This window comes from Haloarchaeobius sp. FL176 (assembly GCF_024609245.1).
GTDB lineage: Archaea > Halobacteriota > Halobacteria > Halobacteriales > Natrialbaceae > Haloarchaeobius.
In genome coordinates, this window is the sequence record NZ_JANJYH010000004.1 from 281035 (window position 1) to 393170 (window position 112136).

107 protein-coding genes and 4 pseudogenes (2 of these 111 only partly in view) are annotated in these 112136 nt (G+C 68.2%); 42 read left to right on the top strand and 69 right to left on the bottom strand.

Features of this window, described 5'->3' with window-relative positions; translation table 11 throughout:
* On the top strand, positions 1-646 hold the 3' portion of the coding sequence (locus tag NO978_RS09895) for a Zn-ribbon containing protein (RefSeq protein WP_257299428.1). It extends 308 nt beyond the left edge of the window; only the last 646 of its 954 coding nucleotides appear in the window; its start codon lies off the left edge, out of view; its stop codon occupies positions 644-646.
* Between the two features lie 404 nt (positions 647-1050).
* On the top strand, positions 1051-1836 hold the full coding sequence (locus NO978_RS09900; protein ID WP_257299429.1) for a hypothetical protein: 786 nt from the start codon (positions 1051-1053) through the stop codon (positions 1834-1836).
* 35 nt (positions 1837-1871) lie between these two features.
* On the opposite strand, the gene NO978_RS09905 is transcribed toward NO978_RS09900, so the two are convergent.
* The 3 genes and pseudogenes from NO978_RS09905 to NO978_RS09915 form a co-directional block, all read right to left on the bottom strand.
* Positions 1872-2183, bottom strand: a complete 312-nt coding sequence (locus tag NO978_RS09905) for a nucleoside triphosphate pyrophosphohydrolase (protein ID WP_257299430.1) — start codon at positions 2181-2183, stop codon at positions 1872-1874.
* Positions 2184-2206: 23 nt separating this feature from the next.
* Positions 2207-2784 (bottom strand): annotated as a pseudogene (locus NO978_RS09910) (hypothetical protein).
* A gap of 144 nt (positions 2785-2928) precedes the next feature.
* Positions 2929-3372 (bottom strand): DUF2391 family protein, encoded by a 444-nt coding sequence (locus NO978_RS09915; protein WP_257299431.1) that lies wholly within the window; start codon positions 3370-3372, stop codon positions 2929-2931.
* A 95-nt stretch (positions 3373-3467) separates the two neighbouring features.
* Between NO978_RS09915 and NO978_RS09920 the strand changes: the two genes are divergently transcribed.
* Entirely contained in the window at positions 3468-4148 is a 681-nt protein-coding gene (locus NO978_RS09920) for a class I SAM-dependent methyltransferase (protein WP_257299432.1), read from the top strand.
* Positions 4149-4184: 36 nt separating this feature from the next.
* On the opposite strand, the gene NO978_RS09925 is transcribed toward NO978_RS09920, so the two are convergent.
* Together NO978_RS09925 and NO978_RS09930 are read right to left on the bottom strand one after the other, a co-directional pair.
* The gene (locus NO978_RS09925; protein WP_257299433.1) at positions 4185-4790 is read right to left on the bottom strand and encodes a DUF1684 domain-containing protein; all 606 of its coding nucleotides are present in this window, start codon (positions 4788-4790) and stop codon (positions 4185-4187) included.
* 68 nt (positions 4791-4858) lie between these two features.
* Complete coding sequence (locus tag NO978_RS09930; RefSeq protein ID WP_257299434.1) at positions 4859-7102, bottom strand: LamG-like jellyroll fold domain-containing protein; 2244 nt, start codon at positions 7100-7102, stop codon at positions 4859-4861.
* A gap of 483 nt (positions 7103-7585) precedes the next feature.
* Here NO978_RS09930 and NO978_RS09935 point away from each other — a divergent pair, with 483 nt between their 5' ends.
* Positions 7586-9940, top strand: coding sequence for an ATP-dependent DNA helicase (locus tag NO978_RS09935; RefSeq protein ID WP_369684134.1), 2355 nt, complete (start codon positions 7586-7588; stop codon positions 9938-9940).
* A gap of 1 nt (position 9941) precedes the next feature.
* On the opposite strand, the gene NO978_RS09940 is transcribed toward NO978_RS09935, so the two are convergent.
* Positions 9942-10754, bottom strand: a complete 813-nt coding sequence (locus NO978_RS09940; protein WP_257299436.1) for a hypothetical protein — start codon at positions 10752-10754, stop codon at positions 9942-9944.
* Positions 10755-10883: 129 nt separating this feature from the next.
* Between NO978_RS09940 and NO978_RS09945 the strand changes: the two genes are divergently transcribed.
* Positions 10884-11531: a trans-aconitate 2-methyltransferase gene (locus NO978_RS09945; protein WP_257299437.1), complete on the top strand. Its 648-nt coding sequence runs from the start codon at positions 10884-10886 to the stop codon at positions 11529-11531.
* Positions 11532-11534: 3 nt separating this feature from the next.
* Here NO978_RS09945 and NO978_RS09950 read toward each other — a convergent pair whose 3' ends face one another.
* The 11 genes from NO978_RS09950 to NO978_RS10000 form a co-directional block, all read right to left on the bottom strand.
* Complete coding sequence (locus NO978_RS09950) at positions 11535-13403, bottom strand: hypothetical protein (RefSeq protein ID WP_257299438.1); 1869 nt, start codon at positions 13401-13403, stop codon at positions 11535-11537.
* A gap of 69 nt (positions 13404-13472) precedes the next feature.
* Positions 13473-15089, bottom strand: coding sequence for a tryptophan--tRNA ligase (locus NO978_RS09955; RefSeq protein ID WP_257299439.1), 1617 nt, complete (start codon positions 15087-15089; stop codon positions 13473-13475).
* A 75-nt stretch (positions 15090-15164) separates the two neighbouring features.
* Positions 15165-16235 carry a 3-oxoacyl-ACP synthase gene (locus tag NO978_RS09960; protein ID WP_257299440.1) on the bottom strand — a complete coding sequence of 357 codons (1071 nt, stop codon included), beginning with the start codon at positions 16233-16235 and terminating at the stop codon, positions 15165-15167.
* On the bottom strand, positions 16232-17410 hold the full coding sequence (locus NO978_RS09965) for a branched-chain amino acid ABC transporter permease (protein ID WP_369684135.1): 1179 nt from the start codon (positions 17408-17410) through the stop codon (positions 16232-16234). Before NO978_RS09965 ends, NO978_RS09960 begins: the two co-directional genes overlap by 4 nt.
* Positions 17411-17633: 223 nt before the next feature.
* Positions 17634-18608 (bottom strand): branched-chain amino acid ABC transporter permease, encoded by a 975-nt coding sequence (locus NO978_RS09970; protein WP_257299547.1) that lies wholly within the window; start codon positions 18606-18608, stop codon positions 17634-17636.
* Between the two features lie 29 nt (positions 18609-18637).
* Positions 18638-19336 (bottom strand): ABC transporter ATP-binding protein, encoded by a 699-nt coding sequence (locus NO978_RS09975; protein WP_257299441.1) that lies wholly within the window; start codon positions 19334-19336, stop codon positions 18638-18640.
* Positions 19333-20160, bottom strand: a complete 828-nt coding sequence (locus NO978_RS09980) for an ABC transporter ATP-binding protein (RefSeq protein WP_303647256.1) — start codon at positions 20158-20160, stop codon at positions 19333-19335. The genes NO978_RS09975 and NO978_RS09980 overlap by 4 nt, the downstream gene beginning before the upstream one ends.
* Positions 20161-20163: 3 nt before the next feature.
* On the bottom strand, positions 20164-21570 hold the full coding sequence (locus NO978_RS09985; protein WP_257299442.1) for an ABC transporter substrate-binding protein: 1407 nt from the start codon (positions 21568-21570) through the stop codon (positions 20164-20166).
* Positions 21571-21656: 86 nt separating this feature from the next.
* Positions 21657-22361, bottom strand: a complete 705-nt coding sequence (locus tag NO978_RS09990) for a helix-turn-helix domain-containing protein (protein WP_257299443.1) — start codon at positions 22359-22361, stop codon at positions 21657-21659.
* A gap of 187 nt (positions 22362-22548) precedes the next feature.
* Entirely contained in the window at positions 22549-24228 is a 1680-nt protein-coding gene (locus NO978_RS09995) for an AMP-binding protein (protein WP_257299444.1), read from the bottom strand.
* Positions 24221-25066, bottom strand: coding sequence for an alpha/beta fold hydrolase (locus NO978_RS10000; RefSeq protein WP_257299445.1), 846 nt, complete (start codon positions 25064-25066; stop codon positions 24221-24223). The genes NO978_RS09995 and NO978_RS10000 overlap by 8 nt, the downstream gene beginning before the upstream one ends.
* Positions 25067-25154: 88 nt before the next feature.
* Here NO978_RS10000 and NO978_RS10005 point away from each other — a divergent pair, with 88 nt between their 5' ends.
* Together NO978_RS10005 and NO978_RS10010 are read left to right on the top strand one after the other, a co-directional pair.
* Complete coding sequence (locus NO978_RS10005; protein ID WP_257299446.1) at positions 25155-25589, top strand: MaoC family dehydratase; 435 nt, start codon at positions 25155-25157, stop codon at positions 25587-25589.
* Positions 25590-25778: 189 nt separating this feature from the next.
* The gene (locus tag NO978_RS10010; protein ID WP_257299447.1) at positions 25779-26807 is read left to right on the top strand and encodes a DNA primase large subunit PriL; all 1029 of its coding nucleotides are present in this window, start codon (positions 25779-25781) and stop codon (positions 26805-26807) included.
* Here the strand turns inward: NO978_RS10010 and NO978_RS10015 are convergent, their stop codons facing one another.
* The 5 genes from NO978_RS10015 to NO978_RS10035 form a co-directional block, all read right to left on the bottom strand.
* Positions 26808-27029 carry a hypothetical protein gene (locus NO978_RS10015; protein ID WP_257299448.1) on the bottom strand — a complete coding sequence of 74 codons (222 nt, stop codon included), beginning with the start codon at positions 27027-27029 and terminating at the stop codon, positions 26808-26810.
* A gap of 43 nt (positions 27030-27072) precedes the next feature.
* Positions 27073-28128, bottom strand: a complete 1056-nt coding sequence (locus NO978_RS10020) for an iron transporter (protein WP_257299449.1) — start codon at positions 28126-28128, stop codon at positions 27073-27075.
* A gap of 67 nt (positions 28129-28195) precedes the next feature.
* Positions 28196-29512, bottom strand: a complete 1317-nt coding sequence (locus tag NO978_RS10025; protein WP_257299450.1) for a Dyp-type peroxidase — start codon at positions 29510-29512, stop codon at positions 28196-28198.
* Between the two features lie 165 nt (positions 29513-29677).
* On the bottom strand, positions 29678-30190 hold the full coding sequence (locus NO978_RS10030; RefSeq protein ID WP_257299451.1) for an ArsR family transcriptional regulator: 513 nt from the start codon (positions 30188-30190) through the stop codon (positions 29678-29680).
* Positions 30187-30531, bottom strand: a complete 345-nt coding sequence (locus tag NO978_RS10035) for a hypothetical protein (protein ID WP_257299452.1) — start codon at positions 30529-30531, stop codon at positions 30187-30189. Before NO978_RS10035 ends, NO978_RS10030 begins: the two co-directional genes overlap by 4 nt.
* A 195-nt stretch (positions 30532-30726) precedes the next feature.
* On the opposite strand from NO978_RS10035, the gene NO978_RS10040 reads away from it, so the two are divergent.
* On the top strand, positions 30727-31344 hold the full coding sequence (locus NO978_RS10040; RefSeq protein WP_257299453.1) for an SWIM zinc finger family protein: 618 nt from the start codon (positions 30727-30729) through the stop codon (positions 31342-31344).
* A gap of 151 nt (positions 31345-31495) precedes the next feature.
* Here NO978_RS10040 and hjc read toward each other — a convergent pair whose 3' ends face one another.
* The 3 genes from hjc to NO978_RS10055 form a co-directional block, all read right to left on the bottom strand.
* The gene (gene hjc, locus NO978_RS10045; RefSeq protein WP_257299454.1) at positions 31496-31921 is read right to left on the bottom strand and encodes a Holliday junction resolvase Hjc; all 426 of its coding nucleotides are present in this window, start codon (positions 31919-31921) and stop codon (positions 31496-31498) included.
* A gap of 60 nt (positions 31922-31981) precedes the next feature.
* Entirely contained in the window at positions 31982-34609 is a 2628-nt protein-coding gene (locus NO978_RS10050) for a hypothetical protein (protein ID WP_257299455.1), read from the bottom strand.
* A 119-nt stretch (positions 34610-34728) separates the two neighbouring features.
* Positions 34729-36012 carry an adenosylhomocysteinase gene (locus NO978_RS10055; RefSeq protein WP_257299456.1) on the bottom strand — a complete coding sequence of 428 codons (1284 nt, stop codon included), beginning with the start codon at positions 36010-36012 and terminating at the stop codon, positions 34729-34731.
* A gap of 161 nt (positions 36013-36173) precedes the next feature.
* On the opposite strand from NO978_RS10055, the gene NO978_RS10060 reads away from it, so the two are divergent.
* The 3 genes from NO978_RS10060 to NO978_RS10070 all read left to right on the top strand — a co-directional run bounded on the left by NO978_RS10060 (position 36174) and on the right by NO978_RS10070 (position 39716).
* Positions 36174-38159 carry an ATP-binding protein gene (locus tag NO978_RS10060; RefSeq protein WP_257299457.1) on the top strand — a complete coding sequence of 662 codons (1986 nt, stop codon included), beginning with the start codon at positions 36174-36176 and terminating at the stop codon, positions 38157-38159.
* Positions 38160-38205: 46 nt separating this feature from the next.
* A complete protein-coding gene (locus NO978_RS10065) occupies positions 38206-38925 on the top strand; it encodes a helix-turn-helix domain-containing protein (RefSeq protein WP_257299458.1) in 720 nt (239 codons plus the stop codon).
* 62 nt (positions 38926-38987) lie between these two features.
* The gene (locus NO978_RS10070; RefSeq protein ID WP_257299459.1) at positions 38988-39716 is read left to right on the top strand and encodes an aspartate/glutamate racemase family protein; all 729 of its coding nucleotides are present in this window, start codon (positions 38988-38990) and stop codon (positions 39714-39716) included.
* A gap of 136 nt (positions 39717-39852) precedes the next feature.
* Here the strand turns inward: NO978_RS10070 and NO978_RS10075 are convergent, their stop codons facing one another.
* A complete protein-coding gene (locus tag NO978_RS10075) occupies positions 39853-40500 on the bottom strand; it encodes a hypothetical protein (protein WP_257299460.1) in 648 nt (215 codons plus the stop codon).
* Positions 40501-40716: 216 nt separating this feature from the next.
* Between NO978_RS10075 and NO978_RS10080 the strand changes: the two are divergent.
* Positions 40717-40962: pseudogene (locus NO978_RS10080) on the top strand (type IV pilin); the annotation flags it as partial.
* Between the two features lie 767 nt (positions 40963-41729).
* Here the strand turns inward: NO978_RS10080 and NO978_RS10085 are convergent.
* Positions 41730-43013, bottom strand: a complete 1284-nt coding sequence (locus tag NO978_RS10085; protein WP_257299461.1) for an amidohydrolase — start codon at positions 43011-43013, stop codon at positions 41730-41732.
* Between the two features lie 85 nt (positions 43014-43098).
* Here NO978_RS10085 and NO978_RS10090 point away from each other — a divergent pair, with 85 nt between their 5' ends.
* Together NO978_RS10090 and hisG are read left to right on the top strand one after the other, a co-directional pair.
* Complete coding sequence (locus tag NO978_RS10090; protein WP_257299462.1) at positions 43099-43857, top strand: stage II sporulation protein M; 759 nt, start codon at positions 43099-43101, stop codon at positions 43855-43857.
* A gap of 77 nt (positions 43858-43934) precedes the next feature.
* A complete protein-coding gene (hisG, locus tag NO978_RS10095) occupies positions 43935-44780 on the top strand; it encodes an ATP phosphoribosyltransferase (RefSeq protein ID WP_257299463.1) in 846 nt (281 codons plus the stop codon).
* 19 nt (positions 44781-44799) lie between these two features.
* Here hisG and NO978_RS10100 read toward each other — a convergent pair whose 3' ends face one another.
* From NO978_RS10100 to NO978_RS10115, 4 genes are all read right to left on the bottom strand, one after another.
* On the bottom strand, positions 44800-45114 hold the full coding sequence (locus NO978_RS10100) for a hypothetical protein (protein ID WP_257299464.1): 315 nt from the start codon (positions 45112-45114) through the stop codon (positions 44800-44802).
* A 57-nt stretch (positions 45115-45171) separates the two neighbouring features.
* On the bottom strand, positions 45172-45549 hold the full coding sequence (locus NO978_RS10105; RefSeq protein ID WP_257299465.1) for a hypothetical protein: 378 nt from the start codon (positions 45547-45549) through the stop codon (positions 45172-45174).
* A gap of 76 nt (positions 45550-45625) precedes the next feature.
* A complete protein-coding gene (locus NO978_RS10110) occupies positions 45626-47482 on the bottom strand; it encodes an ATP-binding protein (RefSeq protein WP_257299466.1) in 1857 nt (618 codons plus the stop codon).
* Between the two features lie 81 nt (positions 47483-47563).
* Positions 47564-48124, bottom strand: coding sequence for a TATA-box-binding protein (locus NO978_RS10115; RefSeq protein WP_257299467.1), 561 nt, complete (start codon positions 48122-48124; stop codon positions 47564-47566).
* A gap of 219 nt (positions 48125-48343) precedes the next feature.
* Here NO978_RS10115 and NO978_RS10120 point away from each other — a divergent pair, with 219 nt between their 5' ends.
* Positions 48344-49396 carry a methyltransferase domain-containing protein gene (locus NO978_RS10120; protein ID WP_257299468.1) on the top strand — a complete coding sequence of 351 codons (1053 nt, stop codon included), beginning with the start codon at positions 48344-48346 and terminating at the stop codon, positions 49394-49396.
* Here NO978_RS10120 and NO978_RS10125 read toward each other — a convergent pair.
* From NO978_RS10125 to NO978_RS10150, 6 genes are all read right to left on the bottom strand, one after another.
* Positions 49393-49839: an acyl-CoA thioesterase gene (locus NO978_RS10125; protein WP_257299469.1), complete on the bottom strand. Its 447-nt coding sequence runs from the start codon at positions 49837-49839 to the stop codon at positions 49393-49395. The two genes, NO978_RS10120 and NO978_RS10125, sit on opposite strands and share 4 nt — an antisense overlap.
* A gap of 192 nt (positions 49840-50031) precedes the next feature.
* Positions 50032-51039, bottom strand: coding sequence for an AAA family ATPase (locus NO978_RS10130; protein WP_257299470.1), 1008 nt, complete (start codon positions 51037-51039; stop codon positions 50032-50034).
* A gap of 42 nt (positions 51040-51081) precedes the next feature.
* Positions 51082-51795, bottom strand: coding sequence for a cohesin domain-containing protein (locus NO978_RS10135; protein WP_257299471.1), 714 nt, complete (start codon positions 51793-51795; stop codon positions 51082-51084).
* Positions 51796-51948: 153 nt separating this feature from the next.
* A complete protein-coding gene (locus tag NO978_RS10140) occupies positions 51949-54867 on the bottom strand; it encodes a S8 family serine peptidase (RefSeq protein ID WP_257299472.1) in 2919 nt (972 codons plus the stop codon).
* 114 nt (positions 54868-54981) lie between these two features.
* On the bottom strand, positions 54982-55296 hold the full coding sequence (locus NO978_RS10145; RefSeq protein WP_257299473.1) for a hypothetical protein: 315 nt from the start codon (positions 55294-55296) through the stop codon (positions 54982-54984).
* 389 nt (positions 55297-55685) lie between these two features.
* Positions 55686-56831 (bottom strand): DUF4382 domain-containing protein, encoded by a 1146-nt coding sequence (locus tag NO978_RS10150; protein WP_257299474.1) that lies wholly within the window; start codon positions 56829-56831, stop codon positions 55686-55688.
* A gap of 162 nt (positions 56832-56993) precedes the next feature.
* Between NO978_RS10150 and rnz the strand changes: the two genes are divergently transcribed.
* Entirely contained in the window at positions 56994-57923 is a 930-nt protein-coding gene (rnz, locus tag NO978_RS10155) for a ribonuclease Z (protein WP_369684133.1), read from the top strand.
* Between the two features lie 71 nt (positions 57924-57994).
* Positions 57995-58870, top strand: coding sequence for a PhzF family phenazine biosynthesis protein (locus NO978_RS10160; RefSeq protein ID WP_257299475.1), 876 nt, complete (start codon positions 57995-57997; stop codon positions 58868-58870).
* 13 nt (positions 58871-58883) lie between these two features.
* Here NO978_RS10160 and NO978_RS10165 read toward each other — a convergent pair whose 3' ends face one another.
* Positions 58884-59078 (bottom strand): helix-turn-helix transcriptional regulator, encoded by a 195-nt coding sequence (locus NO978_RS10165; RefSeq protein ID WP_257299550.1) that lies wholly within the window; start codon positions 59076-59078, stop codon positions 58884-58886.
* Positions 59075-59482 carry a DUF2178 domain-containing protein gene (locus NO978_RS10170; RefSeq protein WP_257299476.1) on the bottom strand — a complete coding sequence of 136 codons (408 nt, stop codon included), beginning with the start codon at positions 59480-59482 and terminating at the stop codon, positions 59075-59077. Before NO978_RS10170 ends, NO978_RS10165 begins: the two co-directional genes overlap by 4 nt.
* Positions 59483-59584: 102 nt before the next feature.
* Here NO978_RS10170 and NO978_RS10175 point away from each other — a divergent pair, with 102 nt between their 5' ends.
* Positions 59585-61567 (top strand): DUF460 domain-containing protein, encoded by a 1983-nt coding sequence (locus NO978_RS10175; protein ID WP_257299477.1) that lies wholly within the window; start codon positions 59585-59587, stop codon positions 61565-61567.
* Here NO978_RS10175 and NO978_RS10180 read toward each other — a convergent pair.
* Positions 61564-61746: a hypothetical protein gene (locus NO978_RS10180; RefSeq protein WP_369684136.1), complete on the bottom strand. Its 183-nt coding sequence runs from the start codon at positions 61744-61746 to the stop codon at positions 61564-61566. The two genes, NO978_RS10175 and NO978_RS10180, sit on opposite strands and share 4 nt — an antisense overlap.
* Before the next feature lie 248 nt (positions 61747-61994).
* Here NO978_RS10180 and eif1A point away from each other — a divergent pair, with 248 nt between their 5' ends.
* Both eif1A and rio1 read left to right on the top strand, forming a co-directional pair.
* Positions 61995-62282: a translation initiation factor eIF-1A gene (eif1A, locus tag NO978_RS10185; protein ID WP_257299479.1), complete on the top strand. Its 288-nt coding sequence runs from the start codon at positions 61995-61997 to the stop codon at positions 62280-62282.
* Positions 62283-62340: 58 nt separating this feature from the next.
* Positions 62341-63225 (top strand): serine/threonine-protein kinase Rio1, encoded by an 885-nt coding sequence (gene rio1 / locus NO978_RS10190; protein ID WP_257299480.1) that lies wholly within the window; start codon positions 62341-62343, stop codon positions 63223-63225.
* Between the two features lie 15 nt (positions 63226-63240).
* On the opposite strand, the pseudogene NO978_RS19960 reads toward rio1, so the two are convergent.
* A pseudogene (locus NO978_RS19960) lies at positions 63241-63687 on the bottom strand (hypothetical protein); the annotation flags it as partial.
* A 32-nt stretch (positions 63688-63719) separates the two neighbouring features.
* On the opposite strand from NO978_RS19960, the gene NO978_RS10195 reads away from it, so the two are divergent.
* A complete protein-coding gene (locus NO978_RS10195) occupies positions 63720-64949 on the top strand; it encodes a tryptophan--tRNA ligase (protein ID WP_257299481.1) in 1230 nt (409 codons plus the stop codon).
* A 109-nt stretch (positions 64950-65058) separates the two neighbouring features.
* Here NO978_RS10195 and endA read toward each other — a convergent pair whose 3' ends face one another.
* The 3 genes and pseudogenes from endA to NO978_RS10210 form a co-directional block, all read right to left on the bottom strand.
* Entirely contained in the window at positions 65059-66093 is a 1035-nt protein-coding gene (gene endA / locus NO978_RS10200) for a tRNA-intron lyase (protein ID WP_257299482.1), read from the bottom strand.
* 68 nt (positions 66094-66161) lie between these two features.
* Positions 66162-66913, bottom strand: a pseudogene (locus NO978_RS10205) (DUF91 domain-containing protein).
* A gap of 47 nt (positions 66914-66960) precedes the next feature.
* Complete coding sequence (locus tag NO978_RS10210; protein ID WP_257299483.1) at positions 66961-67410, bottom strand: RDD family protein; 450 nt, start codon at positions 67408-67410, stop codon at positions 66961-66963.
* A gap of 159 nt (positions 67411-67569) precedes the next feature.
* Here NO978_RS10210 and NO978_RS10215 point away from each other — a divergent pair, with 159 nt between their 5' ends.
* Entirely contained in the window at positions 67570-68226 is a 657-nt protein-coding gene (locus NO978_RS10215) for an HAD family phosphatase (RefSeq protein WP_257299484.1), read from the top strand.
* 24 nt (positions 68227-68250) lie between these two features.
* Here the strand turns inward: NO978_RS10215 and NO978_RS10220 are convergent, their stop codons facing one another.
* From NO978_RS10220 to NO978_RS10235, 4 genes are all read right to left on the bottom strand, one after another.
* A complete protein-coding gene (locus NO978_RS10220) occupies positions 68251-68760 on the bottom strand; it encodes a hypothetical protein (protein WP_257299485.1) in 510 nt (169 codons plus the stop codon).
* Positions 68761-68834: 74 nt separating this feature from the next.
* Complete coding sequence (locus tag NO978_RS10225) at positions 68835-71180, bottom strand: DEAD/DEAH box helicase (RefSeq protein ID WP_257299486.1); 2346 nt, start codon at positions 71178-71180, stop codon at positions 68835-68837.
* Between the two features lie 120 nt (positions 71181-71300).
* Entirely contained in the window at positions 71301-71531 is a 231-nt protein-coding gene (locus NO978_RS10230) for a hypothetical protein (RefSeq protein WP_257299487.1), read from the bottom strand.
* Positions 71532-71540: 9 nt separating this feature from the next.
* Positions 71541-72968: an MATE family efflux transporter gene (locus NO978_RS10235; protein WP_257299551.1), complete on the bottom strand. Its 1428-nt coding sequence runs from the start codon at positions 72966-72968 to the stop codon at positions 71541-71543.
* 154 nt (positions 72969-73122) lie between these two features.
* Here NO978_RS10235 and lipA point away from each other — a divergent pair, with 154 nt between their 5' ends.
* The 10 genes from lipA to NO978_RS10285 all read left to right on the top strand — a co-directional run bounded on the left by lipA (position 73123) and on the right by NO978_RS10285 (position 84688).
* On the top strand, positions 73123-74067 hold the full coding sequence (gene lipA / locus NO978_RS10240) for a lipoyl synthase (protein ID WP_257299488.1): 945 nt from the start codon (positions 73123-73125) through the stop codon (positions 74065-74067).
* A gap of 393 nt (positions 74068-74460) precedes the next feature.
* Positions 74461-75570 carry a pyruvate dehydrogenase (acetyl-transferring) E1 component subunit alpha gene (pdhA, locus tag NO978_RS10245; RefSeq protein ID WP_257299489.1) on the top strand — a complete coding sequence of 370 codons (1110 nt, stop codon included), beginning with the start codon at positions 74461-74463 and terminating at the stop codon, positions 75568-75570.
* Between the two features lie 3 nt (positions 75571-75573).
* Positions 75574-76581, top strand: coding sequence for an alpha-ketoacid dehydrogenase subunit beta (locus NO978_RS10250; RefSeq protein ID WP_257299490.1), 1008 nt, complete (start codon positions 75574-75576; stop codon positions 76579-76581).
* 1 nt (position 76582) lies between these two features.
* Complete coding sequence (locus NO978_RS10255) at positions 76583-78154, top strand: 2-oxo acid dehydrogenase subunit E2 (RefSeq protein ID WP_257299491.1); 1572 nt, start codon at positions 76583-76585, stop codon at positions 78152-78154.
* Between the two features lie 60 nt (positions 78155-78214).
* Positions 78215-78364 (top strand): hypothetical protein, encoded by a 150-nt coding sequence (locus NO978_RS10260; protein WP_257299492.1) that lies wholly within the window; start codon positions 78215-78217, stop codon positions 78362-78364.
* A gap of 227 nt (positions 78365-78591) precedes the next feature.
* Positions 78592-79359: a winged helix-turn-helix domain-containing protein gene (locus NO978_RS10265; protein WP_257299493.1), complete on the top strand. Its 768-nt coding sequence runs from the start codon at positions 78592-78594 to the stop codon at positions 79357-79359.
* 117 nt (positions 79360-79476) lie between these two features.
* On the top strand, positions 79477-80934 hold the full coding sequence (gene lpdA / locus NO978_RS10270) for a dihydrolipoyl dehydrogenase (RefSeq protein ID WP_257299494.1): 1458 nt from the start codon (positions 79477-79479) through the stop codon (positions 80932-80934).
* A 470-nt stretch (positions 80935-81404) separates the two neighbouring features.
* Entirely contained in the window at positions 81405-82211 is an 807-nt protein-coding gene (gene pheA / locus NO978_RS10275; RefSeq protein ID WP_257299495.1) for a prephenate dehydratase, read from the top strand.
* A 177-nt stretch (positions 82212-82388) separates the two neighbouring features.
* Positions 82389-84095: a Na+/H+ antiporter gene (locus tag NO978_RS10280; RefSeq protein ID WP_257299496.1), complete on the top strand. Its 1707-nt coding sequence runs from the start codon at positions 82389-82391 to the stop codon at positions 84093-84095.
* Between the two features lie 188 nt (positions 84096-84283).
* Positions 84284-84688, top strand: coding sequence for an Hsp20/alpha crystallin family protein (locus tag NO978_RS10285; protein ID WP_257299497.1), 405 nt, complete (start codon positions 84284-84286; stop codon positions 84686-84688).
* 91 nt (positions 84689-84779) lie between these two features.
* Here the strand turns inward: NO978_RS10285 and NO978_RS10290 are convergent, their stop codons facing one another.
* Both NO978_RS10290 and NO978_RS10295 read right to left on the bottom strand, forming a co-directional pair.
* Positions 84780-84950: a hypothetical protein gene (locus NO978_RS10290; RefSeq protein ID WP_257299498.1), complete on the bottom strand. Its 171-nt coding sequence runs from the start codon at positions 84948-84950 to the stop codon at positions 84780-84782.
* Positions 84951-84960: 10 nt separating this feature from the next.
* Positions 84961-85107 carry a hypothetical protein gene (locus NO978_RS10295; RefSeq protein WP_257299499.1) on the bottom strand — a complete coding sequence of 49 codons (147 nt, stop codon included), beginning with the start codon at positions 85105-85107 and terminating at the stop codon, positions 84961-84963.
* A gap of 149 nt (positions 85108-85256) precedes the next feature.
* On the opposite strand from NO978_RS10295, the gene leuS reads away from it, so the two are divergent.
* A complete protein-coding gene (gene leuS / locus NO978_RS10300; RefSeq protein WP_257299500.1) occupies positions 85257-88139 on the top strand; it encodes a leucine--tRNA ligase in 2883 nt (960 codons plus the stop codon).
* Between the two features lie 50 nt (positions 88140-88189).
* Positions 88190-88567 carry a DUF2237 family protein gene (locus NO978_RS10305; RefSeq protein ID WP_257299501.1) on the top strand — a complete coding sequence of 126 codons (378 nt, stop codon included), beginning with the start codon at positions 88190-88192 and terminating at the stop codon, positions 88565-88567.
* Here NO978_RS10305 and NO978_RS10310 read toward each other — a convergent pair.
* The 4 genes from NO978_RS10310 to NO978_RS10325 form a co-directional block, all read right to left on the bottom strand.
* Positions 88564-89556, bottom strand: coding sequence for an ornithine cyclodeaminase family protein (locus NO978_RS10310; protein ID WP_257299502.1), 993 nt, complete (start codon positions 89554-89556; stop codon positions 88564-88566). The two genes, NO978_RS10305 and NO978_RS10310, sit on opposite strands and share 4 nt — an antisense overlap.
* A 70-nt stretch (positions 89557-89626) precedes the next feature.
* Positions 89627-90127: a cyclic nucleotide-binding/CBS domain-containing protein gene (locus NO978_RS10315; protein WP_257299503.1), complete on the bottom strand. Its 501-nt coding sequence runs from the start codon at positions 90125-90127 to the stop codon at positions 89627-89629.
* Between the two features lie 284 nt (positions 90128-90411).
* Positions 90412-92091: a thermosome subunit alpha gene (gene thsA / locus NO978_RS10320; protein WP_257299552.1), complete on the bottom strand. Its 1680-nt coding sequence runs from the start codon at positions 92089-92091 to the stop codon at positions 90412-90414.
* A 205-nt stretch (positions 92092-92296) separates the two neighbouring features.
* Positions 92297-92854 (bottom strand): pre-rRNA-processing protein PNO1, encoded by a 558-nt coding sequence (locus NO978_RS10325; protein WP_257299504.1) that lies wholly within the window; start codon positions 92852-92854, stop codon positions 92297-92299.
* Between the two features lie 231 nt (positions 92855-93085).
* On the opposite strand from NO978_RS10325, the gene NO978_RS10330 reads away from it, so the two are divergent.
* Both NO978_RS10330 and NO978_RS10335 read left to right on the top strand, forming a co-directional pair.
* Positions 93086-94333 carry an aminotransferase class V-fold PLP-dependent enzyme gene (locus NO978_RS10330; RefSeq protein ID WP_257299505.1) on the top strand — a complete coding sequence of 416 codons (1248 nt, stop codon included), beginning with the start codon at positions 93086-93088 and terminating at the stop codon, positions 94331-94333.
* A 40-nt stretch (positions 94334-94373) separates the two neighbouring features.
* Positions 94374-95009, top strand: coding sequence for an HD domain-containing protein (locus NO978_RS10335; protein WP_257299506.1), 636 nt, complete (start codon positions 94374-94376; stop codon positions 95007-95009).
* 19 nt (positions 95010-95028) lie between these two features.
* On the opposite strand, the gene NO978_RS10340 is transcribed toward NO978_RS10335, so the two are convergent.
* Positions 95029-96549 carry an LVIVD repeat-containing protein gene (locus NO978_RS10340; protein WP_257299507.1) on the bottom strand — a complete coding sequence of 507 codons (1521 nt, stop codon included), beginning with the start codon at positions 96547-96549 and terminating at the stop codon, positions 95029-95031.
* 115 nt (positions 96550-96664) lie between these two features.
* On the opposite strand from NO978_RS10340, the gene sufU reads away from it, so the two are divergent.
* The gene (gene sufU / locus NO978_RS10345) at positions 96665-97093 is read left to right on the top strand and encodes a Fe-S cluster assembly sulfur transfer protein SufU (protein ID WP_257299508.1); all 429 of its coding nucleotides are present in this window, start codon (positions 96665-96667) and stop codon (positions 97091-97093) included.
* A 54-nt stretch (positions 97094-97147) separates the two neighbouring features.
* Here the strand turns inward: sufU and NO978_RS10350 are convergent, their stop codons facing one another.
* The 12 genes from NO978_RS10350 to NO978_RS10405 all read right to left on the bottom strand — a co-directional run bounded on the left by NO978_RS10350 (position 97148) and on the right by NO978_RS10405 (position 105950).
* Entirely contained in the window at positions 97148-97756 is a 609-nt protein-coding gene (locus NO978_RS10350) for a DUF1641 domain-containing protein (protein ID WP_257299509.1), read from the bottom strand.
* Positions 97757-97766: 10 nt separating this feature from the next.
* Entirely contained in the window at positions 97767-98909 is a 1143-nt protein-coding gene (locus NO978_RS10355; RefSeq protein ID WP_257299510.1) for an NAD(P)/FAD-dependent oxidoreductase, read from the bottom strand.
* A 3-nt stretch (positions 98910-98912) separates the two neighbouring features.
* Positions 98913-99152: a sulfurtransferase TusA family protein gene (locus NO978_RS10360; RefSeq protein ID WP_257299511.1), complete on the bottom strand. Its 240-nt coding sequence runs from the start codon at positions 99150-99152 to the stop codon at positions 98913-98915.
* A 65-nt stretch (positions 99153-99217) separates the two neighbouring features.
* Complete coding sequence (locus NO978_RS10365) at positions 99218-99616, bottom strand: DsrE family protein (RefSeq protein WP_257299512.1); 399 nt, start codon at positions 99614-99616, stop codon at positions 99218-99220.
* Between the two features lie 331 nt (positions 99617-99947).
* Positions 99948-100979, bottom strand: a complete 1032-nt coding sequence (radA, locus tag NO978_RS10370; protein WP_257299513.1) for a DNA repair and recombination protein RadA — start codon at positions 100977-100979, stop codon at positions 99948-99950.
* 128 nt (positions 100980-101107) lie between these two features.
* Positions 101108-102079, bottom strand: coding sequence for an ABC transporter permease subunit (locus NO978_RS10375; RefSeq protein ID WP_257299514.1), 972 nt, complete (start codon positions 102077-102079; stop codon positions 101108-101110).
* A 39-nt stretch (positions 102080-102118) separates the two neighbouring features.
* The gene (locus NO978_RS10380; protein WP_257299553.1) at positions 102119-103204 is read right to left on the bottom strand and encodes an ABC transporter permease; all 1086 of its coding nucleotides are present in this window, start codon (positions 103202-103204) and stop codon (positions 102119-102121) included.
* A 102-nt stretch (positions 103205-103306) separates the two neighbouring features.
* Complete coding sequence (locus tag NO978_RS10385; protein ID WP_257299515.1) at positions 103307-103498, bottom strand: hypothetical protein; 192 nt, start codon at positions 103496-103498, stop codon at positions 103307-103309.
* A gap of 60 nt (positions 103499-103558) precedes the next feature.
* Entirely contained in the window at positions 103559-104164 is a 606-nt protein-coding gene (locus tag NO978_RS10390) for a hypothetical protein (protein ID WP_257299516.1), read from the bottom strand.
* A gap of 35 nt (positions 104165-104199) precedes the next feature.
* On the bottom strand, positions 104200-104646 hold the full coding sequence (locus NO978_RS10395) for a hypothetical protein (protein ID WP_257299517.1): 447 nt from the start codon (positions 104644-104646) through the stop codon (positions 104200-104202).
* A 4-nt stretch (positions 104647-104650) separates the two neighbouring features.
* The gene (gene htpX, locus NO978_RS10400) at positions 104651-105529 is read right to left on the bottom strand and encodes a zinc metalloprotease HtpX (protein WP_257299518.1); all 879 of its coding nucleotides are present in this window, start codon (positions 105527-105529) and stop codon (positions 104651-104653) included.
* 46 nt (positions 105530-105575) lie between these two features.
* Positions 105576-105950, bottom strand: a complete 375-nt coding sequence (locus NO978_RS10405; protein ID WP_257299519.1) for a hypothetical protein — start codon at positions 105948-105950, stop codon at positions 105576-105578.
* A 117-nt stretch (positions 105951-106067) separates the two neighbouring features.
* Between NO978_RS10405 and NO978_RS10410 the strand changes: the two genes are divergently transcribed.
* From NO978_RS10410 to NO978_RS10420, 3 genes are all read left to right on the top strand, one after another.
* A complete protein-coding gene (locus NO978_RS10410; protein WP_257299520.1) occupies positions 106068-107201 on the top strand; it encodes a 60S ribosomal export protein NMD3 in 1134 nt (377 codons plus the stop codon).
* A 4-nt stretch (positions 107202-107205) separates the two neighbouring features.
* Positions 107206-108324 carry a class I SAM-dependent methyltransferase family protein gene (locus tag NO978_RS10415; RefSeq protein WP_257299521.1) on the top strand — a complete coding sequence of 373 codons (1119 nt, stop codon included), beginning with the start codon at positions 107206-107208 and terminating at the stop codon, positions 108322-108324.
* An 83-nt stretch (positions 108325-108407) separates the two neighbouring features.
* A complete protein-coding gene (locus NO978_RS10420) occupies positions 108408-108620 on the top strand; it encodes a hypothetical protein (RefSeq protein ID WP_257299522.1) in 213 nt (70 codons plus the stop codon).
* A 1-nt stretch (position 108621) separates the two neighbouring features.
* Here NO978_RS10420 and NO978_RS10425 read toward each other — a convergent pair whose 3' ends face one another.
* Positions 108622-108885, bottom strand: a complete 264-nt coding sequence (locus tag NO978_RS10425) for a hypothetical protein (RefSeq protein WP_257299523.1) — start codon at positions 108883-108885, stop codon at positions 108622-108624.
* 245 nt (positions 108886-109130) lie between these two features.
* Positions 109131-110966, bottom strand: a complete 1836-nt coding sequence (locus tag NO978_RS10430; RefSeq protein ID WP_257299524.1) for an ATP-dependent DNA helicase — start codon at positions 110964-110966, stop codon at positions 109131-109133.
* Positions 110967-111213: 247 nt separating this feature from the next.
* Between NO978_RS10430 and NO978_RS10435 the strand changes: the two genes are divergently transcribed.
* Positions 111214-111801 carry a hypothetical protein gene (locus tag NO978_RS10435; protein WP_257299525.1) on the top strand — a complete coding sequence of 196 codons (588 nt, stop codon included), beginning with the start codon at positions 111214-111216 and terminating at the stop codon, positions 111799-111801.
* Between the two features lie 75 nt (positions 111802-111876).
* Positions 111877-112136, top strand: partial view of a hypothetical protein gene (locus tag NO978_RS10440; RefSeq protein WP_257299526.1) — the 5' portion only. 97 nt of this gene lie beyond the right edge of the window; 260 of the gene's 357 nt are visible here — the first part of the coding sequence; it begins with the start codon at positions 111877-111879; its stop codon lies beyond the right edge, outside the window.

Consider the following 112136-nt stretch of genomic DNA (forward strand, 5'->3'; position numbering starts at 1 on the left):
GGACTACGACACGCCCGCGGAGAAGGCGGCAGCACGGACCAGCGACGAGCCCACAGCGAGCGCCGACGCGTCTACGACGACCGACACCACCGCCGATACGTCGACAGCCGACACCACCGCCGATGCATCGCCAGCCGACACCTCGACGGCGGATGCACAGTCGGAGGCGGCGTCGACGACACACGCCGACCCGGACAGCGACGACGGATCCATCCATGCACGGACTGCCGATGACGAGGACAACGCGCAGGCGAGCGCCCGCTCGGACGTCGTCTCGCCGGACGAACTTCCGGACGGTACCGCGACGCCGCCGGCGGACGCATCGGAAGCGGGCGGCGGTCACGCGGCGGAGTCTGGTGCAGCGACCGACCACGACGCGCCCGGCGTCGCCGGGCCGTCACCCGACGTTACGGACGACCGCCACGAGGCCGCCGACCCGGCCGACACCCAGATCGAAGACCGGCCGGACCTCGACGAGCTCCGCGACGAGCTGAACCAGCAGTTCGAGAGCATCAAGATACTCAACCCGGGGCAGTACGAACTGAACCTGATGGAGCTGTACGACCGCGAGGAGTACATCATCTCGCTACGCGAGGACGGTCGGTACGTCATCGACGTGCCGGACTCCTGGCGTGGCGAGGACTGAGTCCTTCCCACGACCGATTGGTTCGACTCACGGCCGAGTCCCATTCCCGGTCCGAGTGTAGTCCGGTCCCGGGCCGAGTACAGTTCGACTCCCGGTCAAGTGCAGTCCCACACGTTCACCCTCGATGTCGACGGAAGCCGTCGACACGCCGTCTGCTACGGGGACGGATGTCACACCCAACCGTTTCTACTCTAAACCCACTCTATACTCTCTCTAATTTGACTCTGTTGGAATCCAGGGTTGCAGTCGAAATGCTGGTGTGGCCCGGGCGCCGGAACTGATAGTTTTAAGCACTCCCACCCGTTCGTGACGAACATGAGCGAAGCCACGAAGATCGTACTCGCGACGGTCGGAATCGCCGGAGCACTGTCTGTCGCGCTGGTCGCCACCAGCCTCGGCATCTGATGTTCCAGGAACGGGAGCTTTCTCCGGAGGTCGCCGCCGTCCGCGAGCGGCACGCTCCGGACGCACTCGTCCTCGACGCCGCGAACGATTTCGAGACGCTCCCACCGGCCCAGGCGGAGGACCTCGGCCTGCTGGTGGACGCGCTCGACCCGAAGACGTACCCCCGCGAGTGGCTCCCCGGGGACGCACCGGCGGTCCTCGACCGGCTCGCCGGGTCCACGTTCACCATCGGTGCACCGGGAGACGGCAGCGTCGCCTGGACCCACCAGACCGACCCGTCGGTCGTCATCGTCAAACCGCGTGTGCAGGGGTCGCCGACCGAGTTCATCGACTTCCTCGTCGCCGAGGCGGTCGTCGAGGTCGGACTCGACGTGCCGGAGCACTTCCTCGGCTTCTTCGAGGACAGCTACGCCGACCTCGACGGCGCGGTCTCGCTCGGCCCGAACGCCACCTATCAGCTCGCGGCTGCCCTGTACGACGGCTGGGTCGGGCTGCACACCCGGGATACCTTCGCGGACTGGCTGGAGACCGACCCGTCACTCGGCGACGCGTGGCAGGACGCCGGAAGCCGGCTCGAGGGCCGACTCGACGGGCTGTCTCGCGAGGTCGCGCTCGGCGAGACGGACTTCGCGGACGCCGCCGAACTCGCCTGCAGCGCAATCAAGCACGCCCTCGAACTCCCGGCCCCCTTCGGCGCGCTCGACGCCGACACCTACCGTGACCGCGGCGCACCGTACGCGGTCAGGTGGGCGGAGAAGACGTTCGAGAAACTGGACGAGAACTGAGCCCGCAGCGACCCGACGACCGCCGTCCCGCCGACCTACTCCTCGACGCGGTCGAGCACCACACCGTCCTCGAAGCCGCCGCGTTGGGCCGCCTTGGCCCGTCGCTTCCGCTGGAGGTCGCCCTCGTCGACGGGCTCGGCCTCGCGGATGGCCGCGACCACGTCGAGCACGTCGCCCAGCTCCTCGACGGTCGGGTCGTCGCGGAACTCCGTGGCCTCCTCGACGAGCTTCTCCCGGAGTCGTTCGCGGTACGCCTCGCCATCGACGGTGTGCGTGACGGGTGTCTCGTCGTTCTCGCGGACGACCTCCGGGATGCGGTCACGGACGAGCTTGTCGTACTCCCTCATGCGAGGTGACTCGCTTCAGGGGGTTACTCGACGATATCGACGTTGCCGTCGACGTCGAGGTCGACCACCACGTCGAAGAGGTCGCGGTAGCCGGTTTCGGTGTCGTCGTCGTGACCTCGTCGGAGAGGTGGAACAGCGCGACTGCGTCGTGTTCGTCGACGAGGTCGACCAGCCGTTCGACGGCCTTGCGGGCCTCGCCTTCGCCGGCGTAGTAGGCGAGTTCGGTGATGGAGTCGAAGCTGACGCGCAGTTTGCCGTCGTGCTCTTCGAAGAAGCGCTCGGCCTGTTCGACGATGCCGGCGACGTCGTCGGGAGCGGAGACGTAGTGGACGCGGTCGCTCGACCGGCGCGAGTAGCCCCGTTCGACGCTCAGCGTGTCGAGGATGACGGCTCTGGAGTCGTCGACGTCGTAGTAGTCGAGCTTCTGGCGTACCTCGCGGGCAGTGGTTCGGGTCGAGATGACGAGAAAGTGGTCCGTGTCCTCGCGGAGGAAGTTGGTGTCGATGCGGTCGGTCTCCCCTGTGGAAGGATGGACCAGCAGGATGCTCGTCCCACCCGCAGCGGTTCGGTCGCTCCCATCGATACCGAGCGTGTAGTCCATACACGCGGGAACCGGTGGCGTAAACTTAAGCGTGCGGGTGGTCGATTGCGGTACGGTAGCGGGGAGCATCCGACCACTCCCGTGGAGTGATTGGCACCCGAGAGGACGAAGGTCCGCATCCACCACGTCGTCGATTCCGCGTCGCTACAGGAGCGAATCGGCCGTCGCGGCACCGACGACGCTGAAGATAGCGCCGACCGCGGTGGCCTTGAGCGTCGTCCCCACGACGTCCATGGTCGTGGGGTCGGTCAGCACCTCCCCCTCGACCAGGAACGTGTTCGGGGCGTCGAACGCAAGTGCGAGGGTGAGGACGGAGCCGAAGGAGACGACCATCAGCGAGACGAACCGAAGGGGGACGCCGCCCACCTCGGCCTCCCGGTCGGGGTTGCGGTCGTCGTCGGCCTTGTACAGCGCGCCGTAGCCGATGGCGAAGACGATGGCGACGATGGCGGCACCGTTGATGTTCTCCATGCTCGCCGCGAGCTGCCAGACCTCCTCGGTGACGACGAACGGTCCCGCGAGCAGGAAGCCGCCGACGACCTGCTGCGCGCTGTCCGCGAACTGGTAACGCCGTCGTACACCGACCATGCTCCCCGTGACTCGGCCACCGAAGTAAACGGTTGCGTTCGAGCACCCGGTTTCGTGTCGAACCCGTTTTGGTCGGGGCCACCGAATCAGCGCACATGAGCGTCAGAGCAGAGTTCGACGCCTGGGCGAAGGACGGCCGGGACCGCGGGATGGAGGAGCGTCACTGGCATACAGCGAAGCACGCGCTGGCGCGGATGCCCGTCGAGGCCGGCGACACCGTCGTCGACCTCGGTTGCGGGTCGGGCTACGCCGGGCGTGCGCTCCGGGACAACAAGGACGCCGGGCGGGTCTGGGGGCTCGACGGGTCGCCGGAGATGGCCACCAACGCCCGGTCGTACACCGACGACGACGCGGTCGACTATCTCGTCGGCGACTTCGACGCGCTACCGTTCGCGACCGACTCCGTCGACCACGTCTGGTCGATGGAGGCGTTCTACTACGCCGCCGACCCCGGCCACACACTCGAAGAGGTCGCGCGTATCCTCCGCCCGGGCGGGACGTTCTACTGTGCGGTGAACTACTACGAGGAGAACGTCCACTCCCACGAGTGGCAGGAGTTCATCGAGGTCGAGATGACCCGCTGGAGCGCGTCGGAGTACCGCAGCCAGTTCCGGGACGCGGGCCTCCACGTCGCCGAGCAGGACACCATCCCGGATCGTGACATCGAGATTCCGGACGCCGACGCGTTCCCGACCGACGACTGGGAGAGCCGCGAGGCCATGGTCGAGCGCTACCGGACCTACGGGACACTGCTGACGGTCGGCGTCGCCCCGTAGCAGCGCCGGACCGTCCGCCAGGAACGTGTTCTCGACTCAGTGCTCGCTCAGTTCGGGCTTCTGTTCGCCGGCCTCGACGACGGCTTCGAGCCAGTTCTCTTCGGGAGGGAGCGGGCAGGCGTAGGCGTCGCTGAATCCACAGAACGGCGTGTACGCGAGGTTGAAGTCCACGACGACGGTCTCACCGTCTTCCAGTTCCTGCTCGGCCTCGAGGTCCATGTACCGACCAGCGTCGTAGCTCTGCTGTCCGGTCGTCTTGTCGCGGAACGGGACGAACAGCGTCTCTCGGTCCTCGCCTGTCGGGCGGTACGCAGCCAGCGCGTGCGTCTCGCCGTCGAGTTCGAAGGTCAGCTCGCCGACCTTGCGGTAGCGCTGCTCGCCGCCGGTCGTCGTCTCCATCCGGGCGATCTCGTCGTCGTCGCCGTCGACGAGGTGTAGCGTCGCCGTCACGCGATAGTCGGGGTCCGGCTCGAAGTAGTCCAGCCCGTCGAAGGCGTCGCGCCCGGGCTCGGGAACCGGCGAGTGTGGGTGGCTCGCGAAGAACTCGTCCTTCTCCGCGCGCTTGGCCGCGAGCTCCTCGCGCCAGGCGTCGACGTCGAAGTCGGCAGCTGTTCCTGTGTCGTCGGCGTCGCTGTCGGCCATACCCTCCGATTTCGTGTGGACGTGGGTAGATGTTGCGCTCCGGGTACCGGCCGTCGTGTCCCGCGCACTCAGGCCGCCGCCGGGGATGCGAGCACCCTCGCGGTGGCGTTGCCGGTCGTCAGCTCCGCGCCGCCGAACCTCGGGAGCGTGCCCGTCGAGGTACCGAGCTCGATGCGGAGGCGGAACGTGTCGCTGTCGGTGCTCAGGTTGGTCACGTCGACGGTGCCGGTCGCCCCGGTCACGTCGATGGCGTCGCTCGACTTATCGAACGTCCCGTCGCCGTCGGGGTCCGACTCGACGGTGACGGTGATGCTCGTCCCCGACGGCACGGTAGCGTCGACGTTGGTGAGCACGAGGTCGTCAGCGTCGAACGACGCGGGGTAGCTCCGGGCCTCTGTCGTCACCGTGCGGTTGCCAGAGCCGCCGCCGTCGGCGGTGTACAGCGCCTCGATCTCCTCCTGCTCGAGCGCGCGGTCGTACAGCCGGACCTCGTCGACCCGCCCGTCGTAGTACTGGTCGTTACGGCTCCCGTCGAAGCTGCCGGCCTCGCTGCCGTCGCCGATGAAGCCGTATCGGGTCGTCCCGGTGCCGAGCGGCTGTCCACCGTGGGGGTTGGTCGCGTTGACCCGTTCGGTCCCGTCGACGTAGATGTGCTTCTCCGTCCCGTCGTAGACGCCGCAGGCGAAGTGCCAGCTCCCGTCGGCGAAGTTCGTGCCCGTCGAGAGGTCGGCCTTCGAGTTGCTCTGACTCGACGTCGAGAAGCCGACGCCGCCGGTGTCGCCCCGCACGTAGAGGTTGAAGTACTCGGACCGGTCGTAGTCCAGCAGTGCCCAGTTGTCGAAGTCGCCGGTGCCGGTCTCGCTCGTCCGGAACCACGAGCAGGCGGTCATCTGTGGGAGTTCGCCGGCGGTGTCGAAGCTGTCGTCGATGGCGACGTAGCCGCCGTCGCGGAACTCGAAGGCGGTCCCGTCGACGCCGCTCGCGTTGCCGAACGCGCCGTTGTTCTCCGCGGTGACGGTGCTCCCGTCCGCGCGCTCGCCGAGCACCGTGTCGTCGTCGCTGGTCTGGCTCTCGTCCAGCCGCCAGTGGCTGACCAGGTCGCTCGTCGGTGCGGTCGCCCCGCCGCCGGTCCCGGCGTCGTAGAGGTCCTGCACCTGGCTGCCGTTGAGCGCGGCGTCGTACAGCCGCACGTCGTCGACGCGGCCGTCGAAGTGGTGGTTGTTCCGGTCCCCGTCGTAGCTGCTCGCCTCGCTGCCGTCGCCGATGAAGCCGTACCGGGTCACGCCGCTCCCGAGCGCCTTGCCACCGTGGGGTTTGGTCTCGTTGGCATCCAGACTCCCGTCGACGTAGATGCGCTTCTCGTTGCTGCTGCGGTTGTAGACCCCGCAGGCGAGGTGCCAGTTCCCGTCGTTGTAGCTCCCGTTCGAGAACTGGTCGTGGAGCGAGCCCGTACCGCTCTCGGCGGACGTGGAGAAGCCAACACGGCCGTCGTCCCCACGGACGTAGAGGTTGAAGTACTCCGACCGGTCGAAGTCGAGCAGCGCCCAGTTGTCGAAGTTTCCGGTGCCTGACTCGTCCGTGTTGAACCAGGCGCAGGCGCTCACCTGGTCCAATGCGCCGTCGGTGTCGAAGCGCCGGTCGAGCGCGACGTACTCGTCGTTGCTGTCGTCGAAGCTGTACGCCGTGCCTACCTGCCCGTTCGCGCCCGGCGTCGGCCCCATCGGCTCGCCGTCGGCGTTCCCGACGCTGTCTCGGGCCACCAGGTCGCGCTCGTCGAGCGGGAAGTGCGCGAGCAGCCCGCGGCGCGGCTCCAGCGTCCACGCCAGATACGGTCTGGCGGGCTGGTCGACCGTGTAGTCCGCCAGGATCGTCGACTGCTCGTCGGTCTGCCAGATTACCTGCACCTGGTCACCTGGCTCGAACCGACCGGAGAACGCCGCGTCCCCGACCGGCAGCCCACCCGCGTCGTCGAGGAGGAAGCCGTCGCCCGCCGAGATGCGGCTCGTCGTCCCCGAGAGCCACTCGAACTCCTCCGTACTGCCGTCGCTCGCGTCCCGCACCCGGACCGTCAGCGACTCCGTGTTCGCCCGCGTCAGCGTGTCGCCGCCGTCGTGCTGGATGCGGACGATGCCGCTGTCGGCGTCGAAGTCCGCGCTCATCCGCGCCTGCGGCGTCGTCTCGCCGATATCTACCACGTCACCGAGGAAGACGAACCCCGCCCCGGCGACGACCAGCGTCAGTGCCACGATGAGCAGAATCGCTATCGGGCTCGTCGCTGCTCGTCTCGTGTCTCGGTCGGCAACCCCCCTCATTCTGTTGACGGGTACGGAATCGGGGTAAAAGAGGCTGCGGGCCGATTACTGAACATGGATCTCGTGGGTTTTCGTGGCGTTTGAGTGTTGTGAGGTTGATCTTCCGAGTTCGTGGGGGGTCACTTGCTCCGCCAACAGCCAGAAAGCCCCGAGGCGCTCGGCTCCCACGACTCGCTGCGCTCCTCGTTCCTGCGGTGCTTGCTTCGTCGGGGTTCGCCGAGCGCCTCGCCCCTTTCAATCCCGCCTACTGCTACCACACCGCAGCTCACGCCTCCCCAGCCTCTTCGCTCGGTCGCAGGCTCCCTCGCTCATCCCTCGCGTGGGCGTGTGCTGCGCGTCTCGCAGGCTCGACACGCAGCACGGCCGCGCGCCGGTGGTGAATAGTCAGTAATCGACGCAGGTCGAACCAATCTCACCCTTCTTGAACGATGCCGACCCAGCCTCCGACAAGTCTATGCACGGGGGACGATGAGCGCAATCCAGATGGACGATTGGCGGGACGTGTTCGGACACGCTGAGCCGTACGACGAGCAGGTCGACGGCATCGAGACGGCCATCGACACCGCCGAGGACGGCGGATTCACGGTGGTCGAGGGGGCCTGCGGGACTGGCAAGACGATGCTCGCGCTGACTGCGGGCATCGACCTCGTCAGGGACCCCGACAGCGACTACGAACGCGTGCTGGTGCTGACGAGCGTCAAGCAGCAGCTCCGCCAGTTCGAACAGGACCTGGAGACGATCAACGCGAACCTGCCCGACGACTGGGACCCGGTGTCGGCGCTGACGCTCGTCGGGAAGTCAGACGTCTGCCCGTACAACCGCGAGAACGCGGGCGGCATCGACGACGAGAACGTCTACGAGCGGTGTGACTCGCTCCGCGAGCGCACGCGTGACCTCGCGGGTGAGGGCGGGGCGACGACCGCCGAGGCGCTCGCCGCGGAGGCCCGCAGCCAGCAGATCGACCTCGCGGGCTCGGGGGCCGGCGGCGCGTCGGCCTCGTACCTGGAGAGTGCGGGCGAGATGTCGCCGTACCCGCCGACGATGCCCGAGTACGACACCGGCGGCGCGGACGTGGAGTTCTGCCCGTTCTACGCGCGGTTCCTCGCGGACCTGCCCGACGACGGCGACCCCGCGGAGGCGGTGCCGTTCGACCTGACCGAGACGGGGCTGCTGCGCCCCGACGACCTCGTCGCGAAGGGGATGGAGTACGGCTCCTGCCCGCACTCGCTGATGGGGGTGCTGCTCGGCCACGCCGAGGTGGTCGTCGGCAACTACTACCACGCGTTCGATCCCCGGACCACCAGCTCGTTCACCGGCGCGCTGCTCGACGACTCCACGTTCGTCGTCTGCGACGAGGCGCACATGCTCGAACCCCGCGTGCGGGACCTCGTCAGCGACGGCGTGGGCGACACGACGCTGCGCGACGCCGAGGCCGAACTCACGCGGGTCATCCAGCCCGTAGAGTTCGACGAGGGAGGCGGGGAGGCGAGCCGGCACACGAGCGCCGACGCTGAACTCGTCCGGGCCGAACTCTCGGACGCCGAGGTCGGCCTCTCCGAGCTGAAGGCAGCGCGCTCGTTCGTCACCGACCTCCGCGAGGAGCTGGACCGACGCGTCACCGCACACCTCGACCGCGAGCACCGCTCGTGGCGCGCGGACCTCACGACCCTGCACGACGACGAGATACCGCTGCGGGACCCCGATACGCCACAGCCAGACGAGCTGACCGAGTGGGCCGAGCGTGCCGGCTACGGCCCGGCAGACTGGACGAACCTTCCGAGCACGGCCGCGGTGGTCGCCCGGGTCCTCAACGACGCCGAGGACGAGGAGAAATCACGGGCCGTCGAGGGGATGGCGCGCACACTCGCGTCGTGGTACCACCGCGGCCACACCGAGTACTTCCGCGAGATAGAGCTCGAACGGACCTGGGACGACATCGAGCCAGCGGACTCCTGGCGACGCGCGTACAACGCCCGGCTGGCCATCCAGAACTGCGTGCCTTCCGGGGTCATCGGCGAGCACCTCGGCGAGTTCGGCGGCGGCGTGCTGATGAGCGCGACGCTCGAACCGCTCGACGCCTTCGCGGAGGTGACGGGGCTGAAACACCTCCAGAACGAGGGACGGCCGGTCGAGACGCGAACCTACGGCCTGCACTTCCCCGAGGAGAACCGCGAATCCTTCGCGGTCGACGCGCCGAAGTTCACCTACGACAACCGCGGCGACCCGGGCGACGAGAACCGGACCCGGCGGATGCACGTGGACGCGGTCTGTGCGGTCGCGGGCCGGCCGGGCAACGTGCTCGTCGGGATGCCGAACTACCGCGAGGCGGAGTGGATCGCCGGCGTCTGCGACGAGCGCCTCGACAAGTCGGTGCTACTGGACGAGTCCAGCGCCGACAGCACCACGGAGTCGCTGAAGGACGAGTTCTTCGCGGGCGACGGGAAGGTGCTCGTCACCAGTCTCCGTGGCACGCTCACCGAGGGCGTGGACTACCGCGGCGACCGGCTCTCGGCGGCGGTCGTCTGTGGCGTCCCGCTCATCAACACCGCCTCGCCCAGAACACGGGCCCTGAAGCGCGCCTACGACGAGACGTTCGGCGACGGCTTCGAGTACGCCCTGACGGTGCCGGCGGTCCGGAAGGCCAGACAGGCCATCGGGCGAGTGATCAGGGGGCCGGAGGAGGTCGGCGTCCGGGTGTTCGTCGACGCGCGCTACGCCCGGGACTCGTGGGATTCGGTGCGCGAGTACTTCCCCGAGACGGAGCGCGAGGAGTTCCAGCCGGTCAGCCCGGACATGCTGGACCTGGGGCTAGACCGGTTCTGGTCGAAGCGGGGATAGCTCAGTTCCAGCCGTCGCGCTCCTCGACGCCGAAGTTGAACCCCTCCATGTCGGGGCCGTCACCGTCGAAGCCGGGGTCCCAGTCCGGGTCGTCGTTCGCGGGCTCGTCGGGTTCCTCGCGCTCTCGCGGTTCGCTGCGCTCACTGCTCGAGTTTATCGAGGTACCCTCACGTCGTTCGGGGTCCTCGCCGGTTAACTCGTCGAGGTCGACCGTCTCCATGTCGTCGTCCTCGGTCGAGTCGCCGAGCGTGAGCGCGTCCAGCTCGAGGTCGTCGACGGTGCCGGAGAACTCCAGCTCCTCGGAGACGGCCTTGAACTCGTCGTGGGCGGTCTCGTAGTGCTGGTCGGGGTCGTCACAGCGCACGTCGTCGAGGCCGAACGTGTCGTTCTCGACGCGGACGCTCTCCGGCTGGCTCTCGCCGCCGAAGCTGAACGACTCCTCGGTGTCGTCCCCGTCGAAACCCCAGTCGTCGTCGTCGGACCACGCCAGCTCGTCGCTGTCGGCGACGTCGTCCCAGGAGATGTCGTCGCCGTCGTCCGCGGCGGACTCCTCGCTCGGGTCCGCGTCGGTCTCGTCCGGGAGCGAGAGCGCGTCCGGGTCGAGCTCCGCGAACGGGTCCTCGGCCGGGTCGTCAGTCCCTTGGTCCTCGGTGTCGGTGGTGGTCTCGCCGATGAACGTGACGTCGTCGTCGTCGTCGGCTTCCTCCTCGTCGCCCTCGTCGCGTCCAACCCCGAGCGCGTCGTACACGGCGGAGAGGCCGGCACTGACGACGCCGATGCCGGTCGACTGCCCATCGGACCTGCCCACGGTCATACGTCTCATACTCGGACAGTTCCAGTTAATTCTTTCCCAACAGTGTTTGAATAGAATCCTGTTGGTTAGTCAACTCGTGACACGGCCACGACCGGAACGCACTTCCGCCGACGGTGGCCACTCGCGGGTATGTCGTTCGACTGGGAGCGGGACTTCTACGCGACCACGGACTGGGACCGCGGAGCGTACCTCGGCGGCGAGGCGATGCCCGATCACCTGGCGACGTTCTTCGAACGGATCGGCGTCCCCGAGTCGGTCGCGGATGTCGGTTGTGGGCCCGCGCTCGTGCCGTTCGAGCTCGCCCCCGAGTATCCGGACACGACGTTCCACTGCTACGACGTGGCTCCCTCGGTCGTCGAAGCGAACCGCGAGCGAGCGGCCGAAGCGGACCTCGACAACCTCCAGTTCGCCGTCGCCGGCCTCCCAGAGCTCGGTGTCGAGCGCCAGTTCGACCTCGCCTACTGCATGGCGACGCTGTACTTCGTCGCAGACGCCGAGCGTGCCCTCGTCGAACTCTACGACCTGGTCGCGCCGGGCGGGACGCTCGTCTGCAACTACCCGAACCGCTACACGAAGGCGTGGGTAAACGACGACACCGACGACCAGCGGCGCGAGGCGTTCGAACTCGTCGGGCGCGGCGAGAACCTGCTGTCGTACGACCGCATCGGTGAACTCCTGGGACACACGCCACGGAGCTACTGGTCGGCCGTCGGTGCGGGTGACGCCGACTACGCCCGCCGGTCGAGTCCCGCGGTGTACGTCAACAAATCAGCGTAGCCCTCAGTGCCGGTTCTCGGCCAGCTTCCCCTCGTTGACCCAGACGAAGCCGTCGTCGGTCTCGCGGCGCTCCGACGGCGAGGGCGTCGCCGGGTCGAACGACTCCTCGAACTCGATTCGGACCTCGTTGCGGTCGGCGGCCGGGAACTCGGGCACGAACTCGTCGTCGTCCAGCAGCCCTCTCACCGAGATGCCACCGCCGACGTGGAGTGCCGCGCCGTAGGCCGCGAGCCGGTCGTCCTCGCTGGACTCGACGTCGACGCCGAAGTCGTCGTCCTCGATGCGGGCCGCTTTCCGGTTCGCGCCGGCACCCGCGAGGTCGCCCACGTCGAAGGCGTCGTCGTCGCGCCCCTCGTCGGCAGGGTCGCCGACGGACTCCGTCGCTGCTTCCGCCTCCAACTCGTCGAACACCTCGCCGAGTGCATCGTCACCCGCCCGAGAGACAGCGGGGCCGCCGCCCCGGAGCTCGAAGCCGTGGGTGCCGGCGGGGTTCGACCCGCTTGGACTCTCTGTCGCGGTATCGACCGCCCCGTCGGCACGCTGGCTGTCCACGGTCGCAGTGTCGACAGTCGCGGTTGGCTCCCGCTCGGCCGCCGCAACGGTCCCGCCGCCGGTCTCGGCGGCGGTCTCGTCCGTGCCGCTGTCCAGCACGAAGCCGTCGCTCCAGCCCTCGTCGTCGACGCTGCCGTCTGCGGTCGCGTCTTCGGGCTGGTCGTCGTCGTCGCCTTCGGCGTCCGCATCCCCGTCCGCGCGCTCGTCGTCGCTGGGGTCGAGTACCCAGTCGTCCTCGTCCCAGAACGGCGTCACGTCGACGGGGTCGTCCTCGTCGTCGCCGTCAGCGTTCTCGCGGTCAGCCTGGTCGCCGTCACTCTCGCTGTCCCCGCCCACGCTGCGCTCGTCATCCCTCCAGGTGTCCACGCGCCCCTCGTCGTCGGTCTCGACACCGTCGCCGGCCGCCCAGTCGGGGTCTGCATCCTCGACAATGTCGACCCGGTCGGCGCGGTCGGTCCCTGGCGAGTCGTCGCCGACGAAGTCGATGAGGTCGGCCGTGTCGTCGCCTCCGTCCGGTTCGTCCGCCACGACCCCGCCCTCGGCCTCGAGGACCGCGTCGGGGTCCGCCTCGACCGGGTCGTCGAGGTCCGCGACGCCGGTTGCCCGGTCTGGGGCCCGCTCTGCGAGGGAGGGGCCGCCGGTGCTGGTGACCCACTCAGGGAGCGGGACATCGTCGCCCTCGTCGGGGACGTACGCGCCGGGCTGGTACTTCGCGAGCAGGGGCCGGTCGAACACCTCGACCCGGGGACCGTAGGACTCGTCGAGGCGTGCGCGTTCCTCGGTCTCGACGAGGGCGAACCGCCAGCGGTCGGTGCCGTCGGAGAGCTGGACGAACTCACAGCCGAGCCCGTACAGCAGCCGGACGTTCACCGCGTCGACGAGCGCGGGCAGGTTGTAGTCGCCGAGCGGGGTGTCCGGATACTCGAACGGTGCCTCGCGGGTGATGCCGTTCGCGTCTGTCACGGAGAGGGTGTACGGCCCGGGGGACTCGCCGTCGGCGGAGACCGGTCGACCGTGGGCGTCCCGCATCGAGAACTCCCAGTCGATGGCGTCGAAGATGTCGGCGAGGTGGGTCGCCGGGGCGTGGCTCCAGTAGCGGGCCGGTGCGTCGAGGCCGCGGTCAGACGCGACGACCACGTCACGCAGAAACTCTGCCGGGTGGCCGGCCGCGTCGAGTGCGCTCGCGAGTGCGGTCTCGAGCGACGTACCGGGCGTGCCCGTCTGGGTTCGCACGTCCGTGACAGAGACACCGAACGAGCCGAGCACGTCGGCACAGACCATCGCATCGTGCTCGTCCTCGCGTCGGGTCCGGGAGGTCATCGTCCCGAGTTGGCCGACCACGCGGTTAAATATTTCTTGCTAGCTATTGAAGAAAACGGCTCGCCGCAGTCAGGCGCGGTCGGTGTCGAGGTCGATGTCCAGCTCGGCGAGCAGCTCCTTCGCCTCCTCGCGTTTCTCCTGGTGGTCCGCGAGGAACTCTCGCATCAGCTCGGCGGCCTGCTCCTTGCAGCCGCCACAGAGCCGCTCGCCGCCGACGCACTCCTCGTACACCTCGGTCGCGAGGTCGTCGTCGTCGTTCGCCAGCAGGTAGGCGTACAGCTCGTAGACGGGGCAGTCGTCGGCCTCGCCGCCGAGTTCGCGCTGCTTCTCGGCGGTCTCGCGCCCGCCAGTGGTCGCGGCCTTCACCTTGTCGTAGCCGTCCGCCGGGTCGTCGAGCAGGCTGATGTGGCTCGCCGGCACCGACGAGGACATCTTCCCGCCGGTGAGCCCGGTCATGAACCGGTGGTAGATGGACGACGGCGGGATGAAGCCGTAGCCGCCGTGGTCGACCTCGACCTGTCTGGCCAGCTCCTCGGCCTCGGCGACGTCGAGGTCGAACGAGTCGACGTGGCCCTCGTAGACGCGCTTCTCGCCCTCGACGGCGTCGACGAGCCCCTCGAACGCCTCGTCGGTCGCCTGCCGGTCGAAGAAGCGCGTGCGGGGCCGGAACGGCTCCATGCCGGCGGACTGTAGCTTCGCCACGACGCTCGCGCGCGCCGACTCCTCGAGTTCGGGCACGTCGACGGTCGGTCGGTCGGCCTCGAAGTCGACCGCGGCCTCGCCGTGGGCGAGGTACTGGGCAGCGTGGACACAGCGGACCGTCGTGTCGTCGCCGTCGGCGAGCTCGTCCAGCGCGTCCCAGGTCTCGCGGAGGAGTGCGCGCTCGCCCTCGTCGGCCTCGAAGCTCGCGTACGCCTCGGTCACCTTGAAGTAGCGCATCCGGATCGCCAGGTCCCGGGCCAGTCGCATGTGCGGGTCCTGGTCCGGGCCGACGGGGATGACGGTCGGCTTCGGCTCGTCGAGCTGCGGGTAGAGGATGTCCGCCATCTGGGTGACGACGCTCTGCATGTGGCTCACGTCCGTCTCGCCGTCGAAGCCGTAGATGGCCTGCAGCTCGGAGTAGTTCGCCTCGCTGCCGAGCTCGAACGCGAGGTCCTGTAGCTCGCGGTTGTCGGACTGGCGGTAGAGCTCGCCCTCGTCGGGGTCGAAGCCGAGCGCGAGCAGGCTCAGGAGGTAGTCCCGCGAGTGCTCGTCGATTTCGTCCCAGGTAAGCCCCCGGGCCGAGTGGGCTTCGAGGTCGGCGATGAGGCCGTAGGCGTCGCCGCCGCGCTCTTGGTGCCAGATGATCTCGTCGAACACCAGCTTGTGGCCGATGTGCGGGTCGCCCGTCGGCATGAACCCGGACAGGACGGCGAACGGGTCGTCGTTGCGCATCGCCGCCGCCACCGGCCGGTAGTCGCGGTGCCCGAAGATGACCCCGCGACGCATCAGGTAGTGCGGCTTCGGCACCTCGGGCAGCAGCTGGTCGAACTCCTCGATGCCGAACTCCTCGAACAGTTTCCGGTAGTCCGCGACCGTCGAGGAGCCCCACGGGTCCAGCGCCACGTCGTCGGCCCCCTCCGCGACGGCGTCGCCCCCGTCGGGCAACACGTCGTCGGCGGCTGGAGCATCCGTATCGCGCGTCATTCTGATATCGGTAGGTGACGGTGGCGCGCGCAAAAAGCTTCGCTTGTGGGTCGTCGTCGGGTGGGTCGCGGGCCGCTACCCCCGCCAGGTGAGACAGGTCGCGGCCCAGGTGTAGCCGGTGCCGGCGGCGAGAAAGAGCACGTCGTCGCCGGGCTCGACCCGTCCTCGCGTCAGCCCCTCGTCCAGCGCGAGTATCTGGTCGGCGGACTGGACGTGGCCGTAGTCGTCGAGGTAGTAGGCGTCCGACGCGGGGTCGCAGCCGAGGTCGTCACAGAGGTACTCGTGGAACGACCGCTTCATGTGGGTCACGGCGAGGAAGTCGACCGACTCGACGACGGAGCGCTCCATGGCGGTCTCGGCGACCTCGCGGAAGTTCGGCAGGCTCACCTCAGCGAGCCGCTCCTTCATCGACTCCTGGTTCGGCACGTCGAGGGTGTGCAGCCCGGCGTCGACCGTCTCGTGGCTGGGCGGGCGTTTCGAGCCGCCGGCCGGCATCACCACGTCGTCGGCGAACGAGCCGTCAGTGACGGCCGCGCTCTCGCCCACGGTCGCGCGGACCCGCTCCTCGTCGGGGTCGGCTTCGAGTACCATCGCGCTCGCGCCGGAGCCGAAGTTGAACATGAACGAGGAGCGCTCGTTGCCGTAGTCGACGAGGTCCTCCTCGCGGCTGGCGGTCACGAGCAGCGCGCGGTCGACGTGGTCGGCGAGCAGCTGTGCCTTCGTCTGCCGCACCGCCAGCGGTGCACCCGCACACAGCGTGTAGGACTCGTTGGCGAAGGCGTTCTCCGCGCCGAGTTCCTCGGCGATGGCGGCCGCGGCGGACCAGACGACGTGGTCCTTGTACTCGCTGCCGTGGTACAGCACGAGGTCGAGGGCTGCGGCGTCGAGGTCCGCGTCGGCGAGCGCCTCACGCCCCGCTGCGACCGACATGTCCGTGGCGTGGTCGTCGTCGGGCGGACAGACGTGCTTCTCGCGCAGGCCCATCTTCTCGACGACGACGTGCTCGGGGATGCCGCTCTCCTCGGCGATGGCCTCGCCGGAGACCGTCTCGTCGGGGACGTAGGTGCCGTAGCCGGTGAGGGCGACGGTCGTGCCACCGCCGTCGTCGGAGTCGGGCCCGCTGTGGTGGGGCCCGGTCCCGCTCACAGCTTCCACCCCCGGACGCGGCGCTTTACGGCCGCGGCGACCTGTCCGGCGACGGTTCCACCGAGGTAGCCCCGGAGCGTCCCGAGCAGCCCGTTGGGCACGTACAGCACGAACAGGACGAACAGCAGGCCGATGTAGAGACCGGCGCGGCCGTTGAGGAACACCTCGATGGCCTCGGAGACGGTGAAGCCGTCGAGGATGACGGTGTTCAGCGTCCCCTCGCCGAGGTGGCTGCGGAGGTACGGTAGCAGCCCGCCGCCCTCCTTCGTGAGGAACTCGTGGAGCCCCTCGTGGAACAGCCGGCCGAACAGCGGGCCGGCGATGGTGCCGAAGCCGCCGATGATAGAGGCCAGCAGCGCGTCGCCGGCGGTGAGGAAGTAAAATGAGTTCTCGGGTGCGACGGAGGTCCGGTAGCCCGTGAACAGGCCGCCGGCGACCGCCCCGAAGAAGCCCGAGATGGCGAACGCGCCCATCTTCAGGCGGAAGGTGTCGTAGCCCACGGCACGGGCGCGCTCCTCGTTCTCGCGGATGGCGATCATCGCCCGCCCGAACGGCGAGTGGATGATGCGCTGCAGCATGAAGTAACAGACCAGCACGACCAGCCCGACCATGTAGTACGACACCTCGCCGGGGCCGAGGGCGATGGTGTGGCTGATGGGGGAGAGCGCGTCGATGCCGGTTATCGCCGCGAAGTCCATCCCCCAGGTGAACGTGTCACCCTGGAGCTGGCCGATGCTCATGTTCAGCGAGTCGACGTACGGCACGCCGATGGAGAAGCCGTCCTGTCTGCCGAGGACGGCGATACCGTCCCGCGGGTTCGACCCGAGGTAGTCCCAGTTCGAGAAGAACACGTAGAGGATCTGGGCGAACCCGAGCGTGATCATCGCGAAGTAGACACCGGTGAGCCGGAACGCGACGCTCCCCATCACCAGTGCCATGACCACGGCGAGGATGCCGGCGATGAGCAACAGCATCATGAACGGCGTCCCGCTCCCGAGCAGCGGCACCTTCCCGTTGGCGACCAGGATGACGAAGTACGCGCCGAGACCGTAGAACGCCGAGTGGCCGAAGGAGAGGTAGCCGGTGTAGCCGCTGATGAAGTCGAAGCTCATCGCGAACAGGCCGAAGTAGAAAACCGTTATCATCGTCTGCACGCGCGGCAGGAACATCGCCATCTCCGCACCGACGAGCGAGCCGGTGAGGAACGTGTGGGCGAACGGGTAGAGGCCGAAGAAGGCGACGACGAACGCGTGGGCGACGTGCTCGCGGAGGTACTCGACGAGGTAGTGCTCGTCGGTGGTCGTCTCGCTCGCCACGTCGGCGGAGTCCGCGGTCGCGGTGCCGCCGTCGGTGGCGACGTCGTCGGTCGCGCCGTCGTCGGGCGCGTCGGTGGGCTCGCTAATGGCCACCCACCTCCTCGACGCCGAACAGCCCCTGGGGCCGCAGAACGAGGGTCCCCACGAGGATGAGGAAGATGAACAGCTCCGGCAGCGCGGAGAAGCCGACGATGTTGCTGGTGAACAGCTCGGTGGTGAACGCGTCCACGAACCCGACCAGCACGCCGGCGACGACGGTCCCGCGGAACGTGCCGAGGCCACCGACGATGACGACGACGAACGCGGGCAGCAGCACCTCCGCACCGAGGTCGATGCTCGCCGCCCACGCGCTGTCCCACATCAGCAACGCACCGGCGACGCCGGTGATGCCGACGCCGACGCCGAAGACGACGGTGAAGGCCTGGTGGACGTTCACGCCGAGGGCCTGTGCCATCTCGCCGTCCTCGCTTCCGGCGCGGATGTAGAGGCCGTACCGGGTTCGCGTGAGGAATATCCAGACACCGGCGGTGATGGCGACGCCGAGCAGTATCTGGAACACCTCCAGCCCCTCGACGCCCAGCCCGAACACGTCGTGGGTCTTCGAGATGATCTCCGGCCGGGTGCCCTGGGCCTCCAGCCAGTCCGTCGAGGGCTGGATGTCGTAGAACAGCAGCACCATCCGCAACAGCTCCTCCAACACGAGCGTGATGCCGAAGGTGAGCAGTATCTGGTACAGCGGCGGCCGGTCGTACAGCGGCCGGATGAGCGACACCTCCATCGCGCCGCCGAAGGCGGTCAGTAGCGCGAACACCACGACGATGGCGACGAAAAAGAGCGCGATGCGGCCGACGTTGCCGGACGCGCTCGCGGCGAAGGTCACCATCACGAGCCCGCCGAGGTACGCCCCGATGGCGGTCAGCGAGCCGTGGGCGAAGTTCAGCACGCCCATCAGTCCGAAGATGAGCGTCAGCCCGGCGGCGATCATCACGTAGATGGAGGCCTTCGCGAGGCCGTCGAACAGCACCCGCGCGAGCACGGCCGGGTCGAGGAAGTGCAGGACGGCGTCGACGAGGGAGACGAGCGGAATCACGTCAGGTACCTCCGTATCTCCTCGTCGTCGGCGCTGACGCCCTCGGTCGTGTCGGAGTGGACGACCTCGCCGTGGTCCATCAGGTAGAACCGGTCCGCCAGGTCCATCGCGAGCGGGAAGTTCTGCTCGACGAGCAGCAGCGAGGCGTCGGTGGCGACTGCGCGCAGTGCGTTCGCCACGTCCTCGACGATCTGTGGTGCGAGCCCCTCGCTGGGTTCGTCGACGAGCAAGAGGTCGTTCTCGCCGACGAGGCCGCGTGCGATGGCGACCATCTGCTGCTGGCCGCCGGAGAGGTTGCCGGCCTTGCGGTTCCGGAACTCGCGAAGGTCGGGGAACGCCTCGAACGCGCGGTCGAGGTGTGTGTCGACCCGCTCGGCGTCCTTCACGGCGACCTGGATGTTCTCCTCGACGGTGAGCTGGGAGAACATGCGTCTGTCCTCCGGTATCCAGCCCATGCCGGCCTGGGCGACCTCGTGGGTCTGTCGGCCGCTCACGTCCTCGCCGTCGTAGGTGACGGTCCCGCTTCGCGGCGGCGTCAGCTGGAGCGCGGTCCGCAGGGTCGTCGTCTTGCCGACTCCGTTGCGGCCGACGAGCGCGACGGTCTCGCCGGGGTCGACGTGCAGCGAGGCGCCTTCGAGGATGTGGCTCTCGCCGTAGTACGTGTGGACGTCGTCGAGTTCGAGCAGGTGGTTCACGCGACGCCACCTCCGTCCTCGCCGGTCGGCTCGCCGCCCTCGTCGCCGGCGGTCGGCGCGTCGGGGTCGTAGCCGCCGAGGTACGCCTCCTGCACCCCGTCGTCGTCGCGCACCTCGGTCGGCGGCCCGTCGGCGATGAGCTCGCCCTGATGGAGCACCGCGATACGGTCCGCGAGGTCCATCACGACGTCCATGTTGTGTTCGACGAGCAGGACGGCGTGGTCGCTCGCCACGTTCCGGATGAGGTCGACGACCTCGTCGACGCTCTCGGAGGAGACGCCCGCCGCCGGCTCGTCGAGCAACAGCACGTCGGGGTCGCCCGCGAGCGCGACGCCGAGCTCCAGCTGGCGCTTCTCGCCGTGGCTGAGGTTCCGTGCGACGGCGTCGGCCTTCGCGGCCAGCCCCACCCGTTCGAGGATGGATTCGGCCTCGTCGACGTACTCGGGGAACGCGCCGACGTTGCGCCAGAAGCGCGTCGTCGCGTCCCCGTGGGCCTGTGCCGCGACGCGGACGTTCTCACGGACCGTCGTCGTCGGAAACAGGTTGGTTATCTGGTACGACCGGTGGAGGCCGGCGCTCGCGGTCTCGTGTGGTGCGAGCCCGGTCAGGTTGCGCCACCCGTCGCCGTCGTGGAACTCGACGCTGCCCTCGCTGGGTTCGAGCTCGCCGGTGAGCAGGTTGAAGAACGTCGTCTTCCCCGCCCCGTTCGGGCCGATGAGCGCGCAGCACTCGTCGCTGTCGAGGGCGAACGAGACACCGTCGACGGCGGTGATGCCGCCGAAGTGCTTCGTCAGCCCGTCGGTGCGTAACACCTGGTCCCCCATCGCCTACAGGTCGCAGCCCATCCCGGGGTCGTCGACCGGGATGGTCGTCTGGTCCTTGCTGACGCGGGCGGCGGGCTCGCCCGGCATGATGCCGGCCCCCCAGCTGTCCGCGAACTCGTCGGTCGTCGGGACGGGGTAGGCGACGGTCATCTCGGAGCGCGCCTGGTTGTTGTACTCCTGGTACGTGTACGCGTCCGTACCCTTCGGCGTGTCAGCGACCGTCATTCCCTTCATCGAACCCGCGATATCGATGCCCTCGGTCGAGCCCGAGGTCTGTACGGCCTGATGGATCGAGGAGGCAGCCGTGAACGTCCCCGACGTGAACAGGTCCGGCACCTTTCCGTAGGCGTTCGTGTACATGTCGACGAACGCGGTGTTGATGTCGTTGCTGTACTGGTTCCAGTGGTACCGCGTCGTGAACGGGCCGATCTCGGCGTCGCGGATCTTCTGGGCGGTCAGCGGCTCGCCCAGCAGGTTCGTCAGGACCTGGCCGACGATCGCGTTCGTGATCTCCGTGGCGAAGCCACCGAAGATGCGCAGGTCGTAGTTCGCCGCGGTCGTCATGAAGTTCGGCAGCGTCGAGACCGTGAACCCGCCGACGACCGCGTCGGCGTTCGCGCTGACCGCCTGCTCGAACAGTCCCTCGAACTCGGAGTAGCCCTGCGGGACGAACCGCTCGCCGACGATCTCGATGCCGTTCGCCTCGAGCACCGTCCGGTAGTTGTTCACGACGGCGCGACCGAACGAGTAGTCAGCGCCCATCAGGAACACGCGCTGGATGTCCGTCTCCTGTGCGGCGTACGTGCCGCCGGAGCGGGCGTCCATCGCCGTGTTCTCGTTGGCACGGAACACCTGCGCCGAGCAGGTATCGCTGTTCGCGGTGATGTCGGCCGAGGCCGCCGGGCCCGCGATGTACGGGATGTCGACCCCCGACGTGTTCACGACGGTCTGTGCGACGCGGGACGCCGCCCCCGACGAGGAACAGCCGAACAGCACGTCGACGTCGTCCTGCTGGACGAGGTCGGTCGCGGCCGTCTGTGCGAAGTCCGCCGAGAACTGCGTGTCCTTGAAGATGAGCTCCCAGGTCACGTCGCCGTCCTCGATGGTCCGGGTCCCGGTCTGGACGTCGGTCAGCGGGTCCGAGTCGGTCCGGTAGGCCAGTCCCGAGAGGAAGCCCCAGATGGACTGCATCCCGTAGTACTGGAGGTCGCCGGACATCGGCTGCATGATGCCGACCTTGACCGTCCCGGAGGCCGACACGTCCGCCTGGGTCGTGGTCTGCTGTCCACCGCCGCTGGTGGTTCCCCCGTCCGTGGCTGTGTTCATCTGCGTGTCCGTGCCCTCACCGTCACCACCACTCGTGCATCCGGCGAGCGCGCCGGAACTGAGTGCACCCAACGTTGCCATCATTCGTCTTCGTGAAATGCTCACGCGCGACATACTCGATACTATCGAATCAAGACGGGCAAGAATTGCGAGGTTAACATGTTAAATACTCAGTCGTCGAGCTCGGACAGCGCGTCGACGACCCGCTCGACCATCTTCTGCTGGCCGCGGCGGAGGTTCTTCGAGACGGCTGGTTTCGAGACACCGAACTCGTCGGCGAGGTCACCGAGTGTAGTGTCTCTCGGGCTCTCGAAGTAGCCCTCGGTCGCCGCGGTCTCCAGCGTCTGGCGCTCCACGTCGGAGAGGTCGCGACAGCCCCCGATGAGCGTCATCGCCGCGCCCGCGTTCTGCACGATGTCGTTCATCGACGGCAGCGTGACCGTCTCGCGCTCGACGACGTCGAACTCGTTCGCCTTCTCCAGCTCCGAGAGCGTGCCGTCGGCCCGCCCCTCGTCGTCGAAGCCGACGTGCCACATCTCGCTGCCGTCCTCGATGTAGAACGGACCCGTGATGTAGCCGTCGTTGCGCCGGATCGTCTCCATGGCGTCGGTCTGACCCATCACGGTCTTCAGGTGCGCCACGTCGTCACGCTTGGCCAGCAGGTCGATATCGTGCATGTGGTCGTGCTCCTGTAGCGCGTGCAGCCCGTTGTCGAGCGCCCCCCTGTCTGCCCCTTCGACGACCATGCGGCATTCGAGCTCCTCGACGACCGGGTGGAACTCCCAGTGCGCCGCCGCGAACGCCACGTCGTGGTCGGTGGTGGTGTCGATGAACGGGCAGTCGTACTGCTGCATGTCCATCGAGAGATCTATCATAATCTTTCGTGCCCAGTGTTCACACATCGGTACGTCAGTGCATAAGCGTTTCTTTCCCACAGCCGGCTTTCACGCCGAAACGAGAGAATTGAACCCGTCAGCCGTCACTCTCGGCCGAACCGGGACGCGACCGCGAGACAGACGAGCAGCAGGGCCGCCGCCCGTCTACAATCGGCTCCTCGGTTGCCTACTCCCCGGTGAACTCCCGTGCGATGGCCTCGCGGTCGATCTTCGACGGGCCCGACGTGGGCATCTCGTCGACGAACGCGAGGTGGCGCGGCCGTTTGAACCGGGCGAGCCTGCCGTCGAGGAAGGCGGTCAGTTCGTCGAGCGTGAGCGACTCGTCACCCTCGACGACGGCCTTGCCGACCTGCCCCCACTGCTCGTCCGGGACGGGGACGACGACGACTTCCTCGACCTTCGGATGGCCGGAGACGACATCCTCGACTGCGGCGGGATAGACGTTCTCGCCGCCGGAGACGTACATGTTCTTCTTCCGGCCTTCGACGTAGACGTAGCCGGCGCCGTCGCGGCGGGCGAGGTCGCCGGTCGACACCCACCTCTGGCCGAACGTGGCCTCGGTCTCCTCGGGGGCGCGCCAGTAGCCGGCCGCGGCGTGGGGGCTGGCGAGTTCGAGCTCGCCGACGGTGCCCTGGTCGACAGGGGTTCCGTCGTCGTCGACGATACGTACGTCGACGTGCATCGCGGGGAGCCCGACGCTGTCGGCCTTCTCGTGGGGCCAGTCCGTCGGCATCGTGAAGTTGTTCGGCCCGCACTCGGTGAGCCCGTAGCCCTGTGAGAGGTCGACGCCGCGGTCCCACCACGCCTGCATCACCGACGCGCGGCAGGGACCACCGCCCGACTTGACGAACCGGAGCGTCGAGAGGTCGGCCTCCTCCCAGCTGTCGGCCTCGGTCATCATCCGGAGCACGGCGGGGACCGCCACGAGCAGCGTGGCATCCCGCTCGTCGACGATGGAGAGCACCCCGGTCGGGTCGAACTCGCGCGCGATGACGACCTCCGCGCCGAGGTGGAACAGGGGGACGGTGATGACGTTCCAGCCTCCCGTGTGGAACATCGGGAACACCATCGGCGTCACGTCCTCCGGCCGGAGGCCCCACGCGGTGATGGTGTTGACCGAGTTCCAGGCGATGGTGCCGTGCGTGAGCACCGTCTCCTTCGGTGTGCCCGTCGAACCGCCGGTGTGCAGGAACAGGTGGGCGTGGTCCTCGTCGACGCCCGCCGGCTCGACCGGGGAGCCGTCCTCGGGTACGGCCGCCCCGAACGACTCGTGGTCCGTCTCCCCGAGCCCGAGCACCGGGCCGTCGTAGTCGCAGGTGTCGTGCGCCAGCGCCTCGTCCAGCAGGTCTGCGAACGGTTCCTCGACGACGAGTAGCGACGGTTCGACGTCCGAGAGCAGCTCCCCCAGCTCGCGCGGTGCGAGCCGGTGCGACAGCGGTGCGAGTACGCCTCCGGTCTTCCCCGTCGCGAAGAACAGGTCGACCAGCTCGGGCCGGTTCCGCGAGACGACGGCGACCCGACCGCCGACCGTCACGTCCCCTGGCTCGCCTTCGCTCGGAGTCGCGCGCCCGGCCCCGCCGACGTTCGGCATCGTCGCCGGGTCGCTCGCGTCGACCCCGTGCTGTCCGAGCAGCCGGGCGACCCGGTTCGCACGCCGGTCCAGCTCGGCGTAGGTGTACGACTCGCCGGTCGTCGCGTCCCGAAGCCCGACGCGGTCCGGCGAGAGCTCGGCCCGGCGCTCGGACCAGGCGCCGACCCAGCCGCCGGCTCGCGGCCCGGCCGCCGAACCGGCCTCGTCGCGGCCGTCCGACTGGTCGGCGGTTCCGTCACCGCGTGAACTACCCATCGTGTGCCTCCGCACCCGCGTGCGACGCACCGGGGTGTACCGTCACGTGCCCCCGGATGTTCGCCGTCACCTCGTCCGCGGACTCGATGAAGAACAGGTGCGACCCCCCTTCGTACAGCTCGAGTTCGGCGTTCGGGAGCGCCGCGGCCAGCCGCTCGCCGTTCTCGACAGGCAGCACGCGGTCGTCGGTGCCGTGGAGGACGAGTGCCGGCAGCGTCAGCTCGTCCAGCCACGGCGTGCTGTCGAAGGCCGCGACTGCGCCGGCCTGGGCGTTCCGCGCGGCCTCCGGCGCGTCAGAGTCGAGCCGCCAGTCGACGATCTGGTCGACGAGCGCCTCGTTCTCCGCGGCGAACGACTCGGTCATCGCGGGCGTCATCTTGTAGCGGACGGCCTCGCGCTCGTCGTACTCCTCGGGCACGTCGAACATGTACTCCTGTGTCTCCGGTGGGGTCTCGACGGCGTCCGCGCCGCCGTGGGAGGTACAGAGCAACGTCAGCGAGATGGCCCGGTCGTAGTCGCGGGCGTACTGCTGTGCGGTCATCCCGCCCATGCTCGCTCCGACGACGTGCGCCTCGTCGATGCCCTCGGCGTCGAGGACTGCCTCCAGGTCACTCGCGAAGGCCTCGATGCTGTACGCCTCTGGCTCCTCGGGGACCTCGGACTCCCCGGTTCCCCGGTTGTCGAAGACGACGGTCCGGTAGTCCTCGAGTCGCTCGCGCTGGAACCGCCACATCCAGCGTGCGTAGCCAAGCCCCTCGCAGAAGGCCACGACCGGCGCGTCGTGCGGTCCATCCACCTCGTATGAGATAGTCACCCCGTCGTTGTCCACGGTCGCCATACCGGTGGCAACGATTGTCGGGATAGAAAAGACCCCGTTTTACATGTTAACCCCTAGCTTGAACCGGATACGACGTTCCCCTTCGGACATGACAGTTGCGACGGTCGGGGACTCCGCTACGACACACATGACGGTATCGACGGACGAGATCGAGGACTACGCCGCGCTCGTCGGCGACGACAACCCGCTCCACGTGGACGACGGCTACGCCGCCGAGACGATGTTCGAGGGCCGCATCGCCCACGGGATGCTCCCCGCCGGTCTCGTCAGCGCCGCACTCGCCGACCTCCCCGGCGACGTGGTGTACGTCTCGCAGGACCTCGAGTTCCGCGCGCCGGTCCGCCCCGGCGACACCGTCGCGGCCACCGTCGAGGTCGTCGAGGACCTCGGGGAGGGCCAGCTCCGGGTCCGCACCACGGCCACGGTCGACGACACGACCGTCCTATCCGGCGAGGCTGTCGTCCTCTCGCTCGCTCACGAGCCCGCCGACGGGAGCTGCGAGGCCGAAGCCGGCGCGGACTGAGGCGTTTCTGGCTGAATCACGAAAATCGAAGACTCTCGAACGACAGCGCAGCGAGGACCGTAGCGTGTCCCGGGAGCCGAGACGGCGGGGGGCTTTCGAGCTGCTGACAGCCGTTCGTAACCAGGAAACGCAGAGCCCACAAGAGACCGACCGTCGCGTTTATCCGGGCACAGCGGGAACGTGACGCCGATGGAGCGTCTCCACGCCCGGTATCCGTTCTTCGCGGCCGCCCGCGAGGCGGTCGACGCTGCGGCGGTCGACCTCGGCGAGCTGGTAACCCGGCCCGACGAGCCGGCGGTCGACCGCGCGGTCGACCGGGTGGTGTCGGCGCTCACCGACCACACTATCGGCGAGCCACATGGGGACGACCGCACCGAACTCCTCTCGTATCCGGTCGCCCGCGTCGTCGTCTCGCTCGTCGACGACCCCGTCGTCACCCGGACGTACGCGAAGGCCGAGGCGGCGACCGCCCACGAGCGCGTGCTCGCCGACCTCGACGACGGGGACGACCTCAAGTTCACCAGCAACGACACCGACCTCAGCGTCGAACGACTCCTCGCCGAGTTCGACCTCGAGGACGAGGTGGTGCCGACCGAGGACGGCTACGAGGTCGCCGTCACGCGGTACCTGCGGCTCGCGGCCGACCTCGACGACCCGGACTGGCGGCTCCCGCGACGGAGTCTCGCCGCCGGCGACGTGCCGGTCACGCGCGACGAGCTGCTCGAACTGCTCCGGGCGGCCATCGAGGAGCGGGTCGCCGCCGGGCTGCCGTTCGACGTGCCGGACGTCATCGGCGCGGAGCTCGACCACGCCGTCGCCGCCGTCGAGGACGTGCTCTCGGATCCCGCGATTCCGACCGAGTTCGCGGACGTCGATCCAGAGGCGTTCCCGCCCTGCATGGACGCACTGCTCGAGCGTGCCCGCGCCGGCGAGGAGCTCCCCGACCACTCCTGGTTCGTCCTCCTGTCGTTCTGTGCGACGGTCGGCATGCACGCCGAGGAGGTCGTCGCCATCGTCGACCCGGACGACGAGACGGTCGCCGAGCGCATCCGCTACGGCGTCGAGCGCGTCGCGACGTCGGAGGGCGAGATCGCGTACCCACCGGTGTCGTGTGCGACCATGCAGACGTACGGCGACTGCGTGAACAAGGACGAGACCTGCGAGACCATCGCGCACCCGCTGTCGTACTACGAGACGCGACTCGCGGCCGACGACTGATTACTCCTCGTCGTCCGTGTTGAGCCAGTACTGTCGCGTGTAGCCGACGATGGCCATCAGGACGACGAAACCGGCGATGGCATAGGCGAGCATCTGGCCTCCCTGGGTACTCAGCACACCCGTGTCGCTCCCGTAGGCCATCCCGACGTAGGCCATGGCGGCGATGACTGCCAGGACAGAGGCGCCGGCGACCACGACCTCCTTGACGGTATCAGCGTCCATCTCGTGTCGGAATTTCAGTGGCCGGGACAAAAGCGTGTCGTACTCACGCTACCGACAGCGTCATGGGCTCGAACGACAGGAACGCCGTCTCGTAGCCCTCGTGGCGAGCCACCTGCGGCGGGATGGTCACCCGGAGCTCGATTTCGTCTCCGGACTCCAGTGCGTCGAGGTCGCCGCCGTAGTGGTAGCCGAACTCGGGGTCGAGGACCGCGCCGAGCTCCTCGTCGAAGACCGTCTCGTCGTCGCGGGCGACGGTCATCTCGAGTCCGAGGCGGGGAATCAACATCCCGTTGTACGGCGTTCGCGGCGAGACGGCGACGTGGGTGCCACCGGCGAACCGGTCCGCTTCGACCGCCTGCACGACGAACTCTGCGTCGCCGGTGCTGGCCGTACCGACGGTCGCCCCCGGCAGCTCGTCGGCCGACGGCGCGATGCCAAGCGGCATGTCCATCATCGTCATCGCGCTGACGGCGGTCTGGTCACCGGCCCGGTCGGGCGTGTTCTCGTAGGAGATGTTCTCCTTCTCGGCCTCGCTGTAGGAGAGGTCCAGGTCGATGCTCGTCGACTCCGTGAACCGACCGTCGAACGAGCCGGTCGTCTCGACGCCACTCAGGCCCCCGATGTCCACCTCGACGGTGTAGTTCGCGGTGCCGTCGAGCCCGAAGTTCGCGCCGTAGTGGAAGCCCATCGGCTGGGAGAGCATCGGATAGATGACCTCCTCGGAGACGACCTCGTCGTCTTTCGTGACGGCGATGCTGACGCCGGCGTCGGGTACGACGACCTCCGTCTCGGGGTCCCAGACCGCGACCATGATGTGGGCCGCGTCGTCGGACTGGATGGACTGCTTCGTGACCGTCGAGCCGGAGACCGTCCAGAACCGATGTGGGTAGCTGTACATCACGGCGGCGGCGAAGTCGCCCGACCGTCCCATAGCCTCCATCTTCATCCCCTCGACGTGGGTGGGATGGTAGACGGCGTCCGGGCGGTCCGAGAGGACCGGCGGCTGCCCGGCTGTCCGTGTCTCCAGCAGCCCGAAACAGCCGGCCAGCCCGGCGCTCGTCGTCCCCGCCGCGGCAGCGAGAAACGTGCGTCTGTTCATGCTCGTGTCTCGGTGACTGACGGAAAAACGGCTTCTGGTTTACCCGTCGAAACGGCTATTCTGGCGGCTACTCGGGGCGTGGGGTCGGAAGTGCGCGGTGGGTGCGGGGCGGCAGGAGGAAGTTTCCACGTCGCTTGACGAACGTGTACTCCTGGATGCCGTTGTTGACGCGCTGGCGAATGGTCGGGGTGTCGGTCAGGTCCTCCCCGGCCATCGCCGTCTTCGTCGCGACGAAGTCGCTGATTCCCTCCTGCACTGCGAGGAAGTGCAGGCCTGCCTCGCCCCTGTCCGTCGAGTCGAAGTCGCGGCGGAGGATGACCGGCCGGCCGTCGCGGCGCGCTCGGGCCGTCTTCTGTGCGTGGCCGACCCGCCCCGCGGAGCGGGCGTCCTCTTCGATTGTCTCCACGCAGTCGCCGGCCCCGGAGTCGTCGCCGAGGTTCTCCCCGACGCCTTCGACGGTGCCCTCCTCGGCGTGGGCGGGGCAGAACATCTCCGAGACGCGTTCCTCCTGGTCCTGCTCGACGTACCAGTCGTCGAGCCGAAGCCGGATACGGGAGACGTGCTGGGTCGTCCCACCCGCGAACGGCCCTTCGGGTATCGTGACTCCGTCCTCGGTCGCCTGGTTCTTGTCGAACCCGGACTTGAACCCCATGTACAGCGGCGACTCCTCCGGCACGTCCGCCTCGTCCGGGATGCCCGACACGTCGTTGTTCTCGGCGGGCAGCCCGTCCCCGACGAAACCGGTCCGGCGGCCGGGGAACTCCTCGGGCAGGTCGAGCACGCCGCCGAGGTGCGCGTCCATCTCGACACCGTTGACGGTGTCGGTGTTGCCTTTGAGGGCTTCCTCGGCTTCGAGCAACGCCGCGCCACTGTCGCTGGCGAGGTGGACGACGACGTCGTTCGTGTCGAGGTCGGGGTCCTCGAACGAGGTGAGCGCTGCCGGCTCTGGCAGGTCCACAGAGTCGGGGAGGGGCTCGTCGAACCGGTCGAAGTAGCGGGGCGAGTAGCCGACGGTGAACAGCAGCCCCTCGCTCGACCACTCGAACGCGCGTTCGAGGCTCTGGAGCGCGGATTCGACGGTCTCACGCTCGTCAGCTGTCGGCGCCCCGTCGCCGACGTAGTCCGCGTACAGCAGGACGTGGTGACTGGCGAGGACGTGGTTGCCGTGGTCGTCACTCGGGAGGGCTCCGTTCCATGCGTGCTGTCGGTCGGGCAGGCTGGTCGGGTCGTCCGTCCCGGCTGGGATAGAGACGTCGTCCTCGTCGTCGTCGTTCTCGTCGCCGGACCGGCCGAGACAGGCGGAGAGGGCGCTCATACCGCCGATGGCGACCGCCGACTTGACGAACTCGCGGCGGTCGATTCCGCGGCTCTCGCTGGGTCTCATTGCGATACGCTTGGAACTCTCCAGCAAAAAACAGCGTGGTGCGCGAGTCGAAAGGGCGAACAGGCGACGAGCAGCGCTCGCGCCGGGGGTCGTCGCACACCCGCTCAGGCCACCGGCGCGCGTCGGTCAGGACACGCCAGGGCTGGCCGCGCGTTCGGATATAAACTACTCGGCGAGTAGCTCGTCGACCAGCAGCGTGAACCGGTCCACGAGGCGCGCGGGCATCGTGGGGGTCACGTCCGAGAGCAGTTCGCCGGTACGCTCCGGGGCGGCGAGGACCAGCGTGACGCGGTTGTGTGCGTCACGCCGCTTCTCGACGAGGCCCACCTCGCCGAGGTTGTCCACGTGATGCTCGAGTGTCGAGCGGGCGATGCCGACCTCGTCGGCGACCGTGGCCGGCCCCAGCGGTCCGTCCTCGATGAGCGTCACCAGCACCTCGCGGGTCGTCTCCCGACGGATGAGCGCGACGGCCGCGCGGTCGAAGGCGTCGTACCCCGGCGGGTAGTAGTGCGTCCGCCCGAACAGCTCCTCGCGGACGACCCGTCCGGTGTCGACGAGGTCTCGGACGTGATACTGGACCTGCCCCGGCGCGACGGGCAGCTCTCGAACGAGCTCGTTGAAATGTATTCCCGGCGTCCCCTCGATCTCGTTCGCGATGAGTACTCTCGTCTCCGTCATTGGTTCAGTCCCGTTCCCTGCCGGAGCGACCGCGCGTACCACACCGCACCGACGACGAGCGCCGTCATGGCCACGTCGAGGCTGTGCTCGACGAGATGGTGGGTCGCGTCCGGAAGCATTCCCAGCATCGTGACCCACGCGACGGCTGAACGCGCCGCGATGGCGGCCAGTGCGAGCACCACGAGCAGATACGGCCGCGAGCGTCGGCGGACGTAGGCAGCGAGCCCGAGTCCGAGCAGGATAGCCGACCCGAGCGCGGCCAGACCGACGACCGCGAGCAGTACCGGGTCGACGATGGTCGTCTGTGCGTGGAGCGGTGTGGCCCCCGGTGGGAAGCCCATTTCCCCGCTGTAGGTGTTCAGGGCACCTCAATCGTTCGATTTGGGTGGAAGACTTACGTACGTGCGACCCCTATTTCTACTCGAACCCGGACCGAGCTGAATCGCACGGTTCGATGGAGTATACCCATGGCGCACACCAGAAGCACACCCGCGTCAGCGCGGCCCGACTCGTCGCCCCCACCGACGGCAGACACCATGTCACGGTACACGCGTCCCGTGCCTGCGGACGCCCGCCTCGACCCCCGGTCGCGGCGGGCACGCACTGAACCGATGGCCGTCGCCCCGCTCGGGAGCGGCCGCTACGCCGTCGCGACCGAGCACGGCTCGTACCTCGTCGATGTCCCCGAACACCGCTGTACCTGCCCCGACCACGCGTTCCGCGGGAAGCGTTGCAAGCACCGCCGCCGGGTCGCTATCGAAATCACCGAGGGCGCAGTGCCACCGCCGGGTCACGTCGCCGCCGGCTGTGCGGTCTGTGGCACCACGACGTTCGTCCACCGGGACGCACCGAGACCGCACCTCTGTGACCGACACGCGCTCTCCCGCGGCGACCTCGCCACGGATCGCGAGACGGGCGCGACCGTCCTCGTCGTCGGCGTCTCGCCTCGCCGGGCCGACGAGGTCCGCATCGAGAGCCACGACTGTACCGTCGCCGAGTACGAGACGAACCGCGGGTACCCACCGGACGACCCGGTCGTGACTGCCGTCTTCCCAGGAGGAGCGGAGTTCGACGACGGCACGACGCCGGACTCGCTCCGGGTCTACTCGTTCCCGATGTCGCGGCTCCGACGTCTCGACGCCGGTCAGGCGTGAGGCCGACCGAGCCCGCATTCAAGTAGCAAGGCGGGACCAACCCGGGCGTGTCATGACCAGTCGCCGTCCGGCGTGACGCGGTCGCGCGGTGTGTCGCCGGACGTCCTCGAGCGTCGCCTGCACCGGCCGCTCCACAGCACCGCCTGTCCGCCTACTCGTACTCGCCGAGGTCACGTTTCCGCGAGTCGCCGACGAACTCCTCGAAGTCGGTCCCGTCGGCGAGTGCCGTCTCCTTCTTCACCCGGTAGTTCCCCCCGTCGGTCGTGTACAGGTCCGCCGGGTGGAAGAAGTACCAGTCCTCACGATCGAAGCGGACCCCGACTCTGGCCTTCGCGCCGAAGTTCTGCGAGAAGTAGAGCAGCGCCTCGACTTCCTCCCCGTCGAGGTAGATTGGTCGCCCCGAGGAGGACTTCGCCTCGATGGCGTAGAACCGCTCGCCGTCGCCCGCGAGGACGTCCGGTAGCTCCCGCTCCGTCGCGCTCCCGCTCGCCGGCGCTCGCATCACCGCGAATCCGGACTCGTCGAGGCGGTTGACGAGCTCGCGCTCCCGCCTGTCGCCCTTGCGGTTGGAACTCATGAGCCATCCTCGGCGAGCGTCGGATAAAAATGACCCGTCGTCGGCTGCGGGGGCGTCGGGCTACACCTCGTCGTCTTCGGTTCCACCGTCCGCGTCCATCCGCTGTTCCTCGGAATCCCCGTCGCCGTCCTCGACAGCCTCGATAGCTGCGGCAGCAGCGGCGGCCACGTTTTCGGTGTCCGCAGCGCCCGCGTCGCCGTCCTCGGCTGGAGCGTCGGCTGCCTCGTCACTGGCCTCGTCGAGGTCGCCAGCCGTAGCGTCGGCTGTTCCCTCGTCGGCGTCATCCCCGTCCGAGTCGGGAGCGTCCGATAGCTCGCGGTCTTCGGAGCGTTCGGAGTCCTCGTCGTCCGATTCGACTCCGGCCTCGTCGTCCGCTTCGACGGGTGCTGGCTCCGCGCTCGCGTCGGCCGCCATCTCGGCGACCTCCGTCTCGTCCCCGGACTCGTCTTCTGGCTCGTCCGTGCCGAGATCGATGTCGTCGACCTCGACGTCCGCGTCGGCACCGAACTCGTCGACCTCGCTGTCCGCGTCGTCAGTGACGGCCTCGGAGACGGCATCGCCGTCCGCTTCGACTCCGGCCTCGACGTCGGGTTCGTCGTCGTTTTCGGCTGCGGCTTCGTCGTCGGTAGCGACTTCGGAGGCGTCGTCGCCGTCCGCTTCCTCGACGACATCGGATGCCCCGTCGTCCGCCTCGAAATCGGGGGACCGTTCGGGCTCGTCAGCCGTCGGCGCGTCCGCTGCCGTGTCCGTGTCCGTTGCCTCGATGGTATCGCGCTCGTCGCCGTCAACGGGTTCGCTGCCGCCGGTGGCGACCGCGTCGGCACCCGGGGCGCCGGCGTCGGTCGGGCTGTCACTGACCGGGAGGATGTCGCCGGGCTGGAGGTACCACCAGCCGCCGAGCAGCAACGCTCCCAGGAGGAAGGCGCTGAGCGCGATGGAGGCTGCGCCGGTCGCGGCGAGCACCAGCGAGAGGAGGACGCCGCCAGCGCCCAGCGCCAGCAGCATCACGGCCCGGAGGCTCGTCTCGATGCGCTCTTCGATGACGGCGTCGACGTCCGCCTGCGTGACGTACTCGTCTTGCAGGGTCTGCTCGATAGCGGCGACGTCGGCCTCCGTATCGGTACGGAGGTCGGTGACGCGCCCGGTCAGGTCGTCCCGCACCGTGGCGGTCGCGGCTTCGCGCTCGGCGCGGAGCGCTTCCACGTCGGCCACGAGGTCCGTCCGGACCGACTCGATCTCGGCACCGAGCTCGGAGCGTGCCGCCTCGACCTCGTCGCCGAGGTCAGCGCGGGCGGAGTCGACGGCGCTGTCGAGTTCGCTCCGGATCGCTGCGAACTCGTCGCTGGTCGACCCTTCGTGCTCGGCGACGCGGTCGCGGAGCACGTCGAGGTCGTCGGCGCGAGCCGCCTCACCGTCGAGTTCGGCGAGGTACTCGTCGGTCTCGGCCAGCGACTCTGCGGTGGCCATCCGGGCTTCGACGTCGTCGACGTCGTCCGCGAGCGCGTCGAGGTCGTCGGCACGGGCGGCGGCCTCGTCCAGTTCGTCGACGCGGCCCTCGAGCTGTTCGACGGTCTCGGACCGTGCGGCATCGTCCGCGAGGTCGTCGAGTCGCGACTCCAGCGCCGCGAGCCTGTCGACCTCGGCTTTCGCCTGGTCGAGCGTTTCGACGGCGTCGCGGACGGTCTCGAGGTCGCGCTGGGCGGCGGCGCGTTCGTCGAGGTCGGCCAGGTCAGCACGGGCCTGCTGTACGTCGGCCGCGTCGGCCTTGAGCCCGTACAGTTCGGCGATGCTCTCGTCGAGCTCCTCGATCTCGTCCTCGAGCTGGTCGCGCCGCTGCTGGACGCGGTCGCGGAGGCGGTCCAGGAAGGCCGCGGTCGACTCGGACAGCTCGAGGTTCAGCGCCGACGCGATGGCGTCGCGGTCACCCTCCGGGAGTCGTTCCTCGCGCAACTCGGCGGCGAGGACGGAGCCGACCGGCTCGCCATCGCGTGCTGCCGGGGCTGGTTCGGATGCCGCCTCTGCAGGCTCTGACGGCGTCTCGGCCTCCTCGCTGGCGTCGTCGTCGAACACCGACGATGCCTCCGCTTCGTCGGGTGCTGTCTCGGCCGTCCCGTTCGGGTCGTCCAGCGAGAGCGTCTCGACTGCCTCGTCCGCTGCGTCGTCGTCATCGGGCTCGGCGGCGTTCTCCGCGTCGCCAGCCTCGGGCTCGTCGATGCTCATCTCCTCGCCGTCGACGTTCAGGGTCGAGACCGCTTCGCCGTCGGCGGCACCGGCGTCGTCGCCGTCCACCGTCACCTCGACCGTCGGCTCGTTCAGGAACGGCTCGGGGTCGTCGAGCGACGAGCGCCGGACGCCGTACACCGTCGTCACCGACTCGTCGGGGTCGAGTCGGCGGCGGTACGCGATGTCGTGTGGCCCGGTCCGTCGCCAGTTCTCGGCCTCGTAGTCGTCGTGAAAGCCGAACTCGTCGGGCTCCAGCGACTCCGGTGTCGAGTCGCGAAGCTCCAGTGTCACCGGTTCGTCGCGCATCGACGCGATGTCGTACGTCACGACTGGCACCGCAGCCCCTCGGTCAGTCACCCACTTCCGAACCCGGACGCCCCCCTCGGCGACCACCATGGCTTCACCGTCCGCTGGTGGCCAGTCGACCGATTCCTCGTCCGCCGATAGTTCGTGTTCCTCGCTCACGTTGGTACATCAACATCCCCGACCCATTTCATCCTATCGGAAGATTTCATGGAAATTAAGGGTTCGGTGGGGAAAATTGATGCAAACCGAGGTGTGAACGCCGAAAAGCCCGTACCGACCTAGGTCCCGTGCTGCCAGGAGCCCATGTACTCGGTCTGGGCGTCCGTCAGCGAGTCGTAGTCGACACCCTCGGCCGCGAGCTTGATCTCGGCGACCTCCCGGTCGAGTTCGTCGGGGACCTCGTGGACTCCGGCGTCGTAGGCGTCGCCGTTCTCGACGAGTTCCCGCACACAGACGGCCTGGACGCCGAAGGACTGGTCCATGACCTCGACGGGGTGGCCGAGCGCGATGGGCGAGGCGAGGTTGACGAGCCGGCCCTCGGCGAGCACGTTCAGCCGGCGGCCGTCGTCCATCTCGTAGGCCTCGACGCCGTCGCGAGCCTCGTACCGGTCGGCGGCCATGTCCGAGAGCGCGTCGAGGTCGACCTCGATGTCGAAGTGGCCGGCGTTCGCGAGCAGGACGCCGTCTTTCATCTTCTCGAAGTGCTCGGCGGTGATGACGTCGCGGTTGCCGGTGACGGTGAGGAACACGTCGCCGACCTCGGCGGCCTCGCTCATCGGCATCACGTCGTAGCCCTCCATGTGCGCCTCCAGGGCGCGGCGGGGCTCGACCTCGGTGACGATGACATCCGCGTTCTGGCCGCTGGCCTTCTTCGCGACGCCGCGGCCGCAGTCACCGTAGCCCGCGACGACGACGTTCTTGCCGGCGTAGGAGAGGTTCGTCGTCATCGCGATGGTCGCCAGCGAGGACTCGCCGGTGCCGTGGACGTTGTCGAACAGGCGCTTCATCGGCGTGTCGTTGACCGCGAAGACGGGGTAGTCGAGCGCGCCGTCGTCGTCCATCGCGCGGAGGCGGTGGACGCCGGTCGTCGTCTCCTCGGCACCGCCGACGATGGAGTCGATGAGCTCCGGGTAGTCCTCGTGGATGGCGGCGACCATGTCCATCCCGTCGTCGACGGTGACGGTCGGCTCGATGTCGATGACGGACTCGATGGCCTCGTAGTACTCGTCGTCGTCGACGCCGCGCTTCGCGTAGCTCGTGATGTTCTCGTGGGTGTCGAGCGCCGCGCTCACGTCGTCGTGCGTCGACAGCGGGTTGCAGCCGGTGATGGCGACCTCCGCGCCCCCGTCGGCGAGCAGCTCGACGAGGTTCGCGGTCTTCGCCTCGACGTGCATCGCCATGCCGATACGCTGGCCGGCAAAGGGCTGGTCGCGCTCGAACTCCTCGCGCAGTGCGTTCAGGATGGGCATGTGCTGGCGTGCCCAGTCCATCTTCCGTCGGCCCTCGTCGCGAGCTGTCTCGAGGTCGTCGAGTTGCTCGCTGATCGGCGGGTACTGACTCATACTGTTTGGGAGGGGTAGCTGGTGGAAAACCCTACCGGAGTCCGCCAGCGCTGCTGCTGCTCGCATCTGTCGACGACGTATGTAGGGCGTACGATTTTACGCCCGTGTCTGCTACCCCCGCCCATGACGCGATGTGACGGACCGGACGGGGTGTCCTCGGCGTGAGCGGCGAGGGCGACGCGTCCGTTCGAGCGACGGAGCCGCCGGCCGGTGCGGCGTTGCTCGCCGCTGCGGACACCGGTGTCGTCGTCTTCGACGCCGACGCGCGCGTGGTCTGGTCGAACGACGCGGCGACGCGGTACCTCGACGTCGACGCTGCGACTGTCGAGGGGCTGTCCGCGGAGGCGTTCGCCGAACGGGTCGCCACCCGGCTCGCCGACGGCGACGCGTTCGTCGAAGCGGTGACCGGGGGCGGCATCGACGGCCCGGACCGAGCACTCCACGTCGTCGATGGTCCGGCGGAGCGATGGCTCGAACGTCGCACACACCCGATAGAGGACGGGGAGTACGCGGGTGGTCGGGTCGAGTGCTACGTGGACGTCAGCGACCAGAAGCACGCACTCGACCGGCTCGACCGGCGGGAACGGACGCTCCGTGCCGTCCACGACGTCCTGCTCGACCGGTCGCGCGCCCTCGACGACCGGCTCGACGAACTGCTCGGCGTGGCCGGGCGGATGCTCGGCGCGGAGCACGCCGCGTTCGCCCGGCTTGGCGACGGGCGCGTGCTCGTCGAAAACGTCACCTCGAGCCTCGATGCGGCCGTCGAGCCGGGCCACGCGATCGACACGAGTGAGACTGTCGCGGGCGTCGTCGCCGAGCGGGACGCGCTGGTCCAGGCCGACGGGGCGACCGAGCGGTGGCCGGGCCGTCACCCGGTCGGCGTCGCCGGGAACGTGGCGCTCGACTACTACGTCGGCGTCCCGGTCGCGGTCGAGGGCGAACAGTACGGGGTGCTGTCGTTCGCCGGGACCAGCCCGAAGGAGGCGGGGCTCGACTGGGAGCTCACCCTGCTCGACATCACGGTAAACTCGCTCGGCCACGAGATCGGCAACAGCATCAGGGAGAACCGTGCCGAGGAGCAGCTCCAGCAGGCCCGCCGCGAGTTCGAGTCGCTGGTGCAGGACGTCGAGGACTACGCCATCTTCCGGCTGGACGTCGACGGCCACGTCGAGAGCTGGAACCGCGGTGCGGAGGCGATCAAGGGCTACGAGCGTGAGGAGATCGTCGGTGAGCACGTCCGCACGTTCCACACGGAGGCCGACCGCGAAGCGGGGCACGCCGAGGAGCTGCTCGAGAGGGCCCGTGAGACCGGCCGGGCGGTCGACACCGGCTGGCGTGTCCGGGCAGACGGCTCCCACATCTGGGTGAACGCCGTCGTCACGGCCCTGCGCGACGACGACGGCGAGCTGCGTGGGTTCCTCAAGGTGACACGCGACATGACCGAGCGGCGCGAGCGCCAGCAGCAGGTCGAGCACGAGCGCGAGCGCCTGGAGTTCGTCAACCGCATCATCCGGCACAACCTGCTCAACGGGATGAACGTGGTTGAGGCGCGGGCGAACATCCTCGAGGGCAACGTCGACGACGAGGTCGCGACCCACCTCGCCACCATCCAGGAGCGGGTCGAGGACATGACCGACCTCATCGGGACGATGCGGACGTTCATGAAGGCCATCGTCGAAGGGGAGGAGCACGAACCGGAGCCGGTCGCGCTGGCCGACGTGCTGGCCGACGAACTAGAGAAGGCCGACCGGGCGTACGACGACGCGACGTTCGAACACGACGGACTTCCGACGGTGTCGGTGCTCGCGGACGACCTGCTGCCGGAGGTGTTCGAGAACCTGCTGACGAACGCGGTCCAGCACAACGACGGTCCGGGCGCACGGGTCCGGGTCGTGACCGAAGCGGGCGACGACGAGGTCGTCGTCAGCGTGCTCGACGACGGCCCGGGTATCGACGAGTCGGTGATGGCGCACGTCTTCGAGAAGGGCCAGAAGGGGTTCGAGAGCCCCGGCACCGGCTTCGGGCTCTACCTCGTCCAGGAGATAGTCGACTCCTACGGCGGCCACGTCGAGGCGACCAACCGGGAGGCCGGCGGGGCGAAGTTCACCGTCACGCTCCCCCGAGCGGACGACGGGGAGCAGCCCTGAGCAGCAGCCGGCACGTTTTATCGGGGTGCGGCGAGTTGCTCGACGCATGACCCGGACAGAGCCGGACCGGGAGTTGCTCCGGGCGACCCTCGACATCTGGCACCCCGAGTGCTGGGGCATCTGCTCGACGGCGGAGACCGGCAGCAGCCTCGTCGGCCACGGGGCGGCGGTCTCCGGCGACTCGGCCTACGAACGCTGCACCATCTACGGGGGGTCGGTCGAGCACCTGGACCAGGCGGTCGCCGTGGCCCACGACTCGCCCTTTATCAGGAGCATCCACTCGCTCGACGACGGCCCGAGGGGCGCGGCGCTCCCGGCCGCCGTCGGCCGTCGGGCCCGCGACGTGTTCATCGAGTACCCCGCGACTGATGGCATCGGAGCGGCGTTCGTCTCGCGCGGCTACGTCCTCGACGGGCAGTATCGCGTCGAGGACGGAACCGAGACGTGGGACCTGCTCGTCCACGCGAGCCGCGAGGCGTTCGAGCGCTCGCTCGACGAAATCCGCGACGAGCGCGATGCCGACATCACGCTCGAACGCCTCTCGCCGGCCACGGACGCGACGCGGGCGGGGCCGACCGGCGGCGACGACCGGTCGCTGACGGCGCGCCAGCGGGAGGTGTTCGCCCTCGCCCGCCGTCGCGGGTACTACGAGTGGCCCCGTGAGGTGTCCGCCCGGGAGCTGGCCGCCGAGCTGGACGTGTCGAAGACGACGCTCCTCGAGCACCTCCGGACCGCGGAGTCGAAGCTGCTCGGCGGCGGCCGCTGACTGGTCGGGTGACCCTCCCATGAGAGGGAGACGTTGATGCCCCGCTCGCGAGACGTGTCCGTATGGACGCAGCACACGACGACACGCTCGCGACGGTCGGTATCCTCGGGGGCATGAGCAGCGAATCGACGGTCCAGTACTACCGCGGCATCGACGCGGGCATCAACGAGGAGTGGGGTGGCCACGCCGCCGGGCAGGTCCTCATCCGGAGCGTGAACTTCGCAGACATCGAGGGGTTCATCGCGGACGAGCGGTGGGACGCCGCCGGCGACTACCTCGCTGCCGCCGCGGGTGACCTAGAGGCCGGCGGCGCGGACTTCGTGGTCATGGCGACGAACACGATGCATCGCGTCGCGCCCGCCATCGAGAACGCGCTCTCGGTGCCGTTCGTCCACATCGTCGACCCGACCGCCGAGGCCATCGCCGACGCGGGGCTCGACACGGTCGGCGTGCTCGGCACCCGGCCGGTGATGGAGGGCGAGTTCTACGCCGGCCGCTTCGCCGACCACGGTATCGACGTGGTCGTGCCAGGGGCCGACCGCCGCCAGCAGGTCCACGACATCATCTTCGACGAGCTGACGAGGGGTGTCGTCACGGACGAGTCCCGCGACGCCTACGTCGCGGCTATCGACGAACTCGCCGAGGCGGGTGCCGAAGGCATCGTCCTCGGCTGCACCGAGATCGAGATGCTCGTCGCACAGGAGGACGTGCCTGACACTCCACTGTTCGACACGACCGAGTTGCACGTCGCGGACGCCGTCGACCGTAGTCTCGGTGCCGTCGCGTCGTAGTAAGGACGAGTGGCGGGAATCGACCCGCGAGCGTGGGACGGGGAGCGCGGCCGGCGGTCCCGACGAGTTACGGGGAGACCGCGGCCGGTCCCACCGACGCGGTGGGGAAATCAGGTTGAGGCGTCAACCTCGGGTGTCAGAAGAAGGGGAGGAACGCGAAGACGCCGGCCGGCGGGCCGTTGCCGGCACCGTTCCCGTCGGCTTCTTCATCGTCGTCGTCTTCCTCGTCGTCACCGTTGCCTGCGTGGTCCGGGGGGCCCTGGTCGCCGTCGGTTTCGTTGGTGGTGTCGTCATCGTCCCCAGCGTGGTCCGGGGGACCCTGGGCGTCGTCGGTTTCGTTGGCGGTGTCGTCACCGCTCCCAGCGTGGTCTGGGGGACCCTGACTACCGTCGGTCTCGTTGGCGGTCGTGTTGTCACCACCGGGGCCCGCGTGGGCGGGCGGACCGGCGTGCTCCGGCGCGTTACCGGGGTTGTGCTCGACGACCCATCCCGCGATGTGGAGGCCGGGTGCCGAGACGTTCGAGTCGTTCGTCACGTTCTGGACGTAGTCGTTGAGCATCCGGGCGAACTCGTTGTATGCGTCACCGGAGCTCTGTGCGCTCTCGTTGTCGTCCGTCTCGTTGCCGTCGTCGCCGTCGGTCTCGTTGTCGTCGGGGGTCAGGTCAGTGACGGGGTTGTCTGCGGGCTGTGCTGGCGTCGCGCTCGTAGCGGCGGCCGCCGGCGCGGCGGCACCGACCACGAGCAGCAGCGCACCGAACAGTGCGACCGTCGTCTTCGTGCTCATCACACCCAGTCCTGGGCCAGAGAGGGGTATAAACCCGTGAGCACGTTCATCTGATTCATTTTGTTTGCCAACTCCACGAAACGCTTCGAGAGGATGCTTCACCGTTTACAAACGAATCTATGCGTTCAATTCTGTCCCGGTGAACAAGATACCAACTGGCTCCTGCCTTGTCAACAAGCCGATGATTTGATGGTCGTCGCTCACGGACAGTCGAGCATGCGAAGGGGAACCGAGGGGGAACGCGGACAGTCGGCACCGGTCGGCACGTTGCTGATGGTCGCACTGGTGCTCGTCGCGGCGGGCGCGGCCGGAGTCGTCATCTTCGACCTGTCGCCGGACCTGCTCGGCGACGCACCGTCGGCGAGCATCGATGTCGGCGTCGAGGCGAACGGCTCGAACGCACAGACGCTCGTCATCAGGCATCAGGGGGGTGACAACCTCCGAATCGACGAGTTCGACGTGGTCGTCCGCGACGGCGGTTCGTCGTCGCGGCTGTCCCTCTCGTCGTTCCAGAACCGATCCGGTGTCAGCGGCGGCGTGGCGGACGCGGGCGACAGCCTCCGGGCGACGCAGTTGCTCTCGGGTCCGGTGACGGTCCAGTTGATCCACCGGCCGACGGACAGCGTCGTCAGCAAACAGCGCGTCACGCTCCCGTCGGGTGACGCACCGTCGGTCGTCGACTTCGAGGCGAACGCGCCGACGCAGCCGTTCGAGAGAAATCAGGACGGTTCCGGCTCGACGGCCGTGGAGAACGGCGGTGCGACCGTCTCGATGGAGGGCAATCAGTGGAAGTACATCGAGCGCGACTACACCGTGACCGAGAACACGACGCTCGTCTTCGAGTTCAAGAGCACCAGCAAGGGCGAAATCCACGGCATCGGGCTGGAGGATGACCAGGGCCAGACCGGGGGTCGGATCATCGAGGTGTACGGCGTTCAGGGCTGGGGCCACAACGTCACCAACTTCGACGGACTGGACCGGTACCAGGACGGCGATGGCTGGGTTCGCTACGAGGTACCGATCGGGGAGCACTACACCTCGAGCGGATATAACCTTTCGACGCGGTATCTCGTGTTCGTGATGGACTGTGATGGGGACGTCGACCCGCCGAACACCAGCTGTCCGTCGAACATCGACGACGAGACGCCCTCGAACTCGCGGTTCCGTAACGTCAGGATCTACGAGAACGACAGTACGGCGTCGCTCGCACCGCCCACTGTTGGGTCGTTCTACACGCGTTCGGTCAGGTCCGCTGCCGCCGTCTCCGCCCGTTCCAGCACCTTCTCCTCGTCCATCGTCAGTACCTCGCGGTCGCGCATGAGCACCGCGCCGTCACAGAGCGTGTGGCGCACGTCGCTGCCCATCACGGCGTAGGCGAGGTGGCTCACGAGGTCGTGGCCGGGCGTGAGATGTGGCGCGTCGAGGTCGACGACGACGAGGTCCGCCGCCGCGCCGGCTTCGATTCGCCCGCCGGATAGCCCCGTCACATCGGCACCGCCCTGCGTCGCCATCTGGACGACGGCCTCGGCCGGGACCGCGCTCGCGTCGTCGGCCGCGAGCTTACCGAGCATCGCCGCGTCGCGCATCTCGTCGAACAGCGAGAGGTCGTTGTTCGAGGCCGCGCCGTCGGTGCCCAGACCGACCGAGACGCCCGCGTCCAGCATCGCCTGCACGGGGGCCATCCCGCTCGCGAGCTTCATGTTCGACGCCGGACAGTGGACGACGCCCGCGCCCGTCTCGGCGAGCAGGTCGTGCTCTTCCGGCGTGGTGTGGACACCGTGTGCGACGAAGTCCTCGGGTTCGAGCAGCCCGTGCTCGCGGGCGTACTCGAGCGGCCGCACCCCGTGCTCCTCGACGATTGGGCCGACCTCGTCGGCCGTCTCGTTCGCGTGGATGTGGACCGGAACTCCCGCCTCGCGGGCCTGTGGGACGTACTCCTCGAGGAAGTCCGACCCGACCGTCGTCAGCGAGTGCGGCATGAACGCCGTGCTGACGCGGCCGTCGGCCGCGCCGTCGAACGCCCGTGCGACTTCGATGCTCTCCTCGGCGTCGTCGTGGGCGGTGTCAGCCTCCTTCGCGATGGTGACGACCCCGTGACCGAGCCGGGCTCTGAGGCCGGCGTCCGCCACCGCGTCGACGATCTCGGACACGTGGAAGTACATGTCCGCGAACGCGGTCGTCCCCGTCTTGATCATCTCCAGCATCCCCAGCTCCGCGCCGACGCGTACGTCCTCGGGGGTCAGCTCGCCCTCCGCCGGCCAGATGTCCTCCTGGAGCCAGGCGTCCAGCGGCTTGTCGTCCGCGTAGCCCCGGAGCAGCGACATCGCGACGTGCGTGTGGGCGTTCACGAGCCCGGGCATCACGAGCCCGCCGCTGGCGTCCAGTTCCTCGTCGCCGTCGAGGTCGGTGCCCACCTCGCGGACGACGCCCTCGTCGGCGTCGACGAGCACGTCCGCCCTCGCCACTGTGAGGTCCGGCATGAGCACCCGTCCACCGGTGACTGCGAGTTCCATGGTCCGGGCTTTCGACGGACGGGACAAGACTCCATCGGGACCGGTCGACGGACGCTTTTTTCGGGTGGCCGCCGTAGTGCAACGCATGACCGACCGCCCCGACGACCCTCCAGCGGGGGAGCAACCGACGGAGCCGGCCGATACCGACGACGGCGTCGGCTGGTCGTTCGACAGCGACGAGGCCGAGCCGTCGCCGGTTGCCCCCGACGAGACAGCCGAGACGGACCCACCCGGGCACGACGACCCGCCGACGCTCTCGTGGGCGGGCCTCGCGCTCGCGTGGCGGGAGCACAGCCGCTACACCGCGTTCGCGGCGGTGCTGTTCCTGCTGAGCATCCCGCTCGGCGTCGCTCTCTGGGAGGCCGGCTTCGACCTGTTCGGCGCGATGGGCTTCGACTCGCCGAGCGCGATGTTCCCCGACGACATCACCGCGCTGTTCATCTTCCTGAACAACACCCGTGCTTTCTTCGTGTTCATCTTCGGCGCGTTGACGGGCGGCATCCTGACGACCATCGGGCTGGTGTTCAACGGCGTGCTCGTCGGCTACGTCGTCACGCCCGTCGCGGCCAAGGAGGGCTACGGCTTCGTCCTGCTGGCGCTGCTCCCCCACGGCGTCCTCGAGCTACCGGCGCTGTTCGTCGGTGCCGCCATCGCATACCGCTTCCTGGGGAACATCGTGCTGTACGTCTTCGACCGCCGCGACCACTTCTACACCCGCGGCGAGGTGAAACGGACCGGGCTGCTCGTCGCCGTCTCCGTGGCCGCGCTTGCCGTCGCCGCCGTCGTCGAGATACACGTGACGACGTGGCTGCTGGAGCGGGTGTACGGGGTTGCTGGAGCCTGACCACCGCGCTCTCGCCGAACCGGCAAGCTCCGGACGGATGGAAAGGCAGTTGCCGCCCGGACGCGAAGGAACGGCAAATGCGCATCGCGGTACCGAACAAGGGCCGACTGCACGAGCCGACCATCGACCTGCTGGAACGAGCCGGACTCCACGTCGTCGACGGGGCCGACCGGAAGCTGTACGCCGACACCGTCGACCCCGACGTGAGCGTGCTGTTCGCCCGGGCCGCCGACATCCCCGAGTACGTCGCCGACGGCGCGGCCGACCTCGGCGTCACCGGGCACGACCAGGTCTGTGAGGCCGACGTGGACGTGACCGACCTGCTCGACCTCGGCTACGGCCAGTGCCGGCTCGTGCTGGCCGCGCCGGAGGACGGCGACATCGAGACGCCGTTCGACCTCGACGGACGGACCGTCGCCACCGAGTTCCCGACCATCACGCGGCACTACTTCGAGGAGCGCAACATCGACGCCGACATCGTCGAAGTGACCGGCGCGACGGAGCTCACGCCCCACGTTGACATGGCCGACGCCATCGTCGACATCACCTCGACGGGGACGACGCTGAAGGTCAACCGGCTCGCGGTCATCGACGAGGTGCTCGAGTCGTCGGTACGGCTCGTCGCCCGCCCGGACGTGGCCGACGAGGAGAAGACCGAGCAGATACGGATGGCGTTCGACTCCGTCATCGCCGCCGAGGGCAAGCGCTACCTGATGATGAACGTCCCCGAGACGAACCTCGACGCCGTTCAGGAGGTCATCCCCGGCATGGGCGGCCCGACCGTGATGGACATCGCGGGCTCGGACAAGCTGGCGGTCCACGCGGTCGTCGACGAACGCGACGTCTTCGAGACCATCAACGAGGTCAAGGGCGAGGGCGCGAGCGACATCCTCGTCACCGAGATAGAGCGGCTGGTCGAGTAGGCGGTCCCCACGTTCGACCCTACTTTCCCGTCTGCGAGAACAGCAGCTGTGCGACCCCGATGACGGCGAGGAGGAACGCCTGCGTCAGCAGCGCGTCCGGCTCGAACACGTAGACGATGACGCCGGCGACGACCGGTGCGAGCCAGACCCCGAGCAGCACCTGCTGCTCGGCGACCTTCCCGACGACCAGCGCGGTGGCCCCGACGACGACGAGCGTGACGGCGAGCCCGGCCGCGTTCTGGATACCGCTCGCAGCGACGAGGCCGACGATGGCTCCGGCGAGCAACAGCGACAGTCCACCCCGGGCGACCTGGGTGCGGCTCGATGCGTCCATACGCTATCTCGGCGGAGCCACGACAAAAAGGCGGTCATGCACGATTCCGCCCGTGGGTCAGGCGGGGGCCGTCGACAGCAGCGCGACCAGGTTGAACAGCGTAAACCCGAGGATGACCGCGACGGTGTAGTGGATGACCGAGACGAACGCGGTGAGCTTCGCGTCGAGGCGGTAGACGAGGCTGATGGCGACCGCGTCGGCCACCAGCGTCACGGGGAGGACGACGGCGGGACCGTACTGCTGGAGCAGCAGGGAGACGAGCGCGAGCATCGGGCCGACGACGAACGCGAGCTTGACCGGCACGTCGCCGAGGACGTTCCGTGCCGCGATGTGCAGCGTCACCGAGTAAAACAGGGTGGCGACGACGAACGTCCCGACGTAGGCGACGGGTGTCCCGGCCGACGGGTCCAGTTGCAGCGGCGTGAGACCGACCATGGCCGTGGCTAGCGGCCACGGTGTCATGTGCCTGCCGCTTTTCGGTGTCCCCCTCGGTCTGTGACGCCACGTCGATTCAGTCGAGGATCTCGACCCCGGTGAACACGAACCGCGCCCCGCCGTCGGACCCCTCGGTGACGTGGACGGTCCAGCCGTGGGCGGTCGCGAACTCCTCGACGATGGCCAGGCCGAAGCCCGTTCCCTCCTCGGTGGTCGTGTGGCCGGGGTCGAACACCCGGCACTGCTCGTCCTCTGGGATGCCGACGCCGTCGTCTTCGACGTAGAAGCCGCCGGGGAGCGCGCCGACGGTGATTGCGACGGTGGTGCCGTCAGCCGGTGTGGCGTGGTCGATACTGTTCCGGAACAGGTTCTCGAAGACGTGCTGGAGCCGCGTTCGGTCGGCACTGACTGTGGGCGAATCCGTGACGGTCAGAGTCGCCTCGTCGGTGTGGACGACGTTCCAGCAGCGGTCGGCGAACGCCGCGAGGTCGACCGGACTGGTCTCCTCTACGGCGTCGCCGCGTCGGGCGAGCCGCAGGGTGTCCTCGGTGATGTTCGCCATGCGGTCGAGCGCTTCCCTGACGTGGTCGAGGTGTTCGCTGTCGTACTCATCCGCGAGCAGTTCGAGATTGCCCTGGGCGACCGTCAGCGGGTTGCGGAGGTCGTGGCTGACGACGCTCGCGAACTCCTCCAGGCGCTCGTTCTGACGCCGTAGCTCGCCCTCGAACCGGAGACGGTCGAGTGCCCGCGCGGTGTGCGAGACGAGCAGCTCCGCGAGCTCGAGGTCCTCCTGCGAGAAGGCGTCCACCTCCGTCGCGACGGCCTGGAACACCCCGCTCTCGCCGACGGGGACGCTGATACCGGACCGGTAGCTCGCTTTGGCGGGCTCCGAGGTATCGTCGGCCAGTACGTCCGTGAGGAGCGTGGACTCGCCGGTCTGGTAGGTCTCTCCGGCCAGGCCCTGGTCCGGGCGCATCCGGCGGGCCCCGTCGTCGGGTGCGCCGGCCGAGAGCGCCTTCGGGACGAGCCAGCCGTCCTCGGCGACCAGGATGCTGCACATCTCGAAATCGAGGATGGACTCGGCGGCGTCGATGGTCCGTTCGCAGGCGGATTCGACGGTCTCGCACCCCTGTATCTGCGTCGCGACCTGGTGGAGAGTCGCCAGCGCCGCCTCCCGCTCGTGGCGTTCGTGGACGTCGGTGACCGTGACGAGCGAGCGTTCCCGTCCCTCGATCTCGACCAGCGTTGCGTCGAGCTCGACCCAGCAGGTCGTCCCGTCGCTGCGCCTGTCGGGCCACTCGAAGGAGAACTCGGGCTCCGCGATCGCCCGTTCGAGGAGCTCGATACCGCGTTCGGCGTCGTACCCGGGTACGTCGGCGGTCAGTTCGTCCAACGTGCTGTCGCTCAGGGTCTCCCGGTCGTAGCCGAGCATGTCGCAGTACTCCTGGTTCACGTCGACGACAGTCCCGGTCTCGACGTCGCGAACGGTGAGTCCCACGTCGGTGTTCTCGAACACCGCCCAGTAGCTCACGCGCGAGCGGGCCTGCTCGACGGCGTTCTCGATACGGTTCGCGAGCAGGGCGAACTGGTCGCTGCCACCGCCCTTGCGGAGGTAGTCGGTGACACCGACGGAGATGGCCTCGCTGGCGATCTCCTCGCTCCCTCGGCCGGTAAAGAGGATGAACGGGAGCTCCCCGTGGCGCTCGCGCACGGCGGCGAGCAGTTCCAGGCCGTCGGTCTCCGACATCTCGTAGTCGGAGACGACGCAGTCGACGTCCTCGCGTTCGAGCAGGTCGAGTGCCTCGGAGGCTTCCGTGGCGGAGATGACGGTGATGCGGTCGCTCTGCCGCCCGAGCAGCTCGGCCGTGAGGGCGATGAAATCCTCGTCGTCGTCGACGTGGAGGACCGTCATCGCCGCTGGCTCCGCGGACATACCCGTCACCTTGTGTTCGACAGCAATGTCTCTTCTGGGGATACGTTCCACCGGAAAACAGGAGCGGAAAGAACCGTCGAGCTACTCCAGCAGGCCGAGGTCTTCGAGGCGCGAGACGATCTTGTCGACGGCGTGCTCGGCGTCCTTGGGCTTCTTGCCGCCGGTGATGACGAGCTTCCCGGAGCCGAACAGGAGCGCGACGACCTCGGGCTCGTCGAGGCGGTAGACGAGGCCGGGGAACTGCTCGGGCTCGTACTCGATGTTCTCCAGCCCGAGACCGATGGCGATGGCGTTGAGGTTGAGATTGCGGCCGAGGTCGGCAGACGTGACGATGTTCTGGACGACGATCTCCGGGTCTTCGTTCACCTGGATGTTGAGGTCACGGAGCTTGTCGAAGACGATGCGGAGGCTCTCGTGGACGTCGTCGGTGCTCTTCGCACCGGTGCAGACGATCTTCCCGGACCGGAAGATGAGCGCGGCGGACTTCGGCTCCTGCGTGCGGTAGACGAGGCCGGGGAACTGCTCGGGGTCGTAGTCGGCCCCCTCGAGGTCCATGGCGACGCTCTGCAGGTCGAGCTCCTGGCCGATACCGGTCGAAGCGACGACGTTCTCGATATTTATAGTCTCCTTGGGGTCGGTCATAACTCGACTTAAAAGTCGTATTTAAGGTTTATAAAGGTTGGTGCCACGTGCCTGCACGGGGCCAGACCGAACGACGGGACGGTACGACGGAATCGGTCAATGCTGCCGATAAAAGGCCGACCTGAACGGTCCTCGGTCCACCGGTGACCGCACCAACGCAAGCACGCGCCGCGCCCGCCAGTCGACACGCTGATTGCCCGTCCTCGCACACGGTTGGACGTGTACCTGCTGGAACTCGGCGGCGAGAACGACGCCTTCGCCGCCTGCGAGGCCGCCAGCGCGGCGGCCGGCGTCGAGCGCATCGGCGGCGGTCTCGCCGTCGCACGCAGCGTCATCCCCGAACGCGTTCGCGGACTGGCCTACACCCACCGCGCGAGCGAACTCGTCGGCCGAACCGACGCGACTGTCGACAGCGCTGTTGCCCTGCTGGAAGCCGCACCGGTCGACCGCGAGGGAACCGTCGCCGTCCGGGCCCGGGACGTGCGCGGCGACACCGGCGTCTCGACGAGTGACGCCGAGCGTGCGCTCGGGCAGGTGCTCGTCGACCGCGGGTTCGCGGTGGACCTCGACGACCCCGACCACGAGCTCCGGGCGTTGTTCGCCCCGAGCGTCGACGACGAAGACGGCCCCTCCGTGGAGAGCGACGGGGCAGCCGGCGAGGCCGGAGTCTGTGCCATCGGCTGGCTCACTGCCGAGTCGGTGCGCGACTTCGGCGACCGCAAGCCCACGGACAAGCCGTTCTTCCAGCCCGGCAGCATGGACCCATTGCTCGCCCGCGCCATCGCCAACGTCGCCGGCGCGGCCTCGGGGCGTCGCATCCTCGATCCGATGTGTGGCACCGGCGGCGTCCTCGTCGAGGCGGGGCTCGTCGGCGCGGACGTCGTCGGCGTCGACGCCCAGTCGAAGATGGTCGGCGGGGCGACGGAGAACCTCGGACACTTCCTCGACGGCGAGGAGGACCACGCGATCACCGACCCGGGCGACTGGCACGTCTGCCGCGGCGACGCCACCCGGCTCCCGCTCGTCGACGACGCAGTCGACGCCGTCGTCTTCGACGCCCCGTACGGCCGCCAGTCGAAGATCGAGACCCACGCACTCGACGACCTCGTCGCCGGCGCGCTCACGGAGGCTTACAGGGTCGCCGACCGCGCCGTCGTCGTCGCCGACCGCGACTGGACCGGTGCCGCCAGACGCGCCGGCTGGACGGTCGAGGACTCCTTCGAGCGGCGCGTCCACCGGTCGCTGACCCGGTACGTGCTCGTGCTCGACTAGTCGCCACCGTCGACCGCGTCGCGTGCCGTCGCCTGCAGCCGTTCGTCCTCCTCGGTCTCGATCCGGACCGACGGCACCGGGACCGGCTTCCCGTCACCCCCGACCGCGACGAAGGTGAAACACGCCGCCGTCGTCTGCTTCGTCTCGCCCGAGCGCGGCTCCTCCCGGTACGCCCGCAGGAATACCCGGACGCTCGTCCGGCCCGCGTCGAAGACGTACGCGTCGATGAGTGCCGTCTCGCCGACGGGGATGGGCCGCTCGAAGGAGAACTCGTCGACCGCAGCGGTGACGCAGGTTTCGCCAGCGAAGCGCATCGCCGCCATCGCGCCGACCTCGTCCATCCACTTCATCAGGTTGCCGCCGTGGACCGCCTCGTAGTTGTTCGCGTGGTTCGGCTGGACCCGCTGGCGGTTCGTGATCCGCGTCTCCGAGAGCGTCTGCATATCGGACCCTCGTACGCCACGGAGAAAGAGAGTTCCCCACCGGCCGAGGGTACTTCAGGAAGCACGCCGCAACCGCGGCGTGGTCTGACCCACGCGGTCCGGCGGTCGAGGCGGGAGCGCGACGCACCCCGGACCGGCAGCTCACGCGTCGCCTGTTCGCAGGAAACCGGCCCCAACAGAGCCAGACAGCCGCTACGCCGTCGACCGCCCCAGCTCCGCCAGCAGGTGACCAAGGTGGACCCGGTCGCTCGTCCCCTCGCTCATGTCGGCGTCGACCTCGCCCGCGAGCCGGTGGAGCCCGGCCAGTCGGTCGCCGTCGTAGCGCTTGCGACCCACCGTGAGTATCTCCTCCAGTACCTCGGCACCGCTGTAGCCCTCGTCGACGAGCAGGTCGTCGAGCGTCGAGCGGGCGTCGGTGAACTCGCCTGACTCGGCGTCCTCGAGCATCTCGCGGACCGCATCGAGCGTGCCGACGTCGCCCAGCGTCTCGTAGGCGGTCTGCATCGTCAGCTCGTCGGCCCGCGAGACGGTGGTCTGTGCGGCGAGGATCGCCTCGCGGACATCGCCGTCGGCGTAGCCGGCGACGTACTCCAGGCCGTCGTCATCGTAGTCGACGCCCTCGGCCTCGACGACCCGCCGGAGCACCGTCACCAGCTCGTCGTTCGTTGCCGCCCGCATCGGCACCTGGAAACAGCGCGAACGGATCGGCGGGATGAGCTTCGTCGGCTGTCGGGTGCAGATGACGAACTGTGTCGTCCGGTGGTAGCGCTCCATCACCCGGCGGAGCGCCTGCTGGAAGTCGACGCGCACGTCCTCGGCGTTGTCCAGCACGACCGTCTTGTAGCTGCCCGAGACCGGCGCGTAGCTCGCGGACTCCTTCAGCACGTGGTTTATCATGTCCCGCTTCGAGAGCCGGGACTTACCGTCGAGGAACGAAGCGAAACGGGGGTCGTTCTTGATCTCCGTCTTCGTCCGCCCGAAGAAGTCGGCGACGTTGATCTCCACGAGGTCGTTGTCGGGATCGTCGTGTGCTGCACGGCCGAGCGCCCGAACTCCCGCCGTCTTGCCGACGCCGGGTGGCCCGTGCAGCAGGAGGTTCAGCGGCTCGTCGACGGCCTTCTGCAGGTACTCCCGTGCGTCCGGCTGTGGTAACTCCTCGAGCGACGGGGCGTGGGCGTCGGTCCACAGCGGCGCGTCCATCACGCGGCGGTAAGCGAGCGCCCGGTAAGAATCGGTCGGTTCTCAGGACGCGCGGCGACCGAGCAACACGCCACCGGCGAGCAGTGCGGCTGCCCCGCCGACGAGCATCGGTGTCGAGAGCCCCGTTCCGTTCCCGCTGGCCGCACCGCCGTCGTCGCCGTCGTCACCGGGGGCGCTGGTGTCGGGGGTGACCTGCTGGTTCGCAGTTCCGGCGGCGGGGTCCTCGCCACCGCTGTCGGTCGCGGCGGAGCCTTCGCCCATCGACTGAACGCCGCCGTCCCCGACGCTGATCGCCCCGCTGTCGAGGGTCGCATCGACGTGCTCACCCGCACCGTTGTTGATCCTGGTGTCGGACTCGACGAACGAGAGCGTCGAGCGCTCGCCCGCGCTCCCGACGACCTCGAACGTGATGGTCGCGAGCTGCGGGTCGTCGACGCCGTTCGCCTGGGACTGGGTGAGGAACACCCAGCCAGCCTCGTTGTCGACGTTCTGCACCGGGTCGGAGTAGTCCGCCCCGGAGACGCGTTGCACCTGGACGATCGACGGGTCGAACGTGACGTTGGCCTGGTAGCCGGCGACGTCCGAGGCGTCAGCCGCGAGCGTGACGGTAACCGTGTCGCTGGCCGATTCCGCCTCGGCCGAGGACAGCGAGAGGGTCGTGGAGTCCTGCGTGGCCGCGACTGGGACGGCTACGAGTGCGAGACAGAGGGCTACCAGCAGCAGTGTCGTTCCGTCGGGAAGGCGGTTCGTGTTCATGAGTCGTGTGGTGAAACCGGCGACCGGGTGTCCCCGGCCGCCCCTGGTGCCCGTCGAGCGGGCAGTACGCAAAGCCGCGTGCGTCGTCGTCGAAACGGCCTCGCGCGGATGCGAGGTGATCAGCGAGTGGTGCGACTGGGTGTGGTGGCCCGGTTAGGCTTCAGCCTGGAGCTGGGAGCCGACGAGGTCGGAGACCGTCATCGGCTGCGGCGCCGAGATGCTGCTGCCGACGATCTCCTCGAGGATGAGGGTCACGTCAGCAGAGGTGACCTCGCCGTCGCCGTTCATGTCGGCGCAGCTCGGGTTGAAGTTCTCGGGGTTCTCACCGACGATGTACTGCTGGGTGAGCGTCGCGTCCTGGACGGTGATGGCACCGTCGGAGTTGACGTCACCGGGCGTGCAGTCGGCGGTCTCGACCGCACCGGGCGTGAACTCCACGAGCGGCGCGGTGCCGTTCTTGTAGGTCACCATCGACGCGCTCGTGTTCCAGGTGACTTCGGCCGTCTCGTTGAAGTCGTCCATGAGAACGTCGAACTCGATGTCGACCATGGTCGGCTTGTCGACGCCGCTCGCCTGTGCCTGGGCCATGGAGACGACACCGTTCTCGTTGTCGATGTTGACGACCGGGTCGGCGAAGTCCTGGCCGTCGACGCTCTCGACCTGGAGCTTGTTCGGGTCGAAGTGGAGCTCGGCCTGATAGCCGGCGACGTCGTCGATGTCACCGGTCCAGATGCTCACTTCTGCGGGCTCGCCGGGCTGGGTCGCCGTCTCGGTGACGTCGACCGTGCCGGCGGGCTCGGGCGTGTCGGATGCGAACATCACCGAGTTCGCGAGGATCTGGTCGGCCTCATCGGTGAAGTCACCGTCCCCGACGAACGCCTCACGACCGAGCGTGGACGCCATGACGCCCCAGCGGTTCGCGTCGACCGCGATACCTGCGCCCTTCACACCGGCGTCTGCGGTGTGGAGGTTACCGATAACGGCCGCGTTAGTGTCGGTGAACCACGAGTGGTCGTTGAACGTGGTGGCGGTGTGGAGCTGGACGCTCTCACCGGGTCCGGCGACACCCTCGAAGATCGGGTGGTCGCTGGTCACCTCGTAGGAGACCACGCCGTCACCGAACGTGTCGTCGGTGTTGGCGGGGTCGCCGATGGCCGAGGAGCGGACCGGGACACCGTTACTGTCGTCGCCCCAGTTGTCGAGCCAGACCACGCCGGTCGTGATCGAGCTCGTGGCAGAGGCGAACGCCTCGCCGTTTTCCTCGGCGATGTTCTGCACGACGAAGCTGTCGTAGCTGTCGACGTTGCTGGTCGCCTCGTCGGAGCTCATTACGGTCACCTGGTAGTTGCCAGGCAGGTACTCCTGGAGGGTGCCCTTGACTGCCTCACCGTGGTCACCGGCGTCGTCGACGAGGCCGACCTGGGTGAACTCCTCGAACACGTCAGTCGGACCGGTCGTGACCTCGATGGACTCGTTGAGCCCCTCGAAGGTGTGGACGACCGAGACGCTACCGCTGGTGTCCGCGGTCGTCTCGACGGTCACCGTGGCGGTGACGTCGGTCGGCTCGTCGAAGGTGATCGTCTGGCCCCACGGGACCTCCTGGCCGTTGACGTACAGCGTGGCGTTTGCCTCGCTGTAGCCGTCGCCGAGTTCGGCCGTGTAGGCTTCGAGGTTCGCGGCCTCTGCGACCGCGGTGGCGTTCTCACCGCCCTCGATGGCGGACGGCTGTCCGCTCAGCAGCCGGACATCCAGCGTCGGGTTCAGCGAGAAGTCCTGGATGACGTAGCTCCCGTTGACGGTCACCGTGGCGGACGCCATCTCGTAACCGAACTTCTCGACGGTGACGGTGTGGGTCCCGTTCGTCGCGAGCAGACTGTAGGCCCCGTTCTCGTCGGTCTCCGTCGCGGCACCGGTGTCGAGGCTTACGGTCGCCCCTTCGATGGCGTTGCCGTCGGCGTCGGTAACGGTCCCGTTGACGCCCTGTTCGAGTGCGACCATGTTGGTCGCCGCGAGTGCGTCGACGATACCGGCACCGTAGCGCGTGTCGTTGCCGGAGGGCTCGCCCTCGGGCTTCCACGCGGTCTCCCGCAGGGCGGTCCGAATCTGGTCGTTGGTGAGCTGTCCGGGACCGGCAGCGGACTCCATCAGTGCAACGGCGCCCGCCACAGCCGGTGCGGACATCGAGGTGCCGCTGACGTTACACCACTGAGCTTCCTCGGTACAGCCGGGATACGCTCCGGGTGAGAGGCTCTGACCCTCCGGAATCGAGCTGTACACGAGGTTACCGGGTGCGGAGACGTCCGGAACGACGTACTCCTCCGGCCAGTTCTCGGGCGCTGCATCGCCCCAGTCCTCGCTCGTGTCGACGGTCATGCCGCTGGAGAAGTCCGTGATGTTGGCGTTCCGGTCGGACGCGCCGATCGCGACGGACTCGAAGACGTTACCGGGCGAACCGCTGGTCCCTTCGCCACCGTTGCCGGACGACGCGATAACGATGGAACCTGCGGCTTCCGCGTTCTCGACGGGCTCGACCATCGGTTCCGAGAAGCACGGCCCGGGCTGGCACCCGAGACTCATGCTGATGACGTCGGCATCCTCCTCGACGGCCCACTCCATGCCGCTGGTGATGGCCGCGAAGGTGTTGCCGCTGGTCGGCGTCAGCACGCCGCCGTGCATGAGCTTGACGTTCGGTGCGACACCGATGCTGACGTTACTTGCGTCGCCACCGGAGACGATTCCCGAGGTGTGGGTACCGTGGGCACCGCCGTACGGGCCGGGGGTCGAGTTGACCATCTCACCTGCCTCGTTCCATTCGCCCCAGCCACCGGGGTACGTCTCGTTGCCGGGGTCCTCGGTGTAGAGGTCGATGTCGGGGTGATCGGCCTCGACACCGCTGTCGAGGACGGCGACCTTCGCGCCTTCACCCATCGTCCCGTACTCCTCCCAGACCTCGGTCGCGTTGATCTGCGTCAGGGCGTACGAGTGGTTGACCGGGGGCTGCTGCGGCGCAGCGCCGCTGGACTCGGGCGGCTCAGGCGATGCGAACTTGAAGTTTGCGTGCAGCTGCTCCACGCTGTCGAAGCGCTCCAGTTCGTCTATCGTGGTCGCGTCACCACGGACAGTCAGAAGGACGGCGTTCGTGATCCACCAGGTGTTCGCGACTACGACGTTGTCGTTGTTCTCCGCCTAGTCGAGTATCGGCCGCTGCGTGCGCTCGGCGTGGGACTGGAGCGTACCGATGGTCTGGCCACGCGTGGCCGTCGCGCTCGTGTCCGCGCCTTCCAATCTGACGACGACCTGGGTTACTTCCTGCTGCTCGAGCTGACGTTCGAGTGCAGGCTGTACCCACACGTCGTCCGAGGGTTCGGACGCGTCTTCAGAAGCTGTGCTTGCTGCGACGTCGTCACCGACGCCTGCCTGTACGATATCTGTCGAAGTGCCTGCCTGCTGGTCGGCTGGAGCTCCGGCCGCAACGTACGGAGTCGTGAAACCGAATACCATCAGACTGGCGAGCAGTAGTGCTAGGAGTTTCCGATTCATCCTTTCCCCCTGCGAGAACCGCTCCCGCAGTACCTCTCCCTCATTTCTACGTCTCCAAAGTTAATTTCCAGATAACTGATGGTCAATCGAAGGTGGGGGAGGGAGCCGACATATAGGGGCATTGATGGTCACTTTTGCCCACCTCAACCACGGCTTCACGAGTAGTGGTCACACGGAACGTTCGGGAACCGCTCTCGTGAACGGTCTAATAGTAATTTCTATTAGTTGAGAACCGGCGAACCGAACGGATGGAACGCTCTCGACGGCGTTAATCAGTCCGTTAACGAGCCGAAAAACGAGGTTCACGACGCCCGTTACGAGACCTGAATAAAGGGTGGGCGGCCGGCTGATCACGCAGTGACTGCCACGCGGCCCTGTCCGTCGTTACCGCGGACCGGCCACGACTGTTCTGCCTCGGCGTCGCCCTTCGTGACCGTCACCTCGAACTCCTCGGCGTCCTCCGGTACCGTGAGTTCGATGGTGCCGTCTGCGTCGGTGGTACCGACCGTCTCGTCGTCGACGGTCACGGTCGCGTTGGCGACGGCGGCGTCCTCGTTCCCGGCGACTGTCAGCGTCACCGTCTCACCGGCTCTGACCTGGCCGTCGATGGCAAGTTCGAGCTCGTTCTCGGTGTCGTCATCGTCGGTCTCGTCGTCGTTCCCGGGGACTGCGTTCTCGGGCGGACCGCGTTCGCCCTCACGCTCGTCCGCGTCGACGTCGTCTATCTCGACCTGGTCGCCGGTTCCGGACTCGCTCACGACCGGACGAAGGATGTACCGTCCGGAGTTCCCGGCCTCGTGGACCATGATGTCGAACACGAAGCTCAGGTTCGACCCGGTTTCGGCGGTGAACTGGTTGTTGATCTGGAGCTTGTCGCTCGGGAGCTTGACGTCGACCTGCTCGCCGTTCTCCAGGGTACCCTGGACGTCGCTGACGTGGACGAACACTCTATCGTACTCGCCCGCGCTGATGTTGAAGTCGGCCAGGCGGGAGGCGTTCGCGCCCTGCAGCTCGGTCAGGTCGACGGTGCGGTTGTCCATCTCGTGGGTGACCCAGCCCTCGGAGTCGCTGCCGGGCTCGGTCTCCTCACCATCGCTGTTGGACTTGTTGTCGTCGGCGTCGTCGCTCTCGGTCTCGGGAGCGTCCGTGGTCGTGTTCGTTCCGGTCTCTGTGACCGTCTCGTTCACGTCCTCGGGCTCGGCGGTGGTCTCGTTCTCGCTGTCGTCAGCGTCCTCGTCAGCTTCGTCCGCGTCGTCACCGCTCTCGTCGGCCTGGTGGAAGCCCACGGACGTGATGGTGACGTTGAGGTGTTCGAACTGGTCGATAGCGCCCGGGCGGTCGCTCACGTAGAACGACACGCTGGTGTCGTCGGAGCCGGTGTTCGCAGCGTCATCGGTGTTCGCGCCATCCCCTGTCCCGGCGACGCCGCCGAGGCAGCCGGCGGTCACGAGGAGGGCGGCCAGTGCGATTGCGAGCAGTGCAGTGGATCGTGACATCGTAGCTACCCCTGAGGCGTCGGAGGGTATAAACCGGGAACTCGGTTGGGAACGATTTGCCCGGATTCAACCGAATCGACGGTTCTGAACGGTCGTGAACGGTTTCAGCCGCGGGTCGACCGTTTCGACACCGGTTTACCGGTTCCCGGTGGACGGTGTACCATGTCGATGCGCGTGACCTTCCTCGGGACCAGCGGGGCCGTGCCGACCACCCAGCGCAACCCAACCTCTCTCTACTGCCAGCGCGAGGGTGACGCCTTCCTCTTCGACTGCGGCGAGGGGACACAGCGCCAGATGATGCGCTTCGGGACGGGGTTCTCGGTGGACCACATCTTCGTCACGCACACCCACGGCGACCACGTGCTGGGCATCCCGGGCCTGGTCCAGACGATGGACTTCAACGAGCGCGACGCCGCCCTGGCAATCCACTGCCCGCCGGGCGAGAAACCTCTCGTCGAGCGGCTCATCAATGCGACCGGCGCGCGCCCGTCGTTCCCGGTCCGGGTCCACGAGGTCAGCCCCGGCGACGTGGCCCTCCGCCGCGAGGAGTACGAGGTCCGGGCGTTCGCGGTCGAACATCGGACGACAGCGGTCGGCTACGCGCTCGTCGAGGACGACCGGAAGGGTCGGTTCGACCGCGAGCGCGCGGAGGAACTGGGCGTCCCGGTCGGCCCGAAGTTCTCGGAACTCCACGAGGGCAACCCGGTCGAACTCGATGACGGCACCGTCATCAGCCCCGACCAGGTCGTCGGCGACCCCCGTCCGGGCCGGCGGTTCGTCTTTACCGGCGACACCCGGCCCGTCGACGCGACCGTCGAGGCAGCCGAGCGGGCGGACCTGCTGGTCCACGACGCGACGTTCGCGGCAGACCGTCGCGAGCGGGCCGGTCAGACCGGCCACTCGACGGCGACGCAGGCCGGGGAGATCGCCCAGCGTGCCGGGGCGAAGCGGCTCGCACTCACGCACGTCTCCTCGCGGTACGCCAACGACGTGACCATGCACCGGACCGAGGCCCGGGAGGCGTTCGACGGCGAGGTGCTAATCCCCGACGACGGTGACACGGTCGAGATCCCGTATCCGGACGGCGAGTGACTGCCGGAACCGCGTGATGCGCGCGCGCGACACAGGTTCGTTTTTTCACGCTCGCGGTCGCAGTCCCGGTCGTGTCCCACGAGTTCCACATCTGTGACGTGTTCGCCACGGAACGGTACGCCGGGAACCAGCTCGCGGTGGTGACGGACGCGAGCGACCTCTCGACCGAGGAGATGCAGGCGGTCGCGAACGAGATGAACTACTCGGAGTCGACGTTCGTCACCGGGCGCGACGACGACGGCTGGGACGTGCGCATCTTCACGCCCAACAGCGAGATTCCGTTCGCGGGCCACCCGACGCTCGGGACGGCCGCGGTCATCCGCGACCACCTCGCGAGCGGTGACCCCGACCTGTTCACGCTCCGCCTCGGCGTCGGCGACGTGCCGGTCCGCGTCGAGGGTGATGGTGACGACCCGCTGTACTGGATGACACAGCAGCCCCCCGAGTTCGGGGAGACGTTCGACCGCGAGACGGCAGCCGCCGCGGTCGGGCTCTCGCCTGAGGACGTGCGCGACGACCTGCCTGTTCAGTGGGTGTCGACCGGGCTCCCGACCGTCGTCGTGCCGCTCCGCGACCGCGAGGCGCTCGAACGCGCCGAGGTGGACCCGGCGGGCTACGAGGCACTGACGGGTGACCACGACGGGAAGAACGTGCTGACGTTCTGCCCGGAGCCCCGCGACCCGGCCAACGACTACGCCGACCGCGTGTTCTCACCGTTCTACGGCGTCCCCGAGGACCCGGCGACGGGCTCCTCGAACGGCTGTCTGGCGGGGTATTTGGTGCACCACCGCGACGAGCCGCTCGACGTGGTCGTCGAACAGGGCTACGAGATGGGTCGGCCGTCGCTGCTCCATCTCGCAGCCGCGGAGCGGGACGATGGCGACGACGGAATCGAGGTGCGGGTCGGCGGCCGGGTCGTCCCGGTCGCACGCGGCGACCTGTACTGACCTCGCCGTCGGGCTACTCCTCCAGCTGGAACAGCGCCTCGACGGGACAGCCGAACTCGTCGGCGAGCTTCAGCGCCAACTCGAGACTCGGGTCGTAGCGGCCGCGCTCGATGGCGTTGATGCTCTGTCGGGTCACGTCGACTGCCGCCGCGAGCTCACCCTGTGTCAGCCCTCGTTCCTCGCGGCGCTCGCGGACGTGGTTCGCTATGCCCATCGTCGCTCGTAGGCGAGGCTCGCCCCGTGGAGCAGCGAGAGCGCCGCCACGAAGAAGGCGATGGGCGTGAGCCACAGCGGCCACGCGATGACGTCCAGCGCCCACAGCGCCGTCACAGTCGGAAAGACGACGGCCGAGCCGAGCCCGAAGATGGTGATGGTGCGTTCGCTGGCGGCCTCCTGGATGCGCTGGTCCCGCTCGTCGAACAGCGGGTCACCGTACCGACGGTAGACGGAGAATGCGCCGACGGCACAGGCGGCGAACGCGCCGACGCCCAGCAGTGGGTAGCCGGCGACGATGAGCCCGCCAAGCGCGACCCCCGAACAGAGCCAGAGGGCGGCGTGCAGGCGTCGGTACGTGGTCTCGGTGGCTGGGTCGATGGTGTCGTTCTGTGGCATCGGTCTGTAAAGCCTCCTTTACAGTAAAGCGTACTTTACACCAGCACTTCAACGTTGCGGTGCCCCGCGGAATTTATACAGATACCTCCCCAATCACTGCCTGTGAGCGCCCGTACCACGGCCCTCGACGCGGTGGTGTTCGGCGTCGACATCCAGAGCGGGGACGTCCGGGGGGACGCCCCCTCGTACGCGCTCGTCGTCTTCGACGGCGAATCCATCGAGCGCGACGTCGTCACGTACCGGAAGCTACGCCGCCGCATCGACGACGAGGCGCCGACCATCGTCGCCACGGACAACATGTACGAACTCGCCGAGGACAAGGACGCGCTCGTCCACTTCCTCGGCAGCCTGCCGGACGAGACACGGCTCGTACAGGTGACGGGCGACGAACAGCCCGAACCACTCTCCCGCGTCGCTTCCCGCCACGGCGTCCCCTACGGCAAGGACCCCATGAAGGAGGCCGAGGCCGCCGCCCGCCTCGCCGCCACCAACGTCGGCTACGAGGTCAGCGCCTTCACCGACACGACGACGGTGAAGGTGTCCCGTGGCCGCTCGACCGGGAGCGGGGGCTGGAGCCAGGACCGCTACACCCGACGCATCCACGGCAACGTCAGGGCCCGCGCCCGCGAGGTCGCATCGGACCTCGACGACGCCGGTCTCGACTACGAGATGGACGCGACCGAGAAGTACGGCGGCTACGCCAACGCCGTCTTCACCGTCGACGTCCACCCCGCCGACATCCCCGTCTCCCGCGGCCGCTCGGGCGACACGCGGGTCGAAATCGAACGGGAGCGCCGCGACGGCATCGAGTTCGAGCCGCTGGCGAAGCGCCGCGACCACGTCATCGTCGGGATGGACCCCGGCACCACCACGGCGGTCGCCGTCGTCTCGCTCGACGGGCAGGTCCACGACGTGCTCTCGACGCGGACCGCCGACACCGCCGCCGTCATCGAGTGGATCATCGAGCGCGGGCGACCCGTCATGGTCGCGGCCGACGTGGAACCGATGCCCGAGACCGTCGAGAAGGTCCGCCGGAGCTTCGACGCTGCGCCGTGGATTCCCGACTCGGACCTTCCGGTCGACGAGAAGCAACATCGGACTCGTGAGGAGGGCTACGACAACGACCACGAGCGCGATGCCCTCGCCGCGGCGCTGTTCGCCTTCGACGACCACGAGGACCAGTTCGAGCGCATCGCCCGGAAGACGCCGCCGACCCTCGACCGCGGCGTCGTCATCGAGCGCGTACTCGCCGGTGAGCGGAGCGTCGAGACCGTCGTCGACAACCTCGTCGAGGAGGACGAAGAGGACGAGGAGGAGCACGAGCACGACCCGCGCGAGCTGACCGCCGAGGAGAAGCGCATCCGCGACCTCGAACGGCAGGTCGAGCGCCTGCAGTCCCACGCCGACGAGCTGCAGGAGACCGTCGACGAGAAGGACGAGCGCATCGAAGACCTGGAGTCGGAGCTCTCCGAGGCCCGCCGCGAGGAACGCCGCGAGGCTCGCGAACGCCGCACCGTCACCCGGCTGGAGCGCCGGAACAACGCGCTCGAACGGGACGTCGCGGACCGGGAGGAGACCATCGAGGAGCTGCAGGACAAGCTCGACCGGCTGAAGGAGCTCTGGAAGCTCGACCACTCCAACTTCGCCGACGTCGAGGAGAAGAAACGCGGGCTCGTCCCGGTCAAGCCCGTCGCCAAGTTCACCAGGGACGCCATCGACGACGCCCACGACAGCTACGGGCTCGCACCCGACGACGTGGTCTACCTGCGCGACGCCTCCGGTGCCGGCCGGTCCACGGCGGAGAAGCTCGTCGAACACGAGCCCCGTGTCGTCCTCAAGCAGGGCGGACTCTCAGATATCGCCGACGAGGTGCTGTTCGAACACGAGATCCCGGTCGGCCCCGCCGCCGACGTGGCGATGCAGGAGGTCGACGAGCTCGCTGTCGCCCGCGAGGACGACGTCGAGGCCGTTATCGAGGACTGGGAAGCGCGTGCGGAGGCGCGCAAGAAGGACCAGAAATCGGAGATGGTCGACCGCCTCATCAGTGAGCACCGCGCCGACGAGGCCGGCAGCAACGCGTTCTAGAACATCCCGCCCATCCCGAGCATCCCGAGCGCGTTGCTCACGAGCGCCTTGAGCAGCAGCCCGAGGCCCGCGATGACGAGCGCGAACCCGGCGGCGAGGACGAGCGAGCCCTTGATTGCGATGATTCCGATACCTGCGAGGACGAACAGGAACCCGAGAGCGCCGGAGATTCCCAGCATCTTCGCGTACTTCATCGGACCGGACGAGCCTCCGCCCGGACTCATGTCGGCAGCCATGTCACGGAGTCCACCCCCGAGCCGAATGAACGTGGTGGTTTCTCCTCCGGACCGGCAGCGACCCGGGCCAGCACGGGGCGTTCCCCGACGCGAACCACCGGTCGAGGGAACACGCGTGGCCGACACCGTCGGCGGCCAGACCGAATCGCATCCTACAAGAATTAAAAGTAGCGGCATCCATACGGGGACACATGAGTGACAACGACGGCGGTGGCCGACGCAACCTGCGGATGCCGGAGGACGACGAGGTGTTCGCGACGGTGACGAACATGCTCGGTGCGAACCGGGTCCGTGTCCGCTGTGCAGACGGCACGGAGCGCACAGCCCGGATTCCGGGTAAGATGCAAAAGCGGGTCTGGATACGGGAGGACGACGTGGTACTCGTCGAGCCCTGGGACTGGCAGGACGAGAAGGCCGACATCACCTGGCGCTACGACAAGCAGGACGCCGACCAGCTCCGCGAGGAGGGACACATCTGAGCCGTCTCGCCCCGGGATACCCACCCTTTTACGCGTTCGTCACGTTATCCTGCCGTAGATGAGCGACGAGTACGGACTGGTAGAACCGGAGGCCGTCGACGAGCCCGGCGACGAGTGGGAGGCCATCGACGTCACCGACACGGAGGCCGACCGTATCGCACGGCGACGGGACCGCAAGTTCGACCAGTTCAGAAAGCGTATCAAGGACAACGAGTCGCTGAAGGTGGAGGCGTCGGTGTTCGACGACGCGACCTACGCCGCCCTCTACAAACTCGTGCAGGACGGGTGGGTCGACGCGCTGGGCGGTCCCATCTCGACCGGGAAAGAGGCCAACGTCTACACCGCCCTCGGCGGCGACGGCGCGGCCGACGTGCTCGGTGCCGACTCCCCCGAGGTCGCGATCAAGGTGTACCGCATCAACGCCTCGGACTTCCGCGACATGCGCGACTACCTCGTCGGCGACCCCCGGTTCGAGGGCATCGGGTCGAAGAAGTCACAGGTCGTCATCGCGTGGGTCCGCAAGGAGTACGCGAACCTCCAGCGTGCCCGCCGCGCCGGCGTCCGCGTACCCTACCCGCTCGCCGTCGAGCGGAACGTGCTCGTCATGGAGTACATCGGCGCCGAGGAGGGTCGCGCGAAGCGACTCGCCGAGGTGAACGTCGAGAACCCCCAGACCGCCTACGAGGTCGTTCGAGAGTACATGCGGCGGCTCCACACCGCCGGGCTGGTCCACGGCGATCTCTCCGAGTACAACATGGTCATCCACGACGGCGAGCTGGTGATCATCGACCTCGGGCAGGCGGTGACGGTCCACCACCCCAACGCGCAGGACTTCCTCGAACGCGACTGCCGGAACGTGGCGGCGTTCTTCTCGCGGCAGGGTATCGAGGTGACGGGAGACGAACTGTACGAGTTCGTCGTCGAGGACGACGAGCGGTTCTGACCATCGACGACGGACGACGAGCGCACAGAGTGCGAGGAGCGCCGCGAGCGCCCCGAGGACGCCGAAGCCGGGAACTGGGGCGTCGTCGGAGTCTGACATTCCGGGGGTCGGCGTCGTGGGGACCATCGCTGGTGCCGACGTTTCGACCGTATCCCCGGAACCACCTGCTGGCGCACCGACGGCGGGGAGAAGCGTCACCGTGACGGCCAGCACGGTGATGGCCGTCACGAACTGCGGAGGGCGTGATATATGACACGACTGTTCGCTCGGTTGGGAGTAGTTTCGTGCAGGGTTCGGGGAACTCCGAAACGGTGAAACCAGCTGCCCGACTACGGTCGGGTATGCAGTCCGCTCCCACCTGGCGCTGGCACGAGTTCTCGGGAGCGGACAGTATCGCGCTCGCCGTCGACGCGGCGTAACCGGGGCGACGGCGGCGCGGTGCTCACTCGTTCTCTCGCGCATCGCTCGCCAGCAAGCGCGCTATCCAGCAACAGATGACGACAGACGACACCACGACGGAGACGCACAGTGATTCGAACACGACGACCGACGACACGAACGCAGCCAACGACGCCGACGACGAGTTCACGGTAACCCCCTACGACGTTTCGGGGACGGTCGACTACGACCGGCTGCGTGAGCAGTTCGGCGCGGACCGGCTCACTGACGAGCAGGTGGCCCGGTTCCCCGACCACCCGATGCTCCGGCGGCGGATCTACTACGCCGGGCGGAGCGTCGACCGCTTCCTCGACGCGGCCGCGGCCGGGGAGACCCACTCCATCGTCACGGGAGTCGGCCCGTCGGGACCGATGCATCTCGGGCACGCACTCGTGTTCTACCTCGCGAAGGAGCTGCAGGACGCGACCGGTGCCGAGGTGCTCATCCCACTCTCGGACGACGAGAAGTACTACGCGAAGGACCTCGACTACGGGGAGATATCGAGCTACCGCGACGACAACCTGCGTGACCTGCTCGCTGTCGGGTTCGACCCCGAGAAGACAACCATCGTCGTCGACACGGAGGACGCGGACGTCGTGTATCCGGCTGCCAGCGCGTTCGCCCGCCACCTCACGCAGTCGACGGTCGACGCGACCTACGGCGACCCGGAGAACGTCGGGCTCTCGTTCTACCCGGCGGTGCAGGCGGCACACCTGCTCTTGCCACAGCTGATTCGTGGTGTGCACCCGACGCTGGTGCCGGTGGCGGTGGACCAGGACCCGCACGTCCGGGTCTGCCGCGACGTGGCCGCGAAGGAGCGGTTTCCCGTCTCGAAGCCAGGGGCGCTGCTCGGACGGTTCCTCCCGACGCTCGACGGGCCGGGGAAGATGTCCTCCAGCGACGACGCCCCGGCCATCGCACTCACCGACGACCCCGACGACGTGCGCGAGGTCGTCCGACAGCACGCGTTCACGGGCGGTCGGGCGAGCGTCGCCGAGCACCGCGAACACGGCGGCGACCCGTCGGTCGACGTGCCGTTCCAGTACCTCCGGTTCTTCTTCGAGCGCGACGACGACGAGCTGGCCCGCATCGAGACCGCCTACCGCGAGGGCGAGCTACTCAGTGGCGAGCTGAAGGAGCTCGCGGCCGACCGCATCGGCGAGTTCCTGACCGCACACCAGCAGCGACGGGCGGCACTGGGGGACCTCGAATCGGCGCTCGCTCCCTACCGGCTGACCGACGCGGAGCGCGAGCGTGTCCGACAGGCGGTCGGGCTTCGCCGGTAGACTCACGGAACCAGCCGATCACGATGGGCGGCAGAACGGGTCTCGTGATTCCCGAACGCGCGGCTCCGGGTGGTTCCGGTCGGCAACATCGAGACGCTCTCGGCCTGCGTCAGGGGGTCAGTCGCTCGACCCGGAGCCACGTCGGCGGGTCGCCGCTGTCCTCGTCGACCACCGCGAACACCATCTGCTTGCGGACGCCGTTGGCGAGTCGCACGTCCAGCGAGAGGGCCCGCGGCGAGAACACGTGGCCAGCCGGGAGTACGCGGACGAGCAGTTCGGAGTGGCCGAACTCGTCGATGTCCTCGAACTCCGCGTAGGTGCGGAAGTCGGCGCCGAACTTGAACCCGGTCTTGGGGACGACGCCGCGCTCGCGGAGCTCGCTGTACGTTCGGAGCCGGCGTCCGAACCGGTCGCCCTCGACCGTCCGGCCGCGGTCGCGGACCGTGCCCCCGTCGATCTCGATGGCTCCCTGCTCGGCCAGATACGCCGCTTCGACGAGCGACAGCTGAAGCGCGTCGTGGTCGGCGTCCCGACCGGCCAGCGGCGTGCCGTAGAACGCCGATTCGTAGAGGCTCGCCGGCGGTTCCCAGCAGACCACGCGGTCCGCGAGGAGGTCGGCGTCCACGCCGGACGGCAGGTCGATGTCGGCCGTCCCGGTGGGGTCGGGTCGAGCCGTCTCGAAGTACGTGATCTCGCTCTCCTCGTCGACGACGGCGAGCACGCAGTCGCCGAGGGCGGCCGCCGGGACGGACTGCCGTTCGCCGACGACCCGGACGTGGTACGCGACCTCGCCGTCGCCCGGGCCCTTGCCCCGCGGGTAGACGATCAGGTCGGCGTTCCCGGCGCTGACGTGCTGGAGCCAGTCGTCGCGGGCGGGCGAGACGTAGAACCCGCGCTCCCGGAGGTCGGCGTAGACGAGGAACCGCGGGACGAAGCCGTCGCCGGTGGCGTCGCGGACGAACGCGCGGAAGTCCATCCCGTCCACCACGTCGAGGTCGCCCCGGTAGAGCAGATGGGCGGCCTCGACCGGTGCGAGGGCGATGGCGTTCCCGCCGGTCGGGTAGCCGTACCCCCGCGAGTCGTGGAACCGTTGACGGGCGTCGCCCTCCACGCGGACGACGTCGCCGTCGATGTGTCCGTTCATGGCGGATTCTGCGCTTCCCCGCCGCAAAGCGGTGACGGTCTGGCCCGGTTGGACGACCCGACCGTTCATCAGGCGGTGTCCGGGGTCACTGGCTCGCGGGGCCCGTCACAGGCTGTGTCGAGACAGCGTCGGCCGCCCCCGTCTCGAAGACGGGGAGGCCGCAGTCGCAGTCGCCGACGATACTGCCCGACGGGAAGCTGTAGCTCGTGTCGCAGTCCGGGTAGTCGTCACAGCCCACGAGCAGGCCGCCCTTGCGGAACACGCGGAGGTCGTCGGCGCAGTCCGGGCAGTCCCACTCGCGGTCGAACCGGTCGATGACGGCCTCGTAGAGCGACTCGCAGGTGTAGTCGACGCAGCAGTCGATGGGCGTTCCACGCTCGACGCGGATGCGGGGGAGGCCACAGTCACAGCGGCCGCCGTGACAGGTCGCGTCGGTGGGAACGACGTGCTCGCGGTCGCAGTCGACGCACGCGACGGCGCGGGTGGTTCTGACGAGGACGCCGTCGCAGTCGGGACAGTGCCCGACCGGCTCGCCGGCGTCGGAGGCGGGGTACGAGCCGACGAGGTGGAGGTTGTGCGAGCGGACCCGGAGCGTCCGGTCGCCGTCGTGGGCCGTCAGGTTGAGCCCGTCGTCGGTCGTGACCGCGACCGCGTCGGCGCGGGTGAGCCACGCGACCGGCTGGTAGCCGTCGGCGTCGTGGACGAGGACGGTGTCGTCGGGTTTGACGACGACGGCGACCTGGCCGCGGTGCTCGGTGCGGTCGCCGTTCTCGAACGTCGCCGTACAGTCGCCCACGAAGAGGCGGAGGGTATCGGACATACCCCCTCTGGTCGCGTTCCGGTACTTGAACCCTGAGACGCGAATGCCTACGCCTTGACGACGACGGTGCTGCCGAGGAGGTCGCCGATGCGCTGGCTGTCGTCGGTGACGGCGATGACGATGACGGCGATGAGGCCGCCCTCGAAGCCGAGCAGCAGGTTCCGGATGATAGAGGCCCCCCACGTGCACTCGCGGCCGTCGTCCATGACGACCTTGATGTCCATCATCTGTTTGCCGAACGGCTGCCCGCCGTTCGCCTCGAAGTAGACCTTGTAGCCGACCGCACCCGCGAACGCGAGACCGACGAAGAGGAACAGGACGAGCGCACCGAGACCCTCGGACACCGACCCGAGGACGCCGGCGAGAATGAATCCAACGAACGCCAGCCCCCCGCCGATGACGCTGGCGATGATGCTGTCGATGAAGTACGCGACGATTCGTGCACCCAGAGTGTCGGTGTTCCCGGCCCCGCGCGTCTGCCTGTGTCGAGTTGCCATATACAGTCGTCCCGCCTACCGACTATAAAAATTATCGGCTCGAAGGTGTTGGCAACAAAACAGGGTGCGAACGGTGCTGGCCGTTAGAGCCAACCGCTCCTCACGGCGGGGGCTCGACGGGACCGACGGACCGATACGCCTCGCGGTCCGAGCGAGCGTATGCACCACGAGGCGGTCCTGTTCGACATGGACGGCGTGCTCGTCGACTCCGAGCACTACTGGGTCGAGCGCGAGGAGCGCGACATCCTCCCGTGGGCGGTCCCCGATGCGACCGTCGAACCCAGCGAGATAACCGGGATGAACTACCGCGAGATACACGACTACCTCGTCGAGCACTACGACGTGGCCGTAGCGAAAGAGGAGTGGGTCGCCCGCTTCGACGAGACGGCAGCCGAGATATACGCCGAGCACGCCGCCCTGCTGCCGGGCTTCGCGGACTGGCTGCCGGCTGCGCGCGGGGACGTGCCGGTCGCCGTCGTCTCCTCGTCGCCGCACCACTGGATCGACCTGGTCCGCGAACGCTTCGACCTCGCGTTCGACGCCCGCGTGAGCGCCGAGGACATCGACGGCCCGGGCAAGCCAGCGCCCGACATCTACGAGTACGCCGCCGACGTGGTCGACCTCGCCCCCGACCGCTGCGTCGCCGTCGAGGACTCCGAGCACGGCATCGCGTCGGCCGTCGCCGCCGGCTGCACCTGCGTCGGCTACGTCTCCGGTGCGGACGACAGCCTCGACCACTCCGCGGCCGACCACGTCGTCGACTCGCCCGAGGAACTGCTCGCGACCGTCGACGAGCTGCTCGGGCGGGACGACTGAACGGCCCGCTCCAGTCGACCGGCGTCACCCCTGTTCGAGGTTCTCTCTGGTACGTTCCGCATCGCGCTCGAGCACCCGGGCCGTCCACGTGGGGGACGGCTCGTCGTCCCTCGACCCCGCCGCAGCCGCCGACTCGTCGTCCTCTCGTATCGGTCGCGCGCCGACGACCGTCGCGTGCCAGCGGCCCCGCGCCGTCTCGACGGTGCAGTTCGTGGCGAGGAGTTCGGGGACGCCCGTGTCGCGTCGCGCATCGACGACGGTGAACAGCCACCAGAGCAGCGACAGCGACACCGCCCCGGCCGCCACCGGCGTCCACCACGGCAGGCCGAGCAGCGACGCCGGCCCGATGGTCATGAACACGGTGACGAGCGGGAACGCGACCCAGAAGACGATTCGCCGCTCCCGGCGGTCCCTGCGGTCTTCCCGGCGACGCTGGACGATCTCTGCCCCCTCGCCGGCCGGAACTGCCTGCACGGGGTCGCAGTCGCTCTCCGGTGGGTACCGCAGCACGTCGACGTGACCGTCCGGGTCCACGCCTGATTGTCACCGATAGAGCATACTAACGGTTTTGTGGCTGTCGTTCCGACGGGCGGTTCCACCGTCTACAGTCAGTCCTCGACCTGCACCGTCCGCGTCACCGTCACCGGCACCAGCGGATGGTCGGGGAAGGCGACGGACACCTCGTAGGAGAGCAGGTCGTCGGTCGCACCGAAGACCCCCACCGGCACCGTCGCCTCACCGTCGAGGTACGTCTCCGTCGCGGTCATCTCGACGCCGTTGACGGTCACCCGGAGCCCCGCGTTCGCGCCGCGCCCGCTGTTGCGTACGGTCACCTCGCACATCTCGTTCTCGCCGCGGGCGACGGTCTCCGGGAACTCTCCCCACTCGACTGCGACGTTCGGGAGGCCCGACGCGCCCTCGTGAACCTGCTCGGCGACGCCGGCCGAGAGCCCGGCAGCTTCGAGCGCGTCGGGGCCGGCGTCGGCGACGTCGCCGGGCGTCTTGAACCCCTCTTTGGCCAGCTTCGAGGCGCGCCCGGAGCCGACGCCGTCGATGGCCGTCAGGCCGACTGCGTCGGGGGCGACGCCGTTCTCGACGCGGGCCTCGGCGCGGCGCGCACAGTTCGCGGCGTGCGGGTCCGCGAAGCGGTCGAGGAACGCCTGCAACGCCGCGAGCAGCCGCAGCGCGTTCTGCTTGATGACCCAGGCGTCGCTGCGGAGGTCGCTCGGCGTCGTCCCGTTCATCGAGCCGACGAGGATGGCGAGCACCTTCCGCGCGCCGGCGTCCATGTCGCCGGTGTCGTTGCCGGCGAGCACGTCGTCGACGGCCTCCTTCTCGGACTGACGCGCGCTCACGCTGTCGAACTCGGCCGCCGTCGCGACCGCGCCGAGCACCGCCTTCTCGTCGATACCCTCGCTCGTCGCGAGGTCGTAGAACCGCTCCGCGGTGTCGAGTCTGAGGTAGAACTTCGAGGCGAGCACGCCCAGTCCCGTCGCCTCGATGCCGAGGTCGTCGCCCGTCTCGACGAAGCCACGCTCCACGAGGGATTCGAGCACCGTCCGGACGCGCTCACGCCGGTCCTCGAAGCCGTACGCCTCCGGGTTCGACCGGGCACGCTGGAAGTAGAACGTCGTCTCCAGCCAGCTCATCACGTCGTCCAGGTCCTGCACCGTCCCCATCGCGATCTCGGCGTTGAGGTGTGCGTCGAGGTTCTCCGCCAGCCGGCTCTCGATCTCCTTGCCCTCCCGCAACAGTCGGCGGTACTTCCCGGCGTCGGAGCCGTCACAGACGACCCAGCCGTAGCCCACGTCGTCGTAGCCCGGCCGCCCCGCACGGCCGAGCATCTGGAGCACGTCGAGCGGGCTCATGTCGACCTCCCCTTCGAGGGGATCGTGTATCTTCGTGTCCCGGATGACGACACAGCGCGCGGGCATGTTCACGCCCCACGCGAGCGTCGACGTCGAGAACAGCAGCTGGAGCTTGCCCTGCTTGAACCACTCCTCGACGAGGTCCTTGTCGTTCTTCGAGAGGCCCGCGTGGTGGAACGCCACCCCGTCGATGCAGGAGTTCCGCAGCGTGTCGTTGTCGAGCTGCTGGGTCTCCGTGTGGAAGTCGTAGTCGCCGCGTGCGCCCATGTCGACGTCGCGTTCCGCGACCTCGTCGCGGGCCTTCTTCGCCGCCTGCACCGTGTCCTGGCGCGAGGAGACGAAGACGAGCGCCTGCCCGTCCTCGTTCAGGTGGGGCTCTGCCAGGTCCAGCGCCCGGTACAGCCGCCGGTACTTGTCCGCAAAGGAGTTCTCGCCGTGGGTGTACGTCTTCACGCCCGCGTTCAGGTCCACTGGCCGGTACTCGTCGTCGAACTCGAACGTCGCCTCCGGCGGCGCGTCGAGCCACGCCGCCACGTCGTCGACGTTCGGCATCGTCGCCGACAGCGCCACTACGCGGGGGTCACAGAGCCGCCGGAGCCGTGACACCGTCACCTCCAGCGTCGCACCCCGTCGGTCCGAATCCAGCAGGTGCACCTCGTCGATGATGCAGACGTCGACGTCGGTGATGAAGTCGTACCGGGCCGTGTCGTGCTTGCGCGTCGCCGAATCCAGCTTCTCCGGCGTCATCACGAGGATGTCCGCGTGGCGCGCCCGCCGCGGGTTCAGGTCCCGCTCGCCCGTGACGACGTACACCGAGTAGCCAAGCTCCTCGAAGCGGTTCCAGTCGGCCTCCTTCTCGTTGGTCAGTGCCCGGAGCGGCGCGATGAACAGCGCGGTGCCGCCGGCGTCCAGCGTCTTGCAGATGGCCAGCTCGGCAAGCGCCGTCTTCCCGCTCGCAGTCGGCGCGCTGGCGACGACGTTCGCCTCCGAGTCCAGCAGGGCGGGCAGCGCCTCCCGCTGCATCCGATTGAACTCGTCGAAGGCGAAGGCGTCTGCAAAATCGGGGACGACCTCGGCGACCTCCATTCTGTGTGTGTCCGGGGGCCGGGTAGTCAAAGGCGTTTCCGTAGCGGAGCGGAAGTGATACTGGTGCGTGTTACCCCCGTGTCGTGATTCGTGGCTCGGACTCCGATGGAAACCATCCGTTCACGACTCGACGATGGACTGGAGACCAGCGTAGAGCAGCACTGCGATACCGTAGAACAGCAACGAGAAGACCGCGACAGCAACGACCCCCAGGATACCGCCGCCGTCGGGGTCCACGAGTAGTTCCGCCGTTCCGATTCCGAGTGTCAGGGCGACGACCACCATCAGGAGTGGAGTCACCACTTCGAACAGGAACGTCCAGATAGCACCGTGAGTCCGTTCGCCAGTCATCCTCGCTTGTCACCCGGCCGATTCGGCTGCAGCGTCGGACGCCTTCGCCGCGGCGCGCTCCAGCATCCCGTCGCTGGTCTCGTACCAGTAGTAGGCGGCGAGCCCGAGCGCGACGGCGACGTTCGAGAGGGTGACGGCCCAGAAGACGGACTGGACGCCGCCGCCGAGCAGGTAGACCCCGACGGCGGCGATTGGCAGCCGGACGCCCCAGTACTGCATGAGGGAGGCGACCATGCTGGTCTTGGTGCGGCGGGCGGCGTTGAAGCCGCCCCGGAGCAGGTAGCCCGCGCCGATGGCCCAGTAGCCGAGCGCGAGGATCTGCAGGTAGTCCACGGTGTACGTGAGCGCCTGCGGTGCGATGTCGGGGACGAAGACGGTCGCGAGGGCTTCGGGAACGACCCACTGGACGGCACCCGCGAGGGTGAGCATGGCGACGGCGATGGCGACGCCGGTCCATGTCGTCGAGCGGGCGCGGTCGGTGTGGCCCGCACCGAGGTTCTGTCCGATCATCGACTGGGCGGCCTGCTGGAGGCCGCTGGCGGGGATGAACGCCACGCTGGCGACCCGGGCACCGATGACGTAGGCGGCGAGGCCGGCGGTGCCGCCGGCGACGAACACGAGGACGACGACGACGATTCTGACGGCGTCCTGGGCGACGCGCTGGCCGGCGTTGGGCCAGCCGACCGCGAGGAGCTCCCGACAGTCCGACAGCGAGAGTCGGGCGTCGGCGCGGGTGAGCTGGAAGGTGCCCCGGAGTCCGAGCGCGAGCGCGAGCACCAGCAGGAAGCTGGCAGCGTAGCCGGCGGCGGTCGCGAGCGCCGCGCCCGTGACCGCCAGCCCGTCGAAGCCGGGGACGCCGTAGCCGAAGATGAGTACGGGGTCGAGGACGACGTTGACGGCGACGGCGGTGACGTTGACGTACAGCGTCGCCCGGGTGTCGCCCCAGCCGAGGAAGCCAGCCTCCAGCGAGTCAGAGAGCCCCATGAACAGGAAGACGGGCGCGTAGGCTGCGAAGTACGTGATGGCAGGTTCGACCGCGCGTGCGTCGGGATCGACCGTCGCGATGGCGCGGACGAGCGGGTCGGCGAAGAAGAAGGCGAGGAGGGCGGCCGCGGTACCGAACAGGAACGTGAGGACGACGCCGTTGAACGCGGCGCGTCGAGCGGATCGCTCCTGGTCCGCACCGACGCGCTGGGAGACGACGACGTGCGCGCCGACCATCGGGCCGACGACGGCGAGCGCGACGAGGACGGAGGTCAGCGGCGTCACGAGACCGACGGCTCCGAGTTCGGCCTCGCCGATGCGGCCGAGCCAGAAGGCGTCGACCACCTGCTGGACGACCTGGACGAGGTTCTGGACCACGAGCGGTGCCGCGAGCGCGACGAGCACCTTCGGTATGGACCCCGTTCGTATGTCGTCCGGTGACACGTCGAACATCTGCTCGTTAATGCACTGGAACGCGACTGGCACAAAACTCTGTCGACCATTACCGATGGATAAGTGTTCGCACAGAATGTAATCGAGCTGCCAGCCGTGTCGGCCGTCACCGGAACCCCGACGCTTTTTCTGCCCCGGGACCGGAGTTCCCGGTATGAGCCGTTCGCGGAAGCCCGACTGGCTGAAGATGCGACCGCCGGCGGGCCGGGAGTTCACCGACATCAAGCAGACGCTGCGTGACCACGACCTGAACACTGTCTGCGAGGAGGCGAACTGCCCGAACCTCGGGGAGTGCTGGAGCGGCCGCAACGGGAGCACCGACGGCGGGACGGCGACGTTCATGCTGATGGGGCACCGCTGCTCGCGTGGCTGTAACTTCTGTGACGTCGAGACCGGCGGGATGGAGCCGCTGGACCCCGACGAGCCCGCGAACGTCGCAGAGGCCATCGCCGAGATCGGCCTCGACTACGTCGTCCTCACCTCGGTCGACCGCGACGACCTGCCCGACCAGGGTGCGGAGCACTTCGCCGAGACCATCCGCGAGATCAAGGAGCGCCACCCCGGCATCCTGGTGGAGGTGCTCATCCCGGACTTCCAGGGTGAGCCCGACCTCGTCCGGAAGATCATCGATGCCGAACCGGACGTCATCGCGCACAACGTCGAGACGGTCGAGCGCCTCCAGTGGCCGGTGCGGGACCGCCGTGCGGGCTACGAGCAGTCGCTCTCGGTGCTGGAGCAGGTCGCCCAGGAGTCCGACATCTACACGAAGACGAGCCTGATGCTCGGCGTCGGCGAGTACCACCACGAAATCTGGCAGACGCTCTCTGACCTCGCGGAGATAGACCTCGACATCGTCACGCTCGGGCAGTACCTCCAGCCCTCGCGTACCCACCTCGACGTCGAACGGTACGTCCACCCTGACGAGTTCGACACCTGGCGGGACGTCGCCGAGGAGGAGTTCGAGTTCCTCTACTGTGCCTCCGGGCCGATGGTCCGCTCGTCGTACAAGGCCGGCGAGCTGTTCGTCGACGCCGTGCTGCGGGACGGCAAAGGTGTGGAGGAGGCGAGGGAGGCGGCGCGTAGCGTCGCCTCCGACTAGCGAGCGGGGAGCGGAGCGACCCGCGAGCAGGGGAGGGAGGCCGCGCGAAGCGTGGCCTCCGACTGAGTGTTCGGGGCGGCTCGGTGCTCCTGGCTCCCGGGAGCCTTCCCGCCAAACATCGACCTACGTGAGCACGCCACATCATCGATACAGATTCACACGCATTCTCCGAAATAAACTCCCGCCCATTCGTCCAGAATTGAGGATAGAAGACCGTGAGGAACCCAGGTCCCCCGGCTATTGGGGTACGAAACTGGAAACCTGTGCAGCTTCGAGGCGAAAATCGCAAATCTGTGCGACTGTATGGCAAGAATCGGGTTGATAGTAACGTTTTTACGAAAACCATATAACGCGAGCGGGAGACATTCGATACATGTCAAGGTGGGTTCTACCGTGAGCACGATTCAGCACGACCCCCGCGAGCGCGTACAGGTGCTCGACGACGCGGGCCGGGTGCTCGACGACGCGGAGGTGCCAGACATCGACGACGACGAACTCGTCGAAATATACAAACAGATGCGGTTGGCCCGCCACTTCGACCAGCGGGCAGTCTCGCTCCAGCGCCAGGGACGCATGGGAACCTACCCGCCACTCTCAGGTCAGGAAGGCGCCCAGATCGGGAGCGCCCACGCGCTGGACGAGGAGGACTGGCTGTTCCCGTCGTACCGCGAGCACGGCTCGGCGCTCGTCCGTGGCGTTTCGCTGGAGAAGACGCTGCTGACATGGATGGGCCACGAGTCCGGCAACAACATCCCGGACGACGTGAACATGTTCACCACCGCGGTGCCCATCGCGACGCAGATCCCCCACGCGACGGGTGCGGCGTGGGCCTCGAAGCTCCAGAACGAGGAGAAGGCGTTCCTCTGCTACTTCGGCGACGGCGCGACCTCGGAGGGAGATTTCCACGAGGGGATGAACTTCGCCGGCGTCTTCGACACGCCGAACGTGTTCTTCTGCAACAACAACCAGTGGGCCATCTCGGTGCCACGAGAGAAGCAGACCGCGAGCGAGACCATCGCCCAGAAGGCCAACGCCTACGGTTTCGAGGGCGTGCAGGTCGACGGGATGGACCCCCTCGCCGTGTACAAGGTCACGCGTGACGCCGTCGAGAAGGCGAAGAACCCCGACGACGATGAGCTGCGACCGACGCTCATCGAGGCGGTCCAGTACCGTTTCGGCGCACACACCACCGCCGATGACCCCTCCGTCTACCGGGATGACGAGGAGGTCGAGCGCTGGAAGCAGAAGGACCCGATCCCACGCATGGAGACGTTCCTGCGCCAGCACGGCCTGCTCGACGACGAGCGGGTCGACGCCATCGAGGCCGAGATCGAGGACGAGGCCGCCGACGCCATCGCCGCCGCGGAGGCCGTCGAGCGCCCCGACCCCGAAGAGATATTCAAACACGTTTATGCGGGCATGCCGAAAAAGCTGGATGAACAGCTGGAGTGGTTCAACAGCGTCCGCGAAGAGTTCGGCGACGACGCACTCCTGGAGGACTAACACATGGCTACGCAAGACACTGCATCCGAGACTGAGAACCTGACGCTCGTGCAGTCCGTCCGCGACGGGCTGTACACCGAGATGAAAGAAGACGAAGACGTGCTCGTCATGGGCGAGGACGTCGGGAAGAACGGCGGCGTGTTCCGCGCGACAGAGGGACTCTACGAGGAGTTCGGCGAGGACCGCGTCATCGACACGCCGCTGGCCGAGTCCGGCATCGTGGGCACCGCCATCGGGATGGCCGCCTACGGCCTGAAGCCCGTCCCCGAAATCCAGTTCATGGGCTTCATCTACCCGGCGTTCGACCAGATCGTGAGCCACGCGGCGCGCATCCGTACCCGCTCGCGCGGCCGGTTCACGTGTCCGATGGTCATCCGCGCACCGTACGGCGGTGGCATCCGCGCGCCGGAGCACCACTCCGAGTCGACGGAGGCGATGTTCGCCCACCAGCCCGGCCTCAAGGTACAGATCCCGAGCACCCCGTACGACGCGAAGGGGATGCTCATCTCGGCCATCCGCGACCCGGACCCGGTCGTGTTCCTCGAGCCGAAGCTCATCTACCGCGCGTTCCGCGACGAGGTCCCGACGGACGACTACGAGGTCCCGCTCGGTGAGGCCGCCGTGCGCCGTGAAGGCACGGACATCTCGGTGTACACGTGGGGTGCGATGTCCCGGCCGACCATCGAGGCCGCCGAGGAACTCGCGGAGGAGGACGGCATCAACGTCGAGGTCGTCGACATCCGCTCCATCTCGCCGCTCGACGAGGAGACCATCGTCGAGTCGTTCAAGAAGACCGGCCGCGCCGCGGTCGTCCACGAGGCCCCGAAGTCCGGCGGCCTCGGCGGCGAGATCGCCTCCATCATTCAGGAGGAGGCACTGCTGTACCAGGAGGCACCGGTCGAGCGCATCACCGGCTTCGACACGCCGTTCCCGCTGTACGCGCTCGAGGACTACTACCTGCCGGAGCCCGCACGCATCAAGAAGGGTATCCGCGACGCGGTGAACTTCTGATATGCCCCAGGAATTCAAGCTTCCCGACGTCGGTGAGGGCGTCGCCGAGGGCGAGCTGCTCGAGTGGCTCGTCGAGCCCGGCGACACCGTCACCGAGGACCAGCCGGTCGCGAAGGTCGAGACAGACAAGGCCGCCGTCGATGTCCCCTCGCCGTACAACGGCACGGTGAAGGAACTGCTCGCCGAGGAGGGCACGATGGTGCCCGTCGGCGACGTCATCATGGTGTACAACGTCGAGGGCGAGGACGACCTCGAGGACACGACGCAGTCCGGCGCGGGCGAGAGCGAGGAGCCCGCGGCGGCCGACGCCGACGAGGCAGCGGCGGACACCGAACCCGCCGGCGACACCGAGGAGGTCGAGACGCCCTCGGGTCGCGTGTTCGCTCCGCCGAGTGCCCGGAAGCTCGCCCGTGAGCTCGGTGTCGACATCGCCGCGGTCGAGGGCACCGGTCCCTCCGGTCGCGTCACCGACGCCGACGTGCGCGCCCACGCCGAGGGCGGCGACGAGGCGGAACCCGAGCCCGCGACCGCCGAAGCTGGCGAGGACACTGCGGCGGCGACCGAATCCGCCGACGCTGACGCTGGCGCTGCCGCCGGCCAGGCGGCCGCGAGCACGACGACGCCCGCGCCGCAGCAGGTCGAGGCCGCGAACCGCGAACAGACGCTCGCCGCCCCGGCGACCCGGAAGCTCGCCGAGGAGGAGGGCGTCGACCTGAACGCCGTCCCCACCGACGAGACGAAAGAGGGCGAGGCGTTCGTCACGCCCGAGGCCGTCCGCGAGTACGCCGAGGCACAGCGCCAGGCCCAGGAGGCCGACACGCAGGCGATGGCCGCCGGCGAGACGCTGGGTGAGCCGGGCCAACGCGAGGAGCGCGAGCCGTTCCGTGGCGTCCGTCAGACCATCGCCGACGCGATGGCCGAGTCGAAGTACACCGCCCCGCACGTCACCCACCACGACGAGGTCGACGTGACCGCGCTCGTCGAGGCCCGTCAGGAGCTCAAGCCCCACGCCGCCGAGAAGGACATCAAGCTGACCTACATGCCGTTCGTGATGAAGGCGTGTGTGGCGGCGCTGAAGGAGTATCCCATCGTCAACTCCTCGCTCGACGAGGAGAACGAGGAGATCGTCAAGAAGCACTACTACAACATCGGCGTCGCCACCGCGACCGACGTGGGCCTGATGGTCCCCGTCGTCAAGCAGGCCGACCGGAAGGGCCTGCTCCAGCTCTCCTCCGAGATGAACGAGCTGGTCTCGAAGGCCCGGGAGCGCTCGATCGCGGTCGAGGAGATGCGCGGCGGCACGTTCACCATCACGAACATCGGCGGCATCGGCGGCGAGTACGCCACGCCCATCATCAACTACCCCGAGACCGCCATCCTCGCGATGGGCGAGATCAAGAAGAAGCCCCGCGTCGTCACCGACGACGACGGCGAGGACTCCATCGAGATTCGTCACGTCATGACGCTGTCGCTGTCGTTCGACCACCGCATCATCGACGGTGCGGAGGGCGCACAGTTCACCAACGAGGTCATGAAGTACCTCGAGAACCCGCAGCTGCTCCTGCTGGAGTAAGCGGACCGTCGGTCTCCATTCCCGACACGTCGTTCCTGCTATCTCACCGCACAGACAGGGATGCGTATCGTGGCACACGCGGAACGAGCAGTCATTTCGCCCGGCCGTCCCACGCTGCTCGCGAGCGTCGCCGCCGGCGTCGCCGGCGCTACGGTCGACAGACAGTACGCGAGGCGTGAAAAACGGACACAGGTCGCCGCTGTCGCGTAGGAGTGGACCCTGATGGTGGGTCACTCCGGTCCCCCGTTGCGACCGCCCCCCGACGGTCGCACACTCGGCAGTGCCCGACGGTCCCCCCGGGCCGTCGAAGCGATTCGGCCTGCCCGACTATCGGGACGCACGGACACGTGTTATACGCACCGCTGAGACGGCGTCTCACCCGTGAGACACCGTCACAGTTTGCGAACGGTTAACTCGGCCCCCTCGAATACGGCCACATGGACCGGGAGGCTGTCGACGACGCCGTCGCCCTGCTACAGCGTGCACCCGTCCTCGCGGCCTGCCGCGACGGTCCCATCGACCGAGGTACCCTCACAGAGCGTGCGGGCGTCTCGCGTGCGACGGCCTACCGGGCGACGAACGTGCTGGCCGAGCGCGGGCTGCTGGAGCGGGAGGCGGGTGACTACCGCTTGACTGGTCTCGGGCGAGCCGTCCTCACACGCGTCGAGTCGTTCGAGGCAGGGTTGACGGGTGCACTGACGCTGGCACCCGTACTGGCACGCGTCGACGCGCCGGAACTCGTCTCGAACACCCATCTCTTCACCGACGAGACGGTGCTCACCGCGGACCCGTCGGCCCCGTACCGCATCGACCAGGAGCTCGCGGCTATCGTCGGCGAAACCACCCGGAAGATGGTCGGGGTCACGACCTCGTTCGGGTCGCCGACGGTGATGGAACGGACGTACGAGGTCGTCCGGAGCGGCGTCGCGGTCGAGTGGGTGCTCACGCCAGGGGCGTTCGACGGTGTCCGCGACCAGCACGGCGAGGGGCACGACGAACTCATGGGGCTGGACACCACGGCGACGTACCTGGCCGACGAGCTGCCGCTCGACATCGCCATCTACGACGATACGCTGGTGGTTCCGAGCTACGACGCGGGGAGCGGTGCTGTCGCTGCCGTGGCGACAACGGACGACCCGGACGCCGTCGCGTGGGGCCGCGGCGTGTTCGAGGACTGTCGGGACCGGGCGGAGCGGCTCGACTGACCGGAATTTCCTGTCACGTGCCCACATGGGCCGACCCACATCGGCGCTCCGTCTCCGGGTTCTGGCCGCACTGGCAATTCCTGCGGCTTTTTATGGCTGCTGGTCGGGTGTTGTAGTATGGTCGTCGGAGACGTCACTACTGGCACGGACGTACTGGTCATCGGCGCGGGTCCGGGGGGCTACGTGGCCGCCATCCGCGCCGGACAGCTCGACCTCGACGTGACGCTCGTCGAGCGCGACGCCTACGGCGGGGCCTGCCTCAACCGGGGCTGCATCCCGTCGAAGGCGCTCATCACGGGCTCGAAGCTGGCCCACGACGCGGGCAACGCGGAGGACCTCGGCATCCACGCGAACCCCGCCGTGGACCTCTCGCAGATGATGAACTGGAAGGACGGCGTGGTCGACGGGCTGACCGGCGGCGTCGAGAAGCTCTGCAAGGCCAACGGCGTCAACCTCGTCGAGGGGACCGCCGAGTTCTCCGGCGAGAAATCGGTCCGCGTCGTTCACGGCGGCGAAGGGCAGGGCAGCGAGTCCATCGACTTCGAGCACTGCATCATCGCCACCGGCTCGCGGCCCATCCAGGTGCCCGGCTTCGAGTTCGACGGCGAGCACGTCATCTCCGCCGAGGCGGCGCTGGACCTCCAGACCGTCCCGGACGAGCTGGTCGTCGTCGGTGCGGGCTACATCGGCATGGAGCTCGCCGGCGTCTACGCCCGCCTCGGCACCGACGTGACCGTCATCGAGATGCTCGACGACGTGCTGCCGCCGTACGAGGACGACGTGAGCCGGGTCGTCCGCAAGCACGCCGAGGAGCTCGGCGTCGAGTTCCACTTCGGCTACACCGCCGAGGACTGGGAACAGTCGGGTGACGGCGTCGTCGTCACCGCCGCGCCCGCAGCCGCCGACGGTGGCGAGGCCGCCGAGGCGGAGGAGCAGGAGGTCCTCGAGCTCTCGGGCGACAAGGTGCTCGTCGCGGTCGGCCGCCAGCCCGTCACCGACACGATGGACCTCGAAGCGGCCGGCATCGAGTCCGACGAGAACGGCTTCATCCAGACCGACGACCGCGCACGCACCGAGAAGGACCACATCTTCGCGGTCGGCGACGTCGCCGGCGAGCCGATGCTCGCCCACAAGGCCAGCACGGAGGGGCAGGTCGCCGCGGAGGTCATCGCCGGCGAGCCGTCGGCGGTCGACTACCAGGCGATGCCCGCCGCCGTCTTCACCTCGCCCGAGATCGGCACCGTCGGCCTGACCGCCGACGAGGCAGAAGAACAGGGCTTCGAGCCGATCACCGGCAAGTTCCCGTTCAACGCCAGCGGTCGCGCGATGACCGCCAACGAGACCGACGGCTTCGTCCGCATCGTCGCCGACGAACCCAGCGGCTTCGTGTTGGGCGCACAGATCGTGGGGCCGGAGGCCAGCGAACTCGTCGCCGAACTCGGACTCGCCATCGAGATGGGTGCGACGCTCGAGGACATCGCCTCGACGGTCCACACGCACCCGACCCTCGCCGAGTCGACGATGGAGGCCGCCGAGAACGCGCTCGGCCACGCTATCCACACGCTGAACCGGTAGAACCGACAGACAGCTCCGGCAAACACTGCTCGCGGCGGGGGTGTCCGCCCGTCTCGGTAGGAGGTTTCTAACAATGTACTTCCAGTGTATCGGGTGTAGCTGGGGGAGAGCGACAGCAGGATGCTGTAGCGGTCTCCCGGCGGCTGTCCGGCCCACGGAGGCCTGGAGCCGCCGGGCCGACTGCTCGCGATAGGGCACCGACCCGGCAGCTGATCAGAGTCCCATCTGGAGTGCCCCGGCCGCGGGGCCGTCGTCCATCCTGTGCAGCGCCTACCTACCCGGGCTTCCACGCCATGCTAGCCGAGCCACCGGCACGTACTTGCTGTTTTGTGTCGTGCTCGGCATCGTGTTCGTCACCCTCGGCCTGGCACTCGCCGAGGACGACGGCGACAGCGCAGACGCGGAGGCGGACCAGCGACGCTGACTGTCGCCCCGACGGCCTTTTGCCCACCACCGATGTACGGGGAGCCATGCCAGTCGTCACGCTCGGGCCCGCCGGGACATACTCGCACCGCGCCGCCAGCGCCGTCGCCGACGGGGTCGAGTTCCGCGAGTCCGTGACGAGTATCGTCGAGGCCGTTGCCGACGGCCACGCCGAGCGCGGCGTCGTCCCCATCGAGAACAGCATCGAGGGCAGCGTCACCGAGACGCTCGACGCCCTCGCCGAGTTCGACGTGGCGGTCACGCAAGAGGTCGTCACGCCGATCCGGCACGCACTGCTCGCCCAGCGCGACGAGTTCGACACTGTCGCGAGCCACCCGCAGGCGCTCGCACAGTGCCGCGGCTTCCTCGACGATAACTACCCCGACGCCGACCGCGAGGCCGTCGCGAGCACAGCCCGGGGCGTCGAGCAGGCGCGCGGGGACGAGTCCGTCGCGGCCATCGCTCACCCCGGCACCGCCGACGACACCGTCTCGCTGCTCGCGGAGGACATCCAGGACCGCACGTCGAACGCGACCCGCTTCTTCGTCGTCGCCCCGCCCGCGGACCGCGCCGACGCCGGCGGCAAGACCACCCTCGTCGTCTACCCCGGTGCGAACTACCCCGGGCTTCTGCTCGAACTGCTCGAACCCTTCGCCGACCGCGATATCAACCTCTCCCGGCTCGAATCCCGCCCCTCCGGTGAGCGCCTCGGCGACTACGCCTTCCACGTCGACGTCGACGCCGGCCTGTTCGAGGAGCGCACGCAGGCCGCGCTGGAGGACGTCGAGGAGCTGGCGAGCGCCGGCTGGGTCCGGGTGCTCGGGTCGTACGATGTCGAGCACGTGCTGGAGTGATCTATCGGCGATTCGGATGCATTGACCGGGAACAGCTGTCTATCTGAATCCGTTCTGGGAAATTTCACCGTAAGGTACTGTCTGGTTAGGCCAGTTTGAGGAACGACCAGAACCTGCTCAACTACCAATCACAGCCGACACAACACACTTAATTGCCACCCCCGCGGTACCGCAACCATGGTTACCGGTATCGAGACCGAACTCCTGAACCTCCTCAGCGTCTTTATCCTCGCTGCTGGCGTCGGTGTCGTCGTCGCGAAGGTCGGGAACTTCCCCTACACCATCGCGCTGTTGCTCGCCGGGCTGGCGGCGTCTATCCTCGGGGTGCAGTTCGGCATCGAGCTCTCGCACGACATCATCCTGCTCGTCCTGCTCCCACCACTGCTGTTCGAAGGTGCGGCGACGACGGACCTCGAACAGTTCCGGCGGAACCTCCCCCCGATTCTCGCGCTGGCTGTTCCCGGACTGATCATCTCGGTGCTGATTCTGGGCGTCGTCGGGGAGGCAGCGTTCGACTTCCCGCTGCTGATCGCACTGCTGTTCGCGTCGATGATCCTGCCGACGGACCCGGTCTCGGTGCTCGCGCTGTTCGAGGAGCTCGGTGCGCCGGAGCGCCTTGCGACCATCGTCGAGGGCGAGAGCCTGCTGAACGACGGGGTTGGCGTCGTCGTGTTCACCGCACTGCTCGCGCTCGTCGAGGAGGCGGGCCAGAGCGGCGACATCGCGTTCACGTCCGACCTCGTCGTCGACGTGGGCCTCGAAATCGTCGTTTCCAGCGTCGGCGGCACCGTCGTCGGGCTGGTGGCGGGCTATCTCGTCTACCGCGTGATGATCAACCTCGACGAACACATGACCGAGATCGTGCTCACGGCCATCCTCGCGTACGGGAGCTTCCTGCTGGCCGAGCACTACGTCGGCGTCTCCGGTGTCATCGCGACCGTCGTGGCCGGGCTGTTCATCGGGAACAAGGGCGCGGAGTACGCGATGAGCCCGCAGACGAAGATCTCCATCTTCAATACGTGGGAGACCGCCGCGTTCATCGTCAACACGTTCATCTTCGTCGCTATCGGCACGGCGACGCCGGTGAACCAGCTGCTCGAACACGGCCGGCTCATCCTCGTCGCCATCGTGCTCGTGGTGGTTGTCCGGGCCATCATCGTCTATCCCATCACGACGCTGTTGAACCAGTTCCAGTCGAACGACGTCTCGCTCTCCTACCAGCACGTGATGGTGTGGGGCGGGCTGCACGGCTCCATCCCCATCGCGCTGGTGCTCGGGCTGCCGGCGACGCTGCCCTCGGGCACGCCGTTCCCCTTCCGGGAGGAGCTCCGGGCGATGGTGTTCGGCGTCGCCGCGTTCAGCCTCATCGTGCAGGGGCTCTCGATGGGGCGGCTGCTGAACGGACTCGGCATCGTCACGCGCTCCCCGGCCGCCGAACTGTACGAACTGCTCGTCGGTCGCGCACGGGCGGTCGACAGCGCGCTCGACGCGGCCGAGGAGCTGGAATCCGCCGGCGAGCTCTCGGCCTCGACGTACGAGGAGTTCACCACGGAGTACGAGCGCGAGAAGGCGGACCTCGACACTGCCATCCGCGAGTTGTTGGACGAGCATCCCGACATCAGACACCAGGAGGTGCTCGCCGGCGAGCGGCGGGTGCTCCAGCGCGAGAAGAGCGCCATCATGGACGCCACGCGCTCGGGGGTCATCTCCGACGACGTGGGCGACCGGCTGATGGAGGAGGTCGACCTCAAGCTCGACCGCGTCAACTCGGGCGAGACCACCGTCCGCGAGCACGAGGAGGGCTACGAGGAGTTCTGGCGGACCCGTGCGGCGGAGTTCGGCATCGCCGCTGCCGCGCTCGACGAAGACGAGACCGAGGAGTAGCCCCGACCCACCCGTCCTCTTTTGTCCGAAGCCGGGACCAGTCCCGCCGTGCGCTGAGTACCGACGGGCGGCGTCTCGCGGGTGTGCGGACACGCGCCGTCCGGCTGACCGTCCGCCTGTTCGCCCCCACCGAACGACGTGCTTACGCGAGGAGTTTAAGTGTCCACCCGCCGTATCTGTCGGATACAATGCGACGAAATCCGTTCGAAGAACTCGAGGAGATGTTCGACCGTATGGGCCGACAGTTCGAGCACAGGGGTACGCCGACGTTCGAATCGGTGCCGGTCGACATGCAGGACCACGGCGACGAGTACGAGATCGTCGCGGACGTCCCCGGCTACGACACCCACGATATCGAACTCACGTTCTCGGATGGTGCCATCACCATCGACGCGAGCCGCGAGGAGGAGACCGAGGAGGAAGCGGACGGCCACTACGTCCACCGCGAGCGCCAGACGTCGGTCAGCCGGAGCATCCGTCTTCCCGAAGCCGTCGACGAGGACGCCATCAGCGCGAGCTACACGAACGGGACGCTCACCGTCACCGCGCCGAAGCTCGACGTCGAGGAGGGTCACCGGATCGACATCGACTGACCGGAATCCAAATCGGTGGCCGTCGCTACGGCAACGTCTCGAGGACCGCGACGATGGTCGGCACAACTGCGTCGGGCCAGGCATCGGGGCACTACGCCCCGCATTTCGGCGGTTCGACCGGGAACTCGACGGCCTGGAACGTCACGCGGTCGAACGCGTCGGCCGCGAGTCGTCCGACGAACGCCGCGTTCTCGCGTTTCGTACTCACCCCGCCAGTGGCGAGGTCGTAGTACGCGCTGAACGCCTGGCAGGCGACGACCACCTCGTACTCGTCAGATATCCGTCTCCAGCGAGCGGAGCAGTTTCACGGTGTTTCTCATTGGGCGGACCCGATGCTCGACCGGCCACGCGAGCGCCGGTCGCGCCGCTGCCAGGGCCGCGACCAGTCGCTCCTGCACCTCGTGTGTGAACTCGCCCACGAGCCGCAGCTGGGCTGCGTCAGACGTAGTTCACGTGGGCACGGTGAGCCGGGGGTCGCTGCCCAGGACCGCGGTCCCTCGACGCCGTGCGACCGGCTCCGTGCTGTCGAAAGAGAGTCCTTTTAACGACTCCGAGTGAACGGTTTCCCATGACATACGACCCGCAGACACTCGAATCGGAGTGGCGGGACCGCTGGCGGAGCGAGGGGCGCTACGAGGCGGACCCCGGCGACGTCGCGGACGAGGACCCCACGTTCGTCACGGTGCCGTACCCGTACCCCAGCGGCGGGATGCACATCGGGCACGCCCGGACCTACACGGTGCCGGACGTGTATGCGAGATACCGACGCCAGCAGGGCGACAACGTCCTGTTCCCCATCGCGTGGCACGTCACCGGGACGCCCATCATCGGCGCGGTCGAGCGACTCAAGAAGCGCGAACCGGAGCAGATGGATGTCCTGCAGAACACGTACAACGTCCCCGAGGACACGCTCTCCGAGATGGAGACGCCGATGGGCTTCGCCCGGCACTTCATCGAGGAGCACTACAAGAAGGGGATGAAGCGCCTCGGCATCTCCGTCGACTGGCGACGCGAGTTCACGACGAACGACGAGCGCTACTCGAAGTTCATCACCTGGCAGTACGAGACGCTCAAGCAGCGCGGCCTGCTGGAGAAGGGCCTCCACCCGGTCAAGTACTGTACGAACGAGGACCAGCCGGTGACGACCCACGACATCCTGGAGGGCGAGGAGGCCGAGTTCCAGGAGTACACGCTGGTCAAGTTCGAGACCGAGATCGACGGTGCCGAGGTCGTCGCGCCGATGGCGACACTGCGCCCCGAGACCGTTCGTGGTGTGACGAACGCGTTCGTCGACCCCGAGGCGGACTACGTGGTCGCAGAGGTCGACGGCGAGTTCTGGTTCGTCTCCGCGAGCGCGGCCGAGAAGCTCAGGCTCCAGGGCCACGAGGTCGAGATCCGCTACGAGTACGAGGGAGGTGACCTCGTCGGCAAGCGGGTGACGAACCCCGTCACCGGCGACGACGTGCTCGTCCTGCCTGCCGGGTTCGTCGACGCGGACAACGCGACTGGCGTCGTCATGTCCGTCCCCGCGCACTCGCCTGACGACTATCTCGCGCTGCAGGAGGCGAAGGAAGCGGCCGACAAGATGGCCGAGTACGGCATCGACGCCGACGAGGTCCGTGGACTCGAACCCGTGCCCATCCTCGAAATCGAGGACTACGGCGACATCCCCGCGAAAGACGCCGTCGAGTCGGCCGGCATCGAGTCCTCCGAGGACCCAGAGCTGGAGCAGGTGACACAGGACCTCTACAACGCCGAGTTCCACTCCGGCGAGCTGCTCGCGGCGTATGGCGAGTTTGCCGGTGGCGTCGTCGAGGACGTTCGCGACGAGTTCAAGCAGTCCTATCTCGGTGAGGCCTTCGGTACGATGCAGGAGTTCTCCGAGGAGGTCGTCTGTCGCTGTGGCGGCGACGTCGAGGTCGCCAAGCAGGACACGTGGTTCCTCCGCTACAACGACCCCGACTGGAAGGAGACGACCCACGAGGCCGTCGCGAGCCTCGACGCTATCCCCGAGAACACCAGAGAGCAGTACGACCACACCATCGACTGGCTCAACGAGTGGCCCTGCATCCGGAACTACGGGCTCGGCACGCGGCTGCCGTGGGACCAGGACTTCGTCATCGAGCCGCTGTCGGACTCGACGCTGTACATGTCGTACTACACCATCGCCCACCGCATCGACGAGGTCGACCCCGAGGCGATGGACCGCGAGTTCTTCGACACGCTGTTCTACGGCTCGGAGGCCGTCGACGACCCCGACGAGACCGCCCTGGAGCTGCGCGAGGAGTGGGACTACTGGTACCCCGTCGACTACCGCTGCTCGGCGAACGACCTGGTGAACAACCACCTGACGTTCTACCTGTTCCACCACGCGGAGCTGTTCGATCAGGCGAACTGGCCCCAGGGCATCACCGTCATGGGCATGGGGCTGCTGGAGGGCGAGAAGATGTCCTCCTCGAAGGGCCACGTCGTCCTCCCCGGCGAGGCCATCGACCGCTACGGCGCGGACACGGTCCGGTTCTTCCTGATGAACTCCGCGGAGCCGTGGCAGGACTTCGACTGGCGCGCCGACCAAGTGACGAGCACACGCGACCAGCTCGACCGCTTCTGGCGGCGGGCCGAGGAGCTCATCGGCGACGGCGAGGTGCCCGACCCCGTCGGGGCGGACGACGCCGAGGACCTCCAGCGGATCGACCGCTGGCTGCTCTCGCAGCTGCAGGACACGATCGAGACCGTCACCGAGGCGATGGAGAACTTCGAGACCCGGTCGGCGAGCCAGGCCGCTTTCTACGACTTCCAGGAGAACCTGCGCTGGTACCGCCGGCGGACCGACACCGAGCGCGAGGGCGCACAGCGTACCCTCCGTACCGTGCTGGAGGCCCGCCTCCGGATGCTCGCCCCGTTCGTCCCCTACATGGCGAACGACCTGCACGAGCAGCTGACCGGCGAGCCCGCCGAGGACGCGCTGTGGCCCGCGGTCGACGACGCGCTCGTCGACCCGCAGGTCGAGGTGGAGGAGTCCCTCGTCGCGGACCTCACCGACGACGTGCGCGACATCGTCGACGTGACCGACACGGACCCCGACACCGTCCGCGTCTACGTCGCCGCCGACTGGAAGCACGACGTGTTCGGACAGGTCGTCGAGACCGGCCCCGACGTGGGTGCGGTGATGAGTCAGGTCATGTCCGACCCGGACCTCCGCGAGCGGGGCGACGCGGTCAACGACCTCGTACAGGACCTCGTCGCGGTCGTCCGCGAGCGCGACGACGAGACGCTCGAGACGCTCGCGACCCTCGACGAGGCGGCAGTGTACGCCGAGGCGCTCGACGCCCTCGAACGCGAGTACGACGCCACCGTCGAGCTCTACCGCGAGGACGACGAGGACGTGGTCGATCCCAGCGGGAAGGCGGGGCAGGCGATCCCGTTCCGGCCGGCCGTCCACATCGAGTAGTCGCGGCCGCCGTCGAACAGGTCTTTCTCCCTCCCGTCCGAAGCCCGATTATGAGCGACGATCACGACGACCGGAACGTCCACGGCGAGGCGCTCTCGCCCTGCTGTTCGGAGCCGCCGACTGGCTACCTGCGCGACGGCTGCTGTCGCCACGTCGACGAAGACCTGGGCCGGCACGAGATCTGTGCGGTCGTCACGCAGGAGTTCCTGGAGTACAGCCGCGAGCAGGGCAACGACCTCGTGACGCCGCGGCCCGAACTCGAGTTCCCGGGGCTGCACCCGGGCGACCGCTGGTGTCTCTGCATCGGCCGCTGGCTGGAGGCGAAAGAAGAGGGCGTGGCACCGCCGGTCGACCTGTCGGCGACGAACGAGGCGGTGCTGGAGACGGTGGATATGGAGACGCTCGAAGCGTACGCTGCCGAGGATTAGTTCCCGAGGCCGAGCAGGTCGAAGGGCGTGCCGTTGTCGTTCTCGTCGGCGTGCTCGAAGACGACGTGCGCGGTTGCAACGTCCTGAATTGCGAGGCCGGTGGAGTCGAAGACGGTGACTCCGTCGTCGGCGGTGCGGCCCGGACGCTCGCCCGCCACGATCTGGCCGATCTCGCCGTCGATGTCGTCGTCGTCGAGGACGCCAGCGTTCCACGGGACGTTGATCTCGCCGGAGTGGGTGCACTGCTTGTAGTCGTCGATGACGAGCTTCGCGGCGAGCAGCACCTCGTCGGCGATCTCGTGTTTCCCCTCGGCGTCGGCACCCATCGCATTGACGTGGGTGTGCTCGCCGAGGTCGTCGGCGGAGACGAGCGGGTCCTCGACCGGGGTCACGGTGGAGAGCACGTCGCAGTGGCCGGCCTCGCTGATGGAGCCGCCGCGGACGTCGAACTCGTCGTCGTAGCGGTCGATGAACCGTTCGACGGCATCGTCGCGCACGTCGCTGACGACGACTTCCTCGATGGGGCGGACCTCGGCGATGGCGTCGAGCTGGGTGTACGACTGGACGCCAGCACCGACGATACCGAGGCTGGTCGCGTCCTCGACGGCGAGGTAGTCCGTTGCGACGGCGGCGGCCGCGCCCGTGCGCTTCATCGTCAGCTCGGTGCCGTCCATGATGGCGAGGGGGAAGGCGGTCTCGGGGTCGGAGTAGATCATCGTCCCCATCACCGTCGGGAGGTCGTGGTCGTCGGGGTTGTCCGGGTGTACGTTCACCCACTTGATACCGGCCGCGTCCCACGACTCGGCGTTGAGGTACGCCGGCATCGACCGGAAGTCGCCGTTGTACTGCGGGAGGTCGATGTACGATTTCGCCGGCATCTGTGCGTTCCCGTGTTCGTAGGCCGCGAACGCGTCCTCGACCGCGCCGATGACGTCCGGCATCTGCGCGTTCTCGTCGACGTCCTCGCTGCTCAGGAGGAGTGTTTGCATGTCTGGCGCTACTGAACCACCGCACTTAGTTAAATCGGAACCCGACCACCGGCGGCAACCGACGACGAATTTACTGGTCGCCCCAGTCCGGGCCGCGACCGCCGAGCCGGCGGGCCAGCTCGACCGCCTCCGGATGGTGTTCCATGACGTCCGTCGGCGTTACGACGCCGATGGCCTGGAGCTGCTCGGTGACGGCGATGTGCCGGACGCCCTCCGCCTGCATCTGTTTCACCACGTCCTCGACGGCAACCTTCGGCGAGACGGTCACCAGCGGCGTGCTCATCACCTCGCCGACGGTGACCGTGTCCAGCCGCGACTGGCTCGAACTGCGGAGCCGGTCGAGCAACCGTGTGAGCGCTCCGCGCGGCGTTGGCTCGTCGTGGTCCTCGCACTCGAGTGCGAGCACGTCGGTCCGCGTGAGGATGCCGACCTTGTATGGCTTCGCGTCCCCCTGGCGGGTCACGATGATGCTCCCGATGTGGCGGTCGACCATCAGCTCGACCGCGGTCCGCACCGGCTCGTCCTCGTCGACGCTGACCGGCTGTTCCGACATGATATCGCGGACCTGCATGGCTGACCATCGAGTATGTGGTGCCAAGTAACGTTTGGCTATCGACCGGGGGTCGTGCCGTCCGCGTGGCAGCAGCTACGGGCGTAGCGTCGAAAGAAATCGATTGTCGGTCGAGTGCCGGTGCGCGGGTCGGATGGCTCGGGGTGGTGTGGCGTCGGCCGGGCTTACATCGGCTTCGTCCGAGCAAGCCCAGACGGCCTATGGAAATCTGTCTCCGACAGATTTCACATAGCCTTGGCCGAGGCCCCCTCGGCCGTGCGATGAGATTTCTCGTTCCTCGAAATCTACATCGCGCCGCCCATGCCGCCCATACCGCCCATGCCGCCCATACCGCCGCCCATGCCGCCGCCTGCGGGCGGGCCGCCGGCGTCGCCGCCGTCGTCGGGGTCGACCTGACCGCCGGAGAGGTCGCCCGCGGCGATGACGTCGTCGATGCGAAGGAGCATGACGGCCGCCTCGGTGGCGCTCTCGATGGCCTGAGTCTTCACGCGGAGCGGCTCGACGACACCCTCGTCCTCCATGTCGATGACGTCGCCGGTGTAGGCGTCGAGACCGGCCGCGTACTCGCCGCCGTCGTGGCGCGAGCGGAGTTCGACGAGGCTGTCGATGGAGTCGAGACCCGCGTTCTCGGCGAGCGTGCGCGGGATGACCTCGAGTGCGTCGGCGAAGGCCTCGACGGCCAGCTGCTCGCGGCCGCCGACGGAGTCGGCGAAGTCACGGAGCTGGAGTGCGACGTCGACCTCGGGTGCGCCGCCACCGGGGAGGACGGTGCCGTCCTCGATGGTCGCGCGGACGACGCCGAGCGAGTCGTCGATTGCGCGCTCGACCTCGTCGACGACGTGCTCGGTGCCGCCGCGGAGGAGGAGCGTGACGGACTTGGCGTCCTCGACGTCCTCGATGAGGATCTGCTCGTCGCCACCGACGTCCTGCTGGCTGATGCGGCCGGCGAAGCCGAGGTCGTCCTCTTCGATGTCGTCGACGTTGGCGACGACGCGGGCGCCGGTCGCGCGTGCGATGCGCTTCGCGTCGGAGTCCTTGACGCGGCGGATCGCGAGGATGCCCTCCTGGGCGAGGTAGTGCTGGGCCATGTCGTCGATGCCGTCGTCGACGAAGACGGCGTCAGTGCCGGCCTCGACGAGCGTGTCGACCATCTCCTTGAGCTGCTTCTCCTCCTGGTCGAGGAACTGCTGGAGCTGGTCGGGGTCCGTGACGTTGACCTCGGCGTCGATCTCGGTCTCGCGGACCTCGAGTGCGTCGTCGATGACGGCGACGTTCGCGTCCTCGACGAAGAACGGCATGTTGTCGTGTGCGCGGACCTTGTCGAGGAGGACGCCGTCCACGAGCTCGGAGTCGTCGACCGAGCCGCCGACGATCTTCTCGATCTTGATGTTCTCGGCGTCGATTCCTTCCTCGTCCTGAACGGAGAGGACGGCGTCGACGACGAGTTCGGCGAGGAGCTCCTTCGAGGACTCCGCGCCCTTGCCGGTCATCGCGGTCGCGGCGATCTGCTCGAGGTAGTCGCGGTCGTCATCGTCGACGTCGATGGCGGCGTCCTCGAGAAGTTCCTTGGCCTTCTCCGCGGCCTGACGGTAGCCGTTCGCGACGGTCGTCGCGTGGACGTCCTGCTCGAGGAGGTCCTCGGCCTTCTTCAGGAGCTCACCGGAGACGACGACGGCGCTCGTCGTGCCGTCGCCGACCTCGTCCTCCTGGGTCTGGGCGACCTCGACGATCATGTTGGCCGCCGGGTGCTCGATGTCCATCTCCTTCAGGATGGTCACGCCGTCGTTCGTGACGACGACGCCGCCCGTCGAGTCGACGAGCATCTTGTCCATTCCTTTCGGACCGAGTGTGGTGCGTACGGACTCGGCGACGGCCTTCCCGGCCGTGATGTTCATCGACTGCGCGTCCTTACCGGACGTTCGCTGACTGTCCTCGGAGAGAACGATGAGGGGCTGATTACCCATTTGCTGAGCCATGGTCGTCTGAATGATTGATTGGCATTCTATATAAACCTTTTGTTGACTGTTCTCAAAACCGCAAGACTCCACCCTCTAAAGGATTGGTAAACGTTGTCATGGCTGGTGGTTTATATACCCAATCGGCGGAGGAGAGACGCCTCGCTCGCCACTGTCGAGACCGAAGAAACGGTCGGTGACCGTCGTCGCTGCCCTACGTCCCGCCGGGGTACCGGTGGTAGTCCATCCCCTTGCGCTTCAGCTCGTTGTGCTTGCGTTCGAGGAAGGCGTACACCGAGCCGTGCGGCGCGCCGTCGAGCAGTCGCTCTGCGGCCTCGCGGACGATCTGGACCTGCTCCGGCCCGCCGATGACGCCCAGCGTCGAGCCGTAGATGACGACGCTCGAGCCCGTCAACTCCTCCATCAACTCTCTGGTCCGGCCGTCCTCGCCGATGAGGCGACCCTTCTTTCGCTTGCGGTCGCGCTTGTTGCGCGCCGCCGCGTCGATGTCGATGAGGTCGAACATCCGCATCTCGTCGTCGAGTAACGTCAACGCGTCCTCCGGTGGGAAGCCGCGACCGATCGCCTGGACGATGTCGGGCCCCTTCAGCGCGTCCACGGGGTCCCCGACCTGCTCGATTGCGACGGAGCCGTTCTCCGAGTCGATGTCCAGTCGGACACCGGCCCGGTTCTCGATCCGTCGCATCGTCTCACCGCCCTCGCCGATCAGCACGCCGATGCGGTCCTGCGGAATCTTCACGTGCTGCTGCATAGAACGGCGTAGCACGCGGACGTGTTTAAGACTTCGGCAGTGGACGTTTCGCGTGTCTCGGCTGTTCTCTGGAGTAGTCGGTTCTTGTTCCGGGTTCGGTGATGACGATACCCGAAAACTCGACTCTCTCGTGGGCTCGAGACCACGAGCGAGCGGCCTCTCGGTCATAGACACCGGCAGCGCAGTCAGCGACCGAAGGACAGTTGGGTCTAGGGCACCCAAAACAACGTAATGAGCACGCAGGACATCGAGCCACTCGACGTCGAGCGTATCCGCGAGGACTTCCCGGTCCTCGAGCGGACGGTCGGCGACGACGTCCCGCTGGTCTACCTGGACAACGGGGCGACGAGCCAGACGCCGGAGCAGGTCGTCGAGAGCATCGTCGACTACTACTACGGCTACAACGCGAACGTCCACCGCGGGGTGCACCAGCTGAGCCAGGAGGCCTCCATCGCGTACGAGGAGGCCCACGACCGCGTCGCGGAGTTCATCGGTGCCGACGGTCGCGAGGAGATCGTCTTCACGAAGAACACGACGGAGGCGATGAACCTCGTCGCGTACGCCTGGGGGCTGGCGGAACTGGGCCCGGGCGACGAGGTCGTCCTCACGGAGATGGAGCACCACGCCTCGCTGGTCACCTGGCAGCAGGTCGCCAAGCGCACCGGTGCGACGGTGAAGTACATCCCCATCGACGAGGACGGCATGCTGGACATGGACGCGGCGGCCGAGCTCGTCACCGACGACACGAAGATGGTCAGCGCGGTCCACGTCTCGAACACGCTCGGGACCGTCAACCCCGTCTCCGAGCTCGCCGACCTCGCGCACGAACACGACGCCTACGCGTTCATCGACGGCGCGCAGGCGGTGCCGACCCGACCGGTCGACGTGGGCGACATCGACGCCGACTTCTACGCCTTCTCGGGGCACAAGATGGCCGGCCCGACCGGTATCGGCGTGCTCTACGGCAAGGAGCACATCCTCGAGGCGATGCAGCCGTACCTCTACGGCGGCGACATGATACGGAAGGTCACGTTCGAGGACTCGACGTGGAACGACCTGCCCTGGAAGTTCGAGGCGGGCACGCCGCTCATCGCACAGGCCATCGGCCTCGACGCGGCCATCGACTACCTCGAAGACATCGGGATGGAGCGGGTGCAGCGCCACGAGGAGCGCCTCTCGCGCTACGCCTACGAGCAGCTGAGCGAGTTCGACGACGTGGAGATATTCGGCCCGTCGCCGGACCAGGGTCGCGGCGGGCTCGTCGCGTTCAACGTCGGGAGCGTCCACGCCCACGACCTCGCGAGCATCGTCAACGACTACGGCGTCGCCATCCGCGCCGGCGACCACTGCACCCAGCCGCTACACGACAAGCTCGGCGTCGCCGCTTCAGCCCGCGCGTCGTTCTACATCTACAACACCGAAGCCGAGATCGACACCCTCGTCGACGCCATCGACGACGCGCGGGAGCTGTTCGCGTAGCTCCGAACCGTTTTTCCAACTGGCATCGGTGCCGGAACCCATGGACATCCCCGCCCTCCGCGAACGCGCCGAGACGTACTTCGGCGGGCTCGCTCCGACGCACGACTGGCACCACGTCGAGCGCGTGGTCGAGAACGCCGAGACGCTCGCCGGCCGCACCGACCGGGCGGTCGACGAGGACGTGCTCCTGGGTGCTGCCTGGCTCCACGACATCGGGCGCAAGCGCGAGAGCGACGGCGAGATAGCGGACCACGCCGAGTGGGGTGCCGCGGAGGCCCGACGCATCCTCGAGACGCAGGGGGTCGACCCGGCGACCGTCGACGCCGTCGCGCACTGCATCCGCGCCCACCGGTTCTCGAACGACGTCGAGCCAGAGAGCCGCGAGGCGAAGCTGCTCTCCGACGCGGACAACCTCGACGCCATCGGCGCTGTCGGGCTCGCCCGGACGTTCGCCTACGCCGGGGAGCATGGCCGGACCCTCCACGACCCGACGCTCCCGCCCGAGGCCGACGACTCGCCCGCCGGCGAGACGTCGTTCAACCACGTCCACAAGAAGCTACTCCGTATCAGGGACCGGATGTACACGGATGCCGGTCGGGCGCTGGCGGCCGACCGCCACGCCTTCCTCGAGACGTTCGTCGAGCAGTTCGAGGGGGAGGTCGCCGGCGAACGCTGAGCCCGCCACCCCACCTCGGCTACTTCCCGTCCCGCCGTCGCCGTCGTCTCGCCAGCCCGGCGGCCGCGCCGACGCCCGCGAGCGCGGCGAGCACGCCGAAGCCGGGCGAGCCGCCGTCGTTGCTCTCGGTCGTGGCGTCGTTTCCGGCCGCCGTGGTCCGTCCCGACGTGCCACCCTCGCCGCTGCCGGAATCCGGCGGCCGTGTGGTCGACACGTCGGAGCCGCGCTGGCCCGGGACCGGCCGGGGGTCCATCGTCGGGGCGGGCTCGCCGTCGCTCTCGGGTTCGGGGAACAGCAGCAGACGGGCACCAACGCCCTGCTGGCGCTCCTCGCGGCTGTTCCCGGGGTTCTGGTAACTCACGCCGAGGAACCCCTCGTGGAACGGCTTGGCTGTCCAGAACACCGCGGTCTCGTCGTCGCGCCAGCCGACGAGGAGCCGTGGTGCAGCCGGGTCGGCCACGTCGTACACTCGGACGCCACCGCCGTACCAGGAGGTGTAGAGCCGGTCGCCGCGGACGCCGAAGTTGTGCGAGGTCGCGCCGTCGTTGTTCTCTGGCGGTGCGAGGATGGTCTCGCGGGCCGGCTCGTCGCCCATCGACCAGAGCTCGATGCCGCCCGGGCCGCCGTCGTGCTCGGACGTGTCCTCGCGGTCCCAGGCCTCCTTGCCGACGTACAGCGCCGAGCCGTCGGCACTTGGCTGGACGTAGTGGGCGTTGCCGGGCAGCTCGATGAACTCGGACGTGAAGCCGTCGCCGACGTCGGCGAGGTACTCGGCGGAGTGCTCGCCGAGCTTCGTCGTCGCAGTCGGGTTTGCGGGGTCACTCACGTCGACGGCCCACGTACCGGCGTCCCAGTAGGCGACGTAGAGCGTGTCGTCTTGCACGTACACGTCGTGGCACGAGAGGGAGTTCCGGCCGGCGTCGCGCCACGCGTCGTTCTCGTCGACGGCGGACCACTCGCCGACCTGTTCGGGGGAGTCGCCGGTCACGTCGTAGATCATCGTCGGCTCGTTCGGCACGCCGCTGCCGGTGAGGTAGGCGTGCGTGCCGTCGAAGAAGCAGTTGTGGATGCCGTGGTTCGTCGGCTGGAAGGCGAGTCGCTCCGGGTCTGCGGGGTCGCTCACGTCGTAGAGGAAGAACCCGGCGAACTCGCCGCGGCCGCCGGCGTTCGGCCCGGCGACGACGAGCCGGTCGTCGGCGTACTTCACGTCGTAGATTCGCTGCATCGGCCCCTCTCCGTCGTGGGTGAGCTCGCGCTCCTCGGCGAGGACTGTGGGGTTCGCGGGGTCGCTCACGTCGACGGTCGCGAAGCCGTCGCGCGTCGCCGCGAAGACGGTCTCTCCGTCCTCGCTCACGACGGCCTCGCAGACGCCTTCGATGGCCAGCTCCGCGGTCGGTTCGAGCGGCGTCGCCTGCCCGGTCGATCGCGACGCGGTCACGGTCGTCCCGGCGACACCGGCGGCGGCGGCGCCCGCCAGGCCGGCGAGGACGCCACGACGGTAGACGCGGTCGGAGGAGTGGTCAGTCGGGTACGGGACCATACGCACACAGACGACGGACCACGCCAAGTGTGTGTCCCAGTCTCAAACGTGTGTTTGACTCTTCTGCCCCGCTGCGGAACCCTTTTGCACCAAACTCCCCTATCCTCGGACAACAATGGGACCAGGCTCGGACATGTACCGACAGCAGATCCTCGACCACTACAAGAACCCCCGGAACTACGGGGAGATCGAGGATGCGACGTTCTCGCACGTCGGCGAGAACCCGATGTGCGGCGACGAGATACGCATCGACGTGAAGCTCGAGGACGATGAGGAGACCATCGCGGGCGCGGCCTTCCGCGGCGACGGCTGTGCGATCTCGCAGGCCGCCGCGAGCATGTTCTCACAGGAGCTCCGCGGAAAGACCCTCGACGAGCTCGCCGAGATGGACCGGGACGACATAATCGACATGCTCGGCGTCGATATCTCGCCGATGCGTGTCAAGTGTGCGGTGCTCGCGGAGAAAGTGGCACAGGACGGTGCGGACATCTACCGCGGCGAACTCGACCTGGAGAAGACGACGACGGAAGACGAAGACGAGTGAGCGGCGCTCCCGTGTCGTCGCGGCAACGCGTATCGGCGACTGCAGGACTCGTTCTCACGCGGACCCGAGTGCCCGTGCGATAGCGACCAGGTAGCCCAGCCCGCGCTTCACCTCGGGGTCCCGCGTCGCCTTCACGAGCCCGAGCGCGCCGACTGGTTCGGGCTCCTCGGTGCTTGCGTCGCCGACTGCGTCCAGCACCCGCTCCAGTCCGCGCGCGGTGTCCGGGTCGGCGGCGGTGTCGGCGAGCTCGCCCAGGCCGGTGCCAGTACCGGCGAGGCGCATCACCATCTTGTCGTCGAGCGCCCCGTTCGCGAGCGCCAGCAGGTCCGACAGCGCGGCGAGGTCGTCGAGCGTGCCGTTGCGCTGGAGCTCCGCGACCGTCGTCATCGCGTCGGCGAGTTCGTCGCCGTCGCGGCCGACGGCCTCGGCGAGCCGGACGGTCTCGTCGGTCGCCATCGCGTCGGCTGACTCGGCCAGCGTCGAGCCGGTGCTGGTGAGGCGGGTCACCATCTCGTCGTCGAGTGCGCTCGTCCCGAGTTCGAGCACGTCGAGCAGCTCGTTCACCCGGTCGAGCCGGGCGACGAACTCGGCGACCGCCTCCGGGTTCTCCTCGATCGCCTCGGTAAGCGGCTCCGGCTCGAACTCCTGTGGTGATTCTGCCATGGGTGTCACCTCAGAGCAGTCCCCTGGCGGTCAGCCAGTAGGACTCGTTGTATGCGAGCTTCGCCCAGTGGACGGGACGTGACTCGTCGCGCGGGTCGGGCGAGTGCTCGTAGTCGAACTCGACGAACGTCGCCTCGTCCATGCCCGCCTCGATGAAGCAGACGGTCTTCCCGTCGAACGTGGCGGTCGGGAGCTGGCCGCGGACCTCGCTGGCGATGCGGTCCGCGACGACGTCGGCCTCGTAGTGGGCGACGGAGCCGGCCTTGCTGGTCGGCACGTCGGCGGCGTCACCCATCGCGTACACGTCCTCGGCGTGGTCGGCTTCGAGGGTGTGCCTGTCGACGGCGACCCAGCCGTCCTCGCCGAGCCCCGAGTCGGCGATCAGGTCGTCGCCCGCGTGGGGTGGGATGGCGACGAGCAGGTCGTAGTCGAGCTCCTCGCCCTCCATCGAGCTGATGACGCCCGCCTCGGGGTCGACCGCCTCGGCGTTGAAGAACGTCTCCGTGTGGATGTCGCGCGCCTCGAACCGGGGTTCCATCCAGTTCGAGACGGACTCGAGGCCGTGCAGGCGCATAATGGGGTAGGTGTACGTGATCTCGACCTCGTCGCGGATGCCCCGCTGGCGGAACCACTCGTCGGCCATGAGCGTGAACTCGACCGGTGCGGCCGGACACATGTGCGGGACGCCGACGACGGTCAGCACGAGGTGGCCGCCGTCGAAGTCGGCGAGCGCGTCGCGGAGCTGCTCGGCACCCTCGGCCCCGTAGAAGTGGTGGCCACCCTCGACGAGACCGGGAATCTCGTCGGGCACCAGCTTCGCGCCGGTCGCGAGGACGAGGTGGTCGTACGACAGCGTGTCGCGGCCGTCCTGTAGCTCGACAGCCTTCGCGTCGGTGTCGATGTCGACGACGCGGTTGATCTCCAGGTCGACCCGCCGGTCGACCAGGTCCGCGAGCGGCCGGACCGCGTCGTCGGTGGTCTTCTTCCCGAACGGGACGTACAGGAACGTCGGCTTGTAGACGTGGTCGGGGGAGTCGTTCACCAGCGTCACCTCGACCTCGCCGGCTTCGACCTCGTGGTCGAGGTTCTCGACGAGCCGGTTGGCGAGTACGGTGCCGCCGGTGCCGCCCCCGACGATGACGATTCGGGTCATGGTTCAGGCCTTCTGGACGTAGATGCTCCAGTAGTCGTCGTGCTCGACGGTCTCGACGAGCTCGTGGCCGGCCTTCTCGACCCACTCGGGCACGTCCGTGACCGAGCCACGGTCTGAGGTCTGCAGTTTCAAGACGGTGCCGCTGTCTGCCGTCTTGACCTTCCCGATGAGGTCCATCAGGGGGCCGGGGCAGCCGGCACCGCGGGCATCGATCGTTACGTCGGCGGTGAGTTGTTCGCTCATTGTTGGATGTCTCGTTGTCGTGTCGTGATGTTCGGTGGGCGATGCGGCTGGCGACCGGGGCGGGCTCAGACGAACACCACCTGCTTGTCGCTGGCCTTCGTCAGGAAGCCGGAGACGCCGAGCTCTCCGTCGAAGATGTCGACGTAGTCGTCGAGCTCGCGGCCCCACATCTCCATGGCCATCGTGCAGGCGTAGAGGTTCATCGGGCCCATCTCCTTGGCGTCACGGAACTGCTCCGTGAACAGGGGCACCTCCGTCTCCTCGCTCGTCAGCATCGCCTCGCCGAGCGGTCCCGTCGCGAAGTCCCGCGTCTCGACGACCTCGTGTTCGAACGGACGGAGCCCGTTCATCGTCACGAACACGTCGACCGGGATGTCCGAGGCTGCCGCGATGGAGCCGATGATGCTGGCGGCGGTGATCTTCTCGAATTCGTCCGTCGCGATGACGAGTGCGTAACCATTCATGGGGCCTTCACAGCTGAACGTTCGTCACCGACCGGTATAGTCTTGTACTGCAATTCCAAGACTGTGGGAAACAGCTTGCGCCACGTCTCCGGGGCCTGCTCGGAGCCTCAGTCCGCCGACAGCTGCTACCGTGTCCCAACTGGTCCGCGAGTACCACCGCCACCGCGAGCACGACGCTGTCGGCGAGCTGGCCCTGGAAGCCGACCTCGTCGCGGAAGTGCCCGTACCGCAGGAAACAGATGTCGAGGAAAGCGCACGCGAAGGTGGCGTCGCCAGTTTATACGGGGCTTACGACTCCCCGAGAGAAAAACCGGATTCGGTTTCGATGCCGTTACTCGGGCCGCAGCCCGCCGTCCTGCACGCGCATGACGGCCTCGCCGTCGGCGAGGTTCGGCGCGTCCACGAGGCGGACGATGCGCTTGTCGCCCTTGGACTTGCGGAGGTACATCCGGAAGGTGGACTTGTGGCCGAGGATGTTACCACCGATGGGCTGGGTCGGGTCGCCGAAGAACGAGTCGGGGTTCGACGCGACCTGGTTGGTGACGAGGACGGCGCAGTTGTACAGATTGCCGACCTTGTCGAGGTCGTGGAGGTGCTTGTTGAGCTTCTGTTGCCGGTTGGCGAGTTCGCCACGACCGACGTACTCGGCGCGGAAGTGTGCGGTGAGCGAGTCGACACAGACCAGACGGACTGGCCACTCGCTGTCCTCGTGTTCGCCGGCCAGTTCCTGTGCCTTCTCGGCGAGCAGCATCTGGTGGTTCGAGTTGAACGCCTTCGCGACGTGGGTCTTGTCGAGGAAGTCGTCGACGAGCTCTTCCATCGTCTCGTCGTCGTCGGGCGAGCCCTCGATGCCGCGGTCCTCCAGCGTGGCCTCGATGGCTTCCTCGGGGAGCCCGCGGACCATGTCGTCGATGCGCTCGGGGCGGAACGTGTCCTCGGAGTCGATGAAGATGACGGAGCCGTGCAAGCCGCCGACTTCCTTCGGGAGCTGGACGTTCACCGAGAGCTGGTGTGTGACCTGGGACTTGCCGGCCCCGAACTCGCCGTACACTTCGGTGATAGACTGCGTCTCGACGCCGCCGCCGAGGAGCTCGTCTACCTCGTCGATCTGCCAGCTGAGCTTGCCGATCTCGTTGCGTCGTTCGAGCACCTGCGAGCCGGTCTCGAAGCCGCCGATGTCAGCCTCCTCACGGGCTGCCTGGACGATGTCGGCCGCGCTGGACTCGCCAACGTCGGCCGTGTTCGAGAGCTCGGAGGGGGAGGCGACTGCGATACCCTGGAAGGAGTCGAAGCCTGCGTCGCGGAGCTTGTCTGCCGTTGCCGGTCCCACGCCGGGGAGTTTCTCGAGGTCTACGTCTGCCATACCAGTCCGTGAGTCCCGATAGGGTATAAAGCCCCGTAAACAGGGGAGTGAAAGTGAAAGTAGAACGTGGCGGTGGGGTTGACTCGTTGCCGGAGCGAGGGGTTAAACGGGAAGGGTCGGCGGGACGGTCAGCTGCGGCCGGCTCGCGGCCCGACGCGGGGGTCGACCAGCGCCAGCGCGAGGTCGCCGAGCAGGCGGACGGCGACGACGACGGCGAGGAGCAGTACCACCAGCGTCGCGGCGAGCGGGAAGTCGCCCTGGATGCTCGCCTGGTAGAACAGCCGGCCGAGCCCGTACGCCTCACTACTCGGTGGCGTCGGAGCCGGAACGACTGCCTCGACGACCACGACCGCGCCGACGAGGTACGCCGCATCGTCGGCGATCTGCCGCAGGTGCGCCAGCAGTGCGGCGGGGGCGAGGTGTCGCCAGAACACGGTGCTGCGTGAGAGCCCCTTCGCGCGAGCGGCGTCGACGTGGCCGTCCCGCCGGGCCTCGCGCACGGCGCGCGACACGTCCCTGATACGGGTTCCGACCAGCGCGGACGCGACGACGACGGTGGTGAGCGCGAGCACCGGGCCCCGGGCTGGGGACTCACCCGGCCAGAGGACGGCCGCCGCGATCGCGGCGAGTACGACGTTCGGTGCGCTTCGACCCAGGACCGAGCAGTTCTCGACGGCGGCCCCGAGCCGACCGTCGCGCAGGCCCGTGGCGAGCCCGATCGGCACCGCGACTGCGGTGACGAGACAGAGCGCACCGACGGCGACCAGCGCGGTGTTCGGGAGGGCGTCGAGGACGAGCGGGCCGGCCGGCCCGCGGTCGAGCACCCACGCGTTGCCGAGGTCGAACGTGAGGAGCCGGTCGACGTAGGTCAGATATCCAGTGACCGGGTCGGCGTCGACGCCGAGCAGCCGGTGGTACCGCTGCGTACGGGCGGGGCCGAGGTCGACCGGGCCGACGATGACGTTCGGGACGGGGAGTGGTCCGAGCCGGATGGCCGCGAAGCAGACGGTCGCGGCGGTGAACAGGCCGAACCCGGCGACGGCGATGCGCGTGGCGAGGTAGCGCAACGGGTCGGTTGGGTGGAGGGCGTCGCGTTGCATCGTTCCCGAAACTCACAGGCAGCAGATAAGAATGTCGGGCTACTCGTACCCCACCCGCGGGTCGATGACGGTATAGAGGAAGTCCTGGAGGACGTTCATCGAGACGATGATGAGGATGAAGATGTACATCAGCGACCCCACGAGGGGCATGTCGCCCTGCTTGGCGGCCTGCAGGAACAGGTAGCCGAGGCCGTTGATGGCGAAGATCTGCTCCATGATGACCGAGCCACCGATGAGCAAGAACGCCTCGCTCAGGATGACGGGCACGAGGGGGATGAGCGCGTTGCGGAAGACGTGCTTCCAGACGATCTTCTGTCGGGAGAGCCCCTTCGCGCGGGCAGTCTCGACGTACTTCGAGTTGATCGTCTCCAGCACGGCCGTCCGCCCCAGGCGCATCTCGTTGCCCATCGACGCCGAGCCGAGGACGATAGCGGGCGGGAGCACCATCTTCACCGCGCGGACGAAGGTGTCCACGTCGAAGCTGAACAACGAGATGGTGGTCCCGCCGACGGTGAACAGGTCGGTGCCGTTCGGGTCGTAGAAGTCCAGTGGCGGTGGCGTCCCGATGTTGTTGCTCACGAGCCAGGTGTCCCACTGGAACTCGACGATGCCGAAGGTGAGTATCGAGGAGTAGTGGCCGGACTGGCTCAGCACGGAGAGGAAGATGACGCCGAGCCAGAAGTTCGGCATCGCGCGCCAGACGATACCGCTGAAGGAGGCGGCGTAGTCTCCCATCGTGTTCGGGTTGAGCCCGGCGTAGAAGCCGAGCGGGATACCGATGAACAGCGGGAGCAGGATGGACCAGAAGCCCAGCCAGAGCGTCCGCGGGGCGTGACCGACGACGAGCGACATCGCGGACGTGTTCTCCTGAATGACGTAGGAGTTCCCGAGGTCGAACGTCAGCAGGCCGACCATGTAGTCGATGTACTGCTGCCAGAGGGGTTCGTCCAGCCCGAGCTGTGCCTCGACCCGTGCGTACTGTGAGGGGGGCACGTCGTTCCCGAGGATGGCCGCGACCGGGTCGAGCGGCCCCATCCGAATTATCATGAAAGTGATGGTAGTGCCGAACAGTACGACGGGGAGCATCAACAGCAGTCGTTTCGCGAAGTAGTTCCAGCGGCTCATGGTGGTCTCGTGCGCCGTCTCGCGGCGCGTGTCACTAGCACTCACGAGAAACTACCACTTCAACAGAGTGATTGGTCAAACGGGCGCTTTGGTCACGACTGGCTACCCGTTCGAGACGCTGCCGAGTGCCCGTGCCGTCGAGACCGACCCGGGAACGACCATGAGGAGCATCGGGAGCACGTCGAGGAGTTCCGCGTTCGGGTGCGCGAGGTACGTCCGGACACCGTACGCGACCGCGGCGAAGCAGACCAGAGCTGCAATCGCGTAGAGTGAGCGCTCGGAGTCAGTCACCACTCGTTTCTGTCGGATATATCTCGCAAAAATACCGCGGAACGCGGCGACCGGCGCAGTCGGTCACTCCCAGGGATGCGTCCCGCGACTGCTCGGCCACAGCGGGTACCAGTACTGCTTGTCGTTCTCGATGTCGAGCTCGCCGTCGAGGTTGCTCTCCAATTTGAACTCGAGGGCGTCGTCGCGCTCCTGGCCGCCGCGAGGGACGAACGGGTAGTACGCGCCGCGGCGGAACGAGTAGATCCAGTACGCGTTGCGGTCGCCGTTCGAGAAGCCGAAGACGGCGGCGAGCAGCCGGGAGCCGTAGTCGCGCTCGATGAAGGTGTCGGCGGCGAAGTGGAGGCTGGTGACGAGGTCCTCGGGGTCGTCGTCGTGGAGGACGACCCAGTGGTAGCCGTGGCTGTCCTCGCGCAGGTCGAAGTCGGTGCCGGTCTCCTGGGAGCCGGCCGCGAGGATGTCCTCGACCTCGCGGACGGTGTCGGCGAAGTCCGTGCTGTCGACGCCGGAGAAACAGAGTGCGGCGTCGCCAGTCGACCCGTAGTCGATTTCGGTGGCCATCGTGATGTACGCCGTGCTCATCCCGAACAGGTCCTCGGGGTCGGCGTCGCGGGCGGCGTCGGCCTCGGCGCGGGTACCGAGCATCTCGCGGATAGAATCGAACAGCCCCATACCCATCGGGATGGCCGGGACCGCCTTAGGCCTCCCTATCGCGGCGTCCCGTCGTCGCGAACGCTCACGTCCCAGATGGTCCGGCCGCCGATGAGCACCGCGAGGACGCCGACGAGTGCGACGAACGGCGAGACGACGGTGTCGACGCGGTCGAACAGGCCCTGGGTGGGGAACACCTGGACGCGGTACACCTGACCGTCGAGCCGGACGTAGTCCGCCTCGATGAGCGGGACGACGGCGGCGCTGTCGGCCCCGCGCCAGCGCGTCGCCCGGTCGCGGTCGGCGGCCTCGCGGAGGGTCTCGTGGGCGGGTCCGGCGAGGCTCGATGCGTTCGTCACGCGGTCCCCGGAGACGGTGTTCTCGGCGGGCGTCGCGGCCACCTCGACGGTCGTGTCGCCCGGGTTCAGGCCGAGGTAGACCGGGTGGGCCGCGACGAGGAGGCCGACGACGAGCAGTATCGCCCCGGCGCGGACCCGGTCCATCGGTTCAGGCCGCCTCCATCTCGCGCTCGAGCTGCTGGAGCCGGTCGATGCGGCGCTCCATCGAGGGGTGCGTGCTGAACAGGCGGGTGATGGTGCCCCCGCTGACCGGGAAGATGAAGAACGCGTTCATCTCGGCCTGCTCGCGCATGTCCTCCTTCGGGGCTCGGTCCATCCCGCCGGAGATGCTGGCGAGCGCGGACGCCAGCGCCGCGGGCTTGCCGGTGATGACCGCTGCGCCGCGGTCGGCGGCGAACTCCCGGTACCGCGAGAGCGCCCGGATGAGCAGGTAGGAGATGGCCCAGACGACCAGCGAGACGGCGATGGCGACGAACACGCCGCCGTTGTTCCGGTCCCGCCCGCCGCCGCCGAACCAGAAGCCGAAGCGGAACACGAGGAAGGCGATTGTCGAGAGGAACGACGCGATGGTCATGACCATCACGTCGCGGTTCTTCACGTGGGCGAGCTCGTGTGCGATGACGCCTTCGAGTTCCTCATCGTCCAGCGTCTGCATCAGGCCGGTCGTCACGGCGACGGCCGAGTGCTTCTGCGAGCGCCCGGTCGCGAACGCGTTGGGCACCCGCGAGTCGACGACGGCGACCTTCGGAACGGGGACGTTGGCCTGCTGGGAGAGCCGACGGACCATCCCGTGGAGTTCGGGGTACTCGTCCTCGCTCACCTCTTTCGCGCCCATGCTCCACAGCGTGAGCTTGTCGCTGAAGAACCACTGCGCGCCGGAGAACAGCGCGAAGACCATGATGATGCCGGTGAAGCCGAACCCGAGGTACACCGACAGCGCCCCTATGAAGGCGAGATACACCGCTGTCAACAGGAACATTGTGACGAACATGCGGAGCCGGAGCCCCCAGTCCGCTTTCCATTGCATATTCGCGAGAAGGAGTCGAGCGGTCTAAAGTTCGTCGCCGTCGAGCTCACCCCAACGACGACACGCCGACGAGCGCGAGGGCCGAGAACAGCCCGACGCCGAGACAGAGCGCGCCGAGGCGAAACCGTCGCGGCAGGCCCGTCGTGCTGGTCCGGAACGTCGAGGGGTCGGTGACGTCGAACCCCCCCTGCACGCCCGCTTCGATGGTCTCGGTGCCGCTGTTGTTCGTCGCGAACGACAGCGAGCCGACGGCGATGCCGACGACCGCCGAGGCGAGCGCGACGTTCGGCAGCATCGCGGCGACGTCGCCGCCGTTGGTCGAGACGACGGCGGCCGTCCCACCGAGCAGGAGGGCGGTGCAGAGTGCGCCACCGACGAGCGTGTACCTGACGAACAGCGGGACGAGTCGTTTCAGGCCCATGTGCCGGAGTAGCCCGTCTCCTGATATAAACTTTCCCTGACTAATCTGCGCGGTGTCATTTCTCCGTCGGTCGCGGAATCCTGCGCTTTATACGGCAGAACGGCCTACGAACCGGCCATGACCGACCAGCGCTCGTTCTGCCCCCGTTGTGGGGAGGCGATGTCCGACGCGGCCGCCAGCGACCCGCTGGGCAAGTCCGACGTGGGCGTCTGCGACGACTGCTACTTCGACCAGTTCGAACTCGTCGACGCGCCCGAACGCATCGAGGTTCGCGTCTGTGCCACCTGCGGGGCCGTCTTCCGGGGCCGTCGCTGGGTCGACGTGGGCGCGGAGGACTACACGGACGTGGCGATAGAGGAGGTGTCCGAGGCGCTCGCGGTCCACGTCGACGCCGAGGACGTCTCGTGGCAGGTCCAGCCGGAGCAGGTCGACCAGAACAACATCCGGATGCACTGCCTGTTCTCGGGCGTCGTCCGCGGCCAGCACCGGGAATCGGAGGTCACGATACCGGTGCGCATCGCCCGCCAGACCTGCACCCGGTGTGGGCGCATCGCGGGCGACTACTACGCCTCCATCGTCCAGGTCCGGGCGCTCGACCGCACCCCCGACAGCGAGGAGATCGAGCGCGCCAAGGAGATATCGAACATGGTCGTCGACCGGATGGAGGCGACGGGCGACCGGAACGCGTTCGTCACCGAGATGGGCGAGACCGACGACGGGCTCGACGTGAAGGTCTCGACGAACAACATCGGCAAGCAGATCGCCGCGAAGGTCGTCGAGGAGTTCGGCGGGGCGTGGACCGACCACGAGACGCTCGTTACCGAGGACGAGGACGGCAACGAGGTGTACCGGGTCACCTACGCCGTGCGGCTGCCGCCGTACCGCCCCGGGGACGTCATCGAACTCGACGACGAGGACGACGACGACGGCCCGATACTCGTCAGCAGCGCCCGTGGCAACCTGAAGGGGGTGCGCGTGACGACCGGCGAGCGCTACGAGGCCAGCTACGAGGAGGGGGACGCCCCGGACGCCAGGAAGCTCGGCACCGTCGAGGACGGCGTCGAGACCTCGCTCGTCGCCGTCGAGGACGAGCACTCGGTGCAGGTGCTCGACCCCGAGACGTATCAGGCCAAGACCATCGCCCGCCCGGACTACTTCGAGGGCGACGGCGACACGGTTCGGGTGCTGAAGAGCCGTGCCGGCCTGCACGTCCTCCCGCCCGAGGAGGACGACGAGGACGACTGGTGGTGACGCGATGACGGGACCGGGCGACGACCGGGAGACACGCCTCCCCGAGGTCGCTGACGCCACGGCCGACGGTCCGCTCGCCGTCCTCGTCGCCCGGGACCGCGCCGAGGTGGCCATCGCCAGCCTCCGCGCCGAAGGGGTGTACGACGACGACCGACGGGTCAAACCGGTCCCCGATGGACTGGTCGCGCTCCCCGTGACGGGGCCGCCGAGCGAGACGGGCGTCCGCCGCGTCGTCCGCCAGACCGACCCGGAGCCGCGCGCGCCGGACCTCGCGACGCTCCTGCGCGAACGCGGCTGGGACGACGAGGCGGTCGAGCGCGCGCCGTCGTCGTGGGCCGTCGTGGGCACCGTCGTCCTCGTCTCGCTGACCGACCTCGACGAGAGCGAGGAGGTAGCCGTCGGCGAGGCGCTGCTCGAACTCCACGGCGAGGCCGACACCGTCTGCGCCCGGGAGGGCGTCGACGGCGAACTCCGCGAGCCGGACGTGCGCGTCGTCGCCGGTATCGGCGACACGGAGACGATCCACGTCGAGCACGGCACCCGGTACGCGCTGGACCTCTCGCAGGTCATGTTCTCGCCCGGCAACCAGAGAGAGCGCGTCCACATGGGCGAGGTCACCGACGAGAGCGAGCGCGTGCTCGACATGTTCGCCGGGATCGGCTACTTCGCGCTGCCGATGGCCCGCGCCGGGGCGACGGTGACCGCGGTCGAGAAGAATCCCGACGCGTTCCGCTACCTCGGTGAGAACGCCGTGAACAACGCGGTCCTCGACCGGATGGAGCTCGTCCTTGGCGACTGCCGCGACGTCGAGGCGACGGCCGACCGGGTGGTCATGGGCTACTACGACGCGGTCGACCCGGCACCGGGCGGCGATGCGGAGGGCGACGACCCGGCTGCCGCTGGTCGGAGCTACCTCGACGCCGCGTTCGACGCCGTCGTTTCGGGTGGAACGCTCCACGTCCACGCGACCGAACCCGCCGACGACCCGTGGCGCCGCCCCGTGGCCCGGCTGGAGGCCGTCGCCGACGACCACGGCCGCGACGTGACGGTGCTGGACCGCCGCGAGGTCAAGAGCCACAGCGAGGGCGTCGTCCACGTCGTCGTCGACGCGCGGGTGGACTGACGACCTGTCGAGGAGAAGAGCTTTCCTGCGGTCGCCTGTAGCTGCCGACGATATCCACCACCGATTCCGATGCCGAATGGTTCGTGAGCCTGCTGCCGGTCGTGGTGCTGCTGGTCGCGGGGACCCTGTTCACGTCGTGGTTCCTGTGGTGGGTGTTCGCCCGTGGGTTCACCCGGTTCCCGGTGCTCGAGTACTTCGACTTCTGGGTGCCCCTCAGCTCGTTCGTCGCGGCGACCGTCACCGCGAGCGGGCTGTTGGTCTCGCTCGGCTACGTCGTCCGCCGGGGGACGGCCTGATTCAGTCCCGTCCCGGCAGCACGCCGCCGTAGTACAGCAGGTGTGCGCCGGCTGCGAGCATCGCCAACCCGAGGAGCCGAACCCGCGTCGTCGCGCCGTCGCGTGGTGAGAACGCCACGTCGAGTGCGATGTCGTAGCCGGTGCTGGCGAGCGCGAGCAGTCGCTCCGGGACGAGCAGGTGAACGACGCCGGCGAGCGAGAGCAGTGCGCCGACCGGGCGGGCGAGGCGAGACCAGAGCGCGAAGGGCGACGGCGCGTTCGTCATGCCCCCGGCTTCGGGTGGAACAGACAAAAACGCCAGGACGGTGGCGGCCGAGCGGGTGAAGCTACGGTGGATCGCTGACCGTCAGCCGAGAGGTTGAAGCCTCCGGGGACAGAAGACGGAGGTATGCCCGAGTTCAACCGCCAGCAGATCATCGCGATATTCTTCGTCGCGCTGATGATCGGCTCGTCGGTCGTCGGCGTCCTCGCGGCGTTCTGAGCCGTCCCCCGACACACATCGAGGGCCGGTCAGCCGTCGGTGTCCCACACGTCGGCCATCGGTGACCGTGACGACCCCGAGCGGCTGCGCCGCCCGCTGCGGGACCGGCTGTAGTCGCTGCCGCCGTCGGCGTCGCCGGACCCCTCGCCGTCGTCGCCCCCGCTGCGCCGTCCGTAGCGCCGGCCCGCCTCCGCCCCGTCGTCCATGCCCGCGAGCGCGGCGGTCGGGTCGAACGTGGGCAGGTCCGGCGTCGAGAGCCGGGTGACCTGCTCGGCGAACCACGGCGGCGTGTCGCTTCTCGCCCGGTCGAACAGGTCGACCAGGCTCGAATCCGCGAGGTAGGTGTGGCCCCAGTCGTCGGGCGCGCGGACGACCCGCCCGCAGGCCTGGATGACCGTCCGGAGCGCCGAGCGGTAGTACCACGCCCACTGGCCCTGTTCGAGGCGGTGTTCGACGCGGGAGTCGCCGGTGTTCAGGAACGGGGCCTTGCAGAGCACCTGCCAGCGACAGAGGTCGCCCTTGAGGTCGAGCGCCTCCTCCATCTTCACGGAGAGGAACACCTCGGGTTCGTCGGTGGCCTTCCAGCTGTCCAGCTCGCCGTCGCGGTCGTCCCGCGAGTGCGTGCGGACTCGCGCGCCGACGCCGAAATCACCCATGAGCTCGGCGAGACGCTCCTGGATGCCGTAGGAGTGGCAGTGGACCAGCCCCTTCTCGTCGGGGTGGTGCTGCATGACCTGCGTGACGACCCGGGCGACCTTCGGCAGCGTCTCGTCCCGGTGCTCGTAGGTCATCTTCCCCTGCGTCACGTCGTACAGCGGCCGGTTCTCTACGGGGAACGTGTGCTCGACGTCGACGAGGGCGGTTCGCTCGGGCGGGAGGCCGACCTGCCGGCAGAACGCGTCCTTGTTCAGGATGGTCGCCGACAGCAGCGCGAAGCGGTTCCCCCGGTCCCAGACGGTGTGTTTCAGGTACTTCTCGGGGTTCATCGGCTTGATCGTCAGCGGGCCGCCGTCGCCGTCGTTGGAGCCGTCGTCGGGCTCCTGGTCGACCAGCCACTCCGTCGCGCTCTCGGGGTCGCGGTAGTCGCTGACGAACCAGTCCAGCTCGCCGATGCGCTCCTGGAGGCGGTCCCGCAGCGACACCTCCGCCGCCGACAGCTCCGGCCTGCCGAGCAGCTCGTCCTTCCGCCGCTTCAGCGTGCCCAGCAGCGCGTCGGCGTAGTCGACGGCCCTGTCGATGGAGTCGACCTCGGGAACCCTGAGGTCGTCCCAGTTCGGCAACGTCTGCGGGCTCAGCTCGATGGTCGCGTACATCTCCGCCCACTCCGCCAGCCCGTGTGCCTCGTCGACCACGACCACGTCCCGCTTTCTGAACACCTCCGACCCCGCGGTCTGCATGAAGTACGCGAGCGTCATCGCTGCGATCTCCCGGTTCGACGCGATGGCCCGGTCGGAGAAGTACGGACACCGATGCCGCACCGAGCAGTCGTAGCCCGACTCTCGGACACACGGCGCCCGGTTGACCGGCGTGTCCCGCTCCCCGGGGAGGATGCAGTCGTAGTTCGACTTCCCGCGGATGACGTTCAGGTCCTCCAGCAGCGAATCTGCGGCCACGTCGTCCAGCTGCGAAACCTGCGGTGTCGTGTAGTACGCCCCGCTCGCGTCGCTCGGCGCTACGTCATCTACTCGCTCCGCACAGCCCGCGATGGCCCGAGCCAGGAGCGACTTGCCGCTGCCCGTCGGCGCTCTCACCAGGACGACGTCGTTGTCGGCCTCGAACGCCGCCTGGATGTCTCTCAGCGCCTGCTTCTGGGCTCCGCGGTAGGAGGGCGCCGGGAACTCCTCGAAGATACGCGACGGGTCCACTCTGTACTGTGGGAGTGCTCGATGTGGTGTAAAGTCTCCGAATGAAGCTAGTCGAACGGTGGGCTTGTCTCGGGAATCCTGTCGCTGCCGGTGTCTCTACCAGCCTGAAAGGGTCGAGCGCGTCGGGGCCTTCTGGCTGGTATCGTCTCCGACACTCGCGATTCGGGTGACGATGAGACCGAGCCTTCGAACCGACTCCGACGACGGAACGGTACACTCTTTGACGAGCACTGCCCTCACTGTGGACGTGGCGCGCCACTTCGAGTACCCCTGTCCCGACTGCCGGAGCACGAACGACCTCCACGACCCGGAGTGTCGGTTCGCGGGCGCCGAGTGGCACGCAGTCGAGAAAGCCTACGCGGACGTGCTGGCGGCGCTGTCTGGCGGGGTCAAACGCGAAGACGAACTGCCGTCGGTCGCGGCGGACTGGGGTGCGCTCCAGCAGGCCGCGCTGGAGCACTTGCGGACGGTCCAGCGGGTCGACGAGCACGACGGCCGGCTGGAGCTGCGCTCGCCCGACGAGTACCGCGAGCTGTTGACGACGCCGCAGTACGAGCCGGTGAAGACGGTGTACGAGTACGGTTCGGTGCCCGGCTGTCACGACAACAGCGTGTTCGCGCTGGTCGCCTACTACGAGATGGTCGGGCTCTCGTGGGCGGAGACCAGAGAGCAGGTCATCGAGTGGCTGCACGAGACGGGCACGTGGGAACGCGGCGGCTTCGCCGAGGACTCACCGGAGGAGCTGGTCGACGCGAAGCGGCACGTGTACGAGTCGGGATACGGCTGGAAGCAGGCGGCGCGCGAGGCGAAGGCGGTCATCGACCGCTATCGGTGAGGCGGTCCACGCCGCAGGCCAACCGCTCCGGCCGACGACGCCGTCCTTTTGCCGCCGCGACCCGAACTCGGGCGCATGACAGCATCGTCGCCAGGCTACCGGGACGTGGTCGGCGGAGTCACCGCGGCTCACTGGCCGGTCGCGCTCGTCTCGTTCGTTCCGTTCCTCGCCTACTTCGCCCTCACGGGGCAGGTGACGCTGGCGCTCGCGATGGCCGCAACCGGGCTGGCGGCGGCCCACGCGTTCGTGGTCGGCATCGCGCTCGGGCGCGGTGACCGCAACGTCGCGCTCGGCGTCGGCTCGCTGACCGCGGTCGTCGTCGCCGTGAGTGCCGT

What these genes read in the sequence shown, in the direction of transcription:
- NO978_RS09900 (WP_257299429.1), top strand. Translation starts at nt 1,051, where the DNA reads ATGTTCCAGGAACGGGAGCTTTCTCCGGAGGTCGCCGCCGTCCGCGAG.
- NO978_RS09905 (WP_257299430.1), bottom strand. Translation starts at nt 2,183, where the DNA reads ATGAGGGAGTACGACAAGCTCGTCCGTGACCGCATCCCGGAGGTCGTC.
- NO978_RS09915 (WP_257299431.1), bottom strand. Translation starts at nt 3,372, where the DNA reads ATGGTCGGTGTACGACGGCGTTACCAGTTCGCGGACAGCGCGCAGCAG.
- NO978_RS09920 (WP_257299432.1), top strand. Translation starts at nt 3,468, where the DNA reads ATGAGCGTCAGAGCAGAGTTCGACGCCTGGGCGAAGGACGGCCGGGAC.
- NO978_RS09925 (WP_257299433.1), bottom strand. Translation starts at nt 4,790, where the DNA reads ATGGCCGACAGCGACGCCGACGACACAGGAACAGCTGCCGACTTCGAC.
- NO978_RS09930 (WP_257299434.1), bottom strand. Translation starts at nt 7,102, where the DNA reads ATGAGGGGGGTTGCCGACCGAGACACGAGACGAGCAGCGACGAGCCCG.
- NO978_RS09935 (WP_369684134.1), top strand. Translation starts at nt 7,586, where the DNA reads ATGGACGATTGGCGGGACGTGTTCGGACACGCTGAGCCGTACGACGAG.
- NO978_RS09940 (WP_257299436.1), bottom strand. Translation starts at nt 10,754, where the DNA reads ATGACCGTGGGCAGGTCCGATGGGCAGTCGACCGGCATCGGCGTCGTC.
- NO978_RS09945 (WP_257299437.1), top strand. Translation starts at nt 10,884, where the DNA reads ATGTCGTTCGACTGGGAGCGGGACTTCTACGCGACCACGGACTGGGAC.
- NO978_RS09950 (WP_257299438.1), bottom strand. Translation starts at nt 13,403, where the DNA reads ATGACCTCCCGGACCCGACGCGAGGACGAGCACGATGCGATGGTCTGT.
- NO978_RS09955 (WP_257299439.1), bottom strand. Translation starts at nt 15,089, where the DNA reads ATGACGCGCGATACGGATGCTCCAGCCGCCGACGACGTGTTGCCCGAC.
- NO978_RS09965 (WP_369684135.1), bottom strand. Translation starts at nt 17,410, where the DNA reads ATGGCGATGTTCCTGCCGCGCGTGCAGACGATGATAACGGTTTTCTAC.
- NO978_RS09980 (WP_303647256.1), bottom strand. Translation starts at nt 20,160, where the DNA reads ATGGGGGACCAGGTGTTACGCACCGACGGGCTGACGAAGCACTTCGGC.
- NO978_RS09985 (WP_257299442.1), bottom strand. Translation starts at nt 21,570, where the DNA reads ATGATGGCAACGTTGGGTGCACTCAGTTCCGGCGCGCTCGCCGGATGC.
- NO978_RS09990 (WP_257299443.1), bottom strand. Translation starts at nt 22,361, where the DNA reads ATGATAGATCTCTCGATGGACATGCAGCAGTACGACTGCCCGTTCATC.
- NO978_RS09995 (WP_257299444.1), bottom strand. Translation starts at nt 24,228, where the DNA reads ATGGGTAGTTCACGCGGTGACGGAACCGCCGACCAGTCGGACGGCCGC.
- NO978_RS10000 (WP_257299445.1), bottom strand. Translation starts at nt 25,066, where the DNA reads ATGGCGACCGTGGACAACGACGGGGTGACTATCTCATACGAGGTGGAT.
- NO978_RS10005 (WP_257299446.1), top strand. Translation starts at nt 25,155, where the DNA reads ATGACAGTTGCGACGGTCGGGGACTCCGCTACGACACACATGACGGTA.
- NO978_RS10010 (WP_257299447.1), top strand. Translation starts at nt 25,779, where the DNA reads ATGGAGCGTCTCCACGCCCGGTATCCGTTCTTCGCGGCCGCCCGCGAG.
- NO978_RS10015 (WP_257299448.1), bottom strand. Translation starts at nt 27,029, where the DNA reads ATGGACGCTGATACCGTCAAGGAGGTCGTGGTCGCCGGCGCCTCTGTC.
- NO978_RS10020 (WP_257299449.1), bottom strand. Translation starts at nt 28,128, where the DNA reads ATGAACAGACGCACGTTTCTCGCTGCCGCGGCGGGGACGACGAGCGCC.
- NO978_RS10025 (WP_257299450.1), bottom strand. Translation starts at nt 29,512, where the DNA reads ATGAGACCCAGCGAGAGCCGCGGAATCGACCGCCGCGAGTTCGTCAAG.
- NO978_RS10030 (WP_257299451.1), bottom strand. Translation starts at nt 30,190, where the DNA reads ATGACGGAGACGAGAGTACTCATCGCGAACGAGATCGAGGGGACGCCG.
- NO978_RS10035 (WP_257299452.1), bottom strand. Translation starts at nt 30,531, where the DNA reads ATGGGCTTCCCACCGGGGGCCACACCGCTCCACGCACAGACGACCATC.
- NO978_RS10040 (WP_257299453.1), top strand. Translation starts at nt 30,727, where the DNA reads ATGTCACGGTACACGCGTCCCGTGCCTGCGGACGCCCGCCTCGACCCC.
- hjc (WP_257299454.1), bottom strand. Translation starts at nt 31,921, where the DNA reads ATGAGTTCCAACCGCAAGGGCGACAGGCGGGAGCGCGAGCTCGTCAAC.
- NO978_RS10055 (WP_257299456.1), bottom strand. Translation starts at nt 36,012, where the DNA reads ATGAGTCAGTACCCGCCGATCAGCGAGCAACTCGACGACCTCGAGACA.
- NO978_RS10065 (WP_257299458.1), top strand. Translation starts at nt 38,206, where the DNA reads ATGACCCGGACAGAGCCGGACCGGGAGTTGCTCCGGGCGACCCTCGAC.
- NO978_RS10070 (WP_257299459.1), top strand. Translation starts at nt 38,988, where the DNA reads ATGGACGCAGCACACGACGACACGCTCGCGACGGTCGGTATCCTCGGG.
- NO978_RS10075 (WP_257299460.1), bottom strand. Translation starts at nt 40,500, where the DNA reads ATGAGCACGAAGACGACGGTCGCACTGTTCGGTGCGCTGCTGCTCGTG.
- NO978_RS10085 (WP_257299461.1), bottom strand. Translation starts at nt 43,013, where the DNA reads ATGGAACTCGCAGTCACCGGTGGACGGGTGCTCATGCCGGACCTCACA.
- NO978_RS10090 (WP_257299462.1), top strand. Translation starts at nt 43,099, where the DNA reads ATGACCGACCGCCCCGACGACCCTCCAGCGGGGGAGCAACCGACGGAG.
- hisG (WP_257299463.1), top strand. Translation starts at nt 43,935, where the DNA reads ATGCGCATCGCGGTACCGAACAAGGGCCGACTGCACGAGCCGACCATC.
- NO978_RS10100 (WP_257299464.1), bottom strand. Translation starts at nt 45,114, where the DNA reads ATGGACGCATCGAGCCGCACCCAGGTCGCCCGGGGTGGACTGTCGCTG.
- NO978_RS10105 (WP_257299465.1), bottom strand. Translation starts at nt 45,549, where the DNA reads ATGGTCGGTCTCACGCCGCTGCAACTGGACCCGTCGGCCGGGACACCC.
- NO978_RS10110 (WP_257299466.1), bottom strand. Translation starts at nt 47,482, where the DNA reads ATGTCCGCGGAGCCAGCGGCGATGACGGTCCTCCACGTCGACGACGAC.
- NO978_RS10115 (WP_257299467.1), bottom strand. Translation starts at nt 48,124, where the DNA reads ATGACCGACCCCAAGGAGACTATAAATATCGAGAACGTCGTCGCTTCG.
- NO978_RS10125 (WP_257299469.1), bottom strand. Translation starts at nt 49,839, where the DNA reads ATGCAGACGCTCTCGGAGACGCGGATCACGAACCGCCAGCGGGTCCAG.
- NO978_RS10130 (WP_257299470.1), bottom strand. Translation starts at nt 51,039, where the DNA reads ATGGACGCGCCGCTGTGGACCGACGCCCACGCCCCGTCGCTCGAGGAG.
- NO978_RS10135 (WP_257299471.1), bottom strand. Translation starts at nt 51,795, where the DNA reads ATGAACACGAACCGCCTTCCCGACGGAACGACACTGCTGCTGGTAGCC.
- NO978_RS10145 (WP_257299473.1), bottom strand. Translation starts at nt 55,296, where the DNA reads ATGGTATTCGGTTTCACGACTCCGTACGTTGCGGCCGGAGCTCCAGCC.
- NO978_RS10150 (WP_257299474.1), bottom strand. Translation starts at nt 56,831, where the DNA reads ATGTCACGATCCACTGCACTGCTCGCAATCGCACTGGCCGCCCTCCTC.
- rnz (WP_369684133.1), top strand. Translation starts at nt 56,994, where the DNA reads ATGTCGATGCGCGTGACCTTCCTCGGGACCAGCGGGGCCGTGCCGACC.
- NO978_RS10170 (WP_257299476.1), bottom strand. Translation starts at nt 59,482, where the DNA reads ATGCCACAGAACGACACCATCGACCCAGCCACCGAGACCACGTACCGA.
- NO978_RS10180 (WP_369684136.1), bottom strand. Translation starts at nt 61,746, where the DNA reads ATGCTGGGAATCTCCGGCGCTCTCGGGTTCCTGTTCGTCCTCGCAGGT.
- eif1A (WP_257299479.1), top strand. Translation starts at nt 61,995, where the DNA reads ATGAGTGACAACGACGGCGGTGGCCGACGCAACCTGCGGATGCCGGAG.
- rio1 (WP_257299480.1), top strand. Translation starts at nt 62,341, where the DNA reads ATGAGCGACGAGTACGGACTGGTAGAACCGGAGGCCGTCGACGAGCCC.
- NO978_RS10195 (WP_257299481.1), top strand. Translation starts at nt 63,720, where the DNA reads ATGACGACAGACGACACCACGACGGAGACGCACAGTGATTCGAACACG.
- endA (WP_257299482.1), bottom strand. Translation starts at nt 66,093, where the DNA reads ATGAACGGACACATCGACGGCGACGTCGTCCGCGTGGAGGGCGACGCC.
- NO978_RS10210 (WP_257299483.1), bottom strand. Translation starts at nt 67,410, where the DNA reads ATGGCAACTCGACACAGGCAGACGCGCGGGGCCGGGAACACCGACACT.
- NO978_RS10215 (WP_257299484.1), top strand. Translation starts at nt 67,570, where the DNA reads ATGCACCACGAGGCGGTCCTGTTCGACATGGACGGCGTGCTCGTCGAC.
- NO978_RS10225 (WP_257299486.1), bottom strand. Translation starts at nt 71,180, where the DNA reads ATGGAGGTCGCCGAGGTCGTCCCCGATTTTGCAGACGCCTTCGCCTTC.
- NO978_RS10230 (WP_257299487.1), bottom strand. Translation starts at nt 71,531, where the DNA reads ATGACTGGCGAACGGACTCACGGTGCTATCTGGACGTTCCTGTTCGAA.
- NO978_RS10235 (WP_257299551.1), bottom strand. Translation starts at nt 72,968, where the DNA reads ATGTTCGACGTGTCACCGGACGACATACGAACGGGGTCCATACCGAAG.
- lipA (WP_257299488.1), top strand. Translation starts at nt 73,123, where the DNA reads ATGAGCCGTTCGCGGAAGCCCGACTGGCTGAAGATGCGACCGCCGGCG.
- NO978_RS10250 (WP_257299490.1), top strand. Translation starts at nt 75,574, where the DNA reads ATGGCTACGCAAGACACTGCATCCGAGACTGAGAACCTGACGCTCGTG.
- NO978_RS10255 (WP_257299491.1), top strand. Translation starts at nt 76,583, where the DNA reads ATGCCCCAGGAATTCAAGCTTCCCGACGTCGGTGAGGGCGTCGCCGAG.
- NO978_RS10260 (WP_257299492.1), top strand. Translation starts at nt 78,215, where the DNA reads ATGCGTATCGTGGCACACGCGGAACGAGCAGTCATTTCGCCCGGCCGT.
- NO978_RS10265 (WP_257299493.1), top strand. Translation starts at nt 78,592, where the DNA reads ATGGACCGGGAGGCTGTCGACGACGCCGTCGCCCTGCTACAGCGTGCA.
- lpdA (WP_257299494.1), top strand. Translation starts at nt 79,477, where the DNA reads ATGGTCGTCGGAGACGTCACTACTGGCACGGACGTACTGGTCATCGGC.
- pheA (WP_257299495.1), top strand. Translation starts at nt 81,405, where the DNA reads ATGCCAGTCGTCACGCTCGGGCCCGCCGGGACATACTCGCACCGCGCC.
- NO978_RS10280 (WP_257299496.1), top strand. Translation starts at nt 82,389, where the DNA reads ATGGTTACCGGTATCGAGACCGAACTCCTGAACCTCCTCAGCGTCTTT.
- NO978_RS10285 (WP_257299497.1), top strand. Translation starts at nt 84,284, where the DNA reads ATGCGACGAAATCCGTTCGAAGAACTCGAGGAGATGTTCGACCGTATG.
- leuS (WP_257299500.1), top strand. Translation starts at nt 85,257, where the DNA reads ATGACATACGACCCGCAGACACTCGAATCGGAGTGGCGGGACCGCTGG.
- NO978_RS10305 (WP_257299501.1), top strand. Translation starts at nt 88,190, where the DNA reads ATGAGCGACGATCACGACGACCGGAACGTCCACGGCGAGGCGCTCTCG.
- NO978_RS10310 (WP_257299502.1), bottom strand. Translation starts at nt 89,556, where the DNA reads ATGCAAACACTCCTCCTGAGCAGCGAGGACGTCGACGAGAACGCGCAG.
- NO978_RS10315 (WP_257299503.1), bottom strand. Translation starts at nt 90,127, where the DNA reads ATGCAGGTCCGCGATATCATGTCGGAACAGCCGGTCAGCGTCGACGAG.
- thsA (WP_257299552.1), bottom strand. Translation starts at nt 92,091, where the DNA reads ATGGGTAATCAGCCCCTCATCGTTCTCTCCGAGGACAGTCAGCGAACG.
- NO978_RS10325 (WP_257299504.1), bottom strand. Translation starts at nt 92,854, where the DNA reads ATGCAGCAGCACGTGAAGATTCCGCAGGACCGCATCGGCGTGCTGATC.
- NO978_RS10330 (WP_257299505.1), top strand. Translation starts at nt 93,086, where the DNA reads ATGAGCACGCAGGACATCGAGCCACTCGACGTCGAGCGTATCCGCGAG.
- NO978_RS10335 (WP_257299506.1), top strand. Translation starts at nt 94,374, where the DNA reads ATGGACATCCCCGCCCTCCGCGAACGCGCCGAGACGTACTTCGGCGGG.
- NO978_RS10340 (WP_257299507.1), bottom strand. Translation starts at nt 96,549, where the DNA reads ATGGTCCCGTACCCGACTGACCACTCCTCCGACCGCGTCTACCGTCGT.
- sufU (WP_257299508.1), top strand. Translation starts at nt 96,665, where the DNA reads ATGGGACCAGGCTCGGACATGTACCGACAGCAGATCCTCGACCACTAC.
- NO978_RS10350 (WP_257299509.1), bottom strand. Translation starts at nt 97,756, where the DNA reads ATGGCAGAATCACCACAGGAGTTCGAGCCGGAGCCGCTTACCGAGGCG.
- NO978_RS10355 (WP_257299510.1), bottom strand. Translation starts at nt 98,909, where the DNA reads ATGACCCGAATCGTCATCGTCGGGGGCGGCACCGGCGGCACCGTACTC.
- NO978_RS10360 (WP_257299511.1), bottom strand. Translation starts at nt 99,152, where the DNA reads ATGAGCGAACAACTCACCGCCGACGTAACGATCGATGCCCGCGGTGCC.
- NO978_RS10365 (WP_257299512.1), bottom strand. Translation starts at nt 99,616, where the DNA reads ATGAATGGTTACGCACTCGTCATCGCGACGGACGAATTCGAGAAGATC.
- radA (WP_257299513.1), bottom strand. Translation starts at nt 100,979, where the DNA reads ATGGCAGACGTAGACCTCGAGAAACTCCCCGGCGTGGGACCGGCAACG.
- NO978_RS10375 (WP_257299514.1), bottom strand. Translation starts at nt 102,079, where the DNA reads ATGCAACGCGACGCCCTCCACCCAACCGACCCGTTGCGCTACCTCGCC.
- NO978_RS10380 (WP_257299553.1), bottom strand. Translation starts at nt 103,204, where the DNA reads ATGAGCCGCTGGAACTACTTCGCGAAACGACTGCTGTTGATGCTCCCC.
- NO978_RS10390 (WP_257299516.1), bottom strand. Translation starts at nt 104,164, where the DNA reads ATGGGGCTGTTCGATTCTATCCGCGAGATGCTCGGTACCCGCGCCGAG.
- NO978_RS10395 (WP_257299517.1), bottom strand. Translation starts at nt 104,646, where the DNA reads ATGGACCGGGTCCGCGCCGGGGCGATACTGCTCGTCGTCGGCCTCCTC.
- htpX (WP_257299518.1), bottom strand. Translation starts at nt 105,529, where the DNA reads ATGCAATGGAAAGCGGACTGGGGGCTCCGGCTCCGCATGTTCGTCACA.
- NO978_RS10405 (WP_257299519.1), bottom strand. Translation starts at nt 105,950, where the DNA reads ATGGGCCTGAAACGACTCGTCCCGCTGTTCGTCAGGTACACGCTCGTC.
- NO978_RS10410 (WP_257299520.1), top strand. Translation starts at nt 106,068, where the DNA reads ATGACCGACCAGCGCTCGTTCTGCCCCCGTTGTGGGGAGGCGATGTCC.
- NO978_RS10415 (WP_257299521.1), top strand. Translation starts at nt 107,206, where the DNA reads ATGACGGGACCGGGCGACGACCGGGAGACACGCCTCCCCGAGGTCGCT.
- NO978_RS10425 (WP_257299523.1), bottom strand. Translation starts at nt 108,885, where the DNA reads ATGACGAACGCGCCGTCGCCCTTCGCGCTCTGGTCTCGCCTCGCCCGC.